Source organism: Halocola ammonii (assembly GCF_049334165.1).
Lineage (GTDB): Bacteria > Bacteroidota > Bacteroidia > Flavobacteriales_D > Sanyastnellaceae > JBEGHD01.
Genome location: NZ_JBEGHD010000015.1, coordinates 1 through 103,647 on the forward strand (window position 1 = coordinate 1; position 103,647 = coordinate 103,647).

Below are 103,647 nucleotides of genomic sequence, written 5' to 3' on the forward strand. Positions count from 1 at the left end.
GCGGCTTTGCCGCGCGCCCTCTTCGTTTTTTACTACCTGTCTTGTTGTTGTAATCTAAATCCTGATTTTTGGTGTCTTCCTTAACAGTGCTCCGACATTGACGTTCTGAGTAATTCGTGAATGCGTGTATTCACTTCCATCGGAGGCTGAAGCCAGGCCCTTGTAACACCTGCCGTTCTTGAGGGTTTCTAGAAGTAAAAAAACGGATGTGCTGTTAACTGTTAGCACAAAAAAACTCCGGCCGACTAGTCGACCGGAGTTTTTTCTAAGCTTATCTAAAATTGTATTTTCTAACTTTCTTTTGATCCTACCATCACTGAAACACACCCTTCATGCACGAGGGAGTTGTTTTCAGTTTCCGATTCAGGAATTTTTATTCGGACGATTAACTGCTGAGTCGAGGCCACTTTGAAGTCAAACATCGACTTGTCTTTCTTGTCCTTGTTGCTGTAAATCAGTTCCTCGTCAGCATCCAAAACTTCGAATTCAACTTCTCCTAAGATTGGATGAGTGCAAACAAGTAGTCTGTATTCTTTGTCTGCGTAAAATGTGAGAAGTAATTCTGCCTCATCACCTGGAACCAATACGGCACTATTGAAGTTGTCATTCTGAATGTACTCTCCCAACTCTGGAAGGCATTTCTTTTTGGTGAAGCTTCTACACTGAGAGTGAACTGTCAGTGGAAGTGCAATTAAAACGGGAAGAAGATATTTAAATATTTTCATGATATGCGAAGTTTCGATATTAGTTGATATAGTTGTTCCTGGTTTCGGTTACTTTCTCTACGATAGCATCGAGTGTTTCGTTCGATATTTCTGCAGAAGATTTTCCGCCAATGACCATAGTGCCTGATTCATCCTCAGACGTTTCAGTGTCACCTTTTTCTATACTCACCTGATCATAAATAGTTTGGATTTCTTTTAGGTCGGCAACAACTTCTTGCAACTTCTCTTGATTCTCATAGCTTTCGAGAAGCGCGATCAAGTCCTTGAGCGAGTACTTCTGCTCTGCAATTCGCTGCTTCAGTGCAGCGTTGTCTTCGGTGAGGTGTTGTGAAGCAAGATAAAGTCCTTCTACCCAACCTCCGGCAATCACGATGGCCGAAACTTCTTCACGTCCATTTTCTTTGAGGTAGCTGTTGAGCGACCAGTAAGCATCACTAACGATGCGCAGCAAACTGTCGCGATTGTTTCTATTGTCGTTGATTCTGTTGTAAATGTCTTTTTCGATCGCTCCTGCAACTCCAAGGTCTTTGGAGAGTTTTTGAACTGCTGACAGGTAGTAGATAGACTCCTGATTTTGCTCGAACATGCTGGTGTAGCTCAAGTCGGCTCCGTAGATGCCGAGGTTGAGTGCTTGTTTTTGAGCAGTAGAGTAGCGGTTGACATTTTCTACATCATTCAAAATGCTTTGATCGTATGACTCGCCACTCTGTTGAATAAGTGAAGCCATTTCGATGGGTGAAGGGATGGTGTAAAAAATCTTTTTAACCTTTTCGGCTTTAAAATCAGCGTCTTCCTCCTGGATGTCATTGATTTTTACTTCCTCTTTATTTTCTTCCGAAGAAGACTCTCCACCATTACATGAGGTGAAGAAAGCTCCTGATAATAATATCAGGCTGAGGGTGAACAGAGATAGCTTGTTTGAAAACATGGTTTAACTGAGGTTTATTTATTTCTGGTCAAATTATAATTTAATTGCTTACGATTAAAACTTTTTCTCTGTGGGTGCTTACGCTGCAGTGAAAAAAAAGTTTGTTTTCCTATACAATATTAGTCAAATGTATTTCACACTTAAAGCCAATCGGTAGGAGCTTACCCCAATGCGCAGGTAAGAATGGTCCTACATGCCACAGGAAAAGTAAGCGCTAATGGGCCTCCAGCCAGTTTTTACCTTTACCGATATCGACTTTTAATGGAACTGCAAGCTTCACAGCGTTTTGCATTTTGTCCTTTATCATCGATTGAAGTTCTTCAATTTCGTCTTTATGAGCGTCAAAAACGAGTTCATCATGCACCTGCATGGTCATCTTTGATTTGTAATTACTTTTCTTCATTTCGCGATGAATGTCGATCATGGCAATCTTGATGATGTCTGCTGCAGATCCCTGAATTGGGGCATTGATGGCGTTTCGCTCGGCAAAGCCACGAACAACAGCATTCTTAGAATTGATGTCTGGTAAGTACCTTCGTCTGCCCTTGATCGTTTCCACATAGCCCTGCTTTCGTGCAAACTCGATGTTTTTGTTCATGTATTCCTTGATCTTACTGTACTTTTCAAAGTAAGAGTCAATGATTTCTTTGGCCTCGCCACGTTTGATGTTGAGATTTTGTGCAAGTCCAAAAGCTCCCTGTCCGTAAATAATTCCGAAGTTCACTGCCTTTGCCTTGCTTCTCATTTCGCGATCGACATCTTCCGGTTTCACATCAAAAACTTTGGAGGCTGTGGCGCTGTGAATGTCTTCTCCATCCAAAAATGCCTGCTGCATGTTTTCGTCTCCGCTCAGGGCGGCAATTATTCTCAGCTCTACCTGGGAATAATCCGCTGCCAAGAGGAAGTAGTCTTCGTCTCTGGCTACAAATGACTTCCTGATGCTTCGTCCACGTTCTGTGCGAATGGGAATGTTTTGCAAGTTGGGATTGTTGGAACTCAGTCGTCCGGTAGCGGCTACTGTCTGCATGTAGTTAGTGTGGAGTCGTCCCGTGTTCTTGTCAATGAGTAAGGGAAGTGGATCTACATAAGTAGACTTCAGCTTTTTGAGCTGGCGGTAATTCAAAATCTCGCTAACTATTTCATGATTGTCGGTGAGTTTGCTAAGCACGTCTTCACTTGTGCTGTACTGACCGGATTTGGTTTTCTTAGGCTTTTTGGTAATCTCCAGTTTTTCATAAAGGATGGGGCCAAGCTGTTTTGGCGAATCGATGTTAAAGTCTTCTCCTGCCAGCTCGTGGATGTTCTTCTCCAGCTTTTCTATGTCTTTGCCAAGCTCCTGAGAAAAGTTTTTTAGTGTTTCGGTGTCGAGCTTCACCCCTTCGAGCTCCATGTCTGAAAGGACATGAATCAACGGCACTTCTATTTTCTCAAACAGATCCTTAAGGTGATTTTTGTCGATTTCACCCTGAAATTTCTCTTTCAATTGAAGAGTAATGTCGGCATCTTCTGCCGCGTATTCGTAAACCTCTTTTGGGTCGAGGTCGGCCATGCTCTTTTGGTTTTTACCTTTCTTGCCGATCAAAGTAGAGATTGAAACCGGCTGGTAGTTGAGGTAGGTCTCTGCCAACAGGTCCATGTTGTGCTTCATCTCTGGATTGATCAGGTAGTGAGCCAGCATGGTGTCGAAGACTTTGTTTTTAATGTCGAAGCCATATCTCCGAAGCATTTTCAAATCGTACTTCAGGTTTTGGGCAACTACAGTTTTCTTCTCGTCTTCAAATATCTTTCTAAATGATTCCACCTTTTCCGTGATCTCCTCTTTAGAGCCGCCTAGTGGAAGATAAAAAGCCTCACCGGCCTTCAATGAAAAAGACATTCCGACCAGGTCTGCTTCCATTGCTTTTAGTGCACTGGTCTCGGTGTCGAAAGAATAAGTTGAAGCTTTCTCCAGCTTTTTGACTAATTCGTCAATCTCCTTTTTGCTTTCGATGAGTTTGTAATCGTGCTTGGTGTTTTCGATGGTTTTCATCTCAACTACCTCTTCTTTGGAGTAGCTGTCGTCATCACTATCGTCATTGCCAAACATGCTGATCTGACCTTCACCCTCAGTTGCCGCGATGTCTTCTTCGAGCAATCTTTTGGCAAGCGTGCGAAACTCGAGCTCGGCAAAAACTTCGCGGATGAGATCCTTGTCGATGTCTTCCAGGATCAGTTTTTCTTCCTCAAGTTCTACTGGAACATCTGTAATAATGGTGGCCAGTTTTTTCGAAAGGAGCGCCTGTTCGCGGTTGTTCTCCACGTTCTCTTTCTGCTTTCCTTTAAGCTCGTCAACGTTTTCAAGAAGGCCTTCCACAGAGCCGTATTTCTTGATGAATTTTTTTGCAGTCTTTTCACCGATTCCGGGAATTCCTGGAATATTGTCGACTTTATCACCCCACATGCCGAGGATATCTATGACCTGATTGGGGTCCTCAACAGAAAACTTTTTTTGCACCTCTGGAATTCCCCAAACTTCGGCCTTGTTGCCAAACCTACCGGGCTTGTACATGAAAATTTTATCTGAAACGAGCTGTGCAAAATCCTTGTCTGGCGTCATCATGTAGGTGGTGAATCCTTTTTGTTCGGCTTTTCTTGCAAGCGTACCAATAACATCGTCTGCCTCGTATCCTTCGTAAATGATAATGGGGATCTTGAATCCTTCTATGATTTTCATCACATAGGGGATGGCCAATTTGATGTCTTCTGGCGTTTCTTCTCGATTGGCTTTGTATTCAGTGAAATATTCGGAACGAACAGTTTCTTCAGGTGGGTCGAAAACTACAGCAATGTGAGATGGTTTTTCATTGTTCAGGATGTCGAGCAACGTGTTGGTGAAGCCAAACATTGCCGAGGTGTTCAAACCTTTGGAACTGATACGTGGGTTTTTGATAAAGGCGTAGTACGATCTGTAGATCAACGCATAAGCGTCAAGCAAAAAGAGTTTTTTCTCCGTGTCCTGAGTGATCATTCAAGAAAATATTGGTTGGAAGCCGAATTTAGCTAATCCCAACTGAAAAGCTCAGGAGGAGTGAAGGAATTTATTTTTTAGGACGTTTCCACACGGGAACAGTGGAGCAGGGCTCGCCATACATGATCATTTTTGCCTTGCTCTGGAGTAAGTTTATCAACTCCACAAAAGCTGCTTCAGAAACGGCCTTGTCGCTGCAGCCTTTTACTACAATCCGCGCGTCTTCGAAATCGTCCGGATTGATTCCGCTTCGTAGCTTTTCAATGATCAAAACAGTTTTGAGCGTTTCAGCGGTTCCAAAAACTACTCGCTCGGCATGCTCTTGAAGACTGGAAGCCAGTAGCATGTAAGCCCATGTTGGAACGATTGCATCTGCCGAACAAAAAATTGCGACAGCTTTTCCTGAGTACTTCGACCAGTCGTTGGTTTTAACGAATTCTCTGAAATCCTTTTCCTTAAGAGCGATTCCCTGCCATAGGTTTTCTGCAATGTCGATTTCAGCGACTGGAATTTCCGGGAAATACTTGTCGAGTTCTACAGTTTGAATGCCGCTTTTTGCGACTTTATTTACAATCTCTTCTGCCATATTAAACTATCCTACCATCTTCTTTTTGGAGACAGCTCCAGGGAGCATCTCTTTAACGGTTTCAACGATATTCATCGTGTTGTAACCGCACTCTGTGTAAAGCTCTTCCTGGCTGCCGTGTTCGATAAAGTTATCTGGGATGCCCAGTCTTTTCACCTGAGCCTGATATTCGTTGTCGGCCATAAACTCGATCACTGCACTGCCCATTCCACCCTGAATGCATCCGTCTTCCACGGTGATGACTTTATTGAATTTAGTGAAGATTTCATGCAACATCACTTCATCGAGCGGTTTGGCAAAGCGCATATCGTAGTGAGCTGTTGAAATATTTTCTTCTTCGAGAAGTTCCGCAGCTTCAACAGCCTTGTTGCCGATGTGGCCGATGGTCAAAATTGCGATGTCTTCTCCGGAGCGAATCTTTCGACCTTTGCCTACTGGTGTCTTTTTTATTGGGGTTTTCCACTCTGGCATCACGCCTTTTCCTCGTGGGTAGCGAATGCTGAAAGGACCTCCGTGGATTGATCCAGTGTACATCATGTTTCTCAGCTCGGCTTCGTTCATCGGGGCTGCTACTACCATATTTGGTACGCAACGCATATAGGCAATGTCGAAAGCTCCATGGTGAGTTGGCCCATCGGCTCCGGCAATTCCGGCTCTGTCCAGACAAAATACTACTGGCAGATTTTGCAACGCCACATCGTGTACCACCTGATCGTAGGCTCTCTGCATAAACGATGAGTAGATATTGCAAAAAGGAACCAATCCCTGAGTTGCCAATCCCGCTGAGAAGGTAACAGCATGTTGCTCTGCAATTCCCACATCAAATGCTCGGTCGGGCATGGCCTCCATCATATATTTTAGCGAACTACCAGTGGGCATCGCTGGAGTAATCCCAACAATTTTTTCGTCTTTCTCGGCCAACTCGATGATCGTGTGGCCAAATACATCCTGATATTTTGGCGGCTCAGGAGTTTTGGGAGTGACTTTGATGATCTCTCCAGTAGTCTTGTTGAAAATCCCAGGTGCATGCCATTTCGTGGCAGATCCTTTCTCTGCAGGTTCGTACCCTTTTCCTTTCACCGTTACGCAGTGCAGCAATTTTGGACCTGGAATATCTTTAAGATCATCCAGAACTTTCACCAGATAATCGACATCGTGGCCATCGATGGGTCCGAAGTAGCGAAAGTTGAGTGATTCAAAAAGGTTGCTCTGTTTGAGTAGGGTCGATTTAATTCCATTTTCTACTTTCTGCGCAATCGCCTGAGCGTTCGGTCCAAACTTGCTAATCTTGCCGAGCAAGTTCCAAACTTCGTCTTTTACCTTGTTGTAGGTGTGCGAAGTGGTAATATCCGTTAAATATTCTTTGAGTGCACCAACGTTCGGATCTATAGACATGCAGTTGTCATTCAGAATCACAATCATGTTGGTGTCTTCAATTCCACCGTGGTTGAGCCCCTCGAAAGCCAATCCGGCTGTCATGGCACCATCGCCAATCACAGCAATGTGTTGCCTGTCTGGCTGATTTTTCAATCTGCTGGCTACTGCCATTCCTAGTGCTCCAGAAACTGAGGTGGAACTGTGACCAACGCCAAAAGTGTCATACTCGCTTTCTGAGCGTTTTGGAAAACCACTGAGACCCTGATACTTTCTGTTGGTTTCGAATTTATCTCGTCTTCCGGTGAGAATCTTGTGACCGTATGCCTGGTGGCCAACATCCCAAACGATTTGATCATAAGGAGTATTGAAAACGTAGTGAAGAGCTACAGTCAACTCTACTACACCGAGGCTGGCACCAAAGTGACCACCTTTTTCTGAAACGACATCAACGATAAACTGTCGAAGTTCTCCGGAGAGCTGTTGGAGTTCCGTTTCAGCAATTTTTTCTCTTAGGTCTTGCGGGAAATTAATTTTCGAGAGCAAGGGACCAGCTTCGTATTGGCTCATAACGCGTGGATTAAAAGTACTGCGTTAACAAACTTAAAAAATTTATGTTCGGGAGTTCGGCCGATATTCAGCTGAATGAAGGCAGGACTTCGCTTTTAAGAAAAATTATGCCATCACATCTTTCAGGATGCTTTCGAAAATAAGTCGGCCGTCTGTGTTTCCGAGCTCAAAGTCGCAAGCTCTTTCCGGGTGAGGCATCATTCCAAAAACATTTTTGTTCTTGTTGGTTACACCGGCAATGTTCTCAATCGATCCGTTGGGGTTCGCTTCTTCGGTTACGTTTCCGTCCTTGTCGCAGTATCTAAAAAGTACCTGATCGTTGTCGTTGATTTCGCGCAGCTGATCTTCTGGAGCATAGAAATTTCCTTCACCGTGAGCAATCGGTATTTTGAGAGCTTTTCTGTGGTCGAGCTCATTGGTCAAAATAGCCGTTTGAGAAACTGGTTGAATATATGTGTTTTGACAAATGAATTTTCTGGAAGTGTTGTGGAGTAGAGCACCTGGGAGCAAGTGAGCTTCGCAAAGCACCTGAAAGCCGTTGCAGATTCCCAGCACGTATCCGCCTTTTTTGGCGTGCTCAATCACCGATTCCATGATCGGTGAAAAGCGCGAAATCGCTCCTGAACGCAGATAATCACCAAATGAGAAGCCCCCGGGCAAAACAATAAATTCCGCTCCTTTAAGGTCGCGGTCTTTGTGCCAAAGTTTTTCTACTTCGAGGTGAAGGCTGTTTTCGAGGGCGTAGATAATGTCTGCATCGCAGTTACTTCCGGGAAATGTGACAACTCCAAACTTCATTGAATTCCTTTTTTTGAACAGCGCAAAAATAGGAATTTCAGAGGTGACTAGCTGCAGCTTAATGAAAAAGAAAAGCCGGGATTTTTATCAGTGAAAATCCCGGCTTCTCCATTTCAAACCAAATCGGAATTATTCACTAATTCGTCACCTTGAATGTTTTTGCATCTCCGTTTTCGAGATCTCTTACTTCGATAAGCTTCAGTTGAGCCTGACTCAATTGCCCGAGGCTTACACGGTCGTTGTCGAAGTTGCCTCTAATGGTGCTCGTGATTTTTTGACCAACGAGGTTGTAGACATTAATCTCAAGTTGACGGCCTTGCTGGAAGTCAATCTGCAAGTACCACCCTGATTGGTCTTTCTTGATTTCTACCAGTCCATTGTCATTGAGTTCTTCCACATTCACTCCTTGCTCTACATTGATAACTGCCTGAAAACTGTCAGCGCAATCATCGTTTTGAGCAGTGAGCTCCACAAGGAAAGTTCCTGTTTGCGTGAAGTTGTGAACTGGATTTTCTTCTTCTGAGAATGTGCCATCGTCAAAGTCCCACTCGTATTGAGTGGCTCCTGAGGTCATGTTGTTAAACTGAAATTCTGCAACGCCTTCGATCAACTCGATAGGTTCACCTGGAACTTCAAATTCTGCAACTACGTCAACAGCTTCAAACACGTTGAATGTCATCTCGCGAGTACAGCCTAACGAGTCTGTCATAATCACGGTGTAATCGCCACCTGCAATATTTTCCAGATCTTCGGTAGAGGCTTCATTAGACCACTGGAAAGTGAGTGGTCCTGTTCCGCCAACGGGCAGCAAGTCGATTGCTCCAACCAGGTCTTCGCCACAATCAATGTGCGTTGGGATGGCGTGAGCAGAAATCTCAGCTCCCTGAGTAATCTGAGTTTGAACTGTTCTTACAGAGCAATATCCACCGTCAGTATGAACTTCAACTGTGTAGGTTCCGGGCGTAAGATCTTCGAATACTACTGGCTCTGTCGTTTGCATCACCGACTCAATTTCGTTGAGGTTGTTGTCGAGCAGGTAGTAATCGTAGGTTCCTTCGCTGATCATATCAACGTTGATCTGCCCGTTGTTGTCACCGAAGCAGGCGATGTTTGTCACTTCTGGAGCAACTTTCTCACTCAAGTGAATTATGAAACGTCCCTGGTTTTCTACTACTTCTGAATCAAATTCAAACTCCCCCGTTGCGGTAAGATCGTAAATTTGACCAGTTACTGTATCTTCCATATAAAGGCAACGATCGTCAGCCATGTTTTGAGGTATATCCTGAATTGCCAGAGTGTAAGTGGCCGCGGTATTTACACGAATTAACACAGGAATCGAAAGTGATTCGTTTGTCAAAGGCACTGAGTTAATGCATAGTGTAAGATCTTCTGAGCTCACTGAGCTAATGCTAATGGGATTTGAAGAGTTTTGGAACTTGAACGCATCTTTGTCTGACTCATATTCCATTGAAGCTTCCTCATCAAACACTACGATAATTTCATCTCGTGTAGCTCCATTGCTGAGCTTCAGTTTGAGAAAATCTTCAGTCGTATTTACTTCTGTTGATGTTTCAGAAGTTTTTGCCGTTTCATTCACTGTCATTGATGGGTTTTCTCCGCTGGCTTGAACCCAAAATGAATCACCGGCACCAATAATTGGAGATCCGTTGTTTACGGCATATCCGTTAAGATAAGTTCTAAAGCGCTTCATCTCGCTGTTCCACAAATAAAGTGCTCCAGCCATATTGTTTTTCTCCCACCCAGATTCTGATGTCCAGTCAATGCTTCCCGGGTAAGGGTTTGCTACCAGATTGAGACCATCTCGTTTTGTATCTCCGTTTTCAGTATATGTCACTGGAAAATCATGCTCACCAGTTATAATTTCACCTTCGAAATCGAGGGTGTAAGTACCTGCATTTGAATACAGATAGTAACCCAGGCCAGCTTCAATGGTGTCTGCTGCTGTCCCCACAGGTAAGTAAGAGTCAGCATCAATTGCAACTGGTTCAGAATAATAGCGGAGGTTGACAAAGCTGGAATTTGGAAAGTTAGAACCGGGATAGCCTGTTGTAGTTACGTCATCGTTTAGTTGGCCAAACGTTGCATCTACAAATGGAGCTCCGAATTGCATCCAACCGGCCGTTGTGTTGTGAAATTCTTTTTCGAGTTTCACATCACCGGTGATAGATCCATTAATAAGAGGAAGCAAAGAAGCTGTTTCCCCAAGCTGAGTCTTCAAAGTGAACATACCGTTTGTCTGAAGATTGGAGCCCTGAATATTAAGAGCATGGAAAACACCTGTTTCTCCATTTACTATAACATTCTGGCTTCCGGAAAGCTCGAGCTCATAGAAATCAGTAATACCTGAAATAGCTTGATCTTCTGTCCCGGAAAAGATTACTTTTCCGGATTCAGATCCAAAATTTCCCTGGTTGTCCCAGTCTCCGGTAACGGTCAATTCTATAACCGAGGAAGCACTCAAAGTGAGCGTTCCTCCACTGATTATCGAAAGGTTCTTTACGGTTGTGTTTTCAGTGAGGTTGAGTTCTGAAGTGGCAGAGATGACCACGTCATCTTCCGGAGAAGGTACACATCCGCAGTCCCAGTTATCCTGATTACTCCATTCTCCTGAAGAGATAGATTGCACTGTAGATTGCGCATTTGCTGAAAAAGCACTCACAAAGGTGAATCCCAAAACAGCGGCAAATGCGGCAAGCGATTGGTAAAAAGTTTTCATTTTCTGGATTGTTTTTAAGACGTACGAGTTAGGTTCTTGTCCTCCCCTGTACGGTACTTAATCCAGAAAGGTTTTAAATGATTGACATATCACTGAGGTATGCAGCCAGACGAAAGATGCGGAAGATAACAATGGCGAAAAACAGAGCGAGAATAACATTGGCTACCCACTTTTTCTTCAATTCCAAAAAGTGCATAGCGTAATAAACTGCGAGTGGAGCAGACAGCAGCAACAACTCACCCGAATGATGGTAGTAGACTCCAACAGCCGCGATTAGCAAAAAGCCGATACTCATAATGGTAAAAACTGACTTGATGTTTCTGGAACGGTTAGACGAAAATCCATAAGACCTCAAATACTCTAGCAGTGAAGGGAAAAACAGAAGTCCGCAAAACACGAGTGCAGATTCCTGATAAAGGTCCAGTCGTTGCAGGTTGCCAACAGAACTATACGCGAAAGCTGCACTTTCCAATGCGTCCTGGTTCATGAAGATTGCGTAAATAAACCAATAAGCAACAGGTAATGTGCCGGCAATGAGGGGGAGCAATAGTTCTCGCCAATTAAAAGCTCTGGTGTATAAAATTGAGATGAGCAACGGAATAAACAGTCCGGCCATTGGCAGATAAATCAGAGCACTAATACCTATCCAAAAGCCAGACATAAAGTACTCGTGAAGGACGCGAGTTTGTCGATAAACTGAAAGCATGAAACTCAAAGCAGGCAGAGATAACACTAGAGCTGGAAGCACAGGGTGAAAGCTCTGAAGAGGCATAAACAGAAATGCCGTCAGGATGAAAAAGAATGCCGGTAGGTGATTACTCTTTGAGTGAAATTCTGAACGATTGAAAATCTTGTTTAAACCCAGGGCTCCGCTCACCGCAAAAATGAGGTTTAATGAATGTACGAGCCAGGGAGTCTCATTGATGGCATTAAAAAGACCACTGAGCAGAAAAGAATTTTGATCATCCCATTCAATGGGTCGCATCCATTCTGGAACCCACAACAGGAGCGCCAGCAGAATTACAAAGATTGCTGTGAAGGGCTGATTGGATCGAAAAATGCGCAAAATCATCGCGCCAAAGTTAATTGTTTCATATTTTCACTTTCTTGCCTACTTTTGTAAAAAATTAGAAACGATGACGCTCGAAGATATTCTCATTCCAATTGGCGATTTTCTTGTTGCTACTTTCGAAACAGTTCTTGTTCCAATGAGCGAGCCTTTTAACTGGCTCTGTGTTGCTGGCGGTGTTTTGGGTATTGCTGTTTGGCTAGTATGGCAAAACAAATTGAACGCAAAAGCCGAAAGAACTGGCGAGTTGAAGTAGCCCTTCAAAATCGACTAAAAAATTAAGCTCCCGGAAATTAATTTTTCTGAGGAGCTTTCTTTTTGCGCAAATCCGCGCCAATGTCTGTTCGGAAGTTCATTCCTTCGAAAGAAATGTGCTCCAGATTTTCATAGGATTTTTTCACGGCATCCTCGAGGTCTACTCCCAGCGAAGAAACAGCCATCACTCGTCCACCAGAAGTCACAGTCTTCTCACCATCTTTTTTCGTTCCAGCGTGGAACACGACACTCGATTCCGGCACGTTTTCGAGTCCTCTCACTTCTTTTCCCTTTTCGTACTTGCCTGGATAGCCTTCTGAAACAAGCATCACGGTAGCACAAGTTCTCTGATCAATTTCAAGGTCGCACTCCGACAAGGTGTGCGAGGCCATGCCGTCAAAAAGGTGCAGCAAATCCGACTTTAACCTGGGAATTACTACCTCTGTCTCCGGATCTCCCATGCGCACGTTGTATTCAATTACATAGGGGTCACCATTTACCTTCATTAGTCCGAAAAATAAGAAGCCTTGAAAATGAAGCCCGTCCGCAGTTAATCCCTTCATCGTTGGGATGATCACCTGGTTTTTCACTTTCTCCATAAACTCGCGATTGGCAAAAGGTGCGGGGCTCACAGCGCCCATCCCACCAGTATTGGGTCCGGTGTCGCCATCGCCAATCCGTTTGTAGTCCTTGGCTTCGGGCAATATTTTGTAGGACTGACCATCCGTGATCACGAACATGCTCAACTCAATTCCTTTTAGAAATTCCTCGATCACCACTTTTGAACTTGCATCGCCAAATTTTCCATTGAACATTTCATTGAGGGTGTTTTTGGCTTCATCCAAAGATTCTGTAATGATCACGCCCTTTCCTCCTGCAAGGCCATCGGCTTTCAGAACGTAAGGAGGCTTTAGTGATTCCAAAAACTCATTGGCCTCATCCATTTTGTCGATGGTGAAGCTGCCGTATTTTGCTGTGGGAATGTTGTGGCGAGACATGAATTCTTTCGCAAATTCTTTGCTGCCTTCAAGCATCGATGCTTTGCTCCCCGGGCCAACTAAAGTGACGTACGACAAGCTTTCGTCTGCAGCAAAAAAATCTTTAATCCCTTCCACCAAAGGAGCTTCCGGACCAACAACTACAATCGAAATTTTTCTCTCCAAAACGAAGTCGCGAATGGCTGGAAAGTCCATTACATCGAGGTCTACATTCGTTCCGTGGTCAGAAGTGCCGGCATTTCCGGGGGCAATAAAAAGCTCGCGCAAAAGCGAACTTTGGGCGATCTTCCAGCTGAGTGCGTGCTCTCGTCCTCCAGAGCCTAAAACCAGTACATTCATGACTTTAATTGTTTACGCAAATTAACGAAGATCGCAAAGTGGGTCAAAATATTGTTTTCAACAAATGGCCTAGTTTTGCCCGCGCTTTTTACCTTGGCAAATTGCTTTGCAGAAAATCCACTGAGTGAGTAAAAATGTAGAAATATCGGTTGTCGTTATCACCTTTAACGAAGAGAGAAACATCGGGCGATGCCTCAAGTCTGTTCAAAAGGTGGCTGACGAAATTATTGTGGTCGATTCTCACTCGAAAGATCGCACCCAGGAAATTGCAAAATCGCTTGGCGCTCGTGTTATCCCTCACGATTTTGAAGGCTACATCGAGCAAAAGAACTGGGCGTTGGATCAGGCTTCGAACGATGTTGTGCTCTCACTCGATGCCGATGAAGCTTTGAATGAGCAGCTGGCAGATGAGATTCTAAAGGTGAAAACCAACTTTGAAGCTGACGGCTACATTGTAAATCGACTCACTAACTACTGCGGTACCTGGATAAAACACGGAAAGTGGTATCCCGATAGAAAGCTTCGACTTTGGAAGCGCTCCAAAGGCAAGTGGGGAGGAACCAACCCTCACGACAAGGTAGAGATGGAAAAGGGAAGCAAACTCAAAAGGCTCGAAGGGCATTTGCTGCACTACAGCTTCTACACTTTTGATGAACACCTTAAGCAGATAGAGCGATTTACGAACATAGCTAGCCGAGCTGCTTTTGAAAAAGGAAAACGAGCTAGCAGTCTGAATTTAATTCTCAATCCGCTGGCGCGATTTGTCTCAGGGTATTTCTTTAGACTGGGACTGCTCGATGGAAAAGCCGGATTTACGATCGCACGCTACTCGGCCTATGCCAAGTATTTGAAGTACAAGAAACTCCTTGAAATTCAGAAGGATGAAGGATAGCCCCAGAATCTTGCACGTGTCTACGCCTAAAAGCTGGCGAGGTGGAGAACAACAGTTGGCCTATCTCTTCGAGCAGCTTCAAGGCAAAGGCATTCACCAACACATCATTTGCGCAAGTGGCAGTGAGATGGAGCAAAAGTGCAAGACGGAAAAATGGTCGTTCTCCGCAGTTCCAGTGAAATCATCTCTGGACTTTTCCTTTGCCAAAAAACTTCGCAACCTCTGCCTGGAGCAAAAGGTCGACATCGTGCACACTCACGATTCCAAAGGACACACTTTTGCAGTGCTGGCGGCCACCTTCTACCGCAATCAGGCGAGCATCGTGGTGAGTCGCAGAGTTGATTTTCCGGTTTCCGGTTCTCCGCTTTCCAAATGGAAGTACAATCACAAAAAAGTAACGCGCATCGTTTGCGTTTCAGACACTATCAAAAAAATTACAGGCCAGTCGATTCGGGACAAATCGAAACTGGTTACTGTTCACTCCGGGGTAAACATGGCTCGATTTGAAGAAGTGAAAGACACAAGACCACTGGAAAAGGAATTCAACCTTGACCCCAACAAACCGATCATTGGGAATGTGGCGGCTCTGGCACCTCACAAAGATTACCCGACCTTTATTGCCACAGCACAAGAACTAGTGAGACTGGGTGTTGATGCTCAGTTTGTGATTGTGGGAGATGGACCACTTCACAATCAGATCCACCAATTGGTGAAAGAATCGGGCATAGCAGACAAGATTACCTTCACTGGCTTTCGCAAAGATGTGTTAGAGGTGCTGAGCAATTTTGACATCTTTTTGATCACGAGCGAAACTGAAGGTCTGGGAACTTCGATTCTTGATGCGTTCGGTTGCAAAGTTCCTGTGGTAGCTACTCGTGCTGGTGGAATTCCCGAAATTGTCATCCATACCAAGACGGGACTTTCCGCTTCTGTGAAAGACAGCCAAAGCCTTGCGGTGGAAGTGGTGCGATACCTGAGAGATGAAACCTTGAGAAAACAAATGGTGAGAAATGCCAGTGAGCATTTGCAGGAATTTACCGTGGAAGCCACAGCACAAAAGACGCTCAAAGTCTACAGCGAAGTATTGACCGAGTCGCGGTTGTAGACAAACAAAAAGAAGCAGCTGAAAAATGTGAAAAAAGTAATTCCTGCTTGCGTTTCGAGAGTGTCTTCATTGAGAAATGAAACTGCCGAAATGAGGAAGAATGTAATGTAGAGAAAGTCATTACGGTAAACACTTTTACTCAGGGGGTAGAAAAAGCAAAACAAGAAAAACAGAAAACCAAGTGTCCCAAAGGCGATCGCCATGGTGAGGTACTGGTTGTGAGCACGGAGTCTCCAGCGCTCGTCTAGCGGTGAGTCAATCTGATTGTAAGCTTTTTCGAACGCATCGGGAACATCTCCGGTTCCAACTCCAATCACTGGGTTTTCCTCAATGATGTGCCAGCCTGCTCTCCAAAATTCAAATCGCTGAGTAAAAGAATTTCCGCTGGGATCGGCACCGTTGAGGTAGGCATTGATTTCAAAAAGTGTGGCTTCAAACCGTTTCTGAATTCCGGATTTCTCTGGCGCCAAATGATTGGCCACACCACTTTCTACAAGCCGAATGTCCTCATCGGAAAGTGCTGCTATACCCACTGAGTCTTTAGTTAGGCCTTTGCTGGTGAGGTAGCGAATCAAAGTTGCAGAAAGCTGCTGTCCGCGTTTGTCTTTTTTGGAAAAATCGAGATTGCTGCGCTCGTTCCACTCTTGCTCCAATTCATCTTTGTTAACGTAGCGCCACACATAGTAGCCATTTTCCAGCAGGGTACTCTCGGTGTCATGGAAATATGTATTTCCCTGAACGGTTTTTTCAGGAAGCGATCCTTGCGAAAGTTGCTTCGGTGTGAAGTATTCGGATGTGCTTAGGAAAATGTAGCCTGCCACAAAAATAAAAATGGCAAGAGGAAGTGAGCTGCGAAGAAAACGTTTTTTGGGAGTGGTGGCTTTAAGCGCGTAAAAAATCCACCAGGCAAAAACCACGGTTGCCAGAGCTACAAATCCGGTTAGTGATTGTAGCAACCACAAAAAGCCCACGAAATAGACAATGAGCAAGATGTTGAGCAGTTTTATCCATCCGCCAGATTTGTGCAGAAGGTAGATCAAAACACCAACTCCGAGAGCCAACATGAGGCTAAAACGAATGTGGGAGATGAAGACTGAGATGTCGCGGGCATCGTAAAGATCTGGCGATTGATAGAAGTAAATCAGGCACCACAAGGAGCTGACGGCAAGAGCAGCAATAAATATCCAAAGTAGCCAGTGCAGCTCTTTCTTATTGATTTTGGGTGTCCCCACGAAAACCAACGGCATAAAAAGCAGTGGTAGCTTAATCCGCAAGTCGTGAATTCCGTAATCAAAATTTGAAGTCCAGAGAAGGCCAACAATGTGCAGAAAGAAAATTGCCGTGAGCCACCTGGCGGCTTTGTTTTGCCAAAGTAGTTGCCATTTTTTCCACGGCTCTTTGCGAACAGTGCAATCGTAGATGTAATCGAAAATCCAAACGCCAGCGAGCCAAAAACCTGCGATGCTCATTCCAAGTCTCAAGAAGGGAAGTGAAACGAGCATCAGGCCCAATCCTGCTAACCAGAGTATGCGTATAAATCGGGGCCAGGTCAATCAGCTGAATTTTTAATTCTTGGCTGCAGTTCCTGCAAGGATATCGGAGTATCCATCGCGCAGTGTTTTCATCGCAGTAGAAATGTAAGGGTCGCGATCAAGTGAGTGTTTTACTCTACCGGTTTGATAGTAGTATCGCGAAACGATTTCATTTTCCAGGTACTCCTGAATCTGCGAGCGGAACTTCATGAGATCTTCCTCTTTTTTGGGTTCAATCTTGGCGAGGAGCTTTTCAAACTCGACTTCTGCGCCTTCGATGTATTTCTCACGTTCGGCAGTTCTCTTCAGTTCTTCGTACATCTTTTCAGTAGCAGTATTGTATTCAAACTCTTGCTTCAGTGCATAGGCTACAAACTCCTTGTACTGACTGTCTGATAACTCAAATTCCTCTGAGGCAGCAATTTCTGAGTTTTCTCTGTGGAATTTGGTAGCATAATTAAACACAACCTGCTCCGCAATCAGTCCATTGAGGATGTTGCTCAGTTGCTCGTCTTCAACATACACATCCGGACGAATGCCGCGACCATCGAAAACCGGCCGACCGCCTTTGGTTTCGAATTCCTGAATCAACGAATCGGGCACTTCTTCCACCTGTCCGTTCTCAGCTCGGTGAGAGTAATCCAGTTTTTGAATGCATCTTCCACTCGGAATGTAGTACTTGGCCACTGTCAACTTTAGCTTCGCATTGTAGCTCAGGTCTTTTGTCTGCTGCACAAGTCCTTTTCCGAAAGTTTCTTCACCGATCACTACAGCACGATCGAGATCTTGCAGCGCACCGCTCACAATTTCCGATGCTGAGGCCGAACCACCATTTACCAAAACTGTAACAGGAATGTCTGGCGCTATGGGGTCGCTCAGCGTTTCGTGGGTGCGATTCCATTCTTCGATTTTCCCCTTCGTGTTTACTACGGTCGTGCCTTTAGGAACAAACATGTTCACAATATTTACAGCCTCTCGCAATAATCCTCCTCCATTTCCGCGAAGGTCAAAAACGAGTTTTTTCATCCCTGCTTCCTCCAGTTCGCGGTAGGCTTTTTTTACGTCACGGCTGGCGGTCTGCGTAAAGCTTGTCAGTTTGATGTAGCCGGTTTCATTATCGAGCATTCCCGAGTATGGAACATCGGGAATCTTAACCTCTTCGCGGTTCAAAGTAAAAGTCATCAGCTCTTCTTTTCCCGGACGATTCACTTCGAGCTTCACCTCAGTTCCCGACTGACCTTTGAGCAGATCGCTCACTTCGCTCTGTTCCTTGCCTTCGATCGGCCGGCCATCGATGGTGACAATTACATCACCAGCGCGCAAACCTGCTTTCTCTGCAGGAAAACCTTCATACGGCTCAGCCACCGTGATTTTCCCTTCGATAGATTGAATGAGCGCTCCGATGCCACCGTACTCACCGGTTGTCATAAATCGGTAATCCTCAATCTTCGATTCTGGATAGTAGGTGGTGTAGGGATCGAGCGAATTGAGCATGGCGTCAACACCGGTTTTCATCAGCTCTCCGGGCTCGGTTTCATCCACGTAGTAGATGTTGAGATTTTTGTAGAGGCTGGTAAAAATCTCGAGGTTTTTCGAAAGCTCGAAATAGCTGTCGGCAAAGCTGTAGGATCCTACTGAGACCACACCAATCATGGCGATCACTATTGCTTTGCGTAGTTTGTTTTTTTGAAGGGAGAATTTCATGTTCTTGCTCATTGGTTCAGATCTTTGATTAAACGATCCAGCAGACGCTTTATTTTCGGCTCGATGTCCGCAAAAGTCGGCATCTCCTTGTCTGCATAGATAAACATTACATCCAGGTGTTGCTCGTTGTTTTCCGAAAGAAAAGTTTCAAGTTTCGACTTGTTCAAACGGTAGGCTTCTCGCATCAGCCGCTTAATCCTGTTGCGGTGCACTGCTTTTCTAACTTTTCTCTTGCTCACCGAGACGCCCACTTTTAGTGGATGGCCACAGTCATGATGGCCTTTGTTCCAAAAGAGCATCACTGGAAAAGACTTAATCTTTTGTCCATCGGAAAAAAGCGCTTCAATGGCCTTGCGGCTTTTCAGTCTCTCCTTTTTCGGAAAAGTTCGTTTGGCTTCTTTCTCCTGGATCATGGTAGCTACAAAGATTGGAAAATGCAGTGAGCAAAAGGATTAAAAAAACAAAAAACCCCAATCGAATCCGATTGAGGTTTTTGAAGTTTATTCTCGACAATCTGGTCGATGTGCTATTTCTTTTTCTTGTCGTTGATGTACTGCTCAATGGCCATTGACATCGATGGTGCCTTTGGATAAGGGGCAGCCACGTCAACACGCAATCCGGCTTCTTCCACAGCTTTTGTAGTAGTGGGGCCGAATGCTGCAATTCTCGTTTCGTCCTGCGTAAAATCAGGGAAATTCTTCAAGAGCGACTCAATTCCCGAAGGACTGAAAAACACGAGCATATCGTACTTCACGTCAGAGAGGTCTGAAAGATCGCTGCAAACGGTTTTGTACATCACCGCTTTTGTGTAGTCAAATTTTCCTTCATCGAGAAGCTCCGGAATAGTTGGCTTAAGAAGGTCAGAACAAGGCAACAAGAATTTTTCTTTCTTGTGCTTTTTCATGATGTCGATCAATTCGGCAAAGCGAACGTTTCCGTGAAAGATCTTACGCTTTCTGTACACCACATATTTCTGCAGGTAGTAGGCCGTAGATTCAGAAATACAGAAGTACTTCATTGAATCTGGCACCGTTACTCGCATTTCTTCGCACATGCGAAAAAAGTGATCCACGGCATTGCGGCTGGTAAGGATTACGGCCGTGTGCTCCAGGATGTTGATGCGCTGCTGACGGAAGTCAATTGCTTCAACTGGTTCCACATGGATGAACGGGCGAAAATCGATTTTCAATTTGTACTTCTCAGCCAGATCGTAGTAAGGAGATTTTTCCGTAGCTGGCTTAGGTTGAGAGATTAGAATAGTTTTCACTTTGTTGCTCACGACAAAAGTCTTTTAGATTTATGTCTTAATCCTTTCCCGAAAGTCTTAGTTGGCGCGGCTTCAAGACGTTAAAACCTTGAAAAACACGTACAAGGGTAAAATTTCGAGGGTGCAAAGGTACAAAATAATGTAGAACAGAGAAATGTGCAGTCGAAACGCGTTTATCATTCCACGACCGATTCGGATGAGATAAAAAAGTGCAGCAATGGTGATAAAGCTGTATAGGAAAACCTCGGCATAATCGCGGTGCAGATAGATCATGCAGACAAGAATAGGAAGGCCCAGTAGGGCCGTGGCCTTTAGAAATAAAAAAACATTGTAGTTGTATTCTTCAAGTCCGAAGTTGCCATCTGTGAGAATCATTACCAACCTGATGGAAAGTGTCTTAATAGTGTAGATACAAACGAGCAGAAAAAGATAATAGAGGTATAACATCCAACCCTCGTAAGGCATGGGGTGATAATCGCTGATTTTGTCGATGAGGTAAACAAAAAGAGCAGCTTCGAGCAGAAATACCAGGAGCAAAGCTAAAGAGGCTCGATGTGAAAAAACGATTTCTTCGCGCATCACCTGCCGGAGCATTCTGGTGTTAGTTAGGTTGTCGTAGAGCTTCTTAAAACGGTTGGGGTAGTTTACTCTCACCCAGGCCAAAATTATCAGCGAAGCCAGAAGGACGAAGATCATCCAGTTTTCCGCCAGGTTTACCGAAGGCCTTTCGTGAAGTTGATATTGAAGCAGTATTGGCACGTTGGCAAAAGTAGTGGAAGCAGATCAATTTAATTTGTGACCGACTACGCATGTTTTTTTGAATCCCGAAACGTTGCCCTCCAGATCGAACACCTCGAAGAAAATGATGTAGATCCCCATTCGTGCCAGCTCACCCCGGTCGGTGATTCCGTCCCAGGTGAATGAGCCGGAAGTTCCAATAATTTCGTTGTTTATCAGGTCAACTACTTCTCTTCCGTGGTCATCGTAAATGGTGACGTTAACTGAATAGCCCGGTTCTGAAAACTCGTAGTGGATGTTGGTCACATCTTCAAATCCGTCATTGTCTGGCGAAAAAAGCTCTGGGTCAACCAGCACTTCTTCCACTGTTTCTTCAGGGCCAAAATAGGCTTGCGAATTTTCGTATCCTGGAGTTCCAAATCCCTGGTTTTCCGCGGCAGACATCCAGTTTTCAGGATCGTTTGTTGGTCGATCGAAAGAAATACGCTCGAGGGAAACTCCATCCGGATCGTTGAGCAGCTCAAAGTGATAATCTTCAGAGTAAGCGAATCGATCGACAGCCTGCAAGAGCGGATTGGTGATGTAAACGACTCCGTCAGAATTTGCATAAGACGGCATCCCTTCAATTTGTAAAATCCTGTTTTCTCTGGCAAAAGGATAAGTCGAAACCACGTTTTGCTTGTTGTCTGTAATTGCCAGGTAATCTCCCGGAAAGAGAAGCACGTCTCTCTCGCTAATGATCTCCGGATCTGCCGGAATTCCATCTTCTTCGTTTGCCAGATGCCAGCCGCCAAGGCTGATTATTTTCTGTGAATTGTTGTAAATCTCTACGTAATCGCTGCCGTCTCCTTTGGGGTTGAAAAGCACTTCATTGATAATGATGTCACCTTCTTCGGCAATTTCCGGAATGGCCACTTGCAGGGTTTGTTCCTCGGTTTGCACATTTCCCCAGCAGTCGGCAAACTGCGAAATGGTAACTGTGTAAATCACATCTTCCTGCATGTCGTCAGCGAGTAGGACGTTCAAATAATTCGGATTGTCGGGATCAAAGCTTACGAATCCGGTTTCGAGGTTAGGCTCGATGGAAATCTCGATATCGAACGGAGTGTCTTCATCAATCTGGCTGTCGAAAAGGATTTCGAATTCTCCAGCTCCAATTGGATAAGCCGCGATGGCGTTTGGCGGAGTTGTGTCCGGGGTCGGATCGAAAACGGAGTTCTGAGCTCCTGGAGTGCCGCCAAGTTCGTTTTCACTGGCGATCCAGTTGTTGGCAGAGCTGCAAGGCGCTTCGGGATTTATCAATTCCAATGACCAGCCGCCCTCAGATTTTGTGGCGTTTCGATACCACGTGTCTTCGTATTCCACCGAGTCGATGAGGTCATCGTTGGCATTGAAAAGCTCCAGCAATTTTCCCGAATTGGTGAGAAACGTGCTCGAAAACTCTTCGAGTCCCACAGCATCCGCGAAAAACTCAAACTCTTCCTGATTTCCAGCCGAAAGCAAAATGCGGTACTCGCCAGGATAAATCAAAACCTGACGATCGATTGCAACGCCAGAGATTGAGCAGCCGTTGAGGTCGATTACGTTTTCCGAGCGATTGTACACTTCCAGGTACTCCGCTTCGGGCAAACCGACAGCAGGAGTGGGGTCGGCCATGATTTCGGTGAAAATGATGTCACCCGGCCCGGGTTCAAAGCCGCTGATGAGCGCGATTTCAAAGTCGATAAGCTCGTTGCCGGCACAATCGAAAACCGAGGCGACAAAAAGTGTGTACTCGACTCCAATCTCGAGCGATTCAGACAGCGTAAGTTGTACGGAGTTTCCATTGTTTATGGCTTCCACTGAAGAAATTGGAAACCCGCTCAGGAATGAAAAATCTGAAAGCTCGAGTTCGTCTTCGTCAATAGGCTCGCTGAAGTTGACAATAACGGTAGTGCCATCTGCTACAAAACCAGTTACCGCTGGAGCTTCGGTATCGGGGGTGATGTCGTAAACTGAGTTTTCGGCTCCTGGAGTTCCCCCGAGCGGTGCTTCACTGGCTGTCCAGTTGAAAGCTCCAGAGCAATCAGTAATCGGATTGATTCGCTCCAATGTCCAGCCGCCTTCATCCTTTTCATCGTCCTGGTACCACGAGTCGGTGTAGTCCACAATGTCGATGATGGTTCCGTCTGTAGATCGCAGCGTGAGGCTATCGCCAGAATTTGATAGAGCAGAAAAAGAAGTCAGCCCGACTGTGGGCCCAAAACTTTCAAACACACTGGCTGCTGACGCATCGCAAAGAATCACAAAGGCGCCAGGTGGCAATGCCTGAGAGGGCAGGTTGAACTCCGTGTTAGTATTTACAAAAACCCAATTTTCCAGATTAAAAACACCTTCGCTGGAGTTGTGCAGTTCCACGAACTCAAACTCTGGCAAACCGACAACAGGAGTTGGGTCGGCCATGATTTCATTAAAAATCACATCACCGGTCTCTGGCGAGTCGAAGTTGAAAAAAGTGAAAGGAATGTCAGTTTCTCCAATCGCATTTCCATCGAGGTCTTCCACACCTTCCACTGTTAGCGTTTGTTCTTCGTTAGCCGGAAAGTCACTGGGAAATGTCAGGAAGACAAGAGCTGGGTTTTCGCTGTCGAGTTCTGCAACAGCCGGCTGACCGAAGCCTTCAACACTGAAGTTGGCAGTGTTTTCAGCGGTTGCCTGATCGAGAGGCTCGTTGAAAAGTAGCTCGAGCTGCGTGGCCGAAACCACATCCAGGCTGAGCACTTCCGGTGGATCGGTGTCCAGGATCGGATCGCCAAAATAAAAGTCGTCAAAGTAGAAGTTGGTCGAATTTGAAACCGTGTACTTACAGGTAACTCCCAAATGGGTGAGTGTGGTGTAGGTGGCGTCTGTTCCAGCGGCTTCCAAAGCGTAGATGTCGCTGTTTTCGGGATCGTTGTTTACCGAAATCGTCCAGTTTCCAAGATCGTCTCGAGCCACCTGGATAGCGATTTCAAAAGAACTGCTGATGGCTCCAGCAGTCCCCGAAGTGATTAGTTCTGTGTTTCCGTCAGTGTCATTTCTATAAAGTGAAATAGCATCTTCAGAGCCGCTTTCTCCAAGTTGAAGGAAGTAGCCATTCACGCTGGCACCGCCCGTTCCAGAATATGAAATGTCGGCTTGATCAGCTGCCAGGTAAATTCGTGCGTTGTTGTTGCCGGAAGGGGAAAAAGAAAGTTTTGCCCACACGTACCATTCGCGGTTGTCGAGCGAAACTGATCCGGTGGAAGTGCTCAGGTAAGCGAAGTTTTCCTGGTCGTCATCCAGCTGAAGTTGGTTGTCGCCATTGACGGTGAAAAGTTCCGTTGTTCCCGCCCATTCTGGGTTTGAAGTAAAATCGCCATCCTCGAAATTGTCGGAAATTATTTGAGCTTGCACGAAAACAGAGAACAAGCTGAAAGTCAAGATGGAGAAAAGGCGAACGAGCATCACTGGCAATTTGGCTTTAAAGACGATTACGAATATAGTACATTTGAATTCCTCTGGTGAAGCCGCCAGGGAGACAAAAAAGTATCGATATGAAAATAGCAGTTGTTGGTGCCACTGGTCTGGTGGGGCAAGTGATTTTAGACGTTTTGGAAGAGCGTCACTTTCCATGTGAAGAATTAATTCCCGTTGCTTCTAAGAAGTCCGTTGGTCATTCGGTAGAATTTCAGGGAGATAAATATTTAGTCATCGACATTGAAGATGCACTGAAGGAAGAGCCGGACATCGCACTTTTTTCCTGCGGAAGTGAGTTGAGTAAAGAGTATGCACCAAAATTTGCTGAGCGTGGATGCACAGTGGTAGACAACTCCTCAGCCTGGCGCATGAGTCCAGATCACAAACTGATTGTGCCAGAGATCAACGCTCACGAACTCACCAAAGAAGATCTGATTATCGCCAACCCAAACTGCTCTACCATCCAGATGCTGATGGCTCTAAAGCCGCTCCACGAGGCGTTCACCGTGAAGCGCGTTGTGGTTTCCACTTATCAGTCGATTACAGGCTCGGGAATGAAGGCACTGAACCAAATGGAAAACGAGCGCAAGGGTGAAAAAGGCGAGATGGCTTACCCTTATCAGATCGATCAAAACTGCCTGCCTCACTGCGATGTGTTTTTGGAAAATGACTACACCAAAGAGGAGATGAAACTGGTGAACGAAACGCAAAAAATTCTCGATCCGAATATTCGCGTGACAGCAACGGCTGTTCGCGTTCCGGTGATGGGCGGCCACTCGGAGTCGCTCAACGTAGAGTTCGAAAAAGAGCCTGACATTGCTCAGGTAAGGAAGCTTTTGAAAGATGCTCCAGGCGTGTCGCTTCAGGACAATCCCGATGTTAACAACTACCCGATGCCGATTATGGCCATGGGCAAAGACGATGTTTTCGTGGGCAGAATTCGAAAAGACGAAAGTCAACCAAACACGCTAAACATGTGGGTAGTGGCCGACAACTTGCGAAAAGGAGCTGCTACCAATGCCGTTCAGATTGCGGAGTATTTGTATGAGAATAAGTTGATTAAAGACAGCTTTGCTAGCTAAGGCTTCTCATTTCTTTTGGGTTAGATTGGGTAGGTAGGAAAGGACAATCGCAACGCTCAGGTGTCTGGTTTTGAGTTAAAGTAGATATAAATCTTCGCTACGCTCAGATGAAATAAAGTTGCTGTGGAAAGCCGTCCGATTTTCCACAGCAACTTTATCTCAACCTTATATCAAAACCCAGCGATGTAGCAGAAAGAGATGACGGAAAGATTTCATAGAAAGAGGCAAAAAGAGACGAGGATCCAGTAATTATCAACCGCCAAAGTGGCCGAGCTCCTAATTGCTCCAGGTGCCGTTTCCTTTAACTCACAACATCACCAGGTTCCATCCCTTTTTCCGGAGAAACAAAGCTCAACTCGCCACCTTTTCCTTCGGCCATCAAAATCATTCCCTGGCTCTCTACCCCTTTGATTTTTCGCGGAGCGAGGTTGACGATCAGGCTCACTTTTTTGCCCACCACTTCTTCGGCATCGTAGTGTTCGGCAATTCCCGAAACTATTGTTCTCTCATCAATTCCGGTGTCCACTGTTAACTTGAGAAGCTTCTTCGTCTTGGCAATCTTTTCGGCAGCCTTGATCTCACCCACACGAATATCGAGCTTGGTGAAGTCATCAAAAACAATGTCTTTCTTGGCTTCTTTCACCGGATTGGCGGCAGCCGCTTTTTCAGCTTTTCTGACGTTCAGTTTTTCCACTTGCTTTTCCACCGTTTCGTCATCCACTTTTTTGAAGAGAATGCCGATTTTGTCGATCACGTGTCCCACTTCCAGAAGTGCAATTCCGGCTTCCTGCCAGTTGGTTCTTGGCAGCTTGAGACCTTCGGCCATTTTCTTTGTGGTAAACGGCAAAAACGGTTCGAGCACAACGCACAGATTTGCAGTGATTTGCAGCGTGATGTACATGATTGTCTTCACGCGATCGGGATCTGTTTTGATCAGTTTCCACGGCTCAGAATCCGCCAGGTATTTGTTCCCAAGTCGGGCCAGGTTCATGGCTTCGAGCTGCGCCTCACGGAATCGGTACGATTCTATCAGCTTACCGACTTTGGCTGGAGTTTCCTCCATCTTTTTCAATACCTCTTTGTCTTCGGCTGTGAATTCTCCCGGCTGTGGAATTTTACCTTCGTAGTATTTGTGCGTCAACACCACCGCGCGGTTCACGAAGTTTCCAAGGATGTCGGCCAGCTCGTTGTTCACCTGATCTTTGTAGCCATTCCACGTAAACTCGCTGTCGCGATTTTCGGGCATGATGCTGCAAAGAACGTAACGCAATTGATCTTGCTGATCTTCAAATTCTTTCACGTATTCGTGAATCCAAACGGCCCAGTCGCGACTGGTGGAAATCTTACTTCCCTCGAGGTTCAAAAATTCGTTGGCCGGCACATTTTTCGGAAGGATGTAACTTCCGTGCTCCTTCAGAATTATCGGGAATATGATGCAGTGGAAAACGATGTTGTCCTTGCCGATAAAATGTATCAGCTCGGCATCTTCGCTCTGCCAGTAATCTTTCCAGTTTTTGCCGTTTTCTTCGGCCCATTTTTTTGTTGCCGAAATGTAGCCGATCGGTGCATCGAGCCACACGTAGAGCACTTTTCCTCCGGCTCCTTCCACGGGGACTTTCACGCCCCAGTCGAGGTCTCGCGTCATCGAGCGGGATTGCAACCCAGAGTTTATCCACGACAGCGATTGTCCCTGCACATGGTGTTTCCAGTCTTTTGGGTTGTGGTGCTGTTTGCCGTCCAGCTCGCCCTTTTCGATGAAATCTCTCATCCAGTTTTCATGACGGCCCATCGGCAGATACCAGTGAGTGGTTTCTTTCAATACCGGAGTTTTTCCCGAAAGCACCGACTTTGGGTTGATCAATTCCTGCGAGCTCAGGGAGCTACCGCAGTTTTCGCACTGATCACCGTAAGCCGCTTCGTGACCGCACTTTGGGCAGGTTCCCATCACGTAACGGTCTGCCAGAAACTGGTTGTTTTCTTCATCATAAAATTGCTTGGAAGTCTCCGTTTCAAAAGATCCTTTTGCGTTGAGGTCTTCAAAAAAGCTCTGAGCCATTTCGTGGTGAGACGAGTCGCTTGTGCGGTGGTAGATATCGAATTCGATGCCCAAATCCACAAACGAGTTTTTTAGGATGTCGTGGTACTTGTCCACGATCTGCTGAGGAGTCACACCTTCCTTTTTGGCGCGCAGCGTGATGGCCGCACCGTGCTCATCGCTTCCGCAAATGAAAGCTACGTCTTTACCCATCGAGCGTAGGTAGCGCACGTAAATGTCGGCCGGCAGATAGGCACCGGCAACGTGGCCGATGTGCAATGGGCCATTGGCATAAGGAAGAGCTGCTGTGATCGTGTAGCGTTTGGGTTGGGACATGCTTTTCTATTTAAAAATTCTTCCAATTTTCCCACAGGTTCTCTAGACTGCGCCATTGAGCGAAAGCCGGTTGTCGAGCGGAGTCGAGACGAGCAGGGTGGTTTAAAATCATTTCTACCGAATTCAAAGAGATACACTGCTGTTTTTTAACAGAGTTTCTTTGGCATCTTTCGAATTGGGCAGCAAAGATAGCCACATTTTATACAATCTTTAGGGCGTGAAAAAAGACGAAATCATCTATCCAGAAGCGCTAAAACCGGGAGACTCAATTGGCATTGTTTCCACGGCCCGGAAGATCAGCCGCGAAGAGTTGCAGCCAGCCATCGATCAAATCAAAAAATGGGGATTTGAAGTGGTTCTCGGTGAAAACCTGTTTGCCGAACACCACCAGTTTGCGGGGACAGCAGAACAACGACTCAGCGATTTCCAGCAGATGCTGGACAATCCAAAGGTCAGAGCCATTCTGTGTGCCAGAGGTGGCTACGGCACCGTTCAGATTATCGATCAGATTGACTTTTCGAAATTCAGACAAAACCCTAAATGGATTTGCGGCTACAGCGATGTGACGGTGCTTCACAACCATATTTATCAAAACTGCGGAGTGACCACGCTCCACAGCACGATGCCGATCAACTTTGCGAAGAACACTCCCGAGGCTCTGCAATCACTGTACGATGCCCTGACGGGAAAGAAGCCGAAATTTGAGTTCACTCCCGAGGAAGGCTCGCGATCAGGAACTGCAAAAGGACAAATGATCGGAGGGAACCTCTCGATTTTGTACAGCCTCACCGGGACGCCCTCACATATCGACACCAGCGGACAGATTCTCTTTTTGGAAGACCTGGACGAGTACCTCTACCACATCGACCGGATGATGATGAACCTGAAAAGAGCCGGAATGATCGAAAACCTGGCCGGCCTCATCATTGGCGGAATGACCGACATGAACGACAATACCATCCCCTACGGCTACTCAGCCAAAGAAACTATTCTTGAGCATGTGAAAGATTATGATTTTCCTGTTGCTTTTGGTTTCCCGAGTGGACATCTGGATGGGAATTTGACTTGGGTTCATGGGGGTGAGGTGGAGATGGAGGTTGGCACTAATAAGATTGTCGTGTCTTAACCTTTAGCAAACTTCTGAAGGGTAGCGCTAGAGGGGAGTCCATTTTTTGGGATCGCGAGAAGTATGAAATACAGAAACGATTAATATTTCGTCCCGTGCCACTGTAAAATGAATTCCGTAAGGAAATTTCTTCAGAAAGAAGATTCTCACATTGCCATACTTAACTTCAATTTTGAGAGGGTTGTCTTTTATGTTTTCAATTGCAGATTCGATTCTTCTTTCAAATCGCTCACCTAATTTAGATTGTTGTTTTTCATACCACAAAAAGGCATCTCTCACATCAACCTCTGCCGATTCTGATATGATAATTGAATAAGACACTACTTCTTAAAAATATCCTTCTTCGCCTCTTCCCAGCTTCTTGTTTTCATGTTACCTTTTTCAATTTCCTCGAGACGTTCGTTCACTTCTGCCTTATGCGATTCGGGTATTTTGTAACCTTCTGAAATTGAGACATAGCTCAGTGTCTTTAAGAAATCGAGAAAAGCCTGATAGTTTTCTTCTTCAATATTTAAAGTGATTCGCTTCATGAGAAAGTTTTTAAGGTAAATTCAAAGTTAATGAATATTAGAAATGCCTGAATGTTTTTGACTTCCCTGTGGTGAACAGATTCCCGAGAGGGCATGTGGGTAGGGTTGAGGGGGGGAGATGGTAAAGTTCAAATATTTTAGCAAGCTACAAGTGCTATCTGCTTAGGTCTGCTAAAACTTATGTATGATACCTTCGAATTAACTACCTTTCTCACTAATGAAATCTCTTACCCACATTCTGATTCTTTGCTTTTTATGTCTGTCACTTGACTTTCAGGGACAGTCGACACAAATGATTTCCGAAAAAGAGTTTATTTCAATTTGCAAAACTATCTCAGAACTCGAAGTGATTAATGAGGCTGGATTAATAGATAATCATGACGGTGAAGAGACTTTGTTTTTCCTCGGTAAAACGGAGCAATTGAATCTGCCGGCAACTATTATAAGGGATGGTTATTAGATAAAAATTTGGCACTTACAGGATCTATTCGTTTACAGTAAGTCACACATAGAGCTTACTGAAGTATCTCAAATTGAGAATGGACTTCTTGTTAAAATTATATCCAAAAATTGGGACGAATCTGGTAGTGATAAACCTATAGTTGGCGGAACATTGACTTTTAAATTTGTAGATGGTGAGTTGAAGTTGATCTCCGAAAATGTTGAGTTTGTGGAATGAAATCTTCGGTGAATTAGTTCGACTATCAAGTTTCCGAGTATGAGGAGTTGACCCTGCCTCTTCCATGAGCAAGCCGAAATTTTTTTTCGAAAGAATTTCTCTCTAACCCGTTCACAATCCCCACTTCAATTCGATAGGAAAGAAAAACTACACCATGAACCGAATTTCTTTCTTTCTGCTCCTTCCATTTTTCTTCATCACTGTCCAACTCGAAGCACAGGTAAATGCAATTCCTGTTTCGGAAAACGATCGAAATCAGGGCAAGCTTCCCGAGCAAACCGTTTTGACTGTGCCGAATGCTCAACCTCAGAAATGTATCCCGGACGATGTTCGCGAAGAAGTGAGACAGAGAATCGAGACAAACAAAGCCCGAATTAAGAAAGACAATCCCGATACTTTTGAAGGAAACCGGGGATCGCATCCGCTTTTCATTTTGCCTATTCAACCAAAAGAAGGATTTGACGACTACGGTTATTACGCCACCCGATTCTTTGTCGATCACAATAGCTCATTTAATCAGCACGAAGATTACAATTGTGGTGAAAGGACCTACGATTGGTCCACAGGAGATCACGAAGGGACGGATTTTGTGATTTGGCCGTACCCGTGGAAATACATGGAAGAAAGTGTTATGGAAGTGAGAGCCGCAGCAGAGGGGACAATTGTGGATAAGCAGGACGGGAATTTTGACATGAATTGCCAGAATAATGGAAATCCCAATTGGAATGGAATCGTGATAGAACACCCGGACGGCTCACAGGCCTGGTACTGGCATTTTAAAGATGGAGGGATTACCTCAAAAGAAATTGGGGAAACTGTGGAAACCGGTGAGTTTTTGGGAGTGGCCGGAAGCTCTGGAAGTAGCAGCTATCCACACCTTCATTTTGAGATTTATGATTTTGAGGAAAACCTGATTGACCCATTTATCGGGGATTGCAATGCTGAAGAAACCGGTAGCTGGTGGGAGAGTCAACCCGATTACTACGAGCCGCAAATCAACCACATTTCTACCCACATCAGCCCGCAGTTGTCTATCGACTGCCCAACACCAGAAGTCACACACGAAGCCGAAAATTTCATAATTGGCGATACGCTGGTTCTTCGAGTTTTCTATCGTGATCTGATGCCTAGTTCAGTCACAACGGTGAGGATTTGGAGAGGCATCCAGAACGTGGCCAGTTGGGAGTTTACCAATCCCTGGGGTTATTACGATGCAGCCGATGCGTATTGGCAATACGTTCTGGACGATTCGTGGCTGCCGGGAAACTACGTTTTTCAGGCCGAATACGAAGGTGTCACCTACAGCAGCAATTTTACAATTGCAACCGAAATAGGAGTAGAAGAGGTTGCGGAGACGGAGCTAAATATTTATCCGAATCCTGCTGAGGATTTTCTGCATGTTGTATTTCCTGCAGAACTTGTTGGCGGAGACCTTTTGGTTTCGGACGCTTTTGGACGAGCTGTAATCAGGGGAGTGGTCGACAAACAAAGTATGGACCTGGGAATAGAAGACCTTGCTTCTGGAGTTTATTTTCTTCGAGCCAATCGCGATGACCTTATGCTCAGCAAAAGGTTTGTGGTGAAGTAGATTTTCAATTCTCAAAATCGTGCGTAATCCACAGTCCCACCGAGGCGTAGTGGAAGTAGGAAAAAGTGTAAAGTTGGTCGTTGTCAGCGCCACCTTCAAGCAGGCGGTAGCCGGCCTTTAGCCAGACGTTATCGTAAACCTGATAATTGTAGAACAGCGCCACATCCGCTGCACGGCCTTGAGGAGCAGCCAGTGCATCTCCCGAAAAAGTGATTGCGTTATTCTCATTCGGTTTCCAGCGACCGTAGAAATTTATCAGCGGAACAATACCGAGGTCGGGGGAGATGTCGCCCTTATCTCCCGAGAGAAAAGTGATGTCTGCATCCCGGACTTTCACCGTCAGTCCGGCTCCAGCAAAAAAGTTCTCTTTTCTCAAAAAATTATACCTGTAGGTCAACCGGTAGGAGTCGAACCTGTAGCGCACGTTCAAGTCTTCACCTTCAGAAAAATTGGCTTCCTTGAACCGAATGTCATTAGGTGCCTTGCCACTGTAAGTCACCTGCAAGGGAGCAACCAGCAGCGAAAAAGTGTGCTTTTCATTAATTGTGTAATTCACCCTGGTTCTGAAAAAAGAGGAGAAGTCCTGATCAAAAGCTTCGCCCAGCGCAACCTGGGTTCCTTCGTCAGACGGAATTCGCAACTCATTGTACTCAGTGAAAACAGCTCCTCCTTCTATATTCACAGTAAACTGGCCAATAGCAACAGTGCCGAATAGAAATAAAACAATAGTGAGTAGAGCCGATTGGGTTTTGTTTCGCATAAACCTGTACTAAATCTTTTGATGTAGATGTGATTTAGCAAACAGGATGCTGGAGGCAATTGTTGAGATTCCGGGTTATGGAACAGGATCAATCATTGGAGGTCATAAAAGACACCAATTTCAAAACGGAGTTTATTAATTGTTTTGCCGAGATCCGCTTCGAATTGAATGTGTTTGTCGGACCTGAAGATTCGTCCTGGTGCAAAACTCAAGTGCGTGCCGAACTTTGAGTCTGCAATTTGACGATATTTCAAAATGATCGGAAATTCGAGCTCCGGGCGATAGAACCTTTCCCACCAGTTGAGAACAGCATTTGGAGCGTAAGCGTGGGCACCACCCGAGACGCCAATTTGCAACTCAAAATGATTTTCCCCCTTCACAAGTGAGTAAAAAAGTCCAACTCCTAGTGCTACGGAGGCAGTTCCTTTCGCATTGATCGAACTTACAGTAGGTCCGTTTGCTCCTTGTCTTTCACGTACTTCTTTATAGTAGTAGATATTATAGCTTCCGTTCCCTCTAAAAGACCACCTGTTGCTTAGGTCTATTTCTCCAAACCCAACTGCACAAAACATTTGATCAAATCGATTGTCTGTAGCCTGATAGGAGAAAGCCACTCCGCCTTCCTGACAGCGGCCTGCGTTTGAGAAAAATATGGCGAACAAGAAAAGGAATAGAGAAACTCTCATAGACGTATAGTTTAATTAGCTAAGCTGAAAAGTTAGTCAATTTTGTGAACACGTCTTAAAGTCTGGAAAAAGAGCAAGTTAATCTTGTACTCACAAGAGAGCTTAGTTTATCGATGCGCCTTTTTCGACCCGAACAAGAGATAAAGAATGGCCCCTACTATTGGGAAAAAGATAACTACGATCAACCACAAAATTTTCCTTCCATCACCTTGTATCGAGCCGCTCACGATTTTACCAATGGCATAGATCCAAAGGGCAACTGAAATAAGGGCGAGGATGAGTATTGTCCAAAAAGTAGCTTCCATAAAGATGAGATTAGTGAGCGATGATCTTGTTTGAGAAAAAAACAAGCAACTTCTGCAAAGGTTTTAAAGCAACCTGTTTCAACGAAACCGTGAAAGCTATTCAACAGTTTGGTCTTCTGATTTTCTCATCAATCCGCCCAAAATCCTGATTCAACAAGCTTTGAGGGAGTTTAACCCCTGCGGGAACAGATCTTGAGTCTTTTTAACAGAATCAAAAAAACTGAAAAATGAGACTTAAAACAATTTCGATATTATCGTTCATCGCTTTGATGTTAATGACTGGTTGCAACACTACCGAAATAATAGGCAGTTGGGAAGCTCCCGATGCCGAAGAAAATGTATACAACAGTGTGATGGTGACCGGCCTCACCAGTACCATCCTGCCTCGAGAGCAAGTGGAGCGCGAGATGGTAGATGCCCTGAATAAAGAGGACGTGTATGCCGCTCACAGTCTGGGGGTAATCACCAACAACATGAATATGGCCAATGAGAGTTTTCAGGACAGCGTGGTGATGATGGTTGATGCCAAAGGTTTTGACGCCTTGCTCACCATCACTTTGTTGGAAAAGGAAACTGAAGCGCGCTACGTTCCCGGAACGGTTTACGATCCTGTTGTGGGCTATCCGTACTACAATAATTTTTGGGGCTACTACTCCTACAACTACGGTGTGGTTTACGACCCGGGCTACTACAACGTAGAGCGAGATTATTACATCGAGGCCAATCTCTACGATGCAGACTCGGAAGAGATTATTTGGTCAGCACAAACCCGTACTCACGATCCCGGTACACTAGGCAATCTGGCAGATGATTTTGCCAAAGTGATTGCCGAAGAACTCGATGAAGAGGATTTGCTGATGGAAGAAGAAGGATAATCCTTTTGAATGAAACTTTTGTGAAAGCCCGAGCCGAGTTGGTTTGGGCTTTTTTATTTGCATGCTACGGTGACGCTCCCTTAATCCGAGCTACATGTTCATTGAATAGTTCTTCCATGTTATCGTCTTCAAAGAACCCCCGCGGATTCAAAAACTCTTTAAAGCTCTGCGGACCTCCGGGAAAGCAAAAGATTTTCCTCTCTTTGGTTCCAGCCTGGTAAAATACGCGCTGGAGCATGCGTCTTCGCTGGGGTGAAAGCAGAGGTTCGTTTAATGGCTTCCTTTTCATCCTGTACTTATCATTAGAAGTGCTATACATTACATAAAATAAAGCACTTCAGTTGCCATAGGAAGTACCCTTCTCTTAAGGAAAGAGATAAAGTATATTACAGATAGAAATTGTACTTTTCAAGTAAGTTCATACAACCAATTGAATGCCAGTTTTATCATAGTATTATGAAAGCCCTTTTAACTATCTCGATACTGCTACTTTCATACTGTGGATTTGCCCAGTTAGAAAATCACAATTGGTTTTTTGGCCAGAATTATTACTTGAATTTTGAGGACCCGATAAATTTGGAATCTACTGCTTCCCAAAATGCCTCTGGTCTCAAAGTTCCTTCAGGAATCTCTGATTCTTCCGGGAATCCACTTTTCTACACCGATGGTGAAGATGTTTTTGACGCAAATGGAGACATCCTGCCCAATGGAGATTTTTCTGTGTCAAAGGAAGAAAGCCTGGTTCATCCAGACCCATATAACTCCAATCGCTATTACATAGTTAGAAGCGGCTCAAATGGTACAGACTACAGCGTGGTAGACATGGATTTGAACGGTGGTTTAGGCGACATCGTTGAAGATGAAAAAGAAGTTTTTATCTCACAGGATTACGCCAGACTCATTAGTACCTCAAATGCCACTGATACTGGAAGATGGTTAATCCTGATCTCGAATGGTGGAATTAGCGAATTGTTCATCACCATTTACGAAGCCTTGCCTGGCGGAGGATTTGACCTGGATGCCGAGAACGCGTTTACCTACACTTTTGCAGGCTGGGAAGAGTTTATTGACGATGCTGCCATCACTCGTGATTGTGATTTACTGGCCATGTCATTCAAAGGGCATTACTTTGTTCTCTTTGGCTTTGATAACGAAACAGGTATTCTCACTCCATACTTTGACTTTGCTGCTAATACAAGCGATTCTTTCACTGCAATATCCCGAATTGAATTATCACCTAGTGGACAATACTTGTATGTGATGGGGGAAAACTCCGTACTCAGTAGGTTTGATATCAGCTCTTTGGACCAGCCAACGATTGTGAGTACTCAGGAAAGTATTAATGACGAAATGAGTAGTATGACCGATATCAAGCTGGGTCCGGATGACCGATTGTACATCCTGGGCAATGGCTCAACACGGATTGACGCATTGGACAGCATAGAAGGAAGTGTAGCGTCAATTGAATATGAAGCAGCCGTTTTTGAGCAGGCTTTTGGAGGAAATTATTTTCCAAACACCCCTAATATTTACTGCGGATTGGCCGCACCTTTTTTCAATCTTTCACCACTGGAAATTTGTCTGGGTGAGGAGGTAACTCTGGATCTTGGCTATAATTTTCAACCCGATAGCCTGCTTTGGGATTTGGGAATCGAGGTTGGAGATGAAAATTTGCTTGAAAGTTTAAACCCTACCCTGGAGTATCCAGAACCAGGGTCTTATCCTGTAAGTGCGGGGATATGGCTAGATTCAGTTTTTTATTCTATCGAATCCTCTGTGACTGTCTATGAATACCCGGAGATTGATTTGGGCGAAGATCAGACGATATGCGAGGGTGAAGAATTGGTGCTTGACCCTGGAATTGCGGATTCCTACCTGTGGAATACGGGCTCAGAAGATTCTTCCTTGGTTGTAACTGAAAGTGGAATTTACTCTGTAGAGGCTGCAAATGGCCCCTGTGCAGTGAATGATGACATTCAAGTCACTGTTATTCCACAGATTAATCCAAACCTGGGCCAGGACGTCACTCTCTGTGATGAATCGGAATACATGATTACTTCTTCCGTTCAGGGCCAATGGAGTACCGATGAAACCGGCTCAAGCATTACGGTCCAGGAAACGGGTTTTTATTCCGTAACTGCAAGCAACGAGTGCTTCACATCCACAGACTCCATCGAGATAATTTTTATCGATGTTCCAGAGCCTCAATTACCGGAGGCATTAACCGCCTGTTTGGGAAGTGAAATAATGCTTAATCCTCAAATTGATGCGGATTCTTTTCTTTGGAGCACAGGAGAAGAGAGCTCATCCATCGAAGTAAGCACGAGCGGTTTTTACTCAGTGAGCATGAATTATCGAGGCTGTTTAGTGGAGGATGAGGTCACCGTTGCATTTGAAGAGTACATTCCTGTTGAAAGCCTAATTGTCCCGAATATTTTCAGTCCGAATGGAGATATGCTAAACGATGTTTTTCGATTGTCAAACAGCGTTCTTCCAGATGAAGACCCCTGTGAGTTCCCCGGTATGAGTTTGGAGGTCAAGATCTTCAACAGGTGGGGCAACTTAATTCACGATGGAAACTGCGAGTGGGACGGCAGAAACGCAGCGGGAAATGTCGTGAGTGAAGGAACTTACTACTACCTAATCGATGCCGCAGCCGTTTGCTTTGGACAAACCGAAACAAAAACCATTGATGGAAGCCTCGAGCTGGTGCGATGATTCTAACCATGTTGGAAACTCGGCTGGAGCAGTTGAGGATAACACTATTTTGGATAGTGGGGTTTGAGAGCAATTTAAGATTCATGACAGACAGAAACTAAAAAACAACCTTCTCAAATTTCGTGAATACGTTAATAGGGAAGGAGAAGTCTGCGCTAAATGGTGCAACGCTTGAAAAATTGCCAAACTCCAAAGCGTGCTCTACTCCAGAGTTTTTATATTTTTATCATTCCGATTTTAAACCTAATTAAACTATAAATTACCATGGATTCAGAAATTCTCGATCAGAATTTATCTCAACAGAATAAGCTTTCAGCGGATGAATTGGTTTTGGCCTCAAAAGGAAAGCGGTTCGCCAATCTAATTATCGATTACATTATCCGATTCGTTATTGCATTGATTCTAACCTTCGGCATGGAAATGTTTGGACTTTATCAATTGTCCTACAACCCGATTTTCGATATTCTTTTTTCGTTAGTTCTGGTTTTTCTTTATTACTCATTGTTGGAGGCTTCTTTAAATGGAAAATCAATAGGAAAATTCGTAACTCAAACTCGCGCTGTCAACGAAGATGGTTCTGAAATCGACTTTAACACCGCTATGGTTCGTTCCATCAGCAGACTTGTCCCATTTGAACCATTCTCCTATCTCGGTGACTCAAAGTCTGGATGGCACGACAAGTGGAGCAATACTGTTGTGATTGACGAGACAAAGTCGAGACAATCTGAACTTAACGGCCTTGAATAATTAACCAAAATTTACCCTAATGAAAAAGTTTATTCTTCTGTTTATCTTGAGCCTGACGATTGGAATTGTTAATGCTCAGAAAGTCAAATTAAAAAAAGGTGATGTGATTGTAGACGGTGAATCATGTCTCAACTATGAAAGCACAGACTCAGATAATTTTAAAATATCGACTAAAGATGGAAGTCAAACCATCCTTCTGAAATACAAGCGAACAGGCGTTGGTTACAATGATGGGGTCTATTTAAAAATAATATTTGTTGAACTTGACAAATCTTTAACTTCTCGCCTAATCCGAATGACTAATAAGCGGTTGGTGAAAAAATTTATATCTGATGGTTTGATAGTCGATTGTAAATTCAATCCTGAGGAAATTGAAAAGTTTGTCAAGATGTATGACCAGCAGATTGAATAAAGCTTAATTAGGCGTTAATCTGAGTACTGAATTTTTTATTGAGGATGCTCATAAACTAGACCTAACCAGAAAATGATAGGTGTTCTAATAATCCTCGCTCTTTCCTGGCTCTTGCTCTGCTTCATTGATAAGAAAAGCCTCCTTGCCCTGGGGTTTTTGCCCGTATCAAAAAGGCTGAAGCAATTTGTCATCGGTTTTCTGATTACAGCAGCGTTGTGCATTGGTGTAGAAATGCTAAAAATCTTCCTGAGCTCATCAAGCTTGAAGCTCAATGAAAACCTGAGCGCTTCACTAATCGCAAACATGTTTTGGTGGGATTTTAAATCGGTGCTCACTGAAGAATTAATCTTTAGAGGTGCGCTGCTGATAATCCTGATAGAGCGACTCGGAACCAACAGAGCCATGCTCATTTCCGCAGCGGCCTTTGGAATTTATCACTGGTTTTCGTTTGGCCTTTTCGGGAATATCGTCCCCATGATAGTCATCTTCATTGGCACCGGTTTAATAGGCTACGCCTGGGCACTGGCGTTCGTCAAAACCAAATCTATCCTCATGCCTCTCGGTCTCCACCTCGGCTGGAATTTCACCCTCAATACCATTTTCTCAAGCGGCCCCTTACAAAACGGACTGCTAATCACAGAAGGCGGCCACAAAATCAGCGACTGGTTTTCACTGGTGGGACTTTGGATGGTTCCGATGGTTTTGCTTTTGATTGTGAGGTTTTGGGTTGGTGGGAAGTAAAAATTTCTTTCAAACTAGACATCCTCATTTCAGATTTTGACACTCCCTGACCGCTCTCAGACATACCCACTTCACATTGCAACAAACCCAACTCACACTCACTCCCCGCACTCACTCTGAGTTTCCCCCATTTCCCTTATTTTTGGGCTCCACAACGAAAAGGACTATGAGCGAAAAGCACAACGAACTGGATAAGAAAATTGCCGAAGCCAAACTTGGCGGAGGTGAAAAACGAATTGAAGCACAGCACGAAAAAGGTAAACTCACCGCTCGTGAGCGCATCCACTTTTTGCTGGATGAAGGCTCTTTCGAAGAGATCGGAATGCTGGTGACGCACCGCAGCGTCAACTTCGGACTGGACAAACAAAAAATCCTCGGTGACGGTGTGGTAACCGGCTACGGAACTATCCACGGTCGTTTGGTCTATGTTTTCTCTCAGGACTTTACTGTGCTCGGTGGTTCACTTGCCGAAGCTCACGCAGAAAAGATCTGCAAAGTGATGGACCTCGCCATGCAAAACGGAGCTCCGATTATCGGCCTCAACGATTCAGGTGGTGCCCGCATCCAGGAGGGCGTTGTTTCCCTCGGTGGCTATGCCGATATTTTCTATCGCAACGTTCGCGCGAGTGGTGTTATCCCGCAGATATCTGCTGTGATGGGACCTTGTGCCGGTGGAGCGGTTTACAGCCCTGCTCTTACAGACTTCATCATGATGGTGGAAAACACGAGCTACATGTTTGTGACCGGTCCCAACGTGGTGAAAACGGTAACCCACGAAGAGGTGACTTCCGAAGAACTCGGTGGAGCTTCCACTCACTCAACCAAGTCCGGAGTTACTCATTTCTCTTGCGAAAACGAATTGGCGTGCATCAAAAACATTCGCGATCTGCTCGATTACATCCCGCAAAACTGCGAGGAAACCACACCGATGCTGCCCACGGAAGAAAACGATGAAATCCGCGAAGGCCTCGACAACATTGTTCCTGACAACCCAAACCAACCTTACGACATAAAAGACGTGATCACGGGAACCATCGATGAAGATTCATTCCTCGAAGTGCACAAAGATTACGCTGAAAATATTGTTGTCGGCTTTGGTCGACTCAATGGCCGAAGCATCGGGATTGTCGCGAACCAACCGGCTTTCCTGGCGGGAGTTCTCGACATCAACTCTTCGAACAAAGCTGCGCGTTTTGTTCGTTTCTGCGATTCGTTCAACATTCCATTGCTCGTATTTGAAGACGTGCCGGGCTTCCTTCCGGGAACCGACCAGGAGTGGAACGGAATCATCAGCAACGGAGCCAAATTGCTCTACGCCTTTAGCGAAGCCACTGTGCCCCGCGTGACGGTGATCACCAGAAAAGCCTACGGAGGTGCCTACGATGTGATGAACTCCAAACACATCGGTGCCGACATGAATTACGCGTGGCCGTCAGCAGAAATTGCAGTGATGGGTGCGAAAGGCGCTGCTGAGATCATCTTTAGGAAAGAGATCAAAAACGCAGACGATCCCGAAGCCAAGCTGAAGGAAAAAGAGGAGGAATACGCAGAAATGTTTGCCAATCCTTACAAAGCAGCAGCGCGCGGCTACATTGATGAAGTTATTAAGCCGCATCAAACGCGCAAGAAATTGATCCGCGCTTTCGAGATGCTCGAAAACAAGGTGGACAATCTGCCAAAGAAAAAACACGGCAACATCCCGTTGTAGTGAAACAGACAACATAAACTTGAAAATCCCCGGGAGTCAGCTTTCGGGGATTTTTGTTTCTGTCTACTCCGGCAATCAAATACGGGATTTCCCTTAGCAGTTTAGAGAGTTACACGGAGAGGATGAGAGTTTATTCAGATTCATCTTTGCAAAGAATAACACAAATCAAATACTCAGATGAAAAAGACACTCTCAAAACAACGCAGCTTGCTTCTGATGCTTTTGGCATTCTTTGCTCTAACTATCACGTCTTGCGTAGACGAAGACATCATTCCTGAAATTGAGGAAGAACAGCAGCAAAACGACCCTGACACGACAACACCACAATTTGGAAATGCTGATGGATCGCTGTGGGCGGTAAAATCCTATTCCACGACCTCCACACCAATAGGAAACATTGATGTGCAAATTGGCCTTGGTGTAGCTAGCTTTTTTGGCGATGATGAGGCACTAGTTGATGGCGGAAATGTATCGCTCAATGGAGAAGATCTGTCTCAAGCTTCTAATAACAGCTACTTCTATCAAATAGGCGCAGAAAACTTTGAAGGCATTTCCTTCACCAATGGCGTTTCGTGGTCAGTTAGCGGAAGTGGAATCGTTCCCTCTTTCGATCGAAATGTGACTTTCGCTTTTCCAGAATGCCAGGCGATTAGCAGCGGAGCGACAGTTAGTTTGTCCAATGGTTACACGCTTACAGTAAATGGTGTTTCCGATGCCGACTCTGTTTTGTTTATGGTGGGCGATGTCATCAAAACGATGCCGGGCAACAGCACTTCAGCTACTTTTTCTTCGGAAGAGCTTAGCTCGTTGGAAAGCGGTACTTCCGTTGCCCAGGTGGCGGCCTATGCCTACATGAGCGAAACTATTGCTGGCAAAGAAATTTACTTTGGAAAACAAGCCGTCCGATCTATCACTGTTCAACTGGAAGACTAGAAACTCCTACTCTCACCAAATCGATGGATCTTCAAATCCATCGGTTTGGCTTTTTCCACTCACATCTTCATTCAAAATACTTTTCTATTTTTCTGCCGCATAGATGATTAATACCTCAACCAAACTTACTTTATGCTCTTCAGGAAAATTCTTGTTCTGCTAACCTGTCTCATTGCCATTCCCTTATTTGCCTGGAGCCAGGAAACCAGGCTCGATTCTTTAAAATCACTGCTTCCAGCTTCTAAAGATTCGGTCGGTGTCGAATTGCTTCACAAAATTGCATTTGAGCAGGCACTTTCAGATCCGGATTCAACCATGCAGACGATTGAGAGGATGAGAGAAATCTCTTCGCGGATACACTACACGAGAGGGATTGCCATGGCATTTAATGATCAGGCCATCCTGAAGCGCTATCTCGGACAGTATGACCAAGGACTATCGCTCTCAGACAGTGCTTTGAATTTGGCTCGTGGCCATTGGAAAACTCTTGAGGCATCGGCTCTGGTTAACAAGGGCGTTTGCTACCGTTTCAAAGGGGAAAGCGACCTGGCTCTGGAGAATTATCTCGAAGCCATTGAGATCTACAAAGAGCTCGGAGATCGCGAGCAGGTCGGAACTGTTTACAACAACATCGGAGTGATGTTTATGTATCTGGAGGACTACGATCCTGCGATGCGCTACTACGGCAAGGCACTGGAGATTCAAAATGAGCTGGGCTCGATAAAAGGTCAGGCTGAAGTGTTTAACAACATGGCCATCATCCAGGCCTACCAAAGCAAGTTTGACTCCTCGCTTTTCTACTTTGAAAAATCGCTGGAGCTTGAGAAGCAACGGGGCAGCAAAAAAGGAATGTCGGAATGCATCAACAACATCGGCACGGTGTACAACATGATGGGCGAACCGGAAAAGGCCATCGAGCAAATTGAGCGCTCCATCGCTATCGATGCCGAGATGGGAAACATCCAGGGTCAGCTGGCAAGCATCAACACGATTGCCGAGATTTATATTGAAAATGGCCTATCGCAAAAAGCCATCGCACAGCTCGAGCGCACTGAAAAGCTGAGTTCGGAAATCGATTCAAAATTCGACCGGGAAGTGGCTTATGCCAACCTTGCTGCGGCTTACGAAAATCTCGAAGACTATCAAAAAGCACTTCTCTACCAGAAAAAGCATTCGGCACTGCGAGATTCGATTTTGGATGAAAAACAAGCAGATCGCATCGCAGAGATGGAAACAAAATTTAAAACGCGAGAGGCCGAACAAGAACTGGAGATCAAGAGCCTGAAAGTAGACGAGCAAAAGGCAAGTCTCTCTGCCCGAAAAAATCTGATCATCGCTCTCATTGTCGGGCTGGTGGCGATTGTGGCCTTTGCGTTTATTTTTTATCAGCAGTACAAATCGAGAAAGAATGCTGAGCTGCAAATGGCTGTCATTCGAGAGCAGCGCAAAGGTCTTGACGCAGTAATCCAGGCCACAGAAGATGAGCGAAGACGAATCGCGAAAGACCTCCACGATGGCATCGGCCAGCAGCTGAGTGGACTAAAGTTAAGCATCAGCCAAATTGGACACTCGCTGGCTGAAAAAGGACTTGAAGACGAAAGGCAAAAAGTTGACAAGCTTGCCGCTGGGCTCGACTCGGCCGCAACTGAGGTGAGAGGTATTTCTCATCAAATGATGCCGCGAGCGCTGGAAGAACTCGGTTTGGTGCCTGCGATAGATGACATGCTTTCCAAATCCTTTGGCCACTCAGAAACGTCCTATCGCTTTGAGCATTTCAAAGTGCAGGGGAAACGTTTTACCGAAGGTGTTGAAATCGGTTTGTTTCGAATCTGCCAGGAACTGGTCAATAACATAATCAAGCACGCCAGGGCTTCGGAGGTAAGTGTTCAGCTGATTCGCAACAAAAAACACCTCATTTTGATTGTGGAAGACAATGGAGTTGGTTTCAGTTTGGATCAAAAGAAAGATGGAATCGGACTTAGAAACATCAGCAGTCGCGTCCAGACAGTAAACGGAGACGTCAACTACGAGCCTAGTCCAGAGGCAGGCACAGTTGCAACAATCAGAATTCCCGTGGAAGAATAGAACCGATTTTCATATTTTCGAAGCGATAACCATAACCAAACTTCAGCGGTGTCGATTCGAATAGCCATTGCCGATGATCATCAGATGGTGATTGACGGTCTCACATCCATTCTTCAAAACCTCGAAGGCGTTGAGCTAAAAGGCCAGGCCAACAATGGACGTGAAATTATTCGTCTGGTCGAAAACCTCAAGATCGACCTCGTTTTTATGGATATCGACATGCCGCAGATGGATGGCATCGAAGCCACCCAGGAGATCAAAAAGCGATTTCCTGAAGTAAAGGTTGTCATTCTCACTATGCACGATGAGCAGTCGTTGGTAAAGCAGTTGCTGGAGATTGGAGCCGATGGCTATATTCTGAAAAACTCATCCAAAACAGAGCTCGAAATGGCGATTCGACAAATTCAGTCCGGCAAAAAACACTTCAGTTCGGAGGTGACCATGATCTTGCTCGAAGAAGAATCGCCAGCCGAAATGAACGAGCAACTCAAACAACTGACCGAAAGAGAGATTGAAATTTTAAAGTTGATTTCAGAAGGCCTTTCAAACAAAGAAATTGGAGATCACCTCTTTATTTCACACCGAACAGTGGACACTCATCGCACCAATTTGATGAAAAAGCTCGATGTTCACAATGTAGCTGGTTTGATCCGTTTTGCCATCAAAAACGGACTGGTTGAGTAGTAGAATCCAGTCGTAAATCGCCTGTCCTCAGGATCTCACAAGTTTTCTCAAATTATTTCTGAAACCCTTTCTCGAAGCGCACCGTTAAAGGATGATGTAAGTTCTCATGTAGAGATATTAGATAGTTTAATTGTTTTCATTTATTTACTGAAAAGGCCGTCAAGCGTGACGGCCTTTTTGGTTTTTATTCTTTCGGATGAAAATAGCTCCAGCATTTTTTAACAGCGGCTTTCTTCCACTAGATCCAACCTTTCTTACCTTTCCGTGTTCTAGTAATTAGAAATCAAAAATATGAGACCTATGAAATTCAAGATTATTCTACCTGCTTTTCTGGCTGTAGCACTGCTCGCCAGTTCATTTTTGCTGAAAGAAGATCCACCGGAAATCCTTGGGATTGGTGAAAAAGCACCGATGCAAGACTATGAGATGAAAGGAATTGATGGAAAAACCTACAGCATCGAAAATTCTGCTAAAGAGAACGGACTTCTTGTGATGTTTACCTGCAACACCTGCCCGTTTGTAGTAGGAGCTCCGGGCCGCGGAGATGGTTGGCAAGGTCGCTACAATGAAGTTTATAGCAACGCCCTGCAAAACAATATTGGAATGTTAATGGTCAACTCAAACGAAGCCTACCGCGATGGCGTTGATTCAATGGAGGCCATGAAGAAGCACGCTAAGGAAAACAGCTATCGTGCGCCTTACGTGGTTGACAAAAACCACCAGTTGGCCGATGCTCTTGGAGCGCGCACCACTCCTCACATTTACCTTTTCAATTCTGATATGGAGCTAGTTTACAAGGGCGCCATTGACGACAGCAACGAAAGTGCTGACAAAGTGAAAGAACACTGGCTGAAGCAAGCATTGAAAAATCTTGCTGCTGGAAAACCAATTGATCCAAACTCGACTCGCCAGCTCGGATGCAGCATCAAGCGTGTTGACTCATAATAATTAGAAGACTTTTTAAGAATCCCTGGTCGCGAAAGTGGTCAGGGATTTTTTATTTCTGGGAAATAGGTCAGCCCTGATTCTTCAATCCTTTTTGATAAATCTTCCTGATGCCGTTTTTTTCCTCATTCCTTTCCAGAACACGAATGGCTTCCACCAATTCGGCTTTGCCTTTAAAATCCAGTTGAACGATTGTGCTCAAAGCCAGAGCTGCACTCCAGCGGACAACTGTCCCTTGGTGCTCCGTGTTGTTGAGCAGGTTCACAATGGCTTTATCGAGCTTGTCTGTGTGCAGGTGCGCAGAGTTGGCAATTACTCTTGCCGATTCTCTTTTTAAGCCCGGATGCTTTTTGGTCAGGCTCGAAACTGCCAATTCGAAAGCAGTATTCGGAATGTCCTCGGGTCGAGTTTGCGACAAGCGCTCAAGTGCTTCCATGCAAACTGCCTGGTCCTTTTCATTTGCTTCTTCAAAGACAGCGATTAGCTGAACCATGGAAAGCTCACCTTCTAAAAGCAGTGCCGACAATCGCTCAACTTTTTGCTTGGCTTTCATCGATTTGTCTTTAAGAACCTCTTCTGGTTTTCCCATTCATTTCTAAAATTTGGATACTACTTTCCGAGTTTTAAAATCCTCACTGCTCCGCGAATCACCAGGATAAAAACGATGCTTCCAATGATCAAATCCGGAAGTCCTGATTTGAGCCAATTTACAAGTAACCCGGCAATGATAACTCCGCCATTGATGATGATGTCGTTTGAAGTAAAAATCATGCTCGCCTGCATGTGAGCTTCTTCTTTGCCTTTGGACTTTTGGAGCAGATACAGGCAAACGGCATTTCCAATTAGAGCTGCAATGGAGACATAAATCATAACGGTGAAATCCGGAAGTTCCACGGAGACGATGAACCGCCTGACTACCTCCGCAAAACCGATTACAGCCAGCAAAATCTGAAAGTAGCCAGCGGCAGTGGCAATTCGTTTTTTCCTCAGCATGCTACCGGCAACTGCCAGCAAGCTCAATCCATAAACCACCGAGTCGGCCAGCATATCCAGGCTGTCGGCAACGAGCCCCATCGACCTTGAAATTAATCCTGTTGTCATCTCCACCACAAAAAAGACGAAGTTGATGGCCAGGACTGTCCAAAGCAATTTCTTTTGATGGGACTGGGTAGAAAAGTCGGTTCGATCTGAATCGACTGTCGAGATTCTTTCGCTGTCCAGGCTCAGCTCGTCAATCCGCTGTTCAATTTCAGTGGCATCTCCCTCGTGAAAAACATCGAGTTTGCGGTTAGCAATGTCGAACTCCATTTCGCGCAGACCAGAAATACCATCCAGCTTCATGCGGATTAGATTTTCCTCAGAAGGGCAATCCATTTTCTTGATTTGAAAAGTCGACTTTTTCATTTTCCCGGCTTACGCTAGATCTGGCGAAGAGGTAAAGGTATAAATCATTTCAACCGAGGTTTCAAGGTTTCTCAGAATTGACATAAAATGAGTTTAGTCGCTATTAGACAGGTATTTAATTACAGCAGAGTTGAGATTCGTTTTTTGTGAGTACTAAAACGGCAGAGTAAATTTCCACCACATAATAACCCCAAAACCGCAACTCTATGAAAGTTTTAAAATTTACTTATTTGCTAATTTTCTTTTCTCTGGTGGCAACTTCCTCAAAGTCTCAGGTGGCTGAGGAGCCTTTTAGTCACAACAAATTCATCTGGCAACATGAGACCAATGGAAGCCTGTTTGCCAATCAAACTGATGGAGTGGCCGGACTTCACATAATTGACTCAGACACGATTCCCATAGTTTATTCCAGTTCACTTTGGATTGCAGGACTCTCTCCTGATCAGCTTGTTGGAGCCGCAAGTACGCATTGTACAAATGATTGCGCATTCCAACCCGGACCTCTCACATTACAAACGGCACAAACTTTCGAAGAAGTCGAAGTACAGTTCGATCGTATCTGGTACGTTACTCGTGAGCAAATCGAAACCCACATAGAATATTACGAATGTCTCAACGATGAGGATTGTGACACAGAGGTGGAGTTTCCTAATGGTTATGAAATCCCTGAAGCGATTGAGACCTGGCCGGCAATGGGCGACACCGAATTAGGGTTTGCTCAGTATCTGGCTCCTTTTGTCGATACAGATAACAACGGAGTTTACAATCCCGAAAACGGAGATTACCCGGATATCTGTGGTGATTTTTGCATTTACCAAATCTACAATGACAAGGTTTTCAACATGCTACAATCAATCGGAGTTGAAATTCACACTTCGACCTACGGGTATGAGTCAGATAGTGAGGCTCTTAGCAATACATTGTTTATGCATCACCGAATTTACAATCGAGGAACTCAAACGCTTAACTCAACCCGATTGGGGATTTGGAATGATTTCGATATCGGAAATTATTCGGACGACTACGTGGGTACGGATGTTGCTCGATCGATGGTTTATGCCTACAATGGCGACAGCTTTGACGAAGATAATTTGGGGACTTCAGGATTTGGAGACGACCTGGGTATCGTAGGAATGAGAATTCTGGCCGGACCGACTTCGGATTTTGATGGAGAAGACAATAGCTACATTTCTGAAGAATACGGAAGCTACGCCAACCAGACTATTGGTTGGGGCGATGCAATTGTGGATAACGAAAGGTTGGGCCTCTCCGGAAGTATTTCCTTTGGCGGCACCAGCCCAATTAATGGTTCTCCCTCAACCCCCTTGCACTTTTACAACTTCTTGACCAATCGTTGGAAAAACAACGACATATTGACATTCGGTGGCCCAGGTTTCGGAGTTACATCAACTCCAGCCAGCTACATTTTCCCTGGTGAAAGTGACCCGCTTATGATTGGTACAAATGGCGAAGATCCGGAGTACAACGATGGCGCTGCCTGGACAGAGAGCGAGGCTGGGATACAACCTGGAGATCGCCAGGTTCTGGCATCAAGTGGTGAGTTCACGCTCGGGCCAGGTGACGTTCAGAATTTTACTGTAGCATATATTTTTGCCCGAGATTCCTATTCAGAAAGTCAGACACCACTCGAAACGCTTCAGCAATTCGCTGACGAGGTGGAACCTTATCTTTGCGAAACAGAGCCTCTGATCACTAGCATCGATGAGCCTGAAACCAACCAACTGAATGTTTCAGTGTTTCCAAACCCAACTTCCGATCTGATCAACATAGAGCTTGATGGAACGAATAATGGAACCATTGAACTCCTTGACCTAACCGGTAAAGTCATCGTCAGTGAAGTGTTTCAGTCGAATCAATCTACATTGGATCTCAGTGGCGAAGCCCGGGGAATCTATCTTTTGAAAGTGCAAAGTGATGGCCTGGTGAGAACATTCAAGATTGTGAAGGAATAGTAAGATTTACTCTTTGTTACCCGACCACATGAAAATCCGCGGGTTGTTGTAGTAGACGGAAATGTCTTTGGTGAAAACCAGATGCAGCAGATCGATCACCGGAAGTATGCCGAGTCCACCTCCGAGTGTGAGGGTGTAAAAAACCGGGACTTTCACATCGGTTCCCAGGTAGATACGATGAGCGCCAAAAGGACCAAGGGCCAGGGTGAGTAAAATTGAAACCAGCCGAGGATTCTCCTGCACACTTTCCTTTTCCAGGAGCTTAAGGGCGAGCTTTTGAGCACCGTTGAGTTCAACTTCAGAAAGTTGTGGAAGCTCGATAAAAGAACTGAGATTGGTCTTGGCTTGCTGCGCTCTCAAAGCACTGCATGCAGTTAGAATCGTCAAAATCAGAATGAGCTTTTTCATGTCACAATCACCCTTTTCACTAAGTGGTGAAAATAACAAAAGCCCTGCTGGAATATTTCTCAGCAGGGCTTTTTATTGGTGTTATTATTTGCCAAAAATGATTCAATTTTAAAAGAAGTAAGATATCTCCTTCACACCTGTCTCGACTCCGCTCGACAATCGTCTGATGCGCGAGGACCGGTTCTCGAGCGGAGTCGAGAGAACAAGGTGGTTATTCCGCTCACAAAATCAACATGGCATCACCATAAGCGAAGAATCTGTATTCTTCCTTAATGGCTTCTTTGTATGCTTTCATGATCAGGTCGTAACCTCCAAAAGCAGCAGCCATCATCAATAGAGTTGATTCCGGTGTGTGGAAGTTGGTGATCATGCAGTTGGCAATGTGAAAATCGAAAGGAGGGAAAATGAATTTATTCGTCCATCCTTCGTAAGGCTTTAGTCTGTCGTAGGTGCTCACAGATGATTCGAGTCCGCGCATCACTGTAGTTCCAACAGCACAAACCTTTCTCTTTTCGTCCTTGGCCTTATTCACCCGGTCTGCAGTGTTCTCAGGGATAATGATCTGTTCAGAATCCATCTTGTGCTTGGTGAGATCTTCAACCTCTACCGGACGGAAAGTTCCAAGGCCAACGTGGAGCGTGAGCTCAGAAAACTCCACACCTTTGAGTTCCAGCCTTTTCATAAGCTGACGGCTAAAGTGAAGGCCGGCTGTCGGCACTGCTACGGCACCTTCGTGCTTTGCATAAATCGTTTGAAAACGCTCCTGATCTTCGGGCTCAACCTCGCGGTCGATATATTTTGGAAGTGGCGTTTGACCAAGCTTGTAAACGGTTTCTTTGAATTCTTCGTGTGTTCCGTCAAAGAGGAAACGAAGTGTTCTTCCACGAGAAGTGGTGTTGTCGATTACTTCGGCCACGAGTTCATCGTTTTCTCCGAAGTAGAGTTTGTTACCAATTCTGATCTTTCTTGCAGGATCAACAAGCACGTCCCATAGCAGGCTTTCGCGGTTGAGTTCTCGAAGCAAGAAAACTTCGATAGTCGCACCAGTCTTTTCTTTGTTACCGTACATTCTGGCTGGGAAAACACGCGTGTTGTTCAACACCATCACATCTCCGTCATCAAAATAGTCGAGCACGTCCTTAAACATGCGGTGTTCGATTTCACCAGTATCGCGGTGAACCACCATCAACCTCGACTCGTCTCTGTTTTCGGCCGGATGTTGGGCTACTAATTTTTCGGGAAGATCAAATTTAAATTGAGATAGCTTCATAATTGCCTTTGCTTAATTAGAGCTGTTTTTAGAGCGGGTGCAAAAGTAAAAAAAATAGGGAATTTTCGACATGAATCAACTGCTAACTGCCGACCAAATCGTGATTAGGCAGATTGTGGCTCCAGTTTGTTCAGCTCTTCTTCAAATTGTTCCACAGACCAGGCATCTTCAACTGAGTAATCGCCACTGCGTGTTCTCCGAAGCGCTTTCAGGTAACCGCCACAACCGAGAGCAGCACCGTAGTCGTTAGCCAGACTTCGGAGATAGGTCCCCTTGGAGCACTCCACTTTGAAGTCTACTTCGGGAAGCTCCAATCTCGTGAGCTCGAATTTCTCGATGCGAATCAAATTCTTTGGCACATCCACTTCCAGACCTTTTCGGGCGTAGTTGTAGGCTCTTTTCCCATCAATTTTTTTGGCCGAAAAAACGGGTGGCTGTTGCATCTGCTCACCGATAAACTCCTTTGTAGCTTCCTGTAATTCCTCCTTTGAAATGTGATCAGAAGGCAGATCGTTTTCAGGTTCTGTTTCCAGGTCGAAGGAGGGCGTTGTTTGCCCCAGTCGGATGGTTCCAGTGTAGACCTTGTCGTCAGCCTGAATGTGCTGGATTTGTTTTGTCATCTTCCCTACGCAGATTACAAGAAGACCAGAGGCCAGAGGATCGAGCGTGCCGGCATGGCCGACTTTAATCTTCTTGATCTTGCCGTTTTTGCGGATGAGCCAGCGTAGCTTGTTGACCACGTCAAAAGACGTCCATTTGAGCGGTTTGTCCACGAGAAAAACAGCACCGGCTTTGAGCTGATCAATCGATTCAATGAGGTTGGGAGTGACTTGCATTGAGGCAAAAGTAATGTATCCATGCCTCACCGTAAAGGTAATTACTCAGGCCTCGATTGAAGAGAACGATTTTGCCTTGAGATTACCAAAAGAACGGTCATCATCACTACCATGAAAACTCCGTGCTGTCTGGCAAGGATATTTTCTGTGAACATTTGGAAGAATACAATTCCAAAAATTGCTGAAAAGAGCAATTCTGATTTTATACTTCTGAAAACCATGACAAAGAAATAAATCAACAGAGATAGCCCCCAAACTCCGAAAGTGAGAATAGCATTCAAATATTCGTTGTGCGAATTGTAATTATGAGTTAGGGCCATCTTGGGGTTAATCAGAAGGTAGCAGCCATTGAGAGTGGTCTGAACATTGTCAGAGCCCAGTCCGAAGAGCCAGCAATCTTTCAGAATGGCCATGCTGCACTGATACATAGAAATCCGATCGCCAGTTCCTGAATAGACCAATGCGCGTGAAGGGTCTTTTATGATGTGCAGCAAGTCCGACAACCTGGCAAGAAATACTTGTTGAGAAAGAATCGCTAGTAGCGCAAACCCTCCCAACAAACTTCCAAACCAGGTCCATTTTCTGAAATAGAGAAGAAATGCGGAACCCACTAAAAGCGTTGCAATAACAGACATTCTACTTCCAGATAGTATGAGTCCCGCAGCACCTACAACGAGAAGTACCCAAATGACAGTCCTCAATCGAGGGAAACTCTTATGAATCTGAAAGTCCATGAGAATTAAGAGAGTGGCTCCCGAAAACATTCCGTAATAAGTAGGGTGCACACCCGAAATTGATTCGAACTTCGTCCGGAGGAGAAAGTAAAAGTTTGGGTTTTGGATCGTTTCATCGATTACACCTAAAACGTAGAGAATAATCAGAAGAAAGGACAGAAGCGAGGTAGCTACCACGAAGGCTAATTTTGACCAGCGGATTACACTAGCATTAATTTTACCCTTCAGATGAATTAAAACTGGTACGGCCAAAAGTGCAGCCCTTTTTTCAAACTCAAACCAGGCCAGTTGAAGGTCGCTTGCCCAAAAGGAGTAAACGAGATAGGTAAGAGCTACTAGAAAGAGAGGAGTTAGCGGATTGAGCAGAGAAGGTTTTCGAAAAGAATCCCGTTTTAACACAGCCAAAAATACAATGCTAAGAAAGGCCAAAATCAGGACTAATCCTGAAGCCTGCAGGGGTAAAACTGGAAACAAGAAAATGGCGATGATGAGCCAATCAGTGATTTTACTTATCCGTTGTTGGATCATTGTCCTGGATCGATGAATTCACAAAATGAATAAAATCTTCGAGAAACCTTTCATTGGAAAAGCGCATCGCATTTCCACGCGCTTTCAGGGGACTAAAATCAAATCTCATTTTCTCGAATCGTTCTATCGCTTCCAGAACGCTCTCCGAAGACTGCTCTTCAAAGAAAATCCCTGTTTCTCCTTCTACTACTGTTTCGAGATAACCACCTTTTTTTAAAGCAATTACGGGGATTCCACATGCCTGGGCTTCCAGGGACGTGATGCCGAAATCTTCGTTGGCAGCCATGATCAGTGCTTTCGAAACTCTCATTTCGCGTTTGAGGCTCTCGTCATCGATGTATCCCATGAATTCCACATTAGGACTTGCAATCGATTTCAAAGAATGAAAATCAGGACCATCTCCGATAATTTTCAGTTTCAGATGAGGAAGTTTTTCAAATGCTCTGATGACAATGTCAATTCGCTTGTAGGGAACCATTCGGGATACAACCAGGTATTGAGAACGCTCTTCAACAGCAGTTCCGTTTGGTGTAAAAAACTCCGTGTCGATTGGCGGATAAACCACCTTTGCTTCGCGCTGGTAATTTTTCCTGATCCTATCAGAAACATACTCGGAGTTGGCTGCAAACGATGTGACCCTCGATGCCGAATCAAGGTCCCAGTTTCGTAGCTTATCCAGTTGCCAGTTGGCCAATTGGCGAATTCCTTTGTGCTGAACGTGCTCGAGATACTCTTTCCGCAAATCCCACGCATACCGCACCGGTGTGTGGCAGTAGCAAAGGTGCTTTTGATTCTTGTTGATCTTAACTCCCTTTGCAACAGCGTGCGAAGAAGAAATGATTAGATCATATTCCGACAGGTCAAGAGATTCAATCGCACTTTTGAATAGTGGAAAGAAGTAGCGGTGGTGCTTCCTGACAAAAGGAAGTTTTTGAAGATAAGTCACTTTTATCTCCTTTCCATTGACGAGCTGCTGCTGGAGGTCTGGAGTGAGATTATTAAAAAGCGCGTAAATATCCGCGTTGGGGAAGCAAGAGTGAATTTGCCGAAATACTTGTTCGGCTCCACCCTTTACCACAAACCAATCGTGAATGATGGCTACTTTCAATGAGTTAAGTGCAGGTTGCAAAGGTTTGGTCTTGTCAGATTCAGCAACGAATTTAATCATTTCTTAAGAATCGCTCTGAGTTTGGCCGCGGTTTGATAAAAGCTGTAAAGCATTTCCCGGGATGTCTCCTTCACATTTTTAGCTGCAGTTGCTTCTCGGAGTTTTTCAGAAAATGCGGTTCTATTTTGACAATCAATTAGTTCTATCCATTCAGAAAATAGCTCCCGAAAAACGGGAATATCGTTAGCCAAAACCGGTTTGCCGAAATAAAGAGCTTCGAGAACAGGGAGGCCGAACCCTTCATACTCTGAAGGAACCACGACAAGCCTGGCGGATTTATAAAGTGCGATTAGCTCTTCATCAGAAACGTTTCGATGCCATTTAAAACATGTGGTTTCCCGGAGGTTCATTTTGGGGAAATGTCTGCTTTCAGAACCAACTAACCGCAAGTCGAACTCTGCTCCAAGCTCCGAATCCACAAATGCATCAATCAACAAATGGAGTCCTTTGCGAGGGTTGTGAGAAGCCACGCACAGAATGTATGGTTTTTCGAAATTGGTTTCTGGCTCTACCGAGTCGGGATTGACATCGAAGAAAACACCTCCGTGCAAAACCGGCAATGGTTTGCCCTCATCCAATTTGGTAAGTTCGCGTATACGACCTGCAGTGAATTCGCTGACGGTGGCAAGCTCGCAACTCTTCAGAAGTTTTGGCAGCAGCCATCGGTACCAGGCTCTGAATGAAGTAGAAAACCAGCCCTTTTCGTTTTCCAGGGTAGCCACATCGTGTACAATCAAAAAGTTGTTGTTGTAGCTGACAGGGGCCACGTTTCCGAGGTTAACCAACTTTGGCGAGCCTGCTTTTTTGAGGTAAGCCGGAAGTTCAACTTGCTCCCAGAAAACACCCGATTTGCGGCCAACGACAATCACCTCCGCTTCAGGAAGTAGGTTTTTGTAGTCTCTGTTGACCAATACTTTCAATTTAACTCCTTGCGACAAAAGCGCATTGCAAATGCCCAGCGAGTAGCGCTGAACACCGGTTTTGGGTTGACTCAAAAATTTTCCGTTGATCCAAATACAATTAAGCTCCTGCACCAGAATTTAATTTTACTTTTGACAGCGTTTTCATGAAACTAGCTCCCCAAATACCCAGTCGGCATATTATAGTGAACCTCATCAGGCGCAATATGAAATTGCGCTACAAGAGTTCTTTGCTGGGCTACCTGTGGTCGTTTTTAACTCCGCTGCTTTTCCTCCTGATTTTTCATTTTGTCTTTTCTCAGGCATTTCAGGGAATGCGAAGTTATTCACTTTATGTACTATCGGGGCTTATCCTCTGGCAATTTTTTGCCAATGGCAGTAATCAGTGTATCCAAAGTTTATTGGCCAATGCGGGTGTAATAAAAACCATAAACGTCCCTGTAATAGCTTTTCCGATAGCGACCATTTTCACAGAGCTTTTCAATATGGGGCTGGTACTGATTCCATTTTTTGGTTTGATGCTCTTTTTCGGACTTGAGCTCACCTGGCACACGCTTCTGGTGATTCCCGTTCTGCTTCTCATGACATTCTTTTCGCTTGGCCTCGGCTTACTGTTGGGCTCTTTGAATATTTATCTCAGAGATATTTCAATTCTCTGGAATTCCATCAATCCGGCATTGTTTTACCTCACTCCGGTGGCCTATACGCTGGATTTTGTGCCTGAAAACTACCACCCAGTGTTGAAACTCAATCCGCTCTACCACTATTTTCAGATGATGCGAGATGCCCTTTACTACAATCAGGTGCCGTCACTGGAAACTGCTCTAATTGCTTTTTTCACAGCTGCCATCACCTTTTTTTTAGGGTTGATAATTTTCAAGAAACTGGAACCCGGAGTAATTTCAAACGTGTGAGAGATCTTGAGCCACATATCGTTTTTGAGGATGTGAACCTCAGCTATTTCACATTTAATCAGGGTGTGAACTCCTTTAAGGATTTGTTCACCACCTTCAAAATCAAGCGGCTGTTTGAAACCAAAAGAATTCTGACTGATCTGAACTTTTCGATACCAAAAGGGCAAACAGTTGGCATCCTCGGTGGAAATGGAGCCGGCAAAAGCACGATGCTTAAAGCAGTGGCCGGAATGCTCATGCCCTCTTCAGGGAAAATCACCGTGAAAGGTAAGGTGGCTCCAATTTTGGCAATCGGTGCTGGTGTGGAAATGGAACTTACCGGATACGAAAACCTCAATCTGATGGGAAGCCTGATCGGCTTTTCAAAACAGGAGCTAAAAGAAATTAGCGGCAAAGTAGCTGAGTTTTCGGAGCTTTCTGATGAAGCGCTGCGTATGCCGCTCAAAACTTATTCGACTGGAATGCTCAGCAGGTTGAGCTTTAGCATTGCAGTTGCAAACTACCCCGAAATCCTGATAGTCGATGAAGTGCTGGCTGTTGGCGATGAGGGTTTTCAGAGAAAATGCATCAACCGGATCAATGAAATCAAAAAATCTGGCAGCACCATTCTGTTTGTTACTCACAATGTTGGTGATGTAAAAAGCATTTGCGATAGAGTGATTTGCCTCGATAAAGGCAAAGCCGTTTTTGACGGTGACGTAGACGAAGGAATAGCTTATTATCAATCACTTTTTAGATGAAGAAATCTCCTCAGCTTTCAGTAATTATCCCTGTTTATAACCTGGGCGAATACATTGATGAATGCCTGGCTTCTTTTGATACCCAAAGCCCCAATATCGAGGTGCTAATCCTTGACGATGGCTCTGATGACGAAGCCACGATTAGTAAACTGAAAGAATTGGAAGAGCGCGGATTCAGCGTCACCTGGCAGAAGAATTCAGGAGTGGCAGCTGCGCGAAATAAGCTTGTTGAAGAGGCTACTGCCCCCTATATTCTTTCAGTTGATCCCGACAACACTATTAGCGATGAGTACATCCAAAAAGGGATTAGCATTTTAAATGACCACGAAGATGTAGGTGTAGTTTACAGCGATACAATTCATTTTACCGAAAGTAAGGAGCAAGAAGTAAAGCTCCAGGATATGAAGCCCGACCGCATCTTGTGCCTCAATTACATAGATAACTGTGCTGTTTTTCGTAAGGAGATATGGGAAAAAGCAGGCGGCTATGACGGGCAAATGCCAAAAACGGGTTATGAAGATTGGGACCTCTGGATGTCGGCACTGGAGCAGAACTGGAAGTTTCACCACATCTCCGAGCCTCTTTTTCGATACCGAATTAGAAAAGATTCAATGGTGCAATCTACCAAAGAGGTAGAACATCACGTCTCCAACTACGACTACCTCAGGAAAAAGCACAAATCGCTTTTTGCAAATCACGAAGAGGAAATTTTCCACCAGCTCGGGGTGCTTTTGGCAGAGCAAAACAAAGCACAGGAAGAGCACAACGCCAACTTCGAAAGAATACGTGAGGAACTGGAGAAAGCTGTTGACGACAAAGAAGTTCACATCCAAAACATGGGTGTCGAAATGAATAGTCTGGCCGAAGAGAAGAAGAACTTGTTGAAGCAGCTCCATCATTCCATGCAAAGTGTTCTCAAGCTACAACAGCGTGTGAATCAGCTTGAGAGCACTGTGGTTTTTAAATTCGCTCGCGAGTTGAAGATCATGTTGAATCGTCTCAGGTCTAACAAGAATATGGGAAAGCGAAAGAATTTCTTTCGAAAAATCGCTGTCGCATTCTCAAAAAAATCTTTCCAGGTCATGAGAAGGTTTCTGGCAAAAATCTTCAAACACATTTACCTGGCTCTGGAAGAGGCCAGGGTGGTAATTGTAGAGGCTGGTAAGTCTAGTCTGACTTACAGCGAGGACCCATACATGAATTGGCTTCTTCGACAAAAGCCATCGGAAGATGACATTTTGAAGCAAAGAGTGAAAAGCGGTGAACTGGAAAACTCTCCGTTCTTTTCTGTGGTCATCCCGGTCTACAATCCACCCATCAAGTTCTTTAAGGAGGCCATCGACTCTGTAATGCAGCAGTCCTACGAAAACTGGGAGTTGATTTTGTCTGACGATTGCTCTACCGACCCAAAGGTTAAGCAAACGATCGAAAAGTACCGAAAAAAGGATCCGCGGATTCGAGCGGTTTACCGAGAAACCAACGGACATATTTCCGCTGCGTCCAACTCCGGACTTGAGCTTGTGGAAGGCGACTTTACTGTGCTCATGGATCAGGACGATTTGCTTTCGCTGGATGCACTTTATCACGTGGCCATGACTATCGTAGAAGACCCTGAAACAGACCTTGTTTACACCGATGAAGACAAGGTTGATGAGAGTGGACATCATGATGCAGCACACTTTAAACCCGACTGGTCTCCAGAAAACCTACTATCGAGAAACTACCTCGGCCACCTGACAGTTTTTAGAACTTCAATTATGCGGGCCATTGGTGGCTGGCGACTTGGTTTTGAAGGTAGTCAGGACTATGACCTCGTGCTTCGCTTCACTGAAAAGACCGACAAAATCAAGCACGTCCCAAAGGTTCTTTACCACTGGAGGATACACGGTGAGTCGGCTGCTTCGGGAGAAGACGCCAAGCCCTACGCCTACATGGCTGCACAAAAAGCGCTCACGGAAGCCCTTGAGAGAAGAGGAACTCCTGGTAAAATTGATTTTCTCGATGGATTCCGAGGTTACTCCGTGCGACTGGATCTCCTGAATCCAGACAAAAAAGTGTCAATCATAATTCCTACCAAAGACAAGGCAGACGTGCTTTCAGTTTGTTTGGAGTCCGTTTTTGAAAAATCTACCTATCCAAACTTTGAAGTAGTGCTGGTAGATAACAACAGCGAAGAAAAGGCCACTTTTGAATTAATCGAAAAATGGGAAAAAGAGGAGCCGAATCGATTTAAATGTGTGCGCTCAGAGCAGCCCTTTAATTTCTCTCACCTCATGAATTTCGGTAGAAGCCATGCCTCGGGAGACTTTCTGATATTGCTGAATAACGACACCAAGGTGATTTCTGCCGATTGGATTGAAGGCATGGTGGAACAGTCGCAGCGAGATGAGTTAGGGGTTGTAGGTGCCAAATTGCTCTATCCTAATGAAACAGTGCAACACGCAGGTGTTGTGATTGGACTGGGCGGAGCAGCAGGCCACGTGCTGGTTGGAGAGCACCGGGAAGGACCGGGGTATTTCAACTACGTCAATCTATTAAACAACTACTCAGCGCTCACGGCAGCTTGCTTCATGGTTCGAACAGAGATCTATGATGAAATGGGAGGCTTCGATGAGAGTTTTGAGGTAGAGTACAACGATGTGGACTTTTGCCTTCGTTGTCTGGATGCAGGCTACCGAAATGTCTATGTCCCACATGTGGAGCTTTACCACTTCGAATCAATTTCTCGCGGCCATCCGCACCTTACCAAAGAGTCCATGGAAAGGCACAAGCGTGAAATTAAGCAGTTGAGGCAGCGATGGAGTAAGTACATCGAAAACGATCCTCACTACAATCCAAACTTAAGCCTCGGAGCTCATGACTTCAGGCTTAAAAGTTAAGTACCTGGTGGAAGAAGTTTTTGGGCGAACTGAAAACAGCTGACGTTCCGTAGATTTCTATTCCAAGATGGAAAATGGCAAAGGCTGCTGCGATGACGAAGACCGTCCGACTCCCTTTCGCAATCAGTCTTTCCCCGTCTACAAAAGCGAACAGAACAGGGAATAGCATCCCCAGCATGAGCCTTCCAGAAACGAAAAGTGGAAATGCCTGGCTGGGATATACACAGTCTCCAAAGTCGTAGCGAACACTGAGAAATGCAAAGAGCGTGAAGTAACCAACTATGGTGAAAATAGCTGACCAACGCATTTGCTGAAGGGGTGATCGCTCTCTGATTTTCAAGAGAAAATTGATGAATAGGGCTAGTAAGAGCACTGCGCTTAGGTACTTAAAATATCGGGAAACCCACTCAGGGTAAATCATTCCCCCTTCCCAAAAGCTTTCTCCTGTCCACCAACTACCCCAGTTTTGAGTAAAAAAATTTCTAAAACCGTTGAAGGAAAAAATCGGATGTGGGAACCACTCTCCCAGAGGTTTTTCGGTCCAGTCTAGCAGCTCCACTTTTTTCTTGGTAGCAAAGAGTCCAATTCCCTCGTTCAATCTATTGATAAGAACGGGCACCATGAGCAAGATTCCGCCCGCGGAGGAAACGGCTAGCTTCAATAAAAATCCAGTCGACCTTTTATGGAACCACACAAGTAGCAGAAAGAAAAAGGCACCTGCCACCGCTACAAGGCCCGAAGCTTTAATCAAAATAGTTAAAGCACTCACCAGAGCGAGCACAGCCGCATTTTTCCAGGAAGCTGCGCGGAAAAACCGGAAGGCAGAGTAAAAGACCAGAACACCACTCAATGCACTTAGAATGTCCACATTGATGAAGTAAAAAATAGATTGAGGAGTAGCCAGCAGAATTAAGCCTGCGGAGAACGCCAGAAACTCATCCCGGAATATTTTGCGACCTGCGGAGATCACAAACCAGGTGAGAAAAAAGGCCAACACTGCATTTAGAAACCTGAGGAAATAAACTTTTGAGTAAGGAGACCAACTATCGGGAAGTTGGTAGAAAATAGTGCCGTAGGTTTTGAAATACAAAGGCGATGAATGCACTTGCTGGTGCTCCACCTTGCTGAAGAAATCTATGTAAACCGCACGCGGAGTGTTGTACTGAACAGAGAGGAGAGGGACGAAATCGGGATTTTGTTTTTTCCCTAAAAGGTACTCTGAAGACTGCACCTCATGGGCGATCATTAGCGTCAAACTGTCGTAAGTGAATTTTTCGATGCGGTCGCCCCACGGCATTTTTCCCTGCTTCACCAGGGTGTCAAAATTGGGAAGTTCGTCTGTGGTGTTGAAGAGCGGAAATGCTGCAGCAAAAATCAGAACTTTAAAGGCAAATAGAAGTGAAATGGTCCATCTTCCGATAGAATATCTTTTCTTTGAAACTTTATCGCTCAAGGCACTTTTCATGAGATTAACCATTTCCTGCAATGGGAGACAAAATTGAATAAATTTCCCGAATGAGGGTTTCTGGAAAACATTTTCTGCTCGTTGGTCTTTGTGCTGCACTACTCAGAATAGTGCTCTGGGTCGCGGTGCCTCCTACAATCATGTACGATGACCATTTTCAACCTGCAAAACTCATGGTCTTGCTGCAGGACTTGCCTCAGCCACATCATTGCTTTGAGTGTTTTCAACCTCCGGTGTTTTATCTCATTTCGGCAGCTTTCCTCAAGGTCGGGTATCTTTTCACTGCCAACCAGGAAGTGCTGGATAAGATCATGCAGCTAGTGACACTTCTCTTTGGTTTAGGTATGATTCCCCTGGTGCGGAAATTTTTGAGTCAACTCAATTTCTCAAAACTTACGCAACTCCTGGCTTTTGCGACTTTTTGTTTTTTGCCGAGGCATATATTTATGTCGGTAACGCACAGCAATGACTCCGCAGTTTACTTCTTTGTGACAGCTGCAATAGTTTCAGCTCTGGCGTATTACAATTCGGGTTTTAAAATAAAGTATGCCGTATTCACTGCGCTGCTTGCTTCACTGGCGGTATTGACAAAGTCTACAGCCGTCATACTTTTTCCGGCTATTTTCCTTTTGATCCTTTTCAAAACGGGAATCCAAAACTGGAGAAAAACCATTGTTAGAATCGCCATGATTCTTGTGCTGCCACTCGGTGCCTTTGCAGGTCACATCGCCTGGAAGAGTCAGTTTTTGGAAAACCCCATGGCCATGAACCTGGAGATTTTGGGAGTGGATATTCCTCAACGACCCGGACATCGCTCACTCGTTAGTTTTACGCCATGGGAAAATTGGGAAAATCCACTTATTCACCAGAAAAGTACAGAGTCGCTACCCACAACTTTATTTGCTCAATTTTGGTACGAATCCGAACCAAAAATCTCATCGGTGTGGTTGAACGACATGAGTTTTAACCATGAATATCAGATGTACATTAATTATCGCAATCTGCAGATTACTCCGGATTGGAGTCGGGTTCCAGCTCAAATAAATGTTTACGGAAGGCTGAGCCTCGTGGTGGGCTTCGCGATCGCCTCCATCTTTGTAGTCGGATTTGTTTCATTCATAATTGACGTCTGGAAAAGAAGGAAGGCCCACCTTGGTTGGGTGTTTTTTGCGATGCTCTTCACTAACTTACTCGGAATTGGCATGCTCACGGGCCAATACCCGATGTACTCTTTCATGAAGGCCGCATTCCTGTTGCCTTCTGCCGCTGCGTTGATTTATTTTCTATGCAAAGGCTTTGAAGCTTTTCCAAAGAAGCTGAAGAGTTTGAGTGTTGGTTTTGTGGGTATGCTGCTCATTTACAGTACTGTTTATAGCTTGCACCTCGCCATAAGTCACCTGGTTTCCTGACATGAGAAAATTGCTTGACATACGGGTTTTTCTTGCCGTTTATATTGTTTTCGGGTTGGTTTTACTACCGGACTACGGCATCGGCTGGGACGACTACATCATGCGCGACAACGCAGAAAGAAACCTGGAATGGGCAGGTGAATTCTTGTCGGGAAACACTGCTGCAAAGGATTCGATCTTTGAAGGGAATATTGATGAGCACGGCCCGGCTTTTCAGTTGATCCTTTTAGGGGTAGAGAGTGCCCTGCCTTTTGAAAGTGCTTACGCGACTAATCTGATCCGGCACACTGTCTCCTTTCTGGCCTTTGCTTTCCTGAGTTTGTTCTTTTTTCGGCTCTTAAGAGTTGCGGGCTTTTCCAATAAAATCTCCTTGCTGGCCTGGATGGCGGTAGTGCTCTATCCACGCATTTTTGCTCATGCCGGATTCAATTTGAAGGATCCTATTTTTATGATGCTGATGGTGGTAGCTGTGTTTCTTTTGGTGAGGCTCAAAAAGAAAAACGGACTAATTCATCATGTGATCTTTGGACTCTTGTTGGGGTTCATCATCGATATTCGAATTCTCGGTTTACTAATCGTTGCGCCTTACGTAATTTACATTTTCGTGTTTGAAGGTTTGAAGCTTTCATCAATGAAGAAAGTTGTCGTTGGGTTATTTTCTTGCGCTTTTGCAATCTGTCTTTTCTGGCCATTTCTGTGGGACGCACCAGTGGAGCTTTTTCTCAATCAGTTCAAAGTGATCACCCAGGTAAAACAGCCTAATCCGACTTTGTTTTTTGGGGAGTTTTATTTACCGAAAGAAGCACCCAGATGGTATTTGCCAGTCTACTTATTGATAACAGTTCCTGTGGTGATCTGGCTGTTGTTTTTCATAGGGATAATTGACAGAGTCAGGAACCTGTTCAAGTTCGGTTTTGGTGACATCAACAAACATCCGGCATTTTGGACATCTCTTTACGTTTTTACTGTGCCGGTTTTAGCGGCAGTTGTGCTGACGCCCGTATTCTATAATGGATGGCGACACTTTCAATTCATCTACCCCTTTGCTGTTGTTGTTGCAGTTTACGGCCTCTGCGCTTTCAGTTCCAGGTTTCACTTGTTCGGGAAAAAAGCCAGGCAAATGGTAGTTGGAGGTGCACTGGTATCATTGCTCGTAGTCAACTTGTTGTATCACCCTCACGGGCATTTGTATTTCAATTTGTGGATGGGGCAAAACCTCGAATCTGAGTTTGAACCTGACTACTGGGGAATAGGGTTTAGAGAAGGCTGGGAGTTTTTGAGTGATCACACTTCTTCCACTGAAAGGCCGGTGAATGTTTTGGTTTCGGATAAACCCGCGCTATTTAACCTGGAGCTTTTGTCAGCCGATGAGCGACAACAATTCAACATTGTGGAAGGGATTGAAGAAGCTGAATATTTCATTACCAATCACCAACATTTTTCGAGCCTATCCACACCTGTTTGGCACAATTTCTATTTCGGTGAGAATCGTCCAGTTCTGGGGAGAGAGATTTATCGGAGTGGAACTTTTCAGGCTACTTCTGTTCGGATTTATCAACTGAGGTCTCAACCCTAATCGAATCGCTGTAGAACTTTTGTACCTCCACTGGATTAGGAAGTTTGAGGTCATCAATAAAACGCTCCATCACTTCATACACTACAATATCGGGATAGCCGTGATCGAACGCTCCCAGCGGAAACTGATGAGTCCAAAAGAAGACGCTTTCTTCACTGTGAAGCTTGAGGCTGTAGTTGAGATAATTGGAGAAAGAATCTCGAAAGTAGAAAACCTCAAGATCGTTCGGAGGATCATCGTTGACATAAGAAATGGTAGCGTATTTGGTCTTCACATCTTCGTATTGTTTGCTTGAAACCTCTCTTACTTTACCTGGGTCGATTGGCATTACTAAAGGCTGTTCACGAGAAATCACATCTTGAAGTCCAAGCTGAAGCGAAAGGTCTGCCTCGTAGTTAGTCACATAACTAATGGTGTAATCGGTCATCGGTTTTGGGTTACCGAACTCAGGATAGTCTTCATTAATTGACTGCACGATGGTTTTGTAGCCTGTGTAAGCTCCGATTTGATTCCAGTGCGAATCGCTCTTGTAATAAATCTGGTTTTCATCCTTGGCCCGGATCAGTGGTGGTTGCAGGTTGATCACCTTCAAGTCAGTGTTTTTATTCAGGTGATCGATGAGGAGCTGCATCTTGCTGGGTTTGTTTACAGGCTGTAGAGATCTAGGCAGCATTTCTGGATACACAGAGTGTTTGAGTGGAGCAAAGGCAATGTAAAAGTCAGTGTTGTGCGCCTCGAGCCACTTCTTCCTTTCTAACAGGTTTTGCTCTATGAGTTTTAGGTCACCTTCCGAAATTTGGGTTTCATTTTTTATTTGATCTCCAACTCCCTGGCCGCGGTAAAAATACCAGCCGTCTTTTCCAACTGCCACAGGAGCCATGGGCCCACTTTCTTTGAAGATTAACACCCTGTAAATATTTGTCCCATAAATCATCATGGAGCGACCGCCAAAATGATCTTCCAGGTAGCGTTCTGTATTTCCAGGAACCTCACTCAGATTGCCCTGGTAAATGGAATCTACCGTGAAAGCCGGGCGTTTTTCCTGTAGAAAATAAGTTTCTGGAGTTGAGATAAGCCAAAGCGAGCCCGGCAAGAATAGAAGCGCCAGAAAGATGAGTGTGAACCACACATCGCGAATTCCTTTTACTCTTTTTTGCCTGTGAAGCAAGATCAGGAGATAAAATGCAAAGACAAAAAAGGCGAAACTGAGAATTATGTGCGCTCTGTAAATCAATCTGTCAATCACCCTGAAAGTGGTGAGACTGTCGGCAGATAGTTGGACGTATGAATTACCTGCATTGGCTTTTAGGGTGAGAGCGGATCCATCGTTATTCATTTCAGCTTTAACATTCTGCCTAAAGGGAAAAGCATCTTTGAGATCTTCAGTCGGAATTGTTTTGCTGTACAGCGAGTTTTCGAGTGTTACAGATTTCAGGTGATAGGCAGGAGCAGCAGAGTCGAGCTTGAGGCGAAATGAGAAAAATGGATCTTCCACTTTCAACTGCTCGGGTAATGCTCGCGAATTGGTTGGGTCGTGGAAAACTCCTATCGGATCTAGCTGGTTGGGAGCGGGCAGGTGATAAATCCCATAAACTCCTTCAGGTTTTTCACTCCAGTTTAAGTGTACTTCCGTCCGGTTGGGATGGCTCATTAGTCCCAAAAACGAGAAATAGAGACCAACTCCCAAAGCAAAAGCAAAGGCACCATAAGCGATCAATTGCAACCAGGGAATTTGCTCAACTCGTGCAGAAAAGAAGTAAAAACCAAGAGCGAAAAGCATGAAAAGTGCGATGTACAACGCAGCTTTGGAAAGATAGTGCTCTGTAGATTTTACAGCAAAGGGTTCAGGCGTGAAGCTGAATTCAAACTCACTGTTTCTCAGGTAGAACTCTGATCCTTCGAGATCGGCTCCGTGCATTATGAGACCGGGAAGGCTGGATATTTTAGGAAGTGTCTCTATGTGTAAACCGCGCTGATAAGACCTTCCCTGAAATTCGATGGATTGGCCAACTATCCAATTCTCAAAATCAAACCAAAGTCTGTCTGTGTGGTCTGTCTCGAAATAAAAAACCTGCTCCCCACCGGAGAAAGTGAAATGTTCGATTTGCTGCTTTTCCTCGCAGCCTTCACATTCCGAAAGGATAGTAATTTCTCCCTTGGCCTTTCCAGAAATTCCAAAGGTGTAGACGTGACTGCCTAAAGGGCGTTCAACAATTTTTACCAATAGAAGGCATAACACGAGAGCAAAGCCCAGCGCCACTACGAGTGATTTTATGTTGTCCTTCTTTATCATTAGAATCGGAAGTAGATGAATGGGTTGTAAGTGCTCGTGGCAACTTCGAGGCAACTTACCACGAAGATGAATAACAGCAAAAATTGCTTCATAGCCAGAGTTGGCTTTTGCCAGGTGGTGGGTAATTTAAGTTTCGTCCACCAGTCGAAGCAAAACACAACGCCAAACGAAAGAGCCGTAAGTTGCCATCTCGATAACGGAATAGAGCTGTCATCAACGTGAAAAGAGAACATCTCGCCTACAAATTTCCAGGCATCGCCAAATGATTCTATCCTGAAGAAAACCCACGCAAAGACCACAACCAATAAAGTGTAGACATTGGCCAGGCCGCCAATCCGTTGAAGCACATTTTTAAAACCAAGTCTTTCAACGATTAGAAAAGTGCCGTGCAGCATTCCCCAAAACACGAAGTTCCAGCTTGCACCGTGCCACAATCCGGTGAGGAAAAAAACCAGTGTCAGGTTGAAATAAGTGCGGTAGTCGCCCAGCCTGTTTCCTCCCAATGGGATGTAGACATAATCGCGAAACCACGTGGAAAGCGAAATGTGCCATCTACGCCAAAACTCCTGTATGCTCCTGGCGCGATACGGAAAATTGAAGTTTTCGTGGAAATTGAATCCAAACATTCTACCCAGCCCGATGGCCATGTCGGAGTAGCCCGAAAAGTCGTAGTAAATCTGAAGCGAGTAAGCCACAATCGCCATCCAGGCCGAGGGTGTGTCCCAATTACCACTTTCGGCAATCACGCTGTCGGCATACTGCCCCATCGGATTTGCGATCAACACCTTTTTGGCAAGACCAATAACGAAGCGTTCGACACCATATCGAAACATTGCAAAATGATGCACCCTTCGGTGCAGCTCAGTGGCAATGTGGTGGTAGCGCACAATCGGACCGGCAATCAGTTGAGGAAAAAGGGCAATGTAGAGTGATAGTCTCAAAGGGTTTTTCTGAACGTGCGCCTGATTGCGCCAAATGTCGACCAGATAGCTAATAGCCTGAAAGGTAAAAAACGAAACTCCAATGGGTAGCGGAATATTGGGCTGGCTAAGTTTGTTTCCCTCAGGGAGAATTGTGTTGAGGTTCTCGACCATAAAATCGCTGTACTTGGCAATAACCAAAATGAGCAGGTTGACAACTACCCCAAGGACCAAAGGCCATTTTCTGCCTGCAGCCTTCGACATCACAAGGCCTACAGTATAATTCACTGCGCAAGAGAAAAGCATTAGCAAAACAAAAACTGGCTCTCCCCAGGCGTAAAAAACCAGACTCGCAAGAAGAAGAAATACGTTTCTCTGGCGAACACCGGGCAGCATGAAGTAAACCAGCAATACCAGTGGCAAAAAGAAAAACAGGAAAACAATAGAACTAAATACCATGCTAAGTCAAGGCCAGAAAAAGAGAGTGTTCGGTTTTCAGCCGGTGAAAGTAGCGAATTGCTCCGTTTTGTCCACATTTGCCCACGTGATAATTCCTATTTTTACCACAACCCAAAACCAATTTCTGCGATGAAAAGAATTTACTGGATGATTGCGCTTACTGTGTTGCTTTTTGCTTGCAATCGCAAAGCTGAGAAAGCTGCCGATTACAACGACAATATCAACAAGCTGCAGCACAGGGTGATGGAAAAGATCAATGAAGTGGACAGCACAATCGTGGAATACGATGCCGATGAAATGGAAATTGCCCACCTTGAACTAAAAGCAGAAATTCGAAGAAGTCTGCAGGGACTGCGAGACCTCGGTGCTTTCACCCAGGACAGCACGCTTTTTATCGCGTCAGAAGACTTGTTTACTTTCTACAAAGAAATAAGTGACGAGGAGTACGAGCGACTCATCGAAATCATGTCGCTTCCCGATTCTTCGTTCACATCGGCCGAGCAAGAGCGAGCATCAGCCATTTTCGACACCATCCAGGTCCGGTTCGAAACCCAGCACGAAGAATTCAAAAAAGTCCAGCAGAAATTTATTGAAGACTACCGCTTGACGGTGGAAGAGGATTAGTTCACTACAATTTTCTCAGTGAGAGTTTTGCTGTTTTCTGTAGTCATCCGCAGTAGATAGACTCCCGCATTAAGCGAGCTCAGGTCAAGTTCGATGATGTTTTTTCCTCTGGCCGATTCTTCACTGAGAACGATTCGACCGTGCAGATCCGCAATTTCAATTTTTGAAGTTTTGCCGAATTTACCATCGACTACACGAACGCTGAGGATGTCATTCACCGGATTGGGGAAGACCTCGAGTTCGGTCTGTTTGATTTCTTCGACACCAACAGGATCCCACATACAGTTCTCATAATTTGCTAGACCATCTGCCCAAATACTTTCATAGACCTGAGTACTGCCATGATGGGCGCAAATCAGAAATTCGCCACCGTCAGCCAGCGATGTTCCGGCAGCATTCAAAAGCGCATCGTTTAATGGGCCAATGCCTTCGTTCCACACTACGGGAAAAATCATGTTAATCTCAAGGTTTGTCAAGTGGAATACCTTTCTGGTGGAGCCATCAAAATATTCCTGCTCATTGATGCTGTCAACTCGCAGTGCCATCGGCCCATTTTCGATTTCATAAACAGAGGTTGACAATATAGTGTCCCCTACCTCTGCAGTCCAGTCGTAAAGTGGAAATTCGTCTAACGCTTGCTCTTCCCATTCTGTATTTTTCAGAAACCATTTTCCTTCTTCCTCCCGAATGAGGTAGGTAGTGCTTTCATCTCCATTGGGATCTGGAACATGATATTGACGCCAGGTATGGCCATCTGCTCCAACTTCCTGCTGCCATGTCTGCTCAGTCCGATCGCTGTACCATTCTCCAAAGGCTGAAATCGAATATAAAGAATTGGTATAAATCGAACCCTCGGGCGGTAAACTCCAGTGCTCTTGAGAGAATCCGGTAATACTGACCAATAAAAAGTAAAGGGTAAGAAAAGTAAAAACTGTTTTCATAAAGTAGATTTTTGAAAAGGCAATGCGCAAAAGATACAACAACCTTTAGATCATCCCTAAAACAAGCTTTGAACTGACTTTCTTTCGATTAAGAAGCCTCCGGAACTCTGATGTTCACCATCTTCTTCAAAATTTCAAGCGACTCTTCGATGGATTCAACATTGGCAAATGACATGCGTAGGCCACCGTTTTTCTCGTACATTTTTCCGAGTCGCGGGTTTTGCTTGATAAACTCAATCACGCGGGCAAACTTTGGCGATTGGTAGTAGGGCGATTCCTGATCGGAAACGAAGTAGCCGATAAGCTTTTCGCTTTTGATGATGATTTTCTCGAAGCCGATTTCGTTGGCGATCCAGCGCATCTTGATGGTGTCGAGCAATCGCTCCACTTGCTGCGGCATCGGGCCAAATCGGTCGATCAATTCTTCCTGGAATTTTTCGAGTTGCTTTTCGTCCTGCGTGTTGTCGAGCTCGCGGTAGAGCGCAATTCGCTCTGCGATACTTCCCACGTATTCGTCTGGAATCAACACCTCAAAATCAGTTTCGAGGACCGTGTCGCTCACGAAGTTTTGCGACTCGATTTCCTCCTCGCGCTGCATTTCCTGGAATTTCTCGCGCTTGAGTTCATCTACCGCTTCTGCAAGAATTTTCTGGTAGGTCTCAAATCCAAGATCGTTGATGAATCCGCTTTGCTCACCGCCAAGTAAGTTTCCGGCACCGCGAATGTCGAGGTCGCGCATGGCGATATTCATTCCACTGCCGAGATCAGAAAATTGCTCCACTGCTTGAAGTCTTCTTCTGGCTTCGGCCGTCATGGAGATTATTGGAGGTGCCAGCAGGTAGCAAAAAGCTTTTTTATTGCTTCGCCCAACTCGTCCGCGCAACTGGTGGAGGTCACTGAGCCCGAAGTTTTGGGCTTCGTTGATGATCATCGTGTTGGCATTGGAAATGTCGATTCCCGACTCGATGATGGTGGTGGCCACAAGCACATCGTAAACGCCATCGATAAACTTGGTCATCACGTCTTCCAGCTGGTCGCCATCCATTTGCCCGTGGCCAATTCCCACGCGGGCATCGGGCACCAGTCGCTGAATCATCCCGGCCACTTCTTTGATGTTGCCCACGCGGTTGTGGACAAAGTAAACCTGTCCGCCACGGCTGATTTCGTAGCTGACCGCATCGCGGATCGTTTCTTCATTGAAAGTCGCCAACTCGGTGTGCACCGGATATCGGTTTGGCGGAGGCGTGCTGATCACTGAGAGGTCTCGTGCACCCATCAGAGAGAATTGTAGTGTTCGCGGAATGGGTGTTGCCGTGAGGGTGAGCGTATCCACGTTTTCGCGCAGCGTTTTCAGCTTGTCTTTCACAGAAACGCCAAACTTCTGCTCTTCGTCAATCACCAGCAGCCCGAGGTCTTTGAATTTGACTCTCTTGCCCACCAGCGCGTGTGTCCCCACGATGATGTCGGTTTCTCCGCTTTCGAGTTTTTTGATCGTCTCGGTCAGCTTTTTCCCCTTCTTAAATCGGTTGATGTAATCCACGTTGCACGGAAAGTCTTTGAGTCTTTCGGTGAAGTTGTGGTAGTGTTGCAGACTCAAAATTGTGGTTGGCACCAACACCGCCACTTGTTTGTTGTCAGCTACAGCCTTGAAAGCCGCACGAATGGCGATCTCGGTTTTTCCGAATCCCACATCGCCACAGATCAGGCGATCCATGGGCGATTCGGACTCCATGTCTTTTTTGGTTTGCTGCGTGGCAGTGAGCTGATCGGGCGTGTCTTCGTACATAAACGAAGCCTCGAGCTCCGTCTGCAAATAGGTGTCCGGTGAAAAGGCCGTTCCTTTCTGCGCCTTCCGCTTGGCGTAGAGCTTCAGCAGGTCGAACGCCATTTCCTTGACCTTGTTCTTGGTCTTGTTCTTTGTCTTTTGCCAGGTGTTGGTTCCCAGTTTGTGGATTTTAGGAACGGTGCCCTCTTTCCCCGAATACTTTGAAATGCGGTGCAGCGAGTGAATCGAAACGTATAGGATGTCGCCACCTTTGTAGGTAAGGCGAATGGCTTCCTGCTCCTTGCCGTTCACATCGATTTTTTGTAGTCCGCTAAACTCGCCAATTCCGTGGTCGATATGCACCACGTAGTCGCCCGGCTGAAGGCTGCTCAACTCTTTAATGGTGAGCGCAGCTTTGTTTTTCTTAAATCCTTCCTTGAGTTTGAATCGGTGGTAACGATCAAAAATCTGGTGATCGGTGTAGCAGAGCACCTGTCGCTCCTTGTCGATGAATCCTTCGTTGAGATCGACCACAATCGGCTTGAAGTTGACTTCCTTGTCTTTGTCTTCAAAAATCTGATAGAGCCGCTCGATCTGCTTGGGCTGGCTCGCCACCACAATGTTGAGGTAGCCAGCCTTTTGGTTGTTTTGCAGGTTCTTCGATAGGAGGTCGAAGTTTTTGTTGAAGCTCGGCTGTGGGTTCATGTCGAACTCAATCCTGTGCGCTTCGGCAAACTTGTTTCGCGTAGAAAACTCCACCAATCGGAGTCTGCGCATAGCGTTTTCAAAGGCCTCGCCACTGGAGTACATTTCTTCTGGCGGCAAGTGATTGAGCGGACTTTCGAGTTTTTCAAAGAGTTTCTCAGCTTTTTCAAGCTCTTTCTCAAAATGGTTTTGAGCCAGATTGAAATCGTGAAGCCAGACGATGGTATCGTTCGGGATGAAATTGAAGAACGACTCGTGACTTTCTTCCAGGAGCTTTTCGCCCACGTTGGGGACGATTGTGGCTTTTTTCATCTTGGCCACAGAGAGCTGTGAAACAGGATCGAACTTTCGAATCGACTCCACTTCATCGTCAAAAAGTTCTATTCGATAGGGGTGATCAAAACTGTAGGAAAAGACATCGATGATGCCACCGCGAACGGAAAATTGCCCCGGTTCGAAAACGTAATCAACCTTTTCAAACTCATACTCGATGAGCATCTCATCGAGAAAATCGACATCGATGGTTTCGCCCACTTTCACCTCAAAAGTGTTTTCCGAAAGGTGTTTTTTGGTCACCACATTTTCGGCAAGTGCTTCGGGAAACGTCACGACCACCGTGCGTTTCTTGTCCTTTCGAATTTGGTTGAGCACCTCGGCCCGCATCGACACGTTGGCATTTTCGGTCTTTTCGGTTTGGTAAGCCACGCGGTGCGACTTCGGGAAAAAAAGCGGCTTCAGATCCGGGTTGATGCTCTCCAGATCGTTCATGAAGTAGGCGGCCTCTTCTTTGTCATCGAGCACAAAGAGAAAAGTTCCGTTTTGCTGATCGAGCATTCCCGATGCTACCAGCGAAGTGGCAGAGCCTACCAGCCCTTTCAGGTGGACTTTGGCGCCATCGTCTTGCAAGAAATTTACAAGCTGAGTGGTTTTGGGGTGATTGGAATAAAGTTCTCTGAACTCCTGAAGGGTCACGCTGCTACTCTTTGATTTTAAGAATTGACAAAGTTAGGTTTTTATTGTTCGAAAGCCGCTGTTAAGCTTTCGCTTCGGACACAGCATTCATTAGCTCTTCTGCTTTCAGAACCATGTTTTTAGACCCCACGAAATAAGGCACGCGCTGGTGAAGTTCCCTCGGTTCGATTTCCATAATTCTTTTTTCGCCATCGGTAGCGACACCGCCAGATTGCTCCGCCAAAAAAGCCAACGGTGAGCATTCGTAGAGCAGTCGCAGTTTTCCTTCAGGGCTCGAATTGGTGCTTGGGTAAATGTAAATTCCACCTTTGATGAGATTGCGGTGAAAGTCGGCCACGAGCGATCCGATGTAGCGGGCCTTGTAAGGACGATCGGTCGAAGGGTCGAGTTCTTTGCAGTAGCTCACGTAGTCCTGAACTCCTTTGGGAGACGTGTGGATGTTTCCTTCGTTGATGGAGTAAATCTTTCCGTCTTCCGGCATTTTCATGTCGGGGTGCGAAAGGCAAAACTCGCCAATGCTCGGCTCGAGCGTAAACCCGTTGGTTCCTTTGCCAGTGGTGTAGACCAACATGGTTGACGAACCGTAGATCACGTAGCCAGCAGCCACCTGGGCGGTGCCCGGTTGCAAAAAATCTTCTTTGGTGGCTTCTTCTCCTACTTTTGAAACTCTGCGGAAAATCGAAAAAATCGTCCCGATGGAAACGTTCACATCGATGTTTGAAGAACCATCTAGCGGATCGAAAAGCACAACGTACTTGCCGTTTTTTCCGAGTTCATCTTCAAAAGCCAGGTAGCCTTCATTTTCTTCAGAGGCAATTCCACACACTTCACCACCTTTGCGGAAGTAGTTAATGAAAACCTCATCGGCAAACACATCGAGCTTTTGCTGTTCTTCGCCCTGCACATTTTCGCTGCCATAGGCTCCCAGCACATCAGTGAGCCCCGCCCGATTTACTTTTTGGTTGATGATTTTGGAAGCTGTGCCGATGTCTGCCAACAACCTGGTAAGGTCGCCAGAGGCGTAGGGGAAGTCGGCTTGCCTTTCGATAATAAACTCGTTGAGGGTTTTGATTGCGCTCATGCCTGTGGTTTGCTTTGGCAAATTTCGGTTAAATAGCGGAAGTATGAAAACGCCATGAGCTCAATGAGCTTCAAATCAAACTTTAGATGATTTTTTCGACAGTGCGCCCTACGAAAAGAATTGATTCGTCAACCAGACGAAATCGCCAACGCCCAACTGCTCAGGTCGCTTGTTCCAAATCTCATCGCTTGTTTCCAGTCCTGCGGATTTCCAAAAAGATTTCAGAGAGTTGCGGATGGTTTTTCTGCGCTGACCAAAAGCGGTTTTGATTACCATCTTAAACTTCTTCTCATCGCAGTCGAGCGACTTCACTTCATTTCTTCTCAAACGAACTACGCCAGACTTCACTTTTGGAGGAGGATCGAAACTTTCCTGATCTACAGTGAATAGGTATTCCACTTCGTAAAAAGCCTGTAGCAGAACTGACAAAATTCCGTAGGCCTTGGTTCCCGGTCCAACCGAAATTCGCTCTGCTACTTCTTTTTGAAACATGCCCACGACTTCGGGGACCATGTCTTTGTTTTCGTAAACCCGAAAGAGGATTTGAGAGGAGATGTTGTAAGGGAAATTCCCAGTGACAGCAAAAGGACTATCGAAAGAATCTTCGAGGTCGTAGGTCAAAAAATCTTCATTGATGATGCGATCTTGCAGCTGAGCAAAATGCTGGTTGAGGTAGTGAATCGACTCGAGGTCGACTTCTATAACTACCGTTTCGAATTCTTCCCTTTGTAGTAAAAACTTTGTGAGTGCTCCAGTTCCCGGACCGATTTCCAGAACGGTGTCGTAGTTGCCATGGTGAGTAAGGCTGTCAGCAATGCGTTTGGAAATCTCAGGATCCTTGAGGAAATGTTGCCCGAGATGCTTTTTGGGTTTTACACTCATTTCGCGCTGTCGTGAACTTCGTGATGCACCACTTCGAGGATGGTACGAAAGGCTGCAAAGCGATTTTTATAGCGCTGAGTGTGCTCTTGCTGAAGCTTAGGTGCAAACTCCTTTTCGTATCGATCAAAATCTTTCTGAGTTCTTGCCAGATACTGGATACTGTAGCTCAATCCACCTTCTTCGTGTGCGTGGATGCGGCAAATTTTGTTTTCCAAAAACATGCCCGTTTCCATCACATCCGGAATGTGAACCTCTTTCATCCACTTGAGCCACTCATCGTGAACGGCTTCATCAATACTGATCGTAACGTTGTAGAGAATCATCAAAACTTGGTTTTACTCAATTGCATCTCCGCGAATTTGGCGGAATCTTTTTCTGGCTTCAACAGCGTAGAGACTGCCCGGAAATTCGGTCAGGATTTGCTGGTAAAGTTCCTTGGCGCGCTCCTGGTCTTCGTACACGTAATCGTAAATTTCAGCCAGTTGAAAAACTGCATCGTCAGCCAAAATATCGTGAAAATGGAAGTCGATCACGCGCTGTAAAAACTCTTCAGCTTTCTCGTAGTTGTTTCGCTTCGAGAAAATATCTGCTTTTAACATCAAAATGTCGTCTGTCAACGAATGTCCCGGCCACTCGGTCATGATCGAGTCCATTTTGGCGATAGCCTCATCCGTCTGGTTTTGGTAAGCCAGCAGGTCGGCTTGGGCAAACATCAGCATCGGCTCGGTGATGGTGTCGAGAGCGAGGTTGTCGGTAATAAGCAGTGAAAGGTCGATGGCATCGTTGGAAATGAGCTTTGAAGTAGAAGCTTTCAAAACATCGAGTTGCGCTTGTGCCCATTCGAAGTCACCAGTGTAATATGAAATCTTTGCGTTTCTGAACTTTGCTTCGTGGCCGAGCGGATCCTCTTTGAAATCGTGCTCCACCTGTGAGTAGAGTAGGGAAGCGTCCCAAATTTCACCTTTGAGCAAGAGCACGTCACCCAGTTCGAGCTTGATCACGGCCTGAAGCTTATCGTATACTCCCGGAAGGTCTTTCGCTTCTTCGAGAATAGAAATCGCCTCATCAATTTTGCCGAGATAAAATGCCTTGATGTGAGCGAGATCCTTCATCAGCGAAGCCGTGGAAGCCGACTTTCCGAGCTCTGCCAGTGTTTCTTCATAGCGCTGTTCAAGCTCCAGAATCAACGAATCGTCAGCTCCGGGATTAGAAGTGACTTCCTCTTTCATGGTGCGCAAAAGTCCGATTCTGGCAGCTATGTAGTACGACCCGTTTTTTCCTTTTGAAACAACGTATTCGTAAGCTTTTTTGGCGGGGCCAAAGGCATCGTTGTTCAACGCCATGTTGGCCAGATTCATCATACGGTGGCCGTCTTCGCCCTGCCGCATGTCAAGTGCCCTCACCTGGATAAAAGCTGCATCGAAATTTTTCTCCTGAGTAAAAAGCCAGATCAGCATCTCGTTGTACATCGTGGCATCGGGATACTTCTGTGTGCGGCTGAGAAGCTTGGTTTTTAGCATCTCTGCATTTTCCTTGTTCTCCTGAACATTGAGGTTTCTGTTCAGGCTGTTTTGAACGGTGCGGATGTAATGCGGACTGTCGAGCAACAAGTCGAGAAAAGCTTCTGCCATTTCATCGTGGTTACCCATGATTCCCTGCAGATTGGCAATTTCGTAGTTGAAACTGTAGTCGCTGCGGGTAATTTTTTTGCTCTTCTCGTAGGTTTTCATCGCCCAGTCGAACTCATTGAGTTTGATGAATTCATTGGCCAGTCGAACGGCATTGCTCCTTCCGGGTTCGAGCTCATCGAGAGCATCTTCGAAGGCGTCATTCGCGTCTTCAAACTCTTCGAATTGCTTGTAAAGCGAACCCAGATCGAGGTAAGCTTCAGCTTTGTTTCTCGTTGCCCTAAGCTTTTTCTTTACGAGCTTTTCTGCTTCGTCAAAGTTTTCTAGTGCGACCAGGGTCGCCAGGTAATTATCGTAAACTCTGTTGGTGCGATTTGTCTCGTAAATCTTTTCGTAGTAAAGCTTAGCCGATTCGTACTGCCCCTGATTGAAGTAGTATTCCGCCAGTTCGAGGTCTGTGTCAGACTGAGCGACAGCATCGACTACGGGCACCAGGCCTGCAAGAGCGATTAAACAAGCAATGAAAAAATATTTAACGAGATTCCTCATTTACACAGTTGATTGTTTTAGCGAGTCCAAAATAGGATTCACTTTCGGAAGGGTTTCAATGTATTTTGTCTGCATCATCTCGACCCGATCTCGCATTTCGTGAATTTCTTTAATCAGATTTTCAGCAACTTTCTTCTCCTGACTGAATGCCTGTTCTACATAGTCGCTGTCGATTTTGTTTCCTTCCTTGTCTTCGGTAGCGCCCATTTCTAGCGCCTCTTTCAGACCAGTGAGCTGGGACTTCGTTCTTTCTATTTCGTCCTCCAGCCTCTTTTTGCGCTGACCGTAATTCTTTACGATTCTGGAGACCGATCTGTAGTCGGCTAGTTTAAGCGCGTGGTCTTTGTTCATGTCGCCTTCGTAGGTGTCTTGCACGAATTTCAAATCTTTCTGAATGGCGGAAATGGTTTTCATCGCTGTGTCGTGCGGGATTTGAGCCAGCACTTTTTCAGCTTCTTCCACTTCGGTGTAGAGCGAGTCGAGGATACGCACCTTTTCAGTGTGGTTTCCTGAAGATTGGCACCCAAAAATCAAAGCCATACAAGTTGCAGCGAAGGCCAGAGGTAGAAATTTTGATTTCATCTTTTCCAAACGGTTTTGATTGATTGTTATTTCAATTTTTTCGCGTTAGTCGATCATGTTAAAACCTGTGTAAGGTACCAAGACTTCTGGGATTTTAATGCCCTCAGGAGTTTGATTGTTTTCGAGGAGTGAAGCTACTATTCTGGGCAAGGCAAGCGCACTTCCGTTCAGTGTGTGCACGAGTTGCGTTTTTCCGCTTTCATCTTTGTAACGGCACTTGAGCCTGTTTGCCTGAAAGGTTTCAAAATTCGAAACAGAACTTACTTCTAGCCAGCGCTCTTGAGCTGCTGAGTAAACTTCCATATCGAACGTGAGTGCAGATGTAAAACCTAGATCGCCTCCGCAAAGTCTTGCAACACGATATTGCAGCCCGAGTTTTCCGAGCAGACCAGTAACGTGCTCAACCATTGTATCAAGCGTTTTGTATGAATCTTTCGGATGAACGATCTGGACGATTTCCACTTTGTCAAATTGGTGTAGACGGTTCAGCCCGCGAACATCTTTTCCGTAAGAACCGGCTTCTCTTCTGAAGCACGGTGTGTAGCCGCAAACCTTCACAGGAAATTCGTCCGGTTTTAGGATCACGTCTCTGTAGATATTCGTAATTGGTACTTCGGCCGTTGGAATGAGGTAGAGGTTGTCTGCAGCTGTGTGGTACATCTGTCCTTCCTTGTCTGGAAGTTGACCGGTTCCCATTCCAGAATCTTCGTTCACAAGCAGAGGTGGAATCACTTCTTCATAACCTGCATCTCTGGCCTGGTCAAGGAAATAATTGATGAGCGCCCGTTGAAGTCTGGCTCCTTTGTCCTTGTAAACTGGGAACCCGGCACCGGTGATTTTAGCCCCGAGATCGAAGTCGATCAGGTCATACTGTTCTGCCAGTTCCCAGTGTGGCTTTTTGCCCTCGTGAAGCTGTGGGGCAGATCCTTCTTCGCGAACAATCTCGTTGTCCTCTTCGTCTTTTCCTGCCGGAACAGATTCGTGAGGCACATTAGGGACTTGAAGCAAGACATCGCGTAGTTGCTCTTCGATTTTTGAATGGCGTTCTTTTAGCTCTTGAGAAGCTGTCTTTAACTCTTTTGTCTCTTCTTTGAGATCATTGGCTTCATCTTTCTTTCCACTTCTAAAAAGCTCACCAATTTCTTTTGAAAGCTTATTGCTACGAGCGAGAATTTCGTCCATCTCAGACTGCAGACGTTTGCGTTCGTCATCGAGATTCAGGACCTCATCAATGAGGTTGCCAGCCTTAAAATTTCGCTTTGCCAGCCGCTCGATCACGAGCTGTGCGTTTTCACGGATAAATGGAACTAACAGCATTGAATTTTCTTTTATGTATGACTTCCAAATGGGAAGGCGTAAAAATAAAAAACTCCTGACCGCAAAAAGAGATCAGGAGTTTGAGTTATTTATTGCTAAATGCCTGTACTACTCCTGAACCGGAGTTACAGAAACATATGAGCGGTCGTTTCTTTTCTTGGTAAACTTCACTTGTCCGTTTGTCAATGCAAACAAAGTGTGGTCTTTACCCATGCCTACGTTGTCACCCGGGTGATGCTGGGTGCCACGCTGGCGAACGATAATATTTCCTGCGATCGCTTCCTGACCACCGAAGATTTTTACTCCGAGGCGTTTCGATTCTGATTCGCGACCGTTCTTACTACTACCGACTCCTTTTTTATGTGCCATGGTATTACGGGTTTATTTACGTTCTTACTTATCTTCTTTTTTATCGTCTGATTTCTCAGCAGACTTTTTTGGAGCTGCTTTCTTAGCAGTTTCTTTTTTCTCAGCTTTCTTTGAGCTATCCGCAGCTTTAGCGGAGGAGCTAGGCGCAGCTTTCTTAGCTGTCTCCTTTTTTGGAGCTGCTTTTTTAGCTTCCGTTTTCTTAGCTGTTGTCTTACTTTCAGACTTAGCTTCGGTTTTCTTCTCAGCTTTTGGCTTGCTCTCAGCCGATTTCTCAGCTTTTTTAGCGCCTTTGGCCACGATAGAATCGATGGTCAACTCAGTGAGGTAAGCGCGAAAACCATTTTTCTTGCGGTAACCTTTTCTTCTTTTCTTTTTGAAGACGATTACTTTGTCTCCTTTCAGGTGCTTTTCAACTTTAGCTGAAACTTGTGCACCGTCTATAGCCGGGGCGCCTACAGTTACGTTTCCGTTGTCGTCAAGCAAAAGAACGTTGTCAAAAGAAACTTTGTCTCCTTCTTTAGCTTGCAAGCGGTTCACATAAACCTGCTGGTCTTTTTGTACTTTGTACTGATGCCCTGCTATCTCTACGATTGCGTACATTCTTACAGGAATTAAATTATTACTCTCAAAATTTAGGGCTGCAAATGTAATACTTTTAATTACGAATGCAAAGATTACGAATTACGAATGCAGGTGGTTTAGCATTTTGGTTTTTACCGGGGCTGGAAAAAAATTCTAAGCACCAAATTCCAAACGGCAATTCCAACAACGCACCTACAACCTTATTTCTCCTTTATCTCCAAAAGCTCATAAACACGAACCCGGTGGATTCCAAATCGGACAATTCACAAATTCCAGAAGTCAGGACTTTAGTGTGAATAACCTAACCCGTCAATCTCTCTTTCCTTCTCATTCTCCGGCCTCCTAAATTTACCAGATACACCCCCAGCAAAATCACCGCACCGGAAATGGCGTGGAGCATGGTGAACTTTTCTCCGTCAAAAACTCCCCAGAGGACTGCAAAAATAGGAATCACATAAGTAACTGACGAGGCGAAAACTGCAGAAGTGTCTTTCACTAGTTTATTGAAAATGATTAGCGCACCGGCTGTGCCCAATATGGCGAGGATGGCTCCAAAACCAAATCCGCGAAAACCACTTTGTGTCTCAGTGAGCACCGGGATGAAGTCGGTTGTGAGCAAGTAAATTCCCGCTGGAATGCCCATTAGTCCCAGAGCAAGCGCAGCAATTACTACTGAGTTGACATGGCTCAAAACGTTTCTGATGGTGTTGAGGCTGATGGCGTAAGAAATGGTGGCTCCAACCACGAACATGGAGTAGCCGATGTTGAATTCGCCACCGCCACCTCCGAGAGAAATGAGACTGATTGCTCCAAGCAAACCAATTGCCACCCCCAGGATTTGCAGAGACTGCACTTTCGTTTTGAACACAAAAATGGCAATCATTAAAGTGAAAAAGGGCACGAGCGAGTTGAGCATTCCAACAAAAGAGCTGTCGAGGTGCTGCTGAGCAAGCGGGAAGAAAAATGCCGGAAAACCATTTCCGAACAAGCCAACTACTAGTAGGGGCCAAAAGTTTTTTCGCAGAACTTTGAGATTGCGCAGAGCGATGGGTAAAAGGACCAATCCCGCCAGTGACAGGCGAATACACGCTACCTGAGTTGCTGAAAACAGCGGCTGGCCATCCGCAGTGAAAAGAATGTACTTCATCAAAATGAAGGAACTTCCCCAGGTGAAAGCCAGGATGAAAAGGATCAACCAGGAAGTGAAAGAAGTCGTTTGCTGATCGGCCACTAAATTTTTTCCGCAAAATTAACAATCCGCACCTGCTGCAATTTCAGTTGTTTAGTATTTTTGTCTTCTAATTTTCAGCACCATGAAAAAAACCACATACATATTTTTCGCTTTGCTGACTTTCAGCATTTTGGCTTGCAACACCGAGCAGGCAACCGAGAACACCACTTCCGACTATGAGCTTTCTGTAAAAAGTGTGTCGTCAGATTCTGACAAATCTGTAGCCAGCATCAGCATCGATGGCATGATGTGCGAGATGGCCTGCGGAGGAAAAATCAGAAAAGAACTTTCGCAAATTGACGGAGTGAAGCTTGCCGAGATTGAATTTAACGAAGGAGAGCCACTCGATTTGGCCGTTGTAGAATTCGACCCGGCAGTTACCGATGCTTCGAAACTAGCCACTTGCGTAAACGGCATTGCTGACGGGCTTTACTCAGTGAAAAAAGTTGAAGTGGTGAATTATTCAAAAGGAGCCTCAGCAAAAGAAGATTCAGACGCTAAGAAAACGAGCTACTTCTGGGAAAAGGATTTCCGACTCCCAAGCATCACGATTTTTCTACCTCACTGGTAGATTTCAACCAACAAGAAATTTTGAAAAGGCTGCCTGCGGGTGGCCTTTTTTTGTTGGGACAATCGATGAAGTATTACTTCAATACTCCATTTTTATATTTCTCTTTGCGCGTTTGGTTACCGTCTTTATCGTAGTATTTCCAATTGCCGTGCTTTTGGCCTTCTTTAAAAAAGCCTTCGGATTCTAGTTCGCCACTTGGATAGTAAGTTTTTTGGTAGTAGGTGTTAGGGCCAGTGAAGTTGAGTTGTTCTTTGCGCTTCTTTTTATAAACATAAAAAATCTTCTTGTAGAGATCATAGGGCTCATCTTCCTTGTACACAAAGATTGAATGGCTGTCAATGTCAGGTTGGTTATATTCATATCGATGCGTCACCTGATTTTCTTCCCCGAAGTACTTTAGCACGAATGGTAATTCCATCTCATCCCAAAAAGAGAAAATCTTTGATCTTCGCAAGGTGTCAAGTCTCCAGACTATTTCTCTCTCCTCATACTGAGACAAAAACTCATCGTGTGTAGCTCCATAAAAGCCAAAGTGTAGAAATTTGGCTATGTTACCCTTATTCATTTCGCCTATATTCTCTTCTACCCCAGTTTCTAAATACTTGAATAACTCTTCATAAATCCCTTGTTCCAATTGCGTGAATTTAGCGTATGTTTCGGGTTCTACAGGTTGAGGAAAATCAATTGTTGTATAAATTCGAGTAGTATCAAACTCGAAGTATCTTTTCCATTGCTTCAACTGACCGCTTTCCCATAGAACCCACTTTTCAATCAAGGCACTATCCCTGTAAAAAATCCACTCGCCAGCGGGGATGCCATTATTGTAGTGACCAGTCCAGGTGAGGTGGCCTTCTTCGTTCCAGGTGTGCCAGGTGCTGTCGCGGTTGCCATCCACGACCTTGCCTTCAACGCGCTTTTGTCCGTTGTTCCAGTATTCGGTGGTCAGTTGACTGAAAGCAATAGTTGAAAAAAGAAGAATTGAAAAGACGGAGAGAGCGAGTTTTAGCACGGTTAGAATTTTCGGTTAAGAGAAAAGAGCTCTATTGAAGTTTTATTCAATGGGAACCAAAACTAGCAATAATTATAAAAAACCATAATGTCGTCCCGCTGGGACTTTAATGTGCGTTGGGGTCATCCACGTGCTACCATAATGCCGTCCCGCTGGGACTTTGTATTGGCCAACTCAAATTACTTCAACCTAAGACCAGAGCGATCAAATTAATTCAGAAAAGAGCTCCAGAGGAGCGGCAGTATGGTAGGTTTATTGTCGAAGCGTAGAGCAAGCTCCGAAGGAGCGACATTATGGTTCCTTTTCATGTGACAGAGTGAAGATTCTATTCAAAAAAAACCGCCCTGCCCAATTTTCTGGGCAGGGCGGTTTCATGATCACTTCTATTCTAACTGTGCTTATCGCTTCATGAATCTTTTTGTAGTGTTCTCGGGTCCATCGACCTTTAATATGTAAAGTCCGGAAGAAAGGCTGGAGATGTCGATTTTCGATTGACCATTCAGGTTTTCAGTTCGAACGTGCTGTCCATGCGAATTAAAAATCTGAATGGTGGTTTGAGATTTGACCATCTCTTCAGCAAATCGTACATTGATGAAATTCTCTGCGGGATTCGGATAGACTGTCAGATCAGATTGATTTTTCTCCCGGCCTTCGACCGAAACAACACCACTGCAATCTACTGGCTCGCCACTGTAATCATTGTCGACCCAGGTGCTCAATATCATTCTCGACTGTTCCTGAAGTGTGGCTCCACCGAGATTTTCCATGCCGTTTAGCTGACTGTTTAAACCTATTGTATTGTCCTGCATCACCGAGAGGTCATGAACACTCATGAAGCCATCACCTGTAGAATGAAATTCCCACACGAACTCTCCCTGATCATCGAGCTTGAAAACTGCCACATCGTAGCCGCCTGGAGTGTAAGGCTCATCAGCGTAGTCGTACTCACCGAAATATTCCATTGCAAAAAAGACCTGGTTTTGATCGTTCACATCGAGGCCCGCAGAACCATCGGCTTCTGTTGTGCCGAAGTTTTGGAGCCATTGCACTTCATTATCGATGCTCAGTTTGGAAACGAAAACATCATCGTTGCCCAAAGTGGAAGACAGCTCCTGATCTCCCATCACGAGATACTGAGTGTAAGTACCCGCAATAACAGGCTCTCCGCAGTTGTCGAGGATGAAATCGCTAACTACGAAGTCGAAGTCTTCGGGCGAGTCGAGTGTGAGGAGAGAAGGGTTTTGAAAGTTTTCATCGGTCTTTAGGATAGCTTTGGTCAATTCACCTTCTGCACTTGTTGGATTGATGGTGTCGCCATTCAGTTCAACCGATCCTCTCAAATCGAGAAGCGTAAAGAACGAACCATCCTGTGCTTGCAGAGCTGTCTGCGGGCCGTGAAAACCGGCCACATTTTCATAATCTAATTTGTGAAAAACTTTCGACATCAGCCCATTTCCATCGCTATCGACTTTTAGTACAAAGGACATGGGATAGTCGAAATGCGAATCGTTTTCATCGCTGCCGGCTCCTTCTATCTGAGTTCCGCCAAAAGTGAAATTGCGATGGTGATCTCCTGTTATAATGATTTCATTTTCGTTGTTCATAGAAATGCCTTTGGCTCTGCGGTTTTTACCCATAAAATTCTCCGACTCAGCGCCAAGTACCCACAGCACATTTCCTGAAGGACTGATCTTGGCAAGAAAAAAATCCTCATCGTTTTCGAATGAGCCTTCGAAAGAAACGCCATTGAGCTCGGCAGTTCCTCCTCTGTAGTTTATCAAAACATAGGTGGAGCCACCTTCGTCAACTGCCAGGTCCACCAGAGTAGCCTGAGTGGATCCCGATTCGTAGAGCGTAGACATGCCCCACTGCAGAGCATTTTGGGAATTGTATTTTTCGATGAAGACATTGGGGTTGGTGACGCCCTGACCAGAACCAACGGTCCATTGAGCGGCCACAATCCGGTTGTTTTGAAAATCGTCTACCATCCTGACCTTGTAAAGATTTTCACCGAATGACCGGACAAAAACGGTGTTTGCCTCCTGAGCAGAAACGGTGGTAAAGCAAGCGAGCAAAATGCAAGTGAGAAATAAATTAAAGTGTTTCATAATTGATCTTGTTTTTTGGATTTCCCCTAATGAAGCTTTTCAAATCAAAAGGGATGCATGGGAGGGGTAGACAAACAGGTGACAGCGATCTAAAGACGGTGAAATTGTGTACTTTGGACACGTTCAAACAGCTGTCAATTAACGCATTGAAGGATTTCTCACGAGGAGTTAAACAATGGATCACGAAAAAATCACGGTTGCAAAAAGTGACCGATTTGGGGTAAAATTGACTCTCATCAATAAACTTCGAGCCGACTCAATGATTAACTAAATTTGACCCCGAATTTCTACTTCATGATTCGATCGATACGTATTACTTCTAAAGTCGCTCTGGTTTGCATCTTTTTGGTGGTTATTGCCGGGAGCGTGGTGAGAATGACGGGCTCAGGAATGGGGTGCCCAGACTGGCCAAAGTGTTTTGGCTACCTGATTCCGCCAACTGATGAAGCCACAGTTAGCTGGAACGAGCAAAGGAGTTTTGAGAAAGGCCAGATGATCGTGCACAATGAGCAGCTTCTGGTAGCGAAAAGTTCCTTTACGACTTCGGACACTTTTGATGGATCGCGATGGGAAGTTTACGAAAAGCACGACTACGCAGTATTTAACGCAGCCCACACCTGGACCGAGTACATCAACAGACTATTGGGTGCGCTTTCAGGAGTCCCCGTATTGGTGCTGTTGGTTTTGACATTGTTCTACATTCGAAAAGACTGGTTTCTGTTTTTTCTTTCTGCAGCAACTACCTTTATGCTTGGCTTTGAAGCCTGGCTGGGTAAGCTGGTTGTTGACGGTAATCTGATCCCCAATCAAATCACTATCCACATGATGGGAGCTTTGGTCATCATTGGACTTTTGCTGGCTATCATGGCGCGAACTCGCAAGAAGCCAGTCAGCCGCAAACCCGTTTTGTTTCCTTTCAACTCAACTTTGCTTTTTGTCCTTTTCCTGTCGCTCTTGCAAATCGTGCTCGGAACCCAGGTGCGCGAAGAGGTGGATGAGGTATCGAAAGTTTTTGCCCGGGAAGATTGGGTCGAAAACCTTAGTTCACTCTTTGAGATCCATCGGAGCTTCGCCATTGCCGTAGTTTTGGCAAATGGAATTTTACTGTGGATCAACCGCAGGAAAAATTACGGCATCGTTCTCACCAACTGGATTATGGGGACAATCATCGTAGAAATAATTCTGGGAATTGTCCTGTCTTATGCCGGAATGCCTGCCTGGGCTCAGCCTATGCACCTTTTCTTCGCGGTGGTGATGTTTGCTTTTCAGCTCTACCTTCTGCTCAATTTGCTGAAAAAACCCTACCGCAAGCCGGTGATTCCAAAGCACGGGTAGAAGAACCTGAAGCCCGATTTTCATGCTTGAACTTGCTCCTTGCTGAATTGCCTTAATTCATTGGTGATCCTATTCCCAAACTACCTTTCGAATTTTTATCTTCGCACACTAATTTTTGAAAAGAAATTTGATTGAAGGCAAGGGCCTGATTTTGAATAAACCACAACGCCAATTCAAATGTACCGATCACACAATTGCGGAGAGCTCCGAATAGAAGACAAAGGAAAAGATGTCACCCTCAGTGGATGGGTGCAGCGCATTAGAAATCTCGGAGGGATGACCTTTGTCGATTTGCGCGACCGCTACGGCATCACGCAGCTTGCATTCAATATGGAAACCAACGCGGAGCTGTGCGAAAAAGCACGCGACCTCGGAAGAGAATATGTGATTCAGGTTGAGGGCGAAGTTGCTGAGCGAAGCAGTAAGAATGCGGCTATGCCTACCGGAGATGTGGAAATCATTGTTAAAGCGATTAACGTTCTAAACAAAAGTAAAACACCACCATTCACGATTGAAGACGACACGGATGGCGGTGAAGATTTGCGAATGAAATTCCGCTACCTCGATCTTCGCAGAAACCCTGTAAAGCAAAACCTCGCGCTGAGAAACCGCCTCTCGATCGAGACGAGAAAATACCTCGATAGCATCGATTTTTTCGAGGTTGAAACACCTTATCTAATCAAGTCTACACCAGAAGGTGCACGTGACTTTGTGGTGCCAAGCCGCATGAACGAAGGACAGTTTTACGCGCTGCCGCAGTCGCCACAAACTTTCAAGCAATTACTAATGGTGTCTGGTTACGACCGCTACTACCAAATTGTGAAGTGCTTTAGAGATGAAGACTTGAGAGCAGACCGCCAGCCGGAGTTTACTCAAATCGATTGTGAAATGTCGTTTGTGGAGCAAGAAGATATTTTGTCGACCTTCGAAGGAATGGTGCGCCATCTTTTCAAAACAGTAAAGAACACCGAAGTGGGAGATTTCCCCCGCATGACCTACGATGAGGCGATGGAGAATTACGGCTCCGACAAGCCGGATATCCGTTTCGGAATGGAGTTTCAGTACATCACTGAGTTTGCCCAGGGCAAAGGGTTTAACGTTTTTGATCAGTCGGAAGCAGTGATAGGCATCGTGGCTCCGGGTTGTGCAGATTACTCGCGCAAGCAACTTGATGCACTCACCAACTTTGTGAAGAGCCAACAAGTGGGCGCCAAAGGAATGGTCTATGTAAAGTGCAACGAAGATGGCTCTTTCAAATCGAGCGTGGATAAATTTTACAGTCAGGATGACCTGAAAGAATGGGCAGAAAAGACCGGAGCAAAAGCCGGAGATCTGATTTTGATCCTTTCCGGAAAACTCGATGAAACCCGGGTTCAGATGAACTCGCTTCGCTTGAAAATGGGAAGTGAACTCGGTCTCCGAAAGCCAAATGATTTCAAACCACTTTGGGTGGTCGACTTTCCACTGCTCGAGTGGGATGAAGAAACAGAGCGCTTTTACGCCATGCATCACCCATTCACTTCTCCTAAGCTCGATCAGCTCGACATTCTCGAGAAAGAACCAGGAAAAGTGAAAGCCAACGCCTACGACATGGTGATCAATGGTGTGGAAATTGGTGGAGGATCGATCAGAATTCACGACCGTGAAATTCAGTCGCGCATGTTCGATCTGCTGGGGTTTACCAAAGAAGAAGCTCAGGATCAGTTCGGCTTTTTGATGAGTGCGTTTGAATACGGTGCTCCTCCTCACGGTGGAATTGCACTTGGCTTTGACAGACTTTGCGCGTTATTTGGCGAGCAAACATCCATTCGCGATTTCATTGCTTTCCCGAAAAACAATGCGGGCCGTGATTTGATGATCGATGCACCATCTAAAATTGACTCTTCTCAGCTGGATGAGTTAAATTTAAAGTTGAAACCGAAAGCAGACTAATAGATGAAAGGGGGCACTCCACGCAGATGGCTGAAACAGTTTCTCGCCTGGAGAGCGAAACACATCCCTCAGCGGCAATTTGTTTTGTTGCTGAGTATTCTGATAGGACTCGTGACTGGTGTGGTCAGCGTTTTGATGAAAAATGCGACCCACTTTATCCAGGAAATGGTGCAGTCGGGGTACTTCACAAAGTATTTCAACCCATACTATTTCGCATTTCCGGTAATCGGGATTTTGATCACTGTACTCATCAAGCGATACTTTTTTAAGAATCGCACAACAGAGCCGATCCCATCTACGCTTTTTGCCATATCGCGGAAAAACGGGTTTATCGAAGTTCAGCGGATGTACAGTTATTTCATCACCAGTATTTTTACAGTTGGTTTTGGTGGATCTGTCGGACTGGAGGGTCCTGCAGTTGGTACGGGTTCTGCCATTGGAGCTAACCTCGGCCGTCTTTTCAAGCTCAACTACAAAACCCGGCTTCTGATGATCTGCTGTGCCTGTGCCGGTGCGATTGCTTCTATCTTTAATGCGCCCATCGCAGCCATCATTTTTACGATCGAAGTTTTTAGTATCGATCTTACTTTCAGCTCGCTAATTCCCCTATTGCTCGCCTCGGCCTCTGGGGCAGTCACTTCAATTTTTATTCAGGGAAAGAGCACGATGCTTCAGTTTAAAGTCGCTGAAGCTTTCAATGTTTCAGATCTTCCATTTTACTTGCTGCTCGGAGTTCTATGCGCTTTTGTTTCAGTTTATTTTACACTGATTTCCTTTCGGATGGAGAGGCTTTTTCAGAAAGTAAAGAACTACCGCTATCGAATGGTGGTGGGCAGTTTGCTTTTGGGAGGCCTCATTTTCCTTGTTCCACCTCTGTATGGTGAAGGTTACACAACTATAAATAATTTGCTCAGCGGCAACATCGACTCGATAGTGGAGCAGAGCATTTTTTCAGGGTTCCTTGAAAACTCCTGGATGGTGCTTCTTCTGGTGGGAGGATTGGTTTTTCTAAAATCTTTCGCTGCGAGTTTCACAATTGGTGCAGGAGGAGCAGGAGGTATTTTCGCGCCTTCTCTTTTCACTGGAGCTTCGCTCGGTTTCGTCTTCAGCGGGTTGATCAACAAGCTTAAGTTTTTCGACATACCGGTGAGTAACTTTGTGCTCGTTGGGATGGCCGGGCTTATGGCTGGTGCACTTCACGCACCACTCACAGCCGTTTTTATGATTGCCGAAATCACCGGTGGATACGAATTGTTTCTGCCGCTGATGATGGTTTCCGCAATTTCATTTCTTGTGTCGAGAGGAATTCGCCCACACTCCATCTACACCGACCAGTTGGCTAAGCGAGGTGATCTTCTCACCCACAATAAAGACCAGGTAATTTTAACTCTCCTGAGTATCGATCAGGTGATTGAAGATAACTTTAACACGGTGAACCCGGAGATGAACATGCGCGAATTGGTGAAGGTGGTGAGCCAAAGTCGCAGAAATATTTTCCCTGTTGTAGATGATGAGCACAAGCTCGTAGGTGTGCTCACCCTGGATGACTTCCGCCACCTGATGTTTGACGAGTCTATTTACGACACCACCTTCGTGAATCAGTTGATGAGCCCTCCACCGGCAACAATCGAGCGGCAAGAGAAAATGGACGCTGTTATGAAGAAATTTCAGCAAACTGATGCCTGGAATTTACCTGTAGTAGAGGGAGAGGTTTACAAGGGTTTTATCTCTAAATCAAAGCTCTTTTCGGTGTATCGCAGCATGCTTATAGAATTCTCTGACTAGAAAGGTGACTTTGGGTTTGTTAGAATCTCGTGATTCTTTACTCGCTGAAAAACAACTTCTTTGCATTCCGGTTAGTCACCGGACTGAACATCAATAAATCCAAAAATTAAATTTTAGTTATGAAACAATGTTACACTATCGCAGCAATGGTCGCAATGCTTTTTGCTGGTCTTTTCAGCTTTGAAAGCAACGCGCAGGTAAGTCATCAGGTTGATGTGGCCGATTTCCAATTTGATCCTTCACAGCTGACAATCAATGTTGGCGATACAGTAATTTTCACCAACTCCGAAGGAAACCACAATGTAAACGGAACTCAGGAAGACTTTCCAGACAACCCCGAGTCATTTGGTAATGACGTAGGAACTGGCTGGACTTACTCGTTTGTTTTTACTCTACCGGGAACTTACAACTACGTATGCGATGTTCATCCAAATATGACGGGTAGCATCACTGTTTCACCGATCAACAGCGTTGAGAATAATCCCGTTGGAGGAGCAAAGGTGAGCGTTTATCCAAATCCAGCAACTGAGTTTATCACTTTCGATTTTTCTGAGACCAACTTCAACTCTGAGAATGTAAAGGTGACGATCTACAATTCGCTCGGAGCCATTGTGGAGTCTCGCGAAATCGAAACTTCTGAGAAGTCTACTTTCTACACTTCAGAACTGAAGACGGGAATGTATTCTTTTAGAATTCAAAGCGGTAACAAGCTTATTCAGTCGGGCACATTCATGACCCGATAGTTCGATTTAGTTAAGTATTCAAAAAAGGCATCCTCGAGTTCAACGACTGAGGGTGCCTTTTTTATTTCAGCTGACTCTTTTCTTTAACTTTGATCTATTCAAAAACTCTTTCAACCATGACAAAACTCAGAGCATTTGCTTTGCTTGCGGCACCACTTTTTTTCTTTGCTTGCGGAGATAGCAGCGATCAATCCACAGCACAAGAAGCCCCAAAGTCTGCAGTAGTAGCCGGTAAGATCACCAATCCCAAAAACGATCGTGTATTGATAACCGGTCCCAACGACTTTCGCGATACATTGAAATTGGACGAATTCGGTAGTTTTTCGGGTGAAGTATCGCTCGATGAAAAGGCTGAGTATCGATTTTTACATGGAGGCGAGTATGCGCGTATTTTTCTTTCTCCAGGAGATAGCATCCATCTCGCACTGGACACCAAGGACTTTGACAAAACACTCGTTTTCACAGGAGATGAACAGGTGATTAATACCTATTTCGTCAACCAGGTGCTGACAAGAGAAAAGTGGAACAACCAATATCCGCCTCGCACCATCCACGAACTAGACCCGAATGTCTTTGTGGCTGTGGTAGACTCCATGTACAACGAGCAACGAGAAAATCTTGAGCAACTGAAGAATTCGAACCTCGATGAAGAGCTGATTGAAAGAGAAGAAATTGTGCTGGACTTTCGCGAAGCTCAGGAGAAGATAATATACGAGCCAAGAAGAAAACAGCAGCTTGGTGTGGCCGAAGTAATGCTACCTGAAGGGTATTACAGTTTTATGGACGAGCTGGATTTCAATAACCCTAAGAACCTCGAAGTTCCTACCTTCGAATCTTTTATGGAGACTTACCTTTTCCTTGAGGCGGACAAAAACAATCCCGATTCGTTTGCCGATCCTGCAAAGCAGATGAATGCCATGTTTGATGTGATTGATGAAGAAATCACCAATCAGGAAATTAAGGAAGAGCTTTACACGGGTCTCGTCCTCGACAACATCAGGTATCGGGGCTTAAACGGCACCGAAGAAGTGATGCCTCGAGTGAAAGAAGTTGTTTCGGACAGCACCCAACTTGCAGAAATCAACGAAGAGCTTGCCAAGTGGGAGCAACTTGCCGCAGGCCTTCCGGCACCGGGCTTCGCAGGAAAAAATTTAGATGGAGAGGAAGTGAGCCTTACGGACATGGCTGGCTCATACGTATATCTGGATGTGTGGGCTACATGGTGTGCGCCTTGCAGAATGGAAATTCCACACCTTGAGGAAATGCAGGAGTCTATGAAAGATGAGAATATTCGTTTTGTCAGTCTTTCTATAGACGAAGACAAAGAAGCCTGGAAAGAGATGGTAAAGGAAGAAAGCCTCGGTGGAACTCAACTTCACATTGGAGGTGCTGAAAAAGTTGAATTCAGCAAGGACTATCTGATCTCGGGTATTCCGCGATTTATGATTTTTGATCCTCAGGGGCAAATCGTAAATGTGAAAGCAACGCGGCCTTCTATGGGCGCTGAAGAAGAACTACGCAAATTGCTCTCAGAAGGGACCACTGCAATGAACTAAGTTCAGTGTTCGCTGTTCGTATGAAAGCATTAATTTTGCAGTGTCCGAAAAGGGCAGAAATCGAATTTTAAATTTCTAAAAAACAATAGAATATGTATCCTCCAGAAATGGTAGCCCCGATGAAAGGCGAACTCGTAGAATCGGGATTTCAGGAACTCAATACACCGACAGAAGTCGACACAGCAATCAGCAAAGAAGGCACTACACTTTTGGTCCTCAATTCTGTTTGTGGATGTGCAGCTGGATCTATGCGTCCAGGCGTAATTTTGGCTACTAAACACAACAAGTTGCCAAAGCATCTAACAACAACATTTGCAGGTGTGGACAAAGAAGCTGTGGAGCAGGCTCGTAAATACATGTTGCCTTACCCTCCATCATCACCGAGCATTGCGCTCTTCAAAGATGGAAAGTTGGTGCACATGATCGAGCGTCACCACATCGAAGGGCGCACTCCAGAGATGATCGCTGAAAACCTGAAAATGGCTTTTGACGAGTATTGCTAAGAAATTAGATCATTAAAGAGAAGCGGGATGAAAGTCCCGCTTTTTTTATTTCCCCCTGGCGAAGAAATCATTTGGTGAACTTGTACACCTCAAAGTCATCCACAAATATTCGATCATCTCCATCGTACCAAACATAAATCGAGAATTCATCATTTCCATTTCTCACTCTCGGGGTGAGGTATTCAACCTCGATTTTATTCCATTTGCCAAATTCGACTTCATCCGCAGACAGGCTTTTTGCGTGATATTTATAAGCTTCACCTTCGTGGGTGAATGTAGCTACCAGTCTGATGTTTTCAGGGTTGTGCCTTTCGTGAATGAGGACCTTCACCCGGGCTACTATCCAGGCGTGGTCGCTTTCTGTAAGGTCATGGAAAGGAATAACTGGACCCCCGCTAAATGCATTTGAACTGTCGAGAACGAGGTAATCATTTCCGGTTACAAGATCAGGAATAGCTTTTCTTTTATCGTCTTTGGGTAGATTGCTGTAATCCTCAAAGTATATCCTTTCTTTTGTGTAATCCTCCTGATTTGTGAACTTCTCACCATCTGGAAAACTCCTGTCGAGTAGCAAAAGTTCTTGTGCTTGCTCGTCCTTGTGGGTTGCTCCAAAAACTTCCATGTAGTAGTCGGCTGTGATGCGCTGCATCGGCAAAATGCCGTGGAAAAACTGCCACTGCTGAAAAATGCTGAGACAGATGAGTGCGGTGATAGCAACTCCGATAACGCCCCTCACCAGGCGGTTTCTCTTTGTCAAAAACCTTATTGATGCGGCAATGGCCAATGACCAAACCGGATAAGACTGAATCATGGCTCTGTGGCCAAACCCGCCAGAGTAGTTCCAGTTTGACCAGCTACTGACCAGCCATACATTGAGTATGACAAAACACAACACACTCCAAAAAACTCCCGGTCTCTGTTTATTCATGAAAAACAATCCAATAATTCCAAGAAGCAAGAGAGGTGAATAAACAAGCCAGCCGTTTTCAAATGAGAAAAAGACATTTAGAAAATTAGGACTCATAAGGTCGAGACCTTCATCGGCACCCTGGTAGCTTACAAAAAGTGGTTTGCCTGTTGTGTACATCCAGTAAATAAACTGCGGAATTCCCCAGGCCACAAAAATCAACACAAATAGAATGAAGTTCGAACGGTAGTCTTTTAGGAGAAATCGAACTTTTGTCTTTAGGTCATGCAGCGAACGAACGTTCCAAAGGAGAGGAATCAGAAGGCAGATTATGTCTGTAGGGCGAATCAATGTGATGAGTCCACAAACTACGGCAATAGCGAGAGAAGTAGACTTGCTTTTGGATTCATGCCACTTCGCACTGAGCCAAATTAATCCGGCATAGAGCGTGAATAGCGGGATGTGCTGCATCATGCTGTTGGTGTAGCTGTAAGTCAAATAGTTTGTTCCCAGAACAACGATCAGTAAAGTGATCGCTGTGACATCATCAGGGAATAGTTTTCTTAGAGCTGCACGCAGGATAAAAATCCCGAGGAGGACGTAGATCAAACCGCCATACTTCATGAACCAGTGATAAGGCGCACTGAAGCCATCAGCCGGATAGCCCATTGGCTCGGCTGCAGCATCTGCAGCGAAATAAAAGGGAGACATCAACACAGACATGCCCATGGAATATTTGATCACATGGCGGTCTCTGTAAACCCTGGGTGCCGTGTAGAAAGATGACTGCTGATCGTACTTTTCTAAAACTTCATTGAGCCATTCGGTTTTTTCGATCCCCGGGTCATCGTATTTAAAAGTTGCAGGGAGGTAGAGGTAGTAGTTGAAAACATCGTACATCATCACCTTTTCTGGCCCGCGGAAGATGGTTAGCCAAATCACGGCAAAGCTCAAAATTGTTGCAGCAGCCAGAGAACCGTATGATTTGCCAGTTGAATTCATCAACTACTTTTTCTTGTGACTTCTTCTGTCGAGTAGGTTGTATTTGAGAACGCACCACATTGCTCTAAAACCATCTTTCCAGTTGATTTTTTTGCCCTCGGCATAAGTTCTGCCGTAATAAGAAATTCCGATTTCATAAATCCGAATTCCGGGAATGCGGGCGATTTTGGCAGTCACTTCTGGCTCAAATCCGAAACGATTTTCTTTAAGGAGCAATTCTTTTGCAATGGATGTCCTCATCAACTTGTAGCATGTTTCCATATCCGTGAGGTTTAGGTTGGTAAACATGTTAGAGAGCATCGTCAAAAACTTGTTACCGAGCGAATGCCAAAAAAAGAGGATTCTGTGCGGGTTACCACCCATAAACCGGGAGCCATAAACTACGTCTGCATCGGCTTTAAAAACCGGTTTTAGAAGATTGTTGAATTCTTCAGGGTCGTATTCCAGGTCTGCATCTTGCACCACGAGGTAGTCGCCTGTAGCCATTTCAATGGCTTTGTGAAGTGCAGCCCCTTTGCCTTTGTTTTTGGGCTGAGAAAAAAACGAGAATGATCGCTCTGGATGATTGGTAATATACCGTTCAACGATTTCTTGGGTATTGTCCGTGGAGGCGTCATTCACCACAACTATCTCCATTTCAATGTCGTTGAGAAGCTTTACTTCACCAAGCCGATCGAGGATTCGCTCGATAGTCTGTTCTTCGTTAAAGGCAGGAACGAGTACAGAAAGTTTATTTATCTGAGCCATTTTAAAAAAAGTCTGCGTCAAAAATAGCGTTCTGAAAAGAATCAGTTCGAGATAGTTCAAAATAAAAGTCCCTTTCATGCACTGAAAGGGACTTTTGAGTTCTAGTGCGCCCACCTGGGCTCGAACCAGGGACCACCTGATTATGAGTCAGGTGCTCTAACCAACTGAGCTATAGGCGCAGCATTTTTTTGGAAATGCAGGCCGCAAAGGTATTCTGAACCTCGTTCTTTTCCAAAAGAAAAATAAGCGGCACGGTCGGGCGGTTAATCCACTATTTCAAAGTCGAGCTGTTTTTTGATCAGGTCAGCACCAATCACCTTGATGTTGACCTTGTCGCCCATGTTGAACTCGTTTCCTGTTCGCTTGCCAACGAGTACGTAGTTTTCATCGTCAAACTGGTAGTGATCGTCTTGCATGCTGTCCAGCGAGACCATCCCTTCGCACTTGTTTTCAATGATTTCTACATAAATTCCCCAGCTGGTGAGTCCTGTAATAATTCCGTTGAACTCGTGGCCTATGCGGCTCATCATAAACTCTACCTGCTTGTATTTGATCGAAGAGCGCTCTGCTTCCACGGCCTTCTTTTCCTGAAGCGAGGAATGTTTGCATTTGTCTTCATATTCTTCTTGCGAAGCTGAGTTTCCACCATCGAGGTAGTGGGCCAAGAGCCGGTGCACCATCACATCCGGGTAACGTCTGATGGGCGAGGTGAAGTGCGAGTAAAAGTCGAAAGCCAGTCCGTAGTGACCGATGTTCTCGGTAGAGTACTCCGCCTTGGACATTGTGCGGATGGCCATCATCTTTATCATGTCTTCCTCCGGCTTGTCTTTCACCTGGTCGAGCAATTTGTTGATGACAAACATCGAATTGCTACTGTTCGCCTTTGGCATGTTGTATCCAAAACGTGCGGCAAAATCACGAAGTAGACTGATTTTGTCTTCATCAGGAAGGTCGTGAATTCGGTAGACAAAAGTTTTTGGCTTTCCTTTTTTGGGATCGCCAATGAAAGCAGCCACTTTTCGGTTGGCAAGGAGCATAAACTCCTCGACCAGCTTGTTGGCCTCTTTCATTTCTTTCTTATAGACTCCAATTGGTTTTCCGTCTTCGTCAAGTTCAAACTTCACTTCCTCGGTGTCGAAGTCGATGCCACCTTTTTTCATTCGCTCGGCACGCATTGTTTTTGCCAGTCGATTGACTTCTACAATAGCTTCACTGAAATCGCCTTTGCCGGTTTCAATGACCTTTTGCGCTTCATCGTAAGTGAACCTGCGATCGCTGCAAATCACTGTTCGGCCGAACCACTCTTTCTTCACCCTGGCGTCTTTATCAATTTCAAAAACTGCCGAGAACGATAGTTTCTCCTCATTGGGTCTCAGTGAACAGAGTCCGTTGGAGAGCACTTCCGGCAACATCGGCACCACGCGGTCTACCAAATAAACTGAAGTGGCGCGATTAAAACCTTCTTCATCCAAAAGTGACCCTGGAGTGACGTAGTGAGAAACATCAGCAATGTGGACTCCAATTTCCACATTTCCATTTTTCAGTTTCTCGAAAGAAATGGCATCGTCAAAATCTTTGGCGTCAGCCGGGTCAATTGTGAAAGTCGGTACATCCCGAAAATCTCTCCTTTTCCCGACTTCCTTTTCGGTGATTTCTGTTGGGATTCCTTTGGCTTCGTTTTCGACTTCCTGAGGGAATTCCCACGGTAGGCCATATTCCGCCATGATGGCGTGCATCTCGGTTTCATTGTCGCCCGGTCGCCCGAGAACTTCCACAACCTTTCCGGTGGGACTGTCCTGAGCATCTTCCCAATCGATCATTTCAACCACCACTTTGTCGCCATCTTTGGCTCCTTTGATGTCGTCTTTGCTTATGAAAAAATCTACATGGATTCTATGGTCAGTGGGGACCATGAAAGCATAGTTTTTCGATTTGTCGAGGATGCCGACAAAACGATCCTTGGCTCGCTCGATCACGCGAACAATCTGACCACTTGGTTTTCTCGATTTGGGATTGATTGAAACTTCCACCAAATCGCCCCACATGGCTTTTCCGGTTTTATTTTTAGGGATTTCGATATCGTTTTCGCGACCTTCTACGATCACAAATCCGCGACCGCTTCTTGTGATTTGTACAATGCCGGAAACAATTTCTTCAGGAACTTTGGCGAGTTTGAATTTTCCTTTCTGCATTTCAACAAGGTGCTCCTTCTGCACCCCTTCATGCAATAGTTGTAGGATCAGCTTTCTAATCCCGCTGTCCTGAATACCCATAGCAGAAGCAACTTGCTTGTAGTTGAGCTGCCTTGTGTGCTGGGTGTGAAACACCTCCAAAATTTCTTTGCGCAGATTGCGCTTTAGGGATTTCTTTCCGGAATTCTTTTTCTTCGGTTTACTCATAGTGAGTCGAAGTTATAATTTCACGCGAAACCCTCTACGAATTCCGGGTTATTTTGTCAATAACTTCCGGTGGAAAGGAAAGAAAGAAAAAAGAAGTCTGTCCTCAGCCTACTCTAAGCAGGCACTGCCCGCTCCATGGGCCCACCCCAAATTTCGATTTGGCCCTCACGCGGAAGTAGTACTCGCCCGAAGCAATTGTTTCACTTGGAATAACCTGTACAGAAGGTGTTTCACAAAGTTTCGACCAGCGAAGATCATCATAAGATGTATCGTTGTATTGAATTTCGTAGAGCTCCGCATCCTGCGCGCAATGCCACCGCAATTCGGTTTTCTTTTGGTCGATGTGATCCACAGCGTGAAGCCCCACAACTCTTTCGGGAGTTAGCGTGCGCGCAGCTTTTTTGGTGTTGATCTTGGGCACCACACCCGGAGCTGTTTGGTCCTGGCTTTTAGAAGGTGTCCAGCCCACACGAAAAGATGGCTTCAGCGAAAGGCCTTCTGCCGTTACTGTGCGAGTTTTTGTTCTCTTCCTGTTTTCTGTTTGCGGCTGTTCTTCTTCTTCGGCTATGTGCCCGGAGGATTGAGGTTTAAAGAACTTTTCGAATAGTTGAGGTAAGGCAAATTGATAAGGTAAACTTGCTTGTTTCATATCGGGTGGAATAAGGTTTGTAAGTCAGTCAATTGTTTTATTCACTACAAATTTGACTTATACCTCTGGCAACCATGTAGGTTAAAAATGCCATGCCTTTGTCAGATAATTCCGAAAGGGTTTGAAATCCAACAGGTTAAATTTTCAAGTTAATCCTTACTCATGTCTTGCCCCGAATTGCTCTTTTACTTCATTGATAAGGGCTAAACCCGGTTGATGGACTTTTAGACCAGGCGCGGATTCGAGGTTGGGGTCATCAAAATGAGTGCAGCCTAAGACTATTTCTTTCACGCCTTTCTTTTTGTAGCTTTCCAAAAGATCATGCATTATTTTTTCCTGCTCTTCTTCAGATGCTTTCTCCAGCTCGTTGATCAGGTCGAGCCTGGAATCGATTTGAAAACTATTTTCTAAACCGGGCATTTTGCTGTTGATGAATTTCTGCAAATTGCTTTTGGTGGCGTCCTCTGCCACCACAATCACACTCTCCTGTGTAGAGAGGTTTTTCAGGATTTCAAGGAAATGCGCAGTCAATTCGAAAATGCTAAGCTCCTGATGTTTACTCCAGTCGTAGCTAAAGGAAAGTGAGTTGCAGTAAAAGACAAACTCGGAGAATCCCTTTCCCTGACATTTTTCGCTAAACCTCTTAAATACGGCATCTGGATCATTGTATAGATCGAACTGCTCTTGTGGCGATTCCGACATGTTGATTGGTGTTGACGAGATGCCCCTTTCTCGAAGGAGCCTGGCTCCCTTTTGAGAATCGAATCGGGTGCCGCCAACCACGGCAATATTGCTTGCATTGCTTATCACGCTCTAAAGATGCAAAGTCTTTTTGAATACAACGTGAGTTTGGAGTTTCTCTAAAGATCAACCCCGTGGTTTTAAAGACGTTTGTTCAAAGTTTCACACATTTCTAAGTTTACAATAAAGCAGCAATTTTTAACAATTGAAAGGCGGTTCTGATGGTGATTTCTTCTGGTGGATTCTAACTTTGCACCCAAACAAAATTTTGAAATATGAGACTTTTATTTACCTGCATTTCTCTTTTTATCGCCAGCAGTTTGTTGGCTCAATACACAACTCCAGACAATGGACTTACCATTGATTTTGATTATCTGGTAGAAAACTCCAACGGAACGGTAGTGATGGACGGTGACGACTATCTGGTGACAGATAGCGTGACTGTTTCTGCTACAGACATTCTTGAAGAAACGGGCGACCTTCTCGTGAAAATCAGCCCGAACGCACTGATCACCATTCAGGGTGGATTTACTATTGACAGTGAGAATGGATTGACCTTCACCTGGGCTGAGGAAAACTCACACTACAAAGGCTTTCGATTTGAAAGCGGCTCTGTGATCGACCTGAACAACGCCACTTTCGAATACGGTGGTGGTCTCCGGGTTTTGACTGAAGACTTCACAATGGATAACTGCACAGTGCAGTACCAGGAAATGATTGCTTCAACTGGAGGCGCACTCGGTTTTTCAGACGGTACTCCGAGCATCACCAACTCCACTTTTATCGAAAATCAAACAGCGGCCATCAACTCACCGGCCAACGGAGCTTTTGCACCGATTATCGACAACTGCACTTTCCAGTTTAATGGAGCGAGCATCGTAAACAAGTCGCAAATCAACCTCGGGCCATCCGGACAGGACACGATCATCATCAGCAACTGCACTATCGAAGGTCATCCAGACTATATAGAATCAGGTGGTATTGCCGTGGCACTTTTGGCCGGAGGTGAAGGTCACGCGGTGATCGAAAACAACGAGATTTTTAATAACCGTTATGGAATCGCGGCCATTGGTGGAAATCTAACGACACTTATCGTTGGCAACAATATTTACGACAACAACATTCAGGGTGAGCCGCTTCTTGGAGGAAGTGGAATTAACATGAGTGGAACCAGCCAGAACATGGCCACTGTTACTGAAAACACGATCTCAGGGAATCTTTGGGGAATGACACTCCAGGGCGAAACGATGGCTAACCTTGGCGATACAACCGAAGCCAACTTTAACCCTGGACTCAATGTGTTTGAAGACAATGGCAACGGAGGAGTGACTTACGCGCTTTTCAACAATACTCCTAACGACCTGATGGCGATGAACAATTGCTGGATGGGCGAGCAGGAGATCACCGTTGAAGATGCAGAGTCTGTGATTTCACATCAGTTTGATGATGAAGAGCTCGGGCTGGTGACCTTTACACCACTTGGCTGTGTGGATCCGATCGGTGTAGAAGAAATTGAATTAGCAGCAGTGACTGTTTACCCAGTGCCGACTTCAGGTCAGCTTTCAATTTCAGCAGAAAGTCAAGTGCAGTATTACCGCATCTTTTCAATTAGCGGAAGGATGATTGACGAGGGGAAAAGTGCAACTGCTTCAAATGAAACTGACATTGATGTGAGTGGTTTAAATTCAGGCGCTTACATTTTACAGGTGGAGACAGCAAATGGATTGAAAACTATTAGATTTGTAAAAGAATAGCTATATTCTAAACTGAAAAATCCATAACCACTAAGAAAACCGAAAACGATGAAAAAATTTCTGATTTTGATTGTGCTGTTGGGCTCCGGTCTTGGCATGCGTGCCCAGCAGGTAGATAACTTTACACCAGGTGAAATTTTAGTGAGTCCAGCGATTGGACTTGGGACACCATACCTGGGAGGCCTTGGCTACTCAACAGTTTTGCCTCCAATTTCTGTGTCAGTTGATTATGGTATAGAGCAAGATGTGGTTGACGAAGGAACTGTCTCTATCGGAGGATATTTTGGAATTGCCCAGAACCGCTTTCGCACCAATTACTTTGGTGGTGAGTACGGCTGGAACTACACTTACATCGTACTTGGACCTCGCGGGGTATACACTTATCCTATCGAAGAGAATCTCGATATCTACGGAGGTTTAATGCTTGGGTTTAATATTGCGACAGCAAGGGAAGTTGGAGATGTTCCGGGCAATGTGAGTAGCAGTGGAGGAGGCTTTGCCTACGATTTCTTCGCTGGCGGCCGCTACTTCTTTCAGGACAATCTGGCTGCAATGTTAGAGCTTGGCTACGGAGTTTCGATTCTTCGACTTGGCGTTTCAATCAAAATATAGAAGAGCTTATCGCAAGTTTTATAAAAAAGCCCGGGATTTCCCGGGCTTTTTCTTTTATCCACATTGCCGATTCCAGAGGGAGTTTATGAAACGCGAACACCTCCGGAGTCTGTGAATTTATAAACCGAATCATAGCTCACGTTTCTCGTTGTAGCTTCTCCTGTATCCAAGTCGTATTCGGTCCATTTTTCAATTGGTCCGGCATAGAGGTGCAAACTAATTGTCCGATCATCAGTGTTGTTCAAGTAGCGATGGATGGCGATTGGCTCCGCCAGGTATGAGAAGTCCTCCTTTCCGAGGTGGACGGAACTCACTCTTTCAAGCTTTCCATCAAACTCCATAAATCGCTCTTCTTTCAACTGACCTTTTATCGTTTTTACCCACGCCATGTGAGTATGGTAATCGTGAACTACTGATTTGTGGCCTTTTTCCCAGCAAACGAGCAAAAGCTCAAATTCATCAGTATTTACCAGACAGTTTCTGGTGTAGCGGTCGCGGTTCCAGGTGATATATTTTTCAAATTCATCGAGTGGAATGTCAATCCTTTTAAGCACCTGCAAGTAGCTTTTGCCCGGTGGCTTATTCTTTAGTGTCTCCACTAATTCTTTTACTGTTGTTATCGATTTAGGCATGGCTCTCTTTTTTCTTTTGAAGTTAGATTAAAAGGTTGCCTCAAACCATGACTTGAGCCAGCAGAATAGATGATCTTTGTCAAATAGAAGGAGCCGACAGGCTTGTGCCTTATATTTGAAGATCAAACCATGACGATGCGATTTTCCGGATTTTTACTAATTGTCCTTGCGATACTTACTTCACAAGCTGCCAAGGCTGCGGACGTGACGCTTTACATCAACAAGGGCACTGTTACGATAGATGAGAATAGCTTTTCAGCTTGCTCTTTTAATACTATCGACACTCTCAATTCAGCCAACTCCATTATCGAACTGGAGATGGGCGAGATTCTCAACCTGACGGTGATTAACCACGACACGTTGGATCACAACCTTACCATCGATGGGATTCTGGAAAGCGACAACATTGTTGCTGCCGGAGGAGAAGCATCGTTTTCATTTTCCTTCGAAAATCCCGGTACGTGGAGATACTACTCCGATTTTAGCTATGGCAAACTGGCCGGAGCTTCGGGGATCATTTTGGTCGGCTACTCCGAAATGCCGCACTTTTTCTGGAATCTTTTTGATTTGAATAAGTCGCTTTCAACGGAACTGGCAAACACCACCACCAGCGAGATTCCGGCAGATTATCAACCTGAGCTTTTCATGATAAACGGGACTTACTATCCCTACACATTGGAAGATCCTTCGGGCAAGGTGGATGTCGATCTTGGGCAGGAAGTAATCATTTCTGTGGTCAACTCCGGTGTGATGGATCACGTGCTTCACTTTCACGGATTTCACATAGAAATTCTTTCGGCACAGATACAATCTGACAGAGTTGGGTGGATAAAAGACACTGTTCCGCTTAAGTCTGGGGAGGCGATGACATTCAAACTCGTTGCCGATCAGGAAGGGGTTTACCCCGTGCACGATCACAACCTGATTGCCGTGACCAATACCGGTTTTTATCCCGGAGGAATGCTAACCCAAATTCAAGTTAACCCATGAAAAACAGGTTGTTAATCATCTTTCTTTTGGTGGCTTCTGCTGGCTTTTCGCAGGTTAACTTCGACCTGTACAGTGCGATGGATGGCCAGTTGCAGCTCAGCCCTTTTGGCAGCACGAACTTTTGGGGCTACGGATTTATGGATGAGCCAATGACGCTTCCTGCACCGCTACTCACCGCTCAAAAAGGAGACAGTGTACATCTGGCTTTTACCAACTTTTCTCAGGAGGGTCACACAATTCACCTACACGGACTGGATGTGGACCAGGCCAATGACGGTGTTCCGCAAACTTCTTTCACGGTCTACACGGGGCAAACAGGTGAATACAGCTTTAAGGCCAGTCACGAAGGTACATTTCTCTATCACTGCCACGTCACCACCACGCTGCATCTCACCATGGGTATGTACGGAATGTTTGTAGTTGAGGCAGGCGAGAACCAACTCTTTGAAGGTGGTCCTGTTTACGACCGCAGTTACGAATTCTTGATGTCTGATTTGGAGCGAGAGACCAATGATAATCCAGCAATGGCTTTTCCTTTTCATGAAATTCAACCTGACTATTTTATGGTCAACGGAAGGTCAGGAGAAGACTTGCAAAGCACTGGGACCACTGTTGGGGCATTACCCAACGAAAAAATCGCATTGCGACTCGGAAGCATGGCATACTCGCTTGTAAAGGTTCATTTTCCCGAGAACCTAAATGCCGAAGTGATGATGTCTGACGGGCGGGTTTTGGAAAATGCCTTTTCACCGGAAATTCTCGAGATTTATCCCGGTGAGCGGTTTAGCGTTTTGCTTGAACCGGAGGGAAGTTTCACTGGAGAAATCGAGGTGGAATACTACAGCATGATGAATGGTGAATATGAATTCTCGAACTTCATCCCGGTTCAGGATTTGACGACAGGAGTCGGGGAAATGACTAAGAATAATCAGTTAAGGCTCCAACCAAATCCTGCAGTAGATCAGGTTGCCGTGAAAGGAGCTGAAGGTGTTGATCTAAGCATCAATTCAATTGAGGGTAGATCTCTGGGAAAAGTAACTGTCCCGCTCTCTGGTGAGATAGATATTTCACACCTGCAATCGGGAGTTTACATCCTGAGAGCAGGGAATGGTTTGTCAACCAGATTGGTGGTTCGTTGATTAAAAAAGGCCGACCAACCTGCTATTCTTTCACAATTCTGAAAGTCGAAACTCCTTTGTCATCGGAAATTCTCAAAAAGTAGACACCCGGAGCGAGATCGGTGAAATCAAGCTCTTCGGTTTTGTTTTCAGCAACTATTGAGGAGACCTGTTTTCCCATGGTATTGAACACATCAATTTTTCGACCGTTTCTTAACCCCTTAATCTGTATGAAGTCAGAAACGGGGTTAGGATAAACTTCAATCTGATTGACATCTAATTCCTCCACACTAACCACAGGAAATTCCAAGCAATCGGTAACAAACTGACAGCTGTCCTGAGTGACCATAAGAG

At 45.2% G+C, this 103,647-nt stretch carries 88 protein-coding genes and 1 tRNA gene; 35 read left to right on the plus strand and 54 right to left on the minus strand.

Annotated features, from left to right (window positions below):
* Positions 1-290 precede the first annotated feature (290 nt).
* From ABHV44_RS14005 to ABHV44_RS14040, 8 genes are all read right to left on the minus strand, one after another.
* On the minus strand, positions 291-725 hold the full coding sequence (locus ABHV44_RS14005) for a hypothetical protein (RefSeq protein ID WP_459075334.1): 435 nt from the start codon (positions 723-725) through the stop codon (positions 291-293).
* 19 nt (positions 726-744) lie between these two features.
* Positions 745-1,653, minus strand: a complete 909-nt coding sequence (locus ABHV44_RS14010) for a hypothetical protein (protein WP_459075335.1) — start codon at positions 1,651-1,653, stop codon at positions 745-747.
* A 214-nt stretch (positions 1,654-1,867) separates the two neighbouring features.
* Positions 1,868-4,660 carry a DNA polymerase I gene (polA, locus tag ABHV44_RS14015; protein WP_459075336.1) on the minus strand — a complete coding sequence of 931 codons (2,793 nt, stop codon included), beginning with the start codon at positions 4,658-4,660 and terminating at the stop codon, positions 1,868-1,870.
* Between the two features lie 70 nt (positions 4,661-4,730).
* Positions 4,731-5,246, minus strand: coding sequence for a DUF2480 family protein (locus tag ABHV44_RS14020; protein ID WP_459075337.1), 516 nt, complete (start codon positions 5,244-5,246; stop codon positions 4,731-4,733).
* Between the two features lie 6 nt (positions 5,247-5,252).
* Positions 5,253-7,190 carry a 1-deoxy-D-xylulose-5-phosphate synthase gene (dxs, locus tag ABHV44_RS14025; RefSeq protein ID WP_459075338.1) on the minus strand — a complete coding sequence of 646 codons (1,938 nt, stop codon included), beginning with the start codon at positions 7,188-7,190 and terminating at the stop codon, positions 5,253-5,255.
* 105 nt (positions 7,191-7,295) lie between these two features.
* On the minus strand, positions 7,296-7,988 hold the full coding sequence (gene purQ / locus ABHV44_RS14030) for a phosphoribosylformylglycinamidine synthase subunit PurQ (RefSeq protein WP_459075339.1): 693 nt from the start codon (positions 7,986-7,988) through the stop codon (positions 7,296-7,298).
* Positions 7,989-8,124: 136 nt separating this feature from the next.
* Entirely contained in the window at positions 8,125-10,725 is a 2,601-nt protein-coding gene (locus tag ABHV44_RS14035) for a PKD domain-containing protein (RefSeq protein WP_459075340.1), read from the minus strand.
* Between the two features lie 73 nt (positions 10,726-10,798).
* Positions 10,799-11,797, minus strand: a complete 999-nt coding sequence (locus ABHV44_RS14040; RefSeq protein ID WP_459075341.1) for a DUF6427 family protein — start codon at positions 11,795-11,797, stop codon at positions 10,799-10,801.
* A gap of 64 nt (positions 11,798-11,861) precedes the next feature.
* Here ABHV44_RS14040 and ABHV44_RS14045 point away from each other — a divergent pair, with 64 nt between their 5' ends.
* A complete protein-coding gene (locus ABHV44_RS14045) occupies positions 11,862-12,050 on the plus strand; it encodes a hypothetical protein (RefSeq protein ID WP_459075342.1) in 189 nt (62 codons plus the stop codon).
* Positions 12,051-12,087: 37 nt separating this feature from the next.
* On the opposite strand, the gene purD is transcribed toward ABHV44_RS14045, so the two are convergent.
* Complete coding sequence (purD, locus tag ABHV44_RS14050; protein ID WP_459075343.1) at positions 12,088-13,386, minus strand: phosphoribosylamine--glycine ligase; 1,299 nt, start codon at positions 13,384-13,386, stop codon at positions 12,088-12,090.
* 124 nt (positions 13,387-13,510) lie between these two features.
* On the opposite strand from purD, the gene ABHV44_RS14055 reads away from it, so the two are divergent.
* Positions 13,511-14,278, plus strand: coding sequence for a glycosyltransferase family 2 protein (locus tag ABHV44_RS14055; protein ID WP_459075344.1), 768 nt, complete (start codon positions 13,511-13,513; stop codon positions 14,276-14,278).
* Positions 14,268-15,383: a glycosyltransferase family 4 protein gene (locus tag ABHV44_RS14060; protein WP_459075345.1), complete on the plus strand. Its 1,116-nt coding sequence runs from the start codon at positions 14,268-14,270 to the stop codon at positions 15,381-15,383. The genes ABHV44_RS14055 and ABHV44_RS14060 overlap by 11 nt, the downstream gene beginning before the upstream one ends.
* Here ABHV44_RS14060 and ABHV44_RS14065 read toward each other — a convergent pair.
* The 6 genes from ABHV44_RS14065 to ABHV44_RS14090 all read right to left on the minus strand — a co-directional run bounded on the left by ABHV44_RS14065 (position 15,350) and on the right by ABHV44_RS14090 (position 24,089).
* Positions 15,350-16,936 carry an O-antigen ligase family protein gene (locus tag ABHV44_RS14065; RefSeq protein ID WP_459075346.1) on the minus strand — a complete coding sequence of 529 codons (1,587 nt, stop codon included), beginning with the start codon at positions 16,934-16,936 and terminating at the stop codon, positions 15,350-15,352. The two genes, ABHV44_RS14060 and ABHV44_RS14065, sit on opposite strands and share 34 nt — an antisense overlap.
* Before the next feature lie 12 nt (positions 16,937-16,948).
* The gene (locus tag ABHV44_RS14070; RefSeq protein ID WP_459075347.1) at positions 16,949-18,631 is read right to left on the minus strand and encodes a S41 family peptidase; all 1,683 of its coding nucleotides are present in this window, start codon (positions 18,629-18,631) and stop codon (positions 16,949-16,951) included.
* Complete coding sequence (rnpA, locus tag ABHV44_RS14075) at positions 18,628-19,032, minus strand: ribonuclease P protein component (RefSeq protein WP_459075348.1); 405 nt, start codon at positions 19,030-19,032, stop codon at positions 18,628-18,630. The genes ABHV44_RS14070 and rnpA overlap by 4 nt, the downstream gene beginning before the upstream one ends.
* A 113-nt stretch (positions 19,033-19,145) precedes the next feature.
* Complete coding sequence (locus tag ABHV44_RS14080; protein ID WP_459075349.1) at positions 19,146-19,898, minus strand: uroporphyrinogen-III synthase; 753 nt, start codon at positions 19,896-19,898, stop codon at positions 19,146-19,148.
* A gap of 60 nt (positions 19,899-19,958) precedes the next feature.
* Positions 19,959-20,645: a DUF4271 domain-containing protein gene (locus ABHV44_RS14085; protein ID WP_459075350.1), complete on the minus strand. Its 687-nt coding sequence runs from the start codon at positions 20,643-20,645 to the stop codon at positions 19,959-19,961.
* Between the two features lie 24 nt (positions 20,646-20,669).
* Positions 20,670-24,089, minus strand: coding sequence for a lamin tail domain-containing protein (locus ABHV44_RS14090; protein ID WP_459075351.1), 3,420 nt, complete (start codon positions 24,087-24,089; stop codon positions 20,670-20,672).
* A gap of 89 nt (positions 24,090-24,178) precedes the next feature.
* Between ABHV44_RS14090 and ABHV44_RS14095 the strand changes: the two genes are divergently transcribed.
* A complete protein-coding gene (locus ABHV44_RS14095) occupies positions 24,179-25,183 on the plus strand; it encodes an aspartate-semialdehyde dehydrogenase (protein WP_459075352.1) in 1,005 nt (334 codons plus the stop codon).
* Positions 25,184-25,484: 301 nt separating this feature from the next.
* On the opposite strand, the gene metG is transcribed toward ABHV44_RS14095, so the two are convergent.
* Positions 25,485-27,554, minus strand: coding sequence for a methionine--tRNA ligase (gene metG / locus ABHV44_RS14100; RefSeq protein ID WP_459075353.1), 2,070 nt, complete (start codon positions 27,552-27,554; stop codon positions 25,485-25,487).
* A 217-nt stretch (positions 27,555-27,771) separates the two neighbouring features.
* Here metG and ABHV44_RS14105 point away from each other — a divergent pair, with 217 nt between their 5' ends.
* The gene (locus ABHV44_RS14105) at positions 27,772-28,680 is read left to right on the plus strand and encodes a S66 peptidase family protein (RefSeq protein WP_459075354.1); all 909 of its coding nucleotides are present in this window, start codon (positions 27,772-27,774) and stop codon (positions 28,678-28,680) included.
* Positions 28,681-28,707: 27 nt separating this feature from the next.
* Here the strand turns inward: ABHV44_RS14105 and ABHV44_RS14110 are convergent, their stop codons facing one another.
* Together ABHV44_RS14110 and ABHV44_RS14115 are read right to left on the minus strand one after the other, a co-directional pair.
* The gene (locus tag ABHV44_RS14110) at positions 28,708-29,001 is read right to left on the minus strand and encodes a type II toxin-antitoxin system RelE/ParE family toxin (RefSeq protein WP_459075355.1); all 294 of its coding nucleotides are present in this window, start codon (positions 28,999-29,001) and stop codon (positions 28,708-28,710) included.
* The gene (locus ABHV44_RS14115; RefSeq protein WP_459075356.1) at positions 29,001-29,210 is read right to left on the minus strand and encodes an addiction module protein; all 210 of its coding nucleotides are present in this window, start codon (positions 29,208-29,210) and stop codon (positions 29,001-29,003) included. Before ABHV44_RS14115 ends, ABHV44_RS14110 begins: the two co-directional genes overlap by 1 nt.
* Before the next feature lie 217 nt (positions 29,211-29,427).
* Here ABHV44_RS14115 and ABHV44_RS14120 point away from each other — a divergent pair, with 217 nt between their 5' ends.
* Together ABHV44_RS14120 and ABHV44_RS14125 are read left to right on the plus strand one after the other, a co-directional pair.
* On the plus strand, positions 29,428-29,670 hold the full coding sequence (locus tag ABHV44_RS14120) for a hypothetical protein (RefSeq protein ID WP_459075357.1): 243 nt from the start codon (positions 29,428-29,430) through the stop codon (positions 29,668-29,670).
* Between the two features lie 373 nt (positions 29,671-30,043).
* On the plus strand, positions 30,044-31,477 hold the full coding sequence (locus ABHV44_RS14125) for a peptidoglycan DD-metalloendopeptidase family protein (protein WP_459075358.1): 1,434 nt from the start codon (positions 30,044-30,046) through the stop codon (positions 31,475-31,477).
* Between the two features lie 4 nt (positions 31,478-31,481).
* Here the strand turns inward: ABHV44_RS14125 and ABHV44_RS14130 are convergent, their stop codons facing one another.
* From ABHV44_RS14130 to ABHV44_RS14140, 3 genes are all read right to left on the minus strand, one after another.
* Complete coding sequence (locus tag ABHV44_RS14130) at positions 31,482-32,237, minus strand: hypothetical protein (RefSeq protein ID WP_459075359.1); 756 nt, start codon at positions 32,235-32,237, stop codon at positions 31,482-31,484.
* 92 nt (positions 32,238-32,329) lie between these two features.
* A complete protein-coding gene (locus ABHV44_RS14135) occupies positions 32,330-32,923 on the minus strand; it encodes a hypothetical protein (RefSeq protein WP_459075360.1) in 594 nt (197 codons plus the stop codon).
* A gap of 107 nt (positions 32,924-33,030) precedes the next feature.
* Positions 33,031-33,228, minus strand: coding sequence for a PLDc N-terminal domain-containing protein (locus ABHV44_RS14140; RefSeq protein ID WP_459075361.1), 198 nt, complete (start codon positions 33,226-33,228; stop codon positions 33,031-33,033).
* A 227-nt stretch (positions 33,229-33,455) separates the two neighbouring features.
* Between ABHV44_RS14140 and ABHV44_RS14145 the strand changes: the two genes are divergently transcribed.
* Positions 33,456-34,103 (plus strand): hypothetical protein, encoded by a 648-nt coding sequence (locus tag ABHV44_RS14145; RefSeq protein ID WP_459075362.1) that lies wholly within the window; start codon positions 33,456-33,458, stop codon positions 34,101-34,103.
* Between the two features lie 64 nt (positions 34,104-34,167).
* Here the strand turns inward: ABHV44_RS14145 and ABHV44_RS14150 are convergent, their stop codons facing one another.
* A complete protein-coding gene (locus ABHV44_RS14150; protein WP_459075363.1) occupies positions 34,168-34,392 on the minus strand; it encodes a hypothetical protein in 225 nt (74 codons plus the stop codon).
* Positions 34,393-34,679: 287 nt separating this feature from the next.
* On the opposite strand from ABHV44_RS14150, the gene ABHV44_RS14155 reads away from it, so the two are divergent.
* The 9 genes from ABHV44_RS14155 to ABHV44_RS14195 all read left to right on the plus strand — a co-directional run bounded on the left by ABHV44_RS14155 (position 34,680) and on the right by ABHV44_RS14195 (position 45,076).
* Positions 34,680-36,821 carry a T9SS type B sorting domain-containing protein gene (locus tag ABHV44_RS14155; RefSeq protein WP_459075364.1) on the plus strand — a complete coding sequence of 714 codons (2,142 nt, stop codon included), beginning with the start codon at positions 34,680-34,682 and terminating at the stop codon, positions 36,819-36,821.
* Positions 36,822-37,085: 264 nt separating this feature from the next.
* Complete coding sequence (locus ABHV44_RS14160) at positions 37,086-37,568, plus strand: RDD family protein (protein ID WP_459075365.1); 483 nt, start codon at positions 37,086-37,088, stop codon at positions 37,566-37,568.
* A gap of 19 nt (positions 37,569-37,587) precedes the next feature.
* Entirely contained in the window at positions 37,588-37,980 is a 393-nt protein-coding gene (locus tag ABHV44_RS14165) for a hypothetical protein (RefSeq protein ID WP_459075366.1), read from the plus strand.
* 72 nt (positions 37,981-38,052) lie between these two features.
* On the plus strand, positions 38,053-38,721 hold the full coding sequence (locus ABHV44_RS14170) for a CPBP family intramembrane glutamic endopeptidase (protein ID WP_459075367.1): 669 nt from the start codon (positions 38,053-38,055) through the stop codon (positions 38,719-38,721).
* 166 nt (positions 38,722-38,887) lie between these two features.
* A complete protein-coding gene (locus ABHV44_RS14175) occupies positions 38,888-40,429 on the plus strand; it encodes an acyl-CoA carboxylase subunit beta (RefSeq protein WP_459075368.1) in 1,542 nt (513 codons plus the stop codon).
* 177 nt (positions 40,430-40,606) lie between these two features.
* Positions 40,607-41,362, plus strand: a complete 756-nt coding sequence (locus ABHV44_RS14180) for a hypothetical protein (protein ID WP_459075369.1) — start codon at positions 40,607-40,609, stop codon at positions 41,360-41,362.
* Between the two features lie 132 nt (positions 41,363-41,494).
* Entirely contained in the window at positions 41,495-43,447 is a 1,953-nt protein-coding gene (locus tag ABHV44_RS14185; protein ID WP_459075370.1) for a tetratricopeptide repeat-containing sensor histidine kinase, read from the plus strand.
* Between the two features lie 48 nt (positions 43,448-43,495).
* Positions 43,496-44,131: a response regulator gene (locus tag ABHV44_RS14190; RefSeq protein ID WP_459075371.1), complete on the plus strand. Its 636-nt coding sequence runs from the start codon at positions 43,496-43,498 to the stop codon at positions 44,129-44,131.
* A 300-nt stretch (positions 44,132-44,431) separates the two neighbouring features.
* On the plus strand, positions 44,432-45,076 hold the full coding sequence (locus ABHV44_RS14195) for a thioredoxin family protein (RefSeq protein ID WP_459075372.1): 645 nt from the start codon (positions 44,432-44,434) through the stop codon (positions 45,074-45,076).
* A 70-nt stretch (positions 45,077-45,146) separates the two neighbouring features.
* Here ABHV44_RS14195 and ABHV44_RS14200 read toward each other — a convergent pair whose 3' ends face one another.
* Entirely contained in the window at positions 45,147-45,665 is a 519-nt protein-coding gene (locus ABHV44_RS14200; RefSeq protein ID WP_459075373.1) for a hypothetical protein, read from the minus strand.
* A 20-nt stretch (positions 45,666-45,685) separates the two neighbouring features.
* Positions 45,686-46,480, minus strand: coding sequence for a cation transporter (locus tag ABHV44_RS14205; protein WP_459075374.1), 795 nt, complete (start codon positions 46,478-46,480; stop codon positions 45,686-45,688).
* Between the two features lie 206 nt (positions 46,481-46,686).
* Between ABHV44_RS14205 and ABHV44_RS14210 the strand changes: the two genes are divergently transcribed.
* Positions 46,687-48,453 carry a T9SS type A sorting domain-containing protein gene (locus ABHV44_RS14210; RefSeq protein WP_459075375.1) on the plus strand — a complete coding sequence of 589 codons (1,767 nt, stop codon included), beginning with the start codon at positions 46,687-46,689 and terminating at the stop codon, positions 48,451-48,453.
* A gap of 6 nt (positions 48,454-48,459) precedes the next feature.
* On the opposite strand, the gene ABHV44_RS14215 is transcribed toward ABHV44_RS14210, so the two are convergent.
* From ABHV44_RS14215 to ABHV44_RS14240, 6 genes are all read right to left on the minus strand, one after another.
* Positions 48,460-48,861, minus strand: coding sequence for an NINE protein (locus tag ABHV44_RS14215; RefSeq protein ID WP_459075376.1), 402 nt, complete (start codon positions 48,859-48,861; stop codon positions 48,460-48,462).
* Positions 48,862-49,081: 220 nt separating this feature from the next.
* Complete coding sequence (gene queA / locus ABHV44_RS14220; RefSeq protein ID WP_459075377.1) at positions 49,082-50,131, minus strand: tRNA preQ1(34) S-adenosylmethionine ribosyltransferase-isomerase QueA; 1,050 nt, start codon at positions 50,129-50,131, stop codon at positions 49,082-49,084.
* Between the two features lie 104 nt (positions 50,132-50,235).
* On the minus strand, positions 50,236-50,967 hold the full coding sequence (truB, locus tag ABHV44_RS14225; protein ID WP_459075378.1) for a tRNA pseudouridine(55) synthase TruB: 732 nt from the start codon (positions 50,965-50,967) through the stop codon (positions 50,236-50,238).
* 41 nt (positions 50,968-51,008) lie between these two features.
* Positions 51,009-52,229 carry an O-antigen ligase family protein gene (locus tag ABHV44_RS14230; protein WP_459075379.1) on the minus strand — a complete coding sequence of 407 codons (1,221 nt, stop codon included), beginning with the start codon at positions 52,227-52,229 and terminating at the stop codon, positions 51,009-51,011.
* Positions 52,207-53,397, minus strand: a complete 1,191-nt coding sequence (locus tag ABHV44_RS14235) for a glycosyltransferase (protein WP_459075380.1) — start codon at positions 53,395-53,397, stop codon at positions 52,207-52,209. The genes ABHV44_RS14230 and ABHV44_RS14235 overlap by 23 nt, the downstream gene beginning before the upstream one ends.
* On the minus strand, positions 53,394-54,392 hold the full coding sequence (locus ABHV44_RS14240) for a glycosyltransferase family 4 protein (RefSeq protein ID WP_459075381.1): 999 nt from the start codon (positions 54,390-54,392) through the stop codon (positions 53,394-53,396). Before ABHV44_RS14240 ends, ABHV44_RS14235 begins: the two co-directional genes overlap by 4 nt.
* A 71-nt stretch (positions 54,393-54,463) precedes the next feature.
* On the opposite strand from ABHV44_RS14240, the gene ABHV44_RS14245 reads away from it, so the two are divergent.
* From ABHV44_RS14245 to ABHV44_RS14255, 3 genes are read left to right on the plus strand one after another with little or no spacing between them, the layout of a single operon-like run.
* Positions 54,464-55,231, plus strand: coding sequence for an ABC transporter permease (locus ABHV44_RS14245; protein ID WP_459075382.1), 768 nt, complete (start codon positions 54,464-54,466; stop codon positions 55,229-55,231).
* The gene (locus ABHV44_RS14250; RefSeq protein WP_459075383.1) at positions 55,228-55,971 is read left to right on the plus strand and encodes an ABC transporter ATP-binding protein; all 744 of its coding nucleotides are present in this window, start codon (positions 55,228-55,230) and stop codon (positions 55,969-55,971) included. Before ABHV44_RS14245 ends, ABHV44_RS14250 begins: the two co-directional genes overlap by 4 nt.
* Positions 55,968-58,850 (plus strand): glycosyltransferase, encoded by a 2,883-nt coding sequence (locus ABHV44_RS14255; RefSeq protein ID WP_459075384.1) that lies wholly within the window; start codon positions 55,968-55,970, stop codon positions 58,848-58,850. The genes ABHV44_RS14250 and ABHV44_RS14255 overlap by 4 nt, the downstream gene beginning before the upstream one ends.
* On the opposite strand, the gene ABHV44_RS14260 is transcribed toward ABHV44_RS14255, so the two are convergent.
* A complete protein-coding gene (locus ABHV44_RS14260) occupies positions 58,840-60,315 on the minus strand; it encodes an ArnT family glycosyltransferase (protein WP_459075385.1) in 1,476 nt (491 codons plus the stop codon). The genes ABHV44_RS14255 and ABHV44_RS14260 overlap by 11 nt on opposite strands.
* A 50-nt stretch (positions 60,316-60,365) precedes the next feature.
* On the opposite strand from ABHV44_RS14260, the gene ABHV44_RS14265 reads away from it, so the two are divergent.
* Both ABHV44_RS14265 and ABHV44_RS14270 read left to right on the plus strand, forming a co-directional pair.
* A complete protein-coding gene (locus ABHV44_RS14265; RefSeq protein WP_459075386.1) occupies positions 60,366-61,724 on the plus strand; it encodes an ArnT family glycosyltransferase in 1,359 nt (452 codons plus the stop codon).
* Position 61,725: 1 nt separating this feature from the next.
* Positions 61,726-63,300, plus strand: coding sequence for a hypothetical protein (locus tag ABHV44_RS14270; RefSeq protein ID WP_459075387.1), 1,575 nt, complete (start codon positions 61,726-61,728; stop codon positions 63,298-63,300).
* Here ABHV44_RS14270 and ABHV44_RS14275 read toward each other — a convergent pair.
* Positions 63,260-65,593 (minus strand): alginate O-acetyltransferase AlgX-related protein, encoded by a 2,334-nt coding sequence (locus tag ABHV44_RS14275; RefSeq protein ID WP_459075388.1) that lies wholly within the window; start codon positions 65,591-65,593, stop codon positions 63,260-63,262. The two genes, ABHV44_RS14270 and ABHV44_RS14275, sit on opposite strands and share 41 nt — an antisense overlap.
* Positions 65,593-66,972 carry an MBOAT family O-acyltransferase gene (locus tag ABHV44_RS14280; RefSeq protein ID WP_459075389.1) on the minus strand — a complete coding sequence of 460 codons (1,380 nt, stop codon included), beginning with the start codon at positions 66,970-66,972 and terminating at the stop codon, positions 65,593-65,595. Before ABHV44_RS14280 ends, ABHV44_RS14275 begins: the two co-directional genes overlap by 1 nt.
* A 129-nt stretch (positions 66,973-67,101) precedes the next feature.
* On the opposite strand from ABHV44_RS14280, the gene ABHV44_RS14285 reads away from it, so the two are divergent.
* Entirely contained in the window at positions 67,102-67,596 is a 495-nt protein-coding gene (locus tag ABHV44_RS14285; RefSeq protein WP_459075390.1) for an LIC11966 family surface protein, read from the plus strand.
* Here ABHV44_RS14285 and ABHV44_RS14290 read toward each other — a convergent pair.
* The 11 genes from ABHV44_RS14290 to ABHV44_RS14340 form a co-directional block, all read right to left on the minus strand.
* Positions 67,593-68,537: a T9SS type A sorting domain-containing protein gene (locus ABHV44_RS14290; RefSeq protein WP_459075391.1), complete on the minus strand. Its 945-nt coding sequence runs from the start codon at positions 68,535-68,537 to the stop codon at positions 67,593-67,595. The two genes, ABHV44_RS14285 and ABHV44_RS14290, sit on opposite strands and share 4 nt — an antisense overlap.
* An 88-nt stretch (positions 68,538-68,625) precedes the next feature.
* Entirely contained in the window at positions 68,626-71,979 is a 3,354-nt protein-coding gene (gene mfd / locus ABHV44_RS14295; RefSeq protein ID WP_459075392.1) for a transcription-repair coupling factor, read from the minus strand.
* Between the two features lie 61 nt (positions 71,980-72,040).
* Positions 72,041-73,060, minus strand: a complete 1,020-nt coding sequence (fbp, locus tag ABHV44_RS14300) for a class 1 fructose-bisphosphatase (RefSeq protein WP_459075393.1) — start codon at positions 73,058-73,060, stop codon at positions 72,041-72,043.
* Between the two features lie 108 nt (positions 73,061-73,168).
* Entirely contained in the window at positions 73,169-73,942 is a 774-nt protein-coding gene (gene rsmA / locus ABHV44_RS14305) for a 16S rRNA (adenine(1518)-N(6)/adenine(1519)-N(6))-dimethyltransferase RsmA (RefSeq protein WP_459075394.1), read from the minus strand.
* Entirely contained in the window at positions 73,939-74,265 is a 327-nt protein-coding gene (locus tag ABHV44_RS14310; RefSeq protein ID WP_459075395.1) for a DUF4286 family protein, read from the minus strand. The genes rsmA and ABHV44_RS14310 overlap by 4 nt, the downstream gene beginning before the upstream one ends.
* Positions 74,266-74,277: 12 nt before the next feature.
* Positions 74,278-76,119 (minus strand): tetratricopeptide repeat protein, encoded by a 1,842-nt coding sequence (locus ABHV44_RS14315; RefSeq protein WP_459075396.1) that lies wholly within the window; start codon positions 76,117-76,119, stop codon positions 74,278-74,280.
* A complete protein-coding gene (locus ABHV44_RS14320) occupies positions 76,120-76,701 on the minus strand; it encodes a hypothetical protein (protein WP_459075397.1) in 582 nt (193 codons plus the stop codon).
* A gap of 45 nt (positions 76,702-76,746) precedes the next feature.
* Positions 76,747-78,018: a serine--tRNA ligase gene (gene serS / locus ABHV44_RS14325; RefSeq protein ID WP_459075398.1), complete on the minus strand. Its 1,272-nt coding sequence runs from the start codon at positions 78,016-78,018 to the stop codon at positions 76,747-76,749.
* A gap of 108 nt (positions 78,019-78,126) precedes the next feature.
* Entirely contained in the window at positions 78,127-78,387 is a 261-nt protein-coding gene (rpmA, locus tag ABHV44_RS14330) for a 50S ribosomal protein L27 (protein WP_459075399.1), read from the minus strand.
* 24 nt (positions 78,388-78,411) lie between these two features.
* Positions 78,412-78,987 carry a 50S ribosomal protein L21 gene (rplU, locus tag ABHV44_RS14335; protein ID WP_459075400.1) on the minus strand — a complete coding sequence of 192 codons (576 nt, stop codon included), beginning with the start codon at positions 78,985-78,987 and terminating at the stop codon, positions 78,412-78,414.
* A gap of 283 nt (positions 78,988-79,270) precedes the next feature.
* Entirely contained in the window at positions 79,271-80,200 is a 930-nt protein-coding gene (locus tag ABHV44_RS14340) for a DMT family transporter (RefSeq protein WP_459075401.1), read from the minus strand.
* A gap of 82 nt (positions 80,201-80,282) precedes the next feature.
* Here ABHV44_RS14340 and ABHV44_RS14345 point away from each other — a divergent pair, with 82 nt between their 5' ends.
* The gene (locus ABHV44_RS14345; protein WP_459075402.1) at positions 80,283-80,771 is read left to right on the plus strand and encodes a heavy-metal-associated domain-containing protein; all 489 of its coding nucleotides are present in this window, start codon (positions 80,283-80,285) and stop codon (positions 80,769-80,771) included.
* A gap of 73 nt (positions 80,772-80,844) precedes the next feature.
* On the opposite strand, the gene ABHV44_RS14350 is transcribed toward ABHV44_RS14345, so the two are convergent.
* Both ABHV44_RS14350 and ABHV44_RS14355 read right to left on the minus strand, forming a co-directional pair.
* The gene (locus ABHV44_RS14350) at positions 80,845-81,780 is read right to left on the minus strand and encodes a toxin-antitoxin system YwqK family antitoxin (protein ID WP_459075403.1); all 936 of its coding nucleotides are present in this window, start codon (positions 81,778-81,780) and stop codon (positions 80,845-80,847) included.
* 398 nt (positions 81,781-82,178) lie between these two features.
* A complete protein-coding gene (locus ABHV44_RS14355; RefSeq protein WP_459075404.1) occupies positions 82,179-83,888 on the minus strand; it encodes a T9SS type A sorting domain-containing protein in 1,710 nt (569 codons plus the stop codon).
* Between the two features lie 294 nt (positions 83,889-84,182).
* Between ABHV44_RS14355 and ABHV44_RS14360 the strand changes: the two genes are divergently transcribed.
* The 6 genes from ABHV44_RS14360 to ABHV44_RS14385 all read left to right on the plus strand — a co-directional run bounded on the left by ABHV44_RS14360 (position 84,183) and on the right by ABHV44_RS14385 (position 91,742).
* Complete coding sequence (locus ABHV44_RS14360; protein ID WP_459075405.1) at positions 84,183-85,223, plus strand: COX15/CtaA family protein; 1,041 nt, start codon at positions 84,183-84,185, stop codon at positions 85,221-85,223.
* 177 nt (positions 85,224-85,400) lie between these two features.
* Positions 85,401-87,155: an aspartate--tRNA ligase gene (gene aspS / locus ABHV44_RS14365; RefSeq protein ID WP_459075406.1), complete on the plus strand. Its 1,755-nt coding sequence runs from the start codon at positions 85,401-85,403 to the stop codon at positions 87,153-87,155.
* A 3-nt stretch (positions 87,156-87,158) separates the two neighbouring features.
* On the plus strand, positions 87,159-88,940 hold the full coding sequence (locus tag ABHV44_RS14370) for a chloride channel protein (protein ID WP_459075407.1): 1,782 nt from the start codon (positions 87,159-87,161) through the stop codon (positions 88,938-88,940).
* A 119-nt stretch (positions 88,941-89,059) separates the two neighbouring features.
* Positions 89,060-89,683 carry a T9SS type A sorting domain-containing protein gene (locus ABHV44_RS14375; RefSeq protein WP_459075408.1) on the plus strand — a complete coding sequence of 208 codons (624 nt, stop codon included), beginning with the start codon at positions 89,060-89,062 and terminating at the stop codon, positions 89,681-89,683.
* A 116-nt stretch (positions 89,684-89,799) separates the two neighbouring features.
* The gene (locus ABHV44_RS14380) at positions 89,800-91,239 is read left to right on the plus strand and encodes a TlpA family protein disulfide reductase (RefSeq protein ID WP_459075409.1); all 1,440 of its coding nucleotides are present in this window, start codon (positions 89,800-89,802) and stop codon (positions 91,237-91,239) included.
* A gap of 92 nt (positions 91,240-91,331) precedes the next feature.
* Complete coding sequence (locus ABHV44_RS14385; protein WP_459075410.1) at positions 91,332-91,742, plus strand: BrxA/BrxB family bacilliredoxin; 411 nt, start codon at positions 91,332-91,334, stop codon at positions 91,740-91,742.
* Positions 91,743-91,809: 67 nt separating this feature from the next.
* Here the strand turns inward: ABHV44_RS14385 and ABHV44_RS14390 are convergent, their stop codons facing one another.
* The 6 genes from ABHV44_RS14390 to ABHV44_RS14415 all read right to left on the minus strand — a co-directional run bounded on the left by ABHV44_RS14390 (position 91,810) and on the right by ABHV44_RS14415 (position 98,148).
* Entirely contained in the window at positions 91,810-93,651 is a 1,842-nt protein-coding gene (locus tag ABHV44_RS14390) for a hypothetical protein (protein ID WP_459075411.1), read from the minus strand.
* Positions 93,652-93,654: 3 nt separating this feature from the next.
* Positions 93,655-94,398 carry a glycosyltransferase family 2 protein gene (locus ABHV44_RS14395; protein ID WP_459075421.1) on the minus strand — a complete coding sequence of 248 codons (744 nt, stop codon included), beginning with the start codon at positions 94,396-94,398 and terminating at the stop codon, positions 93,655-93,657.
* 105 nt (positions 94,399-94,503) lie between these two features.
* Positions 94,504-94,577 (minus strand) — tRNA-Ile (locus ABHV44_RS14400).
* Positions 94,578-94,661: 84 nt separating this feature from the next.
* Complete coding sequence (rnr, locus tag ABHV44_RS14405) at positions 94,662-96,797, minus strand: ribonuclease R (protein ID WP_459075412.1); 2,136 nt, start codon at positions 96,795-96,797, stop codon at positions 94,662-94,664.
* A gap of 103 nt (positions 96,798-96,900) precedes the next feature.
* Positions 96,901-97,446, minus strand: coding sequence for a hypothetical protein (locus tag ABHV44_RS14410; protein ID WP_459075413.1), 546 nt, complete (start codon positions 97,444-97,446; stop codon positions 96,901-96,903).
* A gap of 156 nt (positions 97,447-97,602) precedes the next feature.
* Positions 97,603-98,148, minus strand: a complete 546-nt coding sequence (locus ABHV44_RS14415; protein ID WP_459075414.1) for a hypothetical protein — start codon at positions 98,146-98,148, stop codon at positions 97,603-97,605.
* Between the two features lie 314 nt (positions 98,149-98,462).
* On the opposite strand from ABHV44_RS14415, the gene ABHV44_RS14420 reads away from it, so the two are divergent.
* The gene (locus tag ABHV44_RS14420) at positions 98,463-99,941 is read left to right on the plus strand and encodes a T9SS type A sorting domain-containing protein (protein ID WP_459075415.1); all 1,479 of its coding nucleotides are present in this window, start codon (positions 98,463-98,465) and stop codon (positions 99,939-99,941) included.
* Between the two features lie 48 nt (positions 99,942-99,989).
* A complete protein-coding gene (locus ABHV44_RS14425) occupies positions 99,990-100,553 on the plus strand; it encodes a hypothetical protein (RefSeq protein WP_459075416.1) in 564 nt (187 codons plus the stop codon).
* An 83-nt stretch (positions 100,554-100,636) separates the two neighbouring features.
* Here the strand turns inward: ABHV44_RS14425 and ABHV44_RS14430 are convergent, their stop codons facing one another.
* Positions 100,637-101,185, minus strand: a complete 549-nt coding sequence (locus ABHV44_RS14430; protein WP_459075417.1) for a cysteine dioxygenase — start codon at positions 101,183-101,185, stop codon at positions 100,637-100,639.
* A 129-nt stretch (positions 101,186-101,314) separates the two neighbouring features.
* Between ABHV44_RS14430 and ABHV44_RS14435 the strand changes: the two genes are divergently transcribed.
* Both ABHV44_RS14435 and ABHV44_RS14440 read left to right on the plus strand, forming a co-directional pair.
* Positions 101,315-102,175 carry a multicopper oxidase domain-containing protein gene (locus tag ABHV44_RS14435; protein WP_459075418.1) on the plus strand — a complete coding sequence of 287 codons (861 nt, stop codon included), beginning with the start codon at positions 101,315-101,317 and terminating at the stop codon, positions 102,173-102,175.
* Complete coding sequence (locus ABHV44_RS14440) at positions 102,172-103,314, plus strand: multicopper oxidase domain-containing protein (RefSeq protein WP_459075419.1); 1,143 nt, start codon at positions 102,172-102,174, stop codon at positions 103,312-103,314. The genes ABHV44_RS14435 and ABHV44_RS14440 overlap by 4 nt, the downstream gene beginning before the upstream one ends.
* Positions 103,315-103,336: 22 nt before the next feature.
* Here the strand turns inward: ABHV44_RS14440 and ABHV44_RS14445 are convergent.
* A partial coding sequence (locus tag ABHV44_RS14445; RefSeq protein WP_459075420.1) for a T9SS type A sorting domain-containing protein occupies positions 103,337-103,647 on the minus strand: 311 nt, incomplete at its 5' end.

Excerpts from the sequence above, each read along its gene's own strand:
- ABHV44_RS14005 (WP_459075334.1), bottom strand. The coding sequence starts at position 725 with ATGAAAATATTTAAATATCTTCTTCCCGTTTTAATTGCACTTCCACTG.
- ABHV44_RS14010 (WP_459075335.1), bottom strand. The coding sequence starts at position 1,653 with ATGTTTTCAAACAAGCTATCTCTGTTCACCCTCAGCCTGATATTATTA.
- polA (WP_459075336.1), bottom strand. The coding sequence starts at position 4,660 with ATGATCACTCAGGACACGGAGAAAAAACTCTTTTTGCTTGACGCTTAT.
- ABHV44_RS14020 (WP_459075337.1), bottom strand. The coding sequence starts at position 5,246 with ATGGCAGAAGAGATTGTAAATAAAGTCGCAAAAAGCGGCATTCAAACT.
- dxs (WP_459075338.1), bottom strand. The coding sequence starts at position 7,190 with ATGAGCCAATACGAAGCTGGTCCCTTGCTCTCGAAAATTAATTTCCCG.
- purQ (WP_459075339.1), bottom strand. The coding sequence starts at position 7,988 with ATGAAGTTTGGAGTTGTCACATTTCCCGGAAGTAACTGCGATGCAGAC.
- ABHV44_RS14035 (WP_459075340.1), bottom strand. The coding sequence starts at position 10,725 with ATGAAAACTTTTTACCAATCGCTTGCCGCATTTGCCGCTGTTTTGGGA.
- ABHV44_RS14040 (WP_459075341.1), bottom strand. The coding sequence starts at position 11,797 with ATGATTTTGCGCATTTTTCGATCCAATCAGCCCTTCACAGCAATCTTT.
- ABHV44_RS14045 (WP_459075342.1), top strand. The coding sequence starts at position 11,862 with ATGACGCTCGAAGATATTCTCATTCCAATTGGCGATTTTCTTGTTGCT.
- purD (WP_459075343.1), bottom strand. The coding sequence starts at position 13,386 with ATGAATGTACTGGTTTTAGGCTCTGGAGGACGAGAGCACGCACTCAGC.
- ABHV44_RS14060 (WP_459075345.1), top strand. The coding sequence starts at position 14,268 with ATGAAGGATAGCCCCAGAATCTTGCACGTGTCTACGCCTAAAAGCTGG.
- ABHV44_RS14070 (WP_459075347.1), bottom strand. The coding sequence starts at position 18,631 with ATGAGCAAGAACATGAAATTCTCCCTTCAAAAAAACAAACTACGCAAA.
- rnpA (WP_459075348.1), bottom strand. The coding sequence starts at position 19,032 with ATGATCCAGGAGAAAGAAGCCAAACGAACTTTTCCGAAAAAGGAGAGA.
- ABHV44_RS14090 (WP_459075351.1), bottom strand. The coding sequence starts at position 24,089 with ATGCTCGTTCGCCTTTTCTCCATCTTGACTTTCAGCTTGTTCTCTGTT.
- ABHV44_RS14095 (WP_459075352.1), top strand. The coding sequence starts at position 24,179 with ATGAAAATAGCAGTTGTTGGTGCCACTGGTCTGGTGGGGCAAGTGATT.
- metG (WP_459075353.1), bottom strand. The coding sequence starts at position 27,554 with ATGTCCCAACCCAAACGCTACACGATCACAGCAGCTCTTCCTTATGCC.
- ABHV44_RS14115 (WP_459075356.1), bottom strand. The coding sequence starts at position 29,210 with ATGAAGCGAATCACTTTAAATATTGAAGAAGAAAACTATCAGGCTTTT.
- ABHV44_RS14120 (WP_459075357.1), top strand. The coding sequence starts at position 29,428 with ATGAAATCTCTTACCCACATTCTGATTCTTTGCTTTTTATGTCTGTCA.
- ABHV44_RS14125 (WP_459075358.1), top strand. The coding sequence starts at position 30,044 with ATGAACCGAATTTCTTTCTTTCTGCTCCTTCCATTTTTCTTCATCACT.
- ABHV44_RS14130 (WP_459075359.1), bottom strand. The coding sequence starts at position 32,237 with ATGCGAAACAAAACCCAATCGGCTCTACTCACTATTGTTTTATTTCTA.
- ABHV44_RS14135 (WP_459075360.1), bottom strand. The coding sequence starts at position 32,923 with ATGAGAGTTTCTCTATTCCTTTTCTTGTTCGCCATATTTTTCTCAAAC.
- ABHV44_RS14140 (WP_459075361.1), bottom strand. The coding sequence starts at position 33,228 with ATGGAAGCTACTTTTTGGACAATACTCATCCTCGCCCTTATTTCAGTT.
- ABHV44_RS14145 (WP_459075362.1), top strand. The coding sequence starts at position 33,456 with ATGAGACTTAAAACAATTTCGATATTATCGTTCATCGCTTTGATGTTA.
- ABHV44_RS14150 (WP_459075363.1), bottom strand. The coding sequence starts at position 34,392 with ATGAAAAGGAAGCCATTAAACGAACCTCTGCTTTCACCCCAGCGAAGA.
- ABHV44_RS14160 (WP_459075365.1), top strand. The coding sequence starts at position 37,086 with ATGGATTCAGAAATTCTCGATCAGAATTTATCTCAACAGAATAAGCTT.
- ABHV44_RS14165 (WP_459075366.1), top strand. The coding sequence starts at position 37,588 with ATGAAAAAGTTTATTCTTCTGTTTATCTTGAGCCTGACGATTGGAATT.
- ABHV44_RS14170 (WP_459075367.1), top strand. The coding sequence starts at position 38,053 with ATGATAGGTGTTCTAATAATCCTCGCTCTTTCCTGGCTCTTGCTCTGC.
- ABHV44_RS14175 (WP_459075368.1), top strand. The coding sequence starts at position 38,888 with ATGAGCGAAAAGCACAACGAACTGGATAAGAAAATTGCCGAAGCCAAA.
- ABHV44_RS14180 (WP_459075369.1), top strand. The coding sequence starts at position 40,607 with ATGAAAAAGACACTCTCAAAACAACGCAGCTTGCTTCTGATGCTTTTG.
- ABHV44_RS14185 (WP_459075370.1), top strand. The coding sequence starts at position 41,495 with ATGCTCTTCAGGAAAATTCTTGTTCTGCTAACCTGTCTCATTGCCATT.
- ABHV44_RS14195 (WP_459075372.1), top strand. The coding sequence starts at position 44,432 with ATGAAATTCAAGATTATTCTACCTGCTTTTCTGGCTGTAGCACTGCTC.
- ABHV44_RS14200 (WP_459075373.1), bottom strand. The coding sequence starts at position 45,665 with ATGGGAAAACCAGAAGAGGTTCTTAAAGACAAATCGATGAAAGCCAAG.
- ABHV44_RS14205 (WP_459075374.1), bottom strand. The coding sequence starts at position 46,480 with ATGAAAAAGTCGACTTTTCAAATCAAGAAAATGGATTGCCCTTCTGAG.
- ABHV44_RS14210 (WP_459075375.1), top strand. The coding sequence starts at position 46,687 with ATGAAAGTTTTAAAATTTACTTATTTGCTAATTTTCTTTTCTCTGGTG.
- ABHV44_RS14215 (WP_459075376.1), bottom strand. The coding sequence starts at position 48,861 with ATGAAAAAGCTCATTCTGATTTTGACGATTCTAACTGCATGCAGTGCT.
- queA (WP_459075377.1), bottom strand. The coding sequence starts at position 50,131 with ATGAAGCTATCTCAATTTAAATTTGATCTTCCCGAAAAATTAGTAGCC.
- truB (WP_459075378.1), bottom strand. The coding sequence starts at position 50,967 with ATGCAAGTCACTCCCAACCTCATTGAATCGATTGATCAGCTCAAAGCC.
- ABHV44_RS14230 (WP_459075379.1), bottom strand. The coding sequence starts at position 52,229 with ATGATCCAACAACGGATAAGTAAAATCACTGATTGGCTCATCATCGCC.
- ABHV44_RS14235 (WP_459075380.1), bottom strand. The coding sequence starts at position 53,397 with ATGATTAAATTCGTTGCTGAATCTGACAAGACCAAACCTTTGCAACCT.
- ABHV44_RS14245 (WP_459075382.1), top strand. The coding sequence starts at position 54,464 with ATGAAACTAGCTCCCCAAATACCCAGTCGGCATATTATAGTGAACCTC.
- ABHV44_RS14255 (WP_459075384.1), top strand. The coding sequence starts at position 55,968 with ATGAAGAAATCTCCTCAGCTTTCAGTAATTATCCCTGTTTATAACCTG.
- ABHV44_RS14260 (WP_459075385.1), bottom strand. The coding sequence starts at position 60,315 with ATGAAAAGTGCCTTGAGCGATAAAGTTTCAAAGAAAAGATATTCTATC.
- ABHV44_RS14265 (WP_459075386.1), top strand. The coding sequence starts at position 60,366 with ATGAGGGTTTCTGGAAAACATTTTCTGCTCGTTGGTCTTTGTGCTGCA.
- ABHV44_RS14270 (WP_459075387.1), top strand. The coding sequence starts at position 61,726 with ATGAGAAAATTGCTTGACATACGGGTTTTTCTTGCCGTTTATATTGTT.
- ABHV44_RS14275 (WP_459075388.1), bottom strand. The coding sequence starts at position 65,593 with ATGATAAAGAAGGACAACATAAAATCACTCGTAGTGGCGCTGGGCTTT.
- ABHV44_RS14280 (WP_459075389.1), bottom strand. The coding sequence starts at position 66,972 with ATGGTATTTAGTTCTATTGTTTTCCTGTTTTTCTTTTTGCCACTGGTA.
- ABHV44_RS14285 (WP_459075390.1), top strand. The coding sequence starts at position 67,102 with ATGAAAAGAATTTACTGGATGATTGCGCTTACTGTGTTGCTTTTTGCT.
- ABHV44_RS14290 (WP_459075391.1), bottom strand. The coding sequence starts at position 68,537 with ATGAAAACAGTTTTTACTTTTCTTACCCTTTACTTTTTATTGGTCAGT.
- fbp (WP_459075393.1), bottom strand. The coding sequence starts at position 73,060 with ATGAGCGCAATCAAAACCCTCAACGAGTTTATTATCGAAAGGCAAGCC.
- rsmA (WP_459075394.1), bottom strand. The coding sequence starts at position 73,942 with ATGAGTGTAAAACCCAAAAAGCATCTCGGGCAACATTTCCTCAAGGAT.
- ABHV44_RS14310 (WP_459075395.1), bottom strand. The coding sequence starts at position 74,265 with ATGATTCTCTACAACGTTACGATCAGTATTGATGAAGCCGTTCACGAT.
- ABHV44_RS14315 (WP_459075396.1), bottom strand. The coding sequence starts at position 76,119 with ATGAGGAATCTCGTTAAATATTTTTTCATTGCTTGTTTAATCGCTCTT.
- ABHV44_RS14320 (WP_459075397.1), bottom strand. The coding sequence starts at position 76,701 with ATGAAATCAAAATTTCTACCTCTGGCCTTCGCTGCAACTTGTATGGCT.
- serS (WP_459075398.1), bottom strand. The coding sequence starts at position 78,018 with ATGCTGTTAGTTCCATTTATCCGTGAAAACGCACAGCTCGTGATCGAG.
- rpmA (WP_459075399.1), bottom strand. The coding sequence starts at position 78,387 with ATGGCACATAAAAAAGGAGTCGGTAGTAGTAAGAACGGTCGCGAATCA.
- rplU (WP_459075400.1), bottom strand. The coding sequence starts at position 78,987 with ATGTACGCAATCGTAGAGATAGCAGGGCATCAGTACAAAGTACAAAAA.
- ABHV44_RS14345 (WP_459075402.1), top strand. The coding sequence starts at position 80,283 with ATGAAAAAAACCACATACATATTTTTCGCTTTGCTGACTTTCAGCATT.
- ABHV44_RS14355 (WP_459075404.1), bottom strand. The coding sequence starts at position 83,888 with ATGAAACACTTTAATTTATTTCTCACTTGCATTTTGCTCGCTTGCTTT.
- ABHV44_RS14360 (WP_459075405.1), top strand. The coding sequence starts at position 84,183 with ATGATTCGATCGATACGTATTACTTCTAAAGTCGCTCTGGTTTGCATC.
- aspS (WP_459075406.1), top strand. The coding sequence starts at position 85,401 with ATGTACCGATCACACAATTGCGGAGAGCTCCGAATAGAAGACAAAGGA.
- ABHV44_RS14370 (WP_459075407.1), top strand. The coding sequence starts at position 87,159 with ATGAAAGGGGGCACTCCACGCAGATGGCTGAAACAGTTTCTCGCCTGG.
- ABHV44_RS14375 (WP_459075408.1), top strand. The coding sequence starts at position 89,060 with ATGAAACAATGTTACACTATCGCAGCAATGGTCGCAATGCTTTTTGCT.
- ABHV44_RS14380 (WP_459075409.1), top strand. The coding sequence starts at position 89,800 with ATGACAAAACTCAGAGCATTTGCTTTGCTTGCGGCACCACTTTTTTTC.
- ABHV44_RS14385 (WP_459075410.1), top strand. The coding sequence starts at position 91,332 with ATGTATCCTCCAGAAATGGTAGCCCCGATGAAAGGCGAACTCGTAGAA.
- ABHV44_RS14390 (WP_459075411.1), bottom strand. The coding sequence starts at position 93,651 with ATGAATTCAACTGGCAAATCATACGGTTCTCTGGCTGCTGCAACAATT.
- ABHV44_RS14395 (WP_459075421.1), bottom strand. The coding sequence starts at position 94,398 with ATGGCTCAGATAAATAAACTTTCTGTACTCGTTCCTGCCTTTAACGAA.
- rnr (WP_459075412.1), bottom strand. The coding sequence starts at position 96,797 with ATGAGTAAACCGAAGAAAAAGAATTCCGGAAAGAAATCCCTAAAGCGC.
- ABHV44_RS14410 (WP_459075413.1), bottom strand. The coding sequence starts at position 97,446 with ATGAAACAAGCAAGTTTACCTTATCAATTTGCCTTACCTCAACTATTC.
- ABHV44_RS14415 (WP_459075414.1), bottom strand. The coding sequence starts at position 98,148 with ATGTCGGAATCGCCACAAGAGCAGTTCGATCTATACAATGATCCAGAT.
- ABHV44_RS14420 (WP_459075415.1), top strand. The coding sequence starts at position 98,463 with ATGAGACTTTTATTTACCTGCATTTCTCTTTTTATCGCCAGCAGTTTG.
- ABHV44_RS14425 (WP_459075416.1), top strand. The coding sequence starts at position 99,990 with ATGAAAAAATTTCTGATTTTGATTGTGCTGTTGGGCTCCGGTCTTGGC.
- ABHV44_RS14430 (WP_459075417.1), bottom strand. The coding sequence starts at position 101,185 with ATGCCTAAATCGATAACAACAGTAAAAGAATTAGTGGAGACACTAAAG.
- ABHV44_RS14435 (WP_459075418.1), top strand. The coding sequence starts at position 101,315 with ATGACGATGCGATTTTCCGGATTTTTACTAATTGTCCTTGCGATACTT.
- ABHV44_RS14440 (WP_459075419.1), top strand. The coding sequence starts at position 102,172 with ATGAAAAACAGGTTGTTAATCATCTTTCTTTTGGTGGCTTCTGCTGGC.